This window comes from Nocardia lijiangensis NBRC 108240 (assembly GCF_001613045.1).
GTDB lineage: Bacteria > Actinomycetota > Actinomycetes > Mycobacteriales > Mycobacteriaceae > Nocardia > Nocardia lijiangensis.
In genome coordinates, this window is record NZ_BDBP01000024.1 from 1 (window position 1) to 109,816 (window position 109,816).

General features: G+C 68.8%; 110 protein-coding genes and 1 pseudogene. 54 read left to right on the forward strand and 57 right to left on the reverse strand.

Annotation, left to right across the window (positions count from 1 at the left end; translation table 11 throughout):
* The 8 genes from NL1_RS09500 to NL1_RS09535 all read right to left on the reverse strand — a co-directional run.
* On the reverse strand, positions 1–1,535 hold a 1,535-nt coding region (locus NL1_RS09500), incomplete at its 3' end, for an NADH-quinone oxidoreductase subunit G (protein WP_156094763.1).
* Positions 1,532–2,857: an NADH-quinone oxidoreductase subunit NuoF gene (gene nuoF, locus NL1_RS09505; RefSeq protein WP_067836637.1), complete on the reverse strand. Its 1,326-nt coding sequence runs from the start codon at positions 2,855–2,857 to the stop codon at positions 1,532–1,534. The genes NL1_RS09500 and nuoF, both read right to left, overlap by 4 nt.
* Positions 2,854–3,564: an NADH-quinone oxidoreductase subunit NuoE gene (nuoE, locus tag NL1_RS09510; RefSeq protein ID WP_067836639.1), complete on the reverse strand. Its 711-nt coding sequence runs from the start codon at positions 3,562–3,564 to the stop codon at positions 2,854–2,856. Before nuoE ends, nuoF begins: the two co-directional genes overlap by 4 nt.
* Complete coding sequence (locus NL1_RS09515) at positions 3,561–4,859, reverse strand: NADH-quinone oxidoreductase subunit D (protein WP_067836856.1); 1,299 nt, start codon at positions 4,857–4,859, stop codon at positions 3,561–3,563. The genes nuoE and NL1_RS09515 overlap by 4 nt, the downstream gene beginning before the upstream one ends.
* Positions 4,860–4,939: 80 nt before the next feature.
* Positions 4,940–5,713, reverse strand: a complete 774-nt coding sequence (locus NL1_RS09520) for an NADH-quinone oxidoreductase subunit C (protein ID WP_169813580.1) — start codon at positions 5,711–5,713, stop codon at positions 4,940–4,942.
* On the reverse strand, positions 5,710–6,264 hold the full coding sequence (locus NL1_RS09525; RefSeq protein WP_067836641.1) for a NuoB/complex I 20 kDa subunit family protein: 555 nt from the start codon (positions 6,262–6,264) through the stop codon (positions 5,710–5,712). The genes NL1_RS09520 and NL1_RS09525 overlap by 4 nt, the downstream gene beginning before the upstream one ends.
* Before the next feature lie 48 nt (positions 6,265–6,312).
* The gene (locus NL1_RS09530) at positions 6,313–6,687 is read right to left on the reverse strand and encodes an NADH-quinone oxidoreductase subunit A (RefSeq protein WP_373862541.1); all 375 of its coding nucleotides are present in this window, start codon (positions 6,685–6,687) and stop codon (positions 6,313–6,315) included.
* 528 nt (positions 6,688–7,215) lie between these two features.
* A complete protein-coding gene (locus tag NL1_RS09535) occupies positions 7,216–7,626 on the reverse strand; it encodes an Rv3143 family two-component system response regulator (protein WP_156094764.1) in 411 nt (136 codons plus the stop codon).
* Between the two features lie 136 nt (positions 7,627–7,762).
* Here NL1_RS09535 and NL1_RS09540 point away from each other — a divergent pair, with 136 nt between their 5' ends.
* Genes NL1_RS09540 through NL1_RS09550 form a run of 3 tightly spaced genes read left to right on the forward strand, consistent with a single transcriptional unit; the run spans position 7,763 to position 11,136 of the window.
* A complete protein-coding gene (locus NL1_RS09540) occupies positions 7,763–9,304 on the forward strand; it encodes a hypothetical protein (RefSeq protein ID WP_067836647.1) in 1,542 nt (513 codons plus the stop codon).
* 3 nt (positions 9,305–9,307) lie between these two features.
* The gene (locus NL1_RS09545) at positions 9,308–9,751 is read left to right on the forward strand and encodes a hypothetical protein (RefSeq protein ID WP_067836650.1); all 444 of its coding nucleotides are present in this window, start codon (positions 9,308–9,310) and stop codon (positions 9,749–9,751) included.
* Positions 9,752–9,804: 53 nt separating this feature from the next.
* The gene (locus tag NL1_RS09550) at positions 9,805–11,136 is read left to right on the forward strand and encodes an FHA domain-containing protein (protein WP_067836863.1); all 1,332 of its coding nucleotides are present in this window, start codon (positions 9,805–9,807) and stop codon (positions 11,134–11,136) included.
* Between the two features lie 148 nt (positions 11,137–11,284).
* Here the strand turns inward: NL1_RS09550 and NL1_RS38125 are convergent, their stop codons facing one another.
* Positions 11,285–11,572, reverse strand: a complete 288-nt coding sequence (locus NL1_RS38125; protein ID WP_162272700.1) for a hypothetical protein — start codon at positions 11,570–11,572, stop codon at positions 11,285–11,287.
* 70 nt (positions 11,573–11,642) lie between these two features.
* On the opposite strand from NL1_RS38125, the gene NL1_RS38130 reads away from it, so the two are divergent.
* Positions 11,643–12,098, forward strand: a complete 456-nt coding sequence (locus tag NL1_RS38130; protein ID WP_067836655.1) for a MarR family winged helix-turn-helix transcriptional regulator — start codon at positions 11,643–11,645, stop codon at positions 12,096–12,098.
* Positions 12,099–12,161: 63 nt separating this feature from the next.
* Here NL1_RS38130 and NL1_RS09565 read toward each other — a convergent pair whose 3' ends face one another.
* Positions 12,162–13,037 (reverse strand): LysR family transcriptional regulator, encoded by an 876-nt coding sequence (locus tag NL1_RS09565; RefSeq protein ID WP_245673164.1) that lies wholly within the window; start codon positions 13,035–13,037, stop codon positions 12,162–12,164.
* 119 nt (positions 13,038–13,156) lie between these two features.
* Here NL1_RS09565 and NL1_RS09570 point away from each other — a divergent pair, with 119 nt between their 5' ends.
* The 5 genes from NL1_RS09570 to NL1_RS09590 are packed head-to-tail and all read left to right on the forward strand — an operon-like array spanning position 13,157 to position 18,111.
* Positions 13,157–14,599, forward strand: coding sequence for a form I ribulose bisphosphate carboxylase large subunit (locus NL1_RS09570; RefSeq protein WP_067836658.1), 1,443 nt, complete (start codon positions 13,157–13,159; stop codon positions 14,597–14,599).
* An 11-nt stretch (positions 14,600–14,610) separates the two neighbouring features.
* Positions 14,611–15,033 carry a ribulose bisphosphate carboxylase small subunit gene (locus NL1_RS09575; RefSeq protein ID WP_067836660.1) on the forward strand — a complete coding sequence of 141 codons (423 nt, stop codon included), beginning with the start codon at positions 14,611–14,613 and terminating at the stop codon, positions 15,031–15,033.
* Complete coding sequence (locus tag NL1_RS09580; RefSeq protein ID WP_084510431.1) at positions 15,023–16,084, forward strand: AAA family ATPase; 1,062 nt, start codon at positions 15,023–15,025, stop codon at positions 16,082–16,084. The genes NL1_RS09575 and NL1_RS09580 overlap by 11 nt, the downstream gene beginning before the upstream one ends.
* A gap of 14 nt (positions 16,085–16,098) precedes the next feature.
* Positions 16,099–17,190: a class 1 fructose-bisphosphatase gene (locus NL1_RS09585; RefSeq protein WP_067836663.1), complete on the forward strand. Its 1,092-nt coding sequence runs from the start codon at positions 16,099–16,101 to the stop codon at positions 17,188–17,190.
* 42 nt (positions 17,191–17,232) lie between these two features.
* Positions 17,233–18,111, forward strand: coding sequence for a phosphoribulokinase (locus NL1_RS09590; protein ID WP_067836666.1), 879 nt, complete (start codon positions 17,233–17,235; stop codon positions 18,109–18,111).
* 1 nt (position 18,112) lies between these two features.
* Here NL1_RS09590 and dinB read toward each other — a convergent pair whose 3' ends face one another.
* From dinB to NL1_RS39335, 3 genes and pseudogenes are all read right to left on the reverse strand, one after another.
* Entirely contained in the window at positions 18,113–19,375 is a 1,263-nt protein-coding gene (gene dinB / locus NL1_RS09595) for a DNA polymerase IV (protein ID WP_084510432.1), read from the reverse strand.
* Positions 19,376–19,455: 80 nt separating this feature from the next.
* On the reverse strand, positions 19,456–19,935 hold the full coding sequence (locus NL1_RS38970) for an SRPBCC family protein (protein WP_245673168.1): 480 nt from the start codon (positions 19,933–19,935) through the stop codon (positions 19,456–19,458).
* 3 nt (positions 19,936–19,938) lie between these two features.
* A pseudogene (locus NL1_RS39335) lies at positions 19,939–20,466 on the reverse strand (YbhB/YbcL family Raf kinase inhibitor-like protein); the annotation flags it as partial.
* 116 nt (positions 20,467–20,582) lie between these two features.
* On the opposite strand from NL1_RS39335, the gene NL1_RS09605 reads away from it, so the two are divergent.
* The 5 genes from NL1_RS09605 (at position 20,583) to NL1_RS09625 (ending at position 25,269) form a co-directional block, all read left to right on the forward strand.
* Positions 20,583–21,284 carry a GntR family transcriptional regulator gene (locus NL1_RS09605; protein ID WP_067836670.1) on the forward strand — a complete coding sequence of 234 codons (702 nt, stop codon included), beginning with the start codon at positions 20,583–20,585 and terminating at the stop codon, positions 21,282–21,284.
* A 105-nt stretch (positions 21,285–21,389) separates the two neighbouring features.
* The gene (locus tag NL1_RS09610) at positions 21,390–21,770 is read left to right on the forward strand and encodes a BlaI/MecI/CopY family transcriptional regulator (RefSeq protein ID WP_084510433.1); all 381 of its coding nucleotides are present in this window, start codon (positions 21,390–21,392) and stop codon (positions 21,768–21,770) included.
* Positions 21,767–22,717, forward strand: a complete 951-nt coding sequence (locus NL1_RS09615) for a M56 family metallopeptidase (protein WP_067836673.1) — start codon at positions 21,767–21,769, stop codon at positions 22,715–22,717. Before NL1_RS09610 ends, NL1_RS09615 begins: the two co-directional genes overlap by 4 nt.
* 70 nt (positions 22,718–22,787) lie before the next feature.
* Positions 22,788–23,894, forward strand: coding sequence for a winged helix DNA-binding domain-containing protein (locus NL1_RS09620; RefSeq protein ID WP_067836880.1), 1,107 nt, complete (start codon positions 22,788–22,790; stop codon positions 23,892–23,894).
* A gap of 355 nt (positions 23,895–24,249) precedes the next feature.
* Positions 24,250–25,269: a hypothetical protein gene (locus tag NL1_RS09625; RefSeq protein ID WP_156094766.1), complete on the forward strand. Its 1,020-nt coding sequence runs from the start codon at positions 24,250–24,252 to the stop codon at positions 25,267–25,269.
* Positions 25,270–25,375: 106 nt separating this feature from the next.
* Here the strand turns inward: NL1_RS09625 and NL1_RS09630 are convergent, their stop codons facing one another.
* Entirely contained in the window at positions 25,376–26,119 is a 744-nt protein-coding gene (locus tag NL1_RS09630; protein WP_067836678.1) for a TetR/AcrR family transcriptional regulator, read from the reverse strand.
* A gap of 92 nt (positions 26,120–26,211) precedes the next feature.
* Here NL1_RS09630 and NL1_RS09635 point away from each other — a divergent pair, with 92 nt between their 5' ends.
* Both NL1_RS09635 and NL1_RS09640 read left to right on the forward strand, forming a co-directional pair.
* Entirely contained in the window at positions 26,212–27,171 is a 960-nt protein-coding gene (locus tag NL1_RS09635) for an ATP-binding cassette domain-containing protein (RefSeq protein WP_067836681.1), read from the forward strand.
* Positions 27,171–27,989: an ABC transporter permease gene (locus NL1_RS09640; protein ID WP_067836684.1), complete on the forward strand. Its 819-nt coding sequence runs from the start codon at positions 27,171–27,173 to the stop codon at positions 27,987–27,989. The genes NL1_RS09635 and NL1_RS09640 overlap by 1 nt, the downstream gene beginning before the upstream one ends.
* Before the next feature lie 50 nt (positions 27,990–28,039).
* Here NL1_RS09640 and NL1_RS09645 read toward each other — a convergent pair whose 3' ends face one another.
* A complete protein-coding gene (locus NL1_RS09645; protein ID WP_245673165.1) occupies positions 28,040–29,458 on the reverse strand; it encodes an MFS transporter in 1,419 nt (472 codons plus the stop codon).
* A 31-nt stretch (positions 29,459–29,489) separates the two neighbouring features.
* Positions 29,490–30,296 (reverse strand): acyl-CoA thioesterase, encoded by an 807-nt coding sequence (locus NL1_RS09650; protein ID WP_067836883.1) that lies wholly within the window; start codon positions 30,294–30,296, stop codon positions 29,490–29,492.
* 54 nt (positions 30,297–30,350) lie between these two features.
* Between NL1_RS09650 and NL1_RS09655 the strand changes: the two genes are divergently transcribed.
* From NL1_RS09655 to NL1_RS09685, 7 genes are all read left to right on the forward strand, one after another.
* A complete protein-coding gene (locus NL1_RS09655) occupies positions 30,351–30,860 on the forward strand; it encodes a winged helix-turn-helix transcriptional regulator (RefSeq protein WP_067836691.1) in 510 nt (169 codons plus the stop codon).
* Positions 30,861–30,869: 9 nt separating this feature from the next.
* Positions 30,870–31,286 (forward strand): NUDIX hydrolase, encoded by a 417-nt coding sequence (locus tag NL1_RS09660; RefSeq protein WP_084510435.1) that lies wholly within the window; start codon positions 30,870–30,872, stop codon positions 31,284–31,286.
* Between the two features lie 112 nt (positions 31,287–31,398).
* The gene (locus NL1_RS09665) at positions 31,399–31,923 is read left to right on the forward strand and encodes a hypothetical protein (protein WP_218024381.1); all 525 of its coding nucleotides are present in this window, start codon (positions 31,399–31,401) and stop codon (positions 31,921–31,923) included.
* A 94-nt stretch (positions 31,924–32,017) separates the two neighbouring features.
* Positions 32,018–32,515 (forward strand): hypothetical protein, encoded by a 498-nt coding sequence (locus NL1_RS09670; protein ID WP_067836892.1) that lies wholly within the window; start codon positions 32,018–32,020, stop codon positions 32,513–32,515.
* 282 nt (positions 32,516–32,797) lie between these two features.
* Positions 32,798–34,831: a PEP/pyruvate-binding domain-containing protein gene (locus NL1_RS09675; protein ID WP_156094768.1), complete on the forward strand. Its 2,034-nt coding sequence runs from the start codon at positions 32,798–32,800 to the stop codon at positions 34,829–34,831.
* Positions 34,828–35,346: a hypothetical protein gene (locus NL1_RS09680; RefSeq protein WP_067836697.1), complete on the forward strand. Its 519-nt coding sequence runs from the start codon at positions 34,828–34,830 to the stop codon at positions 35,344–35,346. Before NL1_RS09675 ends, NL1_RS09680 begins: the two co-directional genes overlap by 4 nt.
* Before the next feature lie 4 nt (positions 35,347–35,350).
* Positions 35,351–35,713: a hypothetical protein gene (locus tag NL1_RS09685; protein ID WP_067836700.1), complete on the forward strand. Its 363-nt coding sequence runs from the start codon at positions 35,351–35,353 to the stop codon at positions 35,711–35,713.
* Positions 35,714–35,723: 10 nt separating this feature from the next.
* Here the strand turns inward: NL1_RS09685 and NL1_RS09690 are convergent, their stop codons facing one another.
* From NL1_RS09690 to NL1_RS09715, 6 genes are all read right to left on the reverse strand, one after another.
* Positions 35,724–36,338, reverse strand: coding sequence for a GTP-binding protein (locus tag NL1_RS09690; RefSeq protein WP_067836702.1), 615 nt, complete (start codon positions 36,336–36,338; stop codon positions 35,724–35,726).
* On the reverse strand, positions 36,319–36,693 hold the full coding sequence (locus NL1_RS09695) for a DUF742 domain-containing protein (protein WP_067836705.1): 375 nt from the start codon (positions 36,691–36,693) through the stop codon (positions 36,319–36,321). The genes NL1_RS09690 and NL1_RS09695 overlap by 20 nt, the downstream gene beginning before the upstream one ends.
* On the reverse strand, positions 36,690–37,085 hold the full coding sequence (locus NL1_RS09700; protein ID WP_067836708.1) for a roadblock/LC7 domain-containing protein: 396 nt from the start codon (positions 37,083–37,085) through the stop codon (positions 36,690–36,692). Before NL1_RS09700 ends, NL1_RS09695 begins: the two co-directional genes overlap by 4 nt.
* Entirely contained in the window at positions 37,082–39,436 is a 2,355-nt protein-coding gene (locus NL1_RS09705) for a sensor histidine kinase (RefSeq protein ID WP_067836710.1), read from the reverse strand. The genes NL1_RS09700 and NL1_RS09705 overlap by 4 nt, the downstream gene beginning before the upstream one ends.
* Positions 39,437–39,617: 181 nt before the next feature.
* Complete coding sequence (locus NL1_RS09710; protein ID WP_067836713.1) at positions 39,618–40,253, reverse strand: DUF3159 domain-containing protein; 636 nt, start codon at positions 40,251–40,253, stop codon at positions 39,618–39,620.
* A 5-nt stretch (positions 40,254–40,258) separates the two neighbouring features.
* Positions 40,259–41,212, reverse strand: a complete 954-nt coding sequence (locus tag NL1_RS09715; RefSeq protein WP_067836716.1) for a TauD/TfdA dioxygenase family protein — start codon at positions 41,210–41,212, stop codon at positions 40,259–40,261.
* A gap of 72 nt (positions 41,213–41,284) precedes the next feature.
* Between NL1_RS09715 and NL1_RS09720 the strand changes: the two genes are divergently transcribed.
* Together NL1_RS09720 and NL1_RS09725 are read left to right on the forward strand one after the other, a co-directional pair.
* A complete protein-coding gene (locus NL1_RS09720; RefSeq protein ID WP_156094769.1) occupies positions 41,285–41,884 on the forward strand; it encodes a TetR/AcrR family transcriptional regulator in 600 nt (199 codons plus the stop codon).
* A gap of 94 nt (positions 41,885–41,978) precedes the next feature.
* Positions 41,979–43,529 (forward strand): succinic semialdehyde dehydrogenase, encoded by a 1,551-nt coding sequence (locus NL1_RS09725; RefSeq protein ID WP_067836718.1) that lies wholly within the window; start codon positions 41,979–41,981, stop codon positions 43,527–43,529.
* Positions 43,530–43,600: 71 nt separating this feature from the next.
* On the opposite strand, the gene NL1_RS09730 is transcribed toward NL1_RS09725, so the two are convergent.
* The 3 genes from NL1_RS09730 to NL1_RS09740 all read right to left on the reverse strand — a co-directional run bounded on the left by NL1_RS09730 (position 43,601) and on the right by NL1_RS09740 (position 46,853).
* On the reverse strand, positions 43,601–44,005 hold the full coding sequence (locus NL1_RS09730; protein ID WP_067836897.1) for a DUF779 domain-containing protein: 405 nt from the start codon (positions 44,003–44,005) through the stop codon (positions 43,601–43,603).
* Positions 44,006–44,025: 20 nt separating this feature from the next.
* Complete coding sequence (gene exaC / locus NL1_RS09735; protein ID WP_067836721.1) at positions 44,026–45,543, reverse strand: acetaldehyde dehydrogenase ExaC; 1,518 nt, start codon at positions 45,541–45,543, stop codon at positions 44,026–44,028.
* Positions 45,544–45,632: 89 nt separating this feature from the next.
* Positions 45,633–46,853 (reverse strand): sigma-54-dependent transcriptional regulator family protein, encoded by a 1,221-nt coding sequence (locus tag NL1_RS09740; protein ID WP_067836724.1) that lies wholly within the window; start codon positions 46,851–46,853, stop codon positions 45,633–45,635.
* A gap of 671 nt (positions 46,854–47,524) precedes the next feature.
* Here NL1_RS09740 and NL1_RS09745 point away from each other — a divergent pair.
* Positions 47,525–51,064: a hypothetical protein gene (locus NL1_RS09745; protein WP_067836727.1), complete on the forward strand. Its 3,540-nt coding sequence runs from the start codon at positions 47,525–47,527 to the stop codon at positions 51,062–51,064.
* Positions 51,065–51,088: 24 nt separating this feature from the next.
* Here NL1_RS09745 and NL1_RS09750 read toward each other — a convergent pair whose 3' ends face one another.
* From NL1_RS09750 to NL1_RS09765, 4 genes are all read right to left on the reverse strand, one after another.
* Positions 51,089–51,403 (reverse strand): hypothetical protein, encoded by a 315-nt coding sequence (locus NL1_RS09750; RefSeq protein ID WP_067836730.1) that lies wholly within the window; start codon positions 51,401–51,403, stop codon positions 51,089–51,091.
* A gap of 101 nt (positions 51,404–51,504) precedes the next feature.
* The gene (locus NL1_RS09755) at positions 51,505–52,647 is read right to left on the reverse strand and encodes an alkaline phosphatase family protein (RefSeq protein WP_067836732.1); all 1,143 of its coding nucleotides are present in this window, start codon (positions 52,645–52,647) and stop codon (positions 51,505–51,507) included.
* Between the two features lie 40 nt (positions 52,648–52,687).
* Complete coding sequence (locus tag NL1_RS09760) at positions 52,688–53,005, reverse strand: nuclear transport factor 2 family protein (RefSeq protein ID WP_067836735.1); 318 nt, start codon at positions 53,003–53,005, stop codon at positions 52,688–52,690.
* Between the two features lie 96 nt (positions 53,006–53,101).
* Positions 53,102–53,722, reverse strand: a complete 621-nt coding sequence (locus tag NL1_RS09765; protein ID WP_067836738.1) for a TetR/AcrR family transcriptional regulator — start codon at positions 53,720–53,722, stop codon at positions 53,102–53,104.
* Between the two features lie 108 nt (positions 53,723–53,830).
* Between NL1_RS09765 and NL1_RS09770 the strand changes: the two genes are divergently transcribed.
* The 3 genes from NL1_RS09770 to NL1_RS09780 are packed head-to-tail and all read left to right on the forward strand — an operon-like array spanning position 53,831 to position 56,077.
* Positions 53,831–54,913, forward strand: a complete 1,083-nt coding sequence (locus NL1_RS09770) for an SDR family oxidoreductase (protein ID WP_067836741.1) — start codon at positions 53,831–53,833, stop codon at positions 54,911–54,913.
* A 10-nt stretch (positions 54,914–54,923) separates the two neighbouring features.
* A complete protein-coding gene (locus tag NL1_RS09775) occupies positions 54,924–55,160 on the forward strand; it encodes a hypothetical protein (protein WP_067836744.1) in 237 nt (78 codons plus the stop codon).
* Between the two features lie 32 nt (positions 55,161–55,192).
* On the forward strand, positions 55,193–56,077 hold the full coding sequence (locus NL1_RS09780) for an LLM class F420-dependent oxidoreductase (protein WP_067836747.1): 885 nt from the start codon (positions 55,193–55,195) through the stop codon (positions 56,075–56,077).
* Positions 56,078–56,093: 16 nt separating this feature from the next.
* Here NL1_RS09780 and NL1_RS09785 read toward each other — a convergent pair whose 3' ends face one another.
* Complete coding sequence (locus NL1_RS09785; RefSeq protein WP_067836751.1) at positions 56,094–56,672, reverse strand: class I SAM-dependent methyltransferase; 579 nt, start codon at positions 56,670–56,672, stop codon at positions 56,094–56,096.
* Positions 56,673–56,785: 113 nt separating this feature from the next.
* On the opposite strand from NL1_RS09785, the gene NL1_RS09790 reads away from it, so the two are divergent.
* Together NL1_RS09790 and NL1_RS09795 are read left to right on the forward strand one after the other, a co-directional pair.
* Positions 56,786–59,068 (forward strand): ATP-binding cassette domain-containing protein, encoded by a 2,283-nt coding sequence (locus NL1_RS09790; RefSeq protein WP_067836754.1) that lies wholly within the window; start codon positions 56,786–56,788, stop codon positions 59,066–59,068.
* A gap of 178 nt (positions 59,069–59,246) precedes the next feature.
* Positions 59,247–59,660 (forward strand): hypothetical protein, encoded by a 414-nt coding sequence (locus tag NL1_RS09795; RefSeq protein ID WP_156094770.1) that lies wholly within the window; start codon positions 59,247–59,249, stop codon positions 59,658–59,660.
* Between the two features lie 15 nt (positions 59,661–59,675).
* On the opposite strand, the gene NL1_RS09800 is transcribed toward NL1_RS09795, so the two are convergent.
* From NL1_RS09800 to NL1_RS09820, 5 genes are all read right to left on the reverse strand, one after another.
* Positions 59,676–60,284, reverse strand: coding sequence for an HAD family hydrolase (locus tag NL1_RS09800; protein WP_084510436.1), 609 nt, complete (start codon positions 60,282–60,284; stop codon positions 59,676–59,678).
* 115 nt (positions 60,285–60,399) lie between these two features.
* The gene (locus NL1_RS09805) at positions 60,400–60,774 is read right to left on the reverse strand and encodes a hypothetical protein (RefSeq protein WP_245673166.1); all 375 of its coding nucleotides are present in this window, start codon (positions 60,772–60,774) and stop codon (positions 60,400–60,402) included.
* A complete protein-coding gene (locus tag NL1_RS09810; protein ID WP_067836762.1) occupies positions 60,771–61,943 on the reverse strand; it encodes an aminotransferase-like domain-containing protein in 1,173 nt (390 codons plus the stop codon). The genes NL1_RS09805 and NL1_RS09810 overlap by 4 nt, the downstream gene beginning before the upstream one ends.
* Complete coding sequence (locus NL1_RS09815) at positions 61,940–62,386, reverse strand: cupin domain-containing protein (protein ID WP_162272701.1); 447 nt, start codon at positions 62,384–62,386, stop codon at positions 61,940–61,942. Before NL1_RS09815 ends, NL1_RS09810 begins: the two co-directional genes overlap by 4 nt.
* 273 nt (positions 62,387–62,659) lie before the next feature.
* Complete coding sequence (locus tag NL1_RS09820; protein ID WP_245673169.1) at positions 62,660–64,207, reverse strand: alpha/beta hydrolase; 1,548 nt, start codon at positions 64,205–64,207, stop codon at positions 62,660–62,662.
* 223 nt (positions 64,208–64,430) lie between these two features.
* Here NL1_RS09820 and NL1_RS09825 point away from each other — a divergent pair, with 223 nt between their 5' ends.
* Positions 64,431–65,822 carry a phenylacetate--CoA ligase family protein gene (locus NL1_RS09825; protein ID WP_084510439.1) on the forward strand — a complete coding sequence of 464 codons (1,392 nt, stop codon included), beginning with the start codon at positions 64,431–64,433 and terminating at the stop codon, positions 65,820–65,822.
* Here NL1_RS09825 and NL1_RS09830 read toward each other — a convergent pair.
* Positions 65,810–66,616, reverse strand: a complete 807-nt coding sequence (locus tag NL1_RS09830) for an SGNH/GDSL hydrolase family protein (RefSeq protein ID WP_067836768.1) — start codon at positions 66,614–66,616, stop codon at positions 65,810–65,812. The genes NL1_RS09825 and NL1_RS09830 overlap by 13 nt on opposite strands.
* 394 nt (positions 66,617–67,010) lie before the next feature.
* Here NL1_RS09830 and NL1_RS09835 point away from each other — a divergent pair, with 394 nt between their 5' ends.
* Positions 67,011–67,916 carry a phosphatidylinositol mannoside acyltransferase gene (locus NL1_RS09835; protein ID WP_067836770.1) on the forward strand — a complete coding sequence of 302 codons (906 nt, stop codon included), beginning with the start codon at positions 67,011–67,013 and terminating at the stop codon, positions 67,914–67,916.
* Between the two features lie 85 nt (positions 67,917–68,001).
* Here the strand turns inward: NL1_RS09835 and NL1_RS09840 are convergent, their stop codons facing one another.
* Genes NL1_RS09840 through NL1_RS09850 form a run of 3 tightly spaced genes read right to left on the reverse strand, consistent with a single transcriptional unit; the run spans position 68,002 to position 71,054 of the window.
* A complete protein-coding gene (locus NL1_RS09840) occupies positions 68,002–69,138 on the reverse strand; it encodes an FAD-binding oxidoreductase (RefSeq protein ID WP_084510440.1) in 1,137 nt (378 codons plus the stop codon).
* 15 nt (positions 69,139–69,153) lie between these two features.
* Positions 69,154–70,641: a phytoene desaturase family protein gene (locus tag NL1_RS09845; protein ID WP_067836775.1), complete on the reverse strand. Its 1,488-nt coding sequence runs from the start codon at positions 70,639–70,641 to the stop codon at positions 69,154–69,156.
* Positions 70,638–71,054, reverse strand: a complete 417-nt coding sequence (locus tag NL1_RS09850; RefSeq protein ID WP_067836777.1) for a nuclear transport factor 2 family protein — start codon at positions 71,052–71,054, stop codon at positions 70,638–70,640. Before NL1_RS09850 ends, NL1_RS09845 begins: the two co-directional genes overlap by 4 nt.
* A gap of 122 nt (positions 71,055–71,176) precedes the next feature.
* Here NL1_RS09850 and NL1_RS09855 point away from each other — a divergent pair, with 122 nt between their 5' ends.
* Positions 71,177–71,740 (forward strand): PadR family transcriptional regulator, encoded by a 564-nt coding sequence (locus NL1_RS09855; RefSeq protein WP_067836779.1) that lies wholly within the window; start codon positions 71,177–71,179, stop codon positions 71,738–71,740.
* A 158-nt stretch (positions 71,741–71,898) separates the two neighbouring features.
* On the opposite strand, the gene NL1_RS09860 is transcribed toward NL1_RS09855, so the two are convergent.
* Complete coding sequence (locus NL1_RS09860; RefSeq protein WP_067836782.1) at positions 71,899–73,335, reverse strand: CYTH and CHAD domain-containing protein; 1,437 nt, start codon at positions 73,333–73,335, stop codon at positions 71,899–71,901.
* 429 nt (positions 73,336–73,764) lie between these two features.
* Between NL1_RS09860 and NL1_RS09865 the strand changes: the two genes are divergently transcribed.
* Complete coding sequence (locus NL1_RS09865) at positions 73,765–74,166, forward strand: hypothetical protein (RefSeq protein ID WP_067836908.1); 402 nt, start codon at positions 73,765–73,767, stop codon at positions 74,164–74,166.
* Here the strand turns inward: NL1_RS09865 and NL1_RS09870 are convergent.
* Both NL1_RS09870 and NL1_RS09875 read right to left on the reverse strand, forming a co-directional pair.
* Complete coding sequence (locus NL1_RS09870) at positions 74,163–75,584, reverse strand: amino acid permease (protein ID WP_067836911.1); 1,422 nt, start codon at positions 75,582–75,584, stop codon at positions 74,163–74,165. The two genes, NL1_RS09865 and NL1_RS09870, sit on opposite strands and share 4 nt — an antisense overlap.
* A 175-nt stretch (positions 75,585–75,759) precedes the next feature.
* Positions 75,760–76,905, reverse strand: a complete 1,146-nt coding sequence (locus tag NL1_RS09875; protein ID WP_067836785.1) for an LLM class flavin-dependent oxidoreductase — start codon at positions 76,903–76,905, stop codon at positions 75,760–75,762.
* A 218-nt stretch (positions 76,906–77,123) separates the two neighbouring features.
* Here NL1_RS09875 and NL1_RS09880 point away from each other — a divergent pair, with 218 nt between their 5' ends.
* Positions 77,124–78,623 (forward strand): flavin-containing monooxygenase, encoded by a 1,500-nt coding sequence (locus NL1_RS09880; RefSeq protein WP_067836787.1) that lies wholly within the window; start codon positions 77,124–77,126, stop codon positions 78,621–78,623.
* A 54-nt stretch (positions 78,624–78,677) separates the two neighbouring features.
* Here NL1_RS09880 and NL1_RS09885 read toward each other — a convergent pair whose 3' ends face one another.
* A complete protein-coding gene (locus NL1_RS09885; RefSeq protein WP_162272702.1) occupies positions 78,678–79,301 on the reverse strand; it encodes a TetR/AcrR family transcriptional regulator in 624 nt (207 codons plus the stop codon).
* 29 nt (positions 79,302–79,330) lie between these two features.
* Between NL1_RS09885 and NL1_RS09890 the strand changes: the two genes are divergently transcribed.
* On the forward strand, positions 79,331–82,549 hold the full coding sequence (locus tag NL1_RS09890) for an acetyl-CoA carboxylase family protein (protein ID WP_067836789.1): 3,219 nt from the start codon (positions 79,331–79,333) through the stop codon (positions 82,547–82,549).
* A gap of 12 nt (positions 82,550–82,561) precedes the next feature.
* Here the strand turns inward: NL1_RS09890 and NL1_RS09895 are convergent, their stop codons facing one another.
* Both NL1_RS09895 and NL1_RS09900 read right to left on the reverse strand, forming a co-directional pair.
* The gene (locus NL1_RS09895) at positions 82,562–83,413 is read right to left on the reverse strand and encodes a CPBP family intramembrane glutamic endopeptidase (RefSeq protein WP_084510442.1); all 852 of its coding nucleotides are present in this window, start codon (positions 83,411–83,413) and stop codon (positions 82,562–82,564) included.
* 419 nt (positions 83,414–83,832) lie between these two features.
* Positions 83,833–84,291 carry a MarR family winged helix-turn-helix transcriptional regulator gene (locus NL1_RS09900; protein ID WP_067836790.1) on the reverse strand — a complete coding sequence of 153 codons (459 nt, stop codon included), beginning with the start codon at positions 84,289–84,291 and terminating at the stop codon, positions 83,833–83,835.
* Between the two features lie 63 nt (positions 84,292–84,354).
* On the opposite strand from NL1_RS09900, the gene NL1_RS09905 reads away from it, so the two are divergent.
* The 5 genes from NL1_RS09905 to NL1_RS37440 all read left to right on the forward strand — a co-directional run bounded on the left by NL1_RS09905 (position 84,355) and on the right by NL1_RS37440 (position 86,548).
* The gene (locus tag NL1_RS09905; RefSeq protein ID WP_067836792.1) at positions 84,355–84,723 is read left to right on the forward strand and encodes a VOC family protein; all 369 of its coding nucleotides are present in this window, start codon (positions 84,355–84,357) and stop codon (positions 84,721–84,723) included.
* Positions 84,724–85,098: 375 nt separating this feature from the next.
* The gene (locus tag NL1_RS09915) at positions 85,099–85,623 is read left to right on the forward strand and encodes a hypothetical protein (RefSeq protein WP_156094771.1); all 525 of its coding nucleotides are present in this window, start codon (positions 85,099–85,101) and stop codon (positions 85,621–85,623) included.
* 219 nt (positions 85,624–85,842) lie between these two features.
* Positions 85,843–85,986, forward strand: coding sequence for a hypothetical protein (locus tag NL1_RS37435; protein WP_156094772.1), 144 nt, complete (start codon positions 85,843–85,845; stop codon positions 85,984–85,986).
* Between the two features lie 139 nt (positions 85,987–86,125).
* On the forward strand, positions 86,126–86,185 hold the full coding sequence (locus tag NL1_RS40485; protein WP_507763274.1) for a hypothetical protein: 60 nt from the start codon (positions 86,126–86,128) through the stop codon (positions 86,183–86,185).
* Between the two features lie 108 nt (positions 86,186–86,293).
* Positions 86,294–86,548 carry a hypothetical protein gene (locus tag NL1_RS37440; RefSeq protein WP_156094773.1) on the forward strand — a complete coding sequence of 85 codons (255 nt, stop codon included), beginning with the start codon at positions 86,294–86,296 and terminating at the stop codon, positions 86,546–86,548.
* 92 nt (positions 86,549–86,640) lie between these two features.
* Here NL1_RS37440 and NL1_RS09920 read toward each other — a convergent pair whose 3' ends face one another.
* Positions 86,641–87,207: a hypothetical protein gene (locus NL1_RS09920; protein ID WP_067836800.1), complete on the reverse strand. Its 567-nt coding sequence runs from the start codon at positions 87,205–87,207 to the stop codon at positions 86,641–86,643.
* A gap of 397 nt (positions 87,208–87,604) precedes the next feature.
* On the opposite strand from NL1_RS09920, the gene NL1_RS09925 reads away from it, so the two are divergent.
* The 3 genes from NL1_RS09925 (at position 87,605) to NL1_RS09935 (ending at position 89,276) form a co-directional block, all read left to right on the forward strand.
* Positions 87,605–88,255, forward strand: a complete 651-nt coding sequence (locus tag NL1_RS09925; RefSeq protein ID WP_067836802.1) for a pentapeptide repeat-containing protein — start codon at positions 87,605–87,607, stop codon at positions 88,253–88,255.
* 4 nt (positions 88,256–88,259) lie between these two features.
* Positions 88,260–88,742, forward strand: coding sequence for an NUDIX hydrolase (locus NL1_RS09930; protein WP_067836805.1), 483 nt, complete (start codon positions 88,260–88,262; stop codon positions 88,740–88,742).
* Between the two features lie 114 nt (positions 88,743–88,856).
* Complete coding sequence (locus tag NL1_RS09935; protein WP_156094774.1) at positions 88,857–89,276, forward strand: hypothetical protein; 420 nt, start codon at positions 88,857–88,859, stop codon at positions 89,274–89,276.
* A gap of 454 nt (positions 89,277–89,730) precedes the next feature.
* Here NL1_RS09935 and NL1_RS09940 read toward each other — a convergent pair whose 3' ends face one another.
* Positions 89,731–90,027, reverse strand: coding sequence for a hypothetical protein (locus NL1_RS09940; RefSeq protein ID WP_156094775.1), 297 nt, complete (start codon positions 90,025–90,027; stop codon positions 89,731–89,733).
* 32 nt (positions 90,028–90,059) lie between these two features.
* Entirely contained in the window at positions 90,060–90,755 is a 696-nt protein-coding gene (locus tag NL1_RS09945) for a TioE family transcriptional regulator (RefSeq protein ID WP_067836919.1), read from the reverse strand.
* 112 nt (positions 90,756–90,867) lie between these two features.
* Between NL1_RS09945 and NL1_RS09950 the strand changes: the two genes are divergently transcribed.
* A complete protein-coding gene (locus NL1_RS09950) occupies positions 90,868–92,085 on the forward strand; it encodes an erythromycin esterase family protein (RefSeq protein WP_067836814.1) in 1,218 nt (405 codons plus the stop codon).
* Between the two features lie 39 nt (positions 92,086–92,124).
* Here NL1_RS09950 and NL1_RS09955 read toward each other — a convergent pair whose 3' ends face one another.
* Entirely contained in the window at positions 92,125–92,901 is a 777-nt protein-coding gene (locus tag NL1_RS09955) for a hypothetical protein (protein ID WP_156094776.1), read from the reverse strand.
* A 660-nt stretch (positions 92,902–93,561) separates the two neighbouring features.
* On the opposite strand from NL1_RS09955, the gene NL1_RS09960 reads away from it, so the two are divergent.
* Positions 93,562–93,981 (forward strand): DUF6463 family protein, encoded by a 420-nt coding sequence (locus tag NL1_RS09960; RefSeq protein WP_067836819.1) that lies wholly within the window; start codon positions 93,562–93,564, stop codon positions 93,979–93,981.
* A 62-nt stretch (positions 93,982–94,043) separates the two neighbouring features.
* Here the strand turns inward: NL1_RS09960 and NL1_RS09965 are convergent, their stop codons facing one another.
* The 8 genes from NL1_RS09965 to NL1_RS10000 are packed head-to-tail and all read right to left on the reverse strand — an operon-like array spanning position 94,044 to position 102,057.
* Positions 94,044–95,084 carry an MlaD family protein gene (locus tag NL1_RS09965; protein WP_084510443.1) on the reverse strand — a complete coding sequence of 347 codons (1,041 nt, stop codon included), beginning with the start codon at positions 95,082–95,084 and terminating at the stop codon, positions 94,044–94,046.
* Positions 95,081–96,142, reverse strand: coding sequence for an MlaD family protein (locus tag NL1_RS09970; RefSeq protein WP_067836822.1), 1,062 nt, complete (start codon positions 96,140–96,142; stop codon positions 95,081–95,083). The genes NL1_RS09965 and NL1_RS09970 overlap by 4 nt, the downstream gene beginning before the upstream one ends.
* Positions 96,139–97,236, reverse strand: a complete 1,098-nt coding sequence (locus NL1_RS09975; protein WP_067836824.1) for an MlaD family protein — start codon at positions 97,234–97,236, stop codon at positions 96,139–96,141. The genes NL1_RS09970 and NL1_RS09975 overlap by 4 nt, the downstream gene beginning before the upstream one ends.
* Positions 97,237–97,239: 3 nt before the next feature.
* Positions 97,240–98,274 (reverse strand): MlaD family protein, encoded by a 1,035-nt coding sequence (locus NL1_RS09980; RefSeq protein WP_067836826.1) that lies wholly within the window; start codon positions 98,272–98,274, stop codon positions 97,240–97,242.
* Positions 98,262–99,284 (reverse strand): MCE family protein, encoded by a 1,023-nt coding sequence (locus tag NL1_RS09985; RefSeq protein ID WP_156094777.1) that lies wholly within the window; start codon positions 99,282–99,284, stop codon positions 98,262–98,264. The genes NL1_RS09980 and NL1_RS09985 overlap by 13 nt, the downstream gene beginning before the upstream one ends.
* A complete protein-coding gene (locus NL1_RS09990) occupies positions 99,281–100,339 on the reverse strand; it encodes an MlaD family protein (protein ID WP_084510444.1) in 1,059 nt (352 codons plus the stop codon). Before NL1_RS09990 ends, NL1_RS09985 begins: the two co-directional genes overlap by 4 nt.
* Before the next feature lie 4 nt (positions 100,340–100,343).
* Positions 100,344–101,210, reverse strand: a complete 867-nt coding sequence (locus tag NL1_RS09995) for an ABC transporter permease (RefSeq protein ID WP_067836829.1) — start codon at positions 101,208–101,210, stop codon at positions 100,344–100,346.
* Position 101,211: 1 nt separating this feature from the next.
* Positions 101,212–102,057, reverse strand: a complete 846-nt coding sequence (locus NL1_RS10000; protein WP_084510445.1) for an MlaE family ABC transporter permease — start codon at positions 102,055–102,057, stop codon at positions 101,212–101,214.
* A 357-nt stretch (positions 102,058–102,414) separates the two neighbouring features.
* Here NL1_RS10000 and NL1_RS10005 point away from each other — a divergent pair, with 357 nt between their 5' ends.
* The 7 genes from NL1_RS10005 to NL1_RS10035 all read left to right on the forward strand — a co-directional run.
* Positions 102,415–103,026 (forward strand): TetR/AcrR family transcriptional regulator, encoded by a 612-nt coding sequence (locus NL1_RS10005; RefSeq protein WP_162272703.1) that lies wholly within the window; start codon positions 102,415–102,417, stop codon positions 103,024–103,026.
* The gene (locus tag NL1_RS10010) at positions 103,010–103,654 is read left to right on the forward strand and encodes a TetR/AcrR family transcriptional regulator (protein WP_067836840.1); all 645 of its coding nucleotides are present in this window, start codon (positions 103,010–103,012) and stop codon (positions 103,652–103,654) included. The genes NL1_RS10005 and NL1_RS10010 overlap by 17 nt, the downstream gene beginning before the upstream one ends.
* Before the next feature lie 128 nt (positions 103,655–103,782).
* Entirely contained in the window at positions 103,783–104,643 is an 861-nt protein-coding gene (locus NL1_RS10015) for an SDR family oxidoreductase (protein WP_067836843.1), read from the forward strand.
* A 29-nt stretch (positions 104,644–104,672) separates the two neighbouring features.
* Positions 104,673–106,568 carry a CocE/NonD family hydrolase gene (locus NL1_RS10020; RefSeq protein ID WP_156094778.1) on the forward strand — a complete coding sequence of 632 codons (1,896 nt, stop codon included), beginning with the start codon at positions 104,673–104,675 and terminating at the stop codon, positions 106,566–106,568.
* Between the two features lie 170 nt (positions 106,569–106,738).
* Positions 106,739–107,965, forward strand: a complete 1,227-nt coding sequence (locus NL1_RS10025) for a GlnX family signal transduction membrane protein (protein WP_067836848.1) — start codon at positions 106,739–106,741, stop codon at positions 107,963–107,965.
* Positions 107,962–108,933 (forward strand): glutamate ABC transporter substrate-binding protein, encoded by a 972-nt coding sequence (locus NL1_RS10030; protein ID WP_084510446.1) that lies wholly within the window; start codon positions 107,962–107,964, stop codon positions 108,931–108,933. Before NL1_RS10025 ends, NL1_RS10030 begins: the two co-directional genes overlap by 4 nt.
* The coding region (locus tag NL1_RS10035) for a hypothetical protein (RefSeq protein ID WP_067836854.1) at positions 108,930–109,816 on the forward strand (887 nt) is incomplete at its 3' end. The genes NL1_RS10030 and NL1_RS10035, both read left to right, overlap by 4 nt.

Consider the following 109,816-nt stretch of genomic DNA (forward strand, 5'->3'; position numbering starts at 1 on the left):
GCCAGCGCGGCCCCGGTCTCGTCGGCCAGCCGGATGGCGGCCGACAGCGCGCCGGGCACGCCCGCCATGCGCTCGCCGACCATGATCACCGCGCCGGGTGTGCGCAACAGGCGCGCCGTCGCGCTCACGGTCTCGGATTCCGCGCCGTGGAACGGAATCTCACCCGTGCGCAGTGCGTCCATGAGGTGCGGCTCGGCTCCCGGCATGGCCGGGATCAGGGTGCCCGACATGCGTTCCAGTCCACGCGAGGCGTAGGGCGCCAGCGAGTGGACGGGCAGGCCGCGCTTGCGGGCGGCCTTGCGCAGCCGCAGGTAGACGATCGGGGACTCTTCTTCCGGCTCGAAGCCGACGAGCAACACGATCGACGCCCGCTCCAGGCTGTCGTAGTCGACGGTGACGCCCTGGCCCGCCACTCTGGCCGCGAGGAAATTGGCCTCCTCCGCCGAGTGCGCCCGGATACGGAAATCGATGTCGTTGGTGCCCAAGGCGATTCGCGCGAACTTCGAATAGGCGTAGGCGTCTTCCTCGGTCACCCGTCCGCCGACCAGCACACCGGCGCTGCCGTGCGCGGCGGCCAGTCCCTCGGCCGCGGCGGCGAGCGCTTCGGACCAGGACGCCGGATGCAGGGTGCCGTCCCAGCCGCGCACCAGCGGCGTGGTGAGGCGGTCGCGCTCGGTGGCGTAGGCGAAGGCCCAGCGGCCCTTGTCGCAGTTCCATTCCTCGTTGACCTGCGGGTCGTCGCCCGCGAGCCTGCGCAACACCTTGCCGCGGCGATGGTCGGTGCGCTGCGCGCAGCCCGAGGCGCAGTGCTCGCACACGCTGGGGCTGGAGACCAGGTCGAAGGGGCGGGCACGGAAGCGGTAGCTGGTGCCGGTGAGCGCGCCGACCGGGCAGATCTGCACCGTGTTGCCGGAGAAGTAGGAGTCGAACGGTTCGGCCTGGGCGGTGCCGACCTGTTCGAGCGCGCCGCGGTCCATCAGCTCGATGAACGGGTCGCCCGCGACCTGCTGGGAGAACCGGGTGCAGCGGGCGCACAGCACGCAGCGTTCCCGGTCGAGCAGGACGGCCGAGGACAGCGGAATCGGTTTGGGGTACGTACGTTTCACGCCGTCGAAGCGGGTCTCCGGTCGGCCGGAGGACATGGCCTGGTTCTGCAGCGGGCACTCACCACCCTTGTCGCAGACCGGGCAGTCCAGGGGATGGTTGATCAGCAGCAGTTCCATCACCCCCTCCTGCGCGCGCTCGGCGGCGGGCGAGGTGAGCTGGGTGCGCACGATCATGCCGTCGGTCACGGTCTGGGTGCAGGACGCGACCGGCTTGCGCTGGCCTTCCACCTCGACCAGGCATTGGCGGCAGGCGCCGACCGGGTCCAGCAGTGGATGGTCGCAGAAGCGCGGAATCTGGATGCCGATCAATTCCGCGGCGCGGATCACCAGGGTCCCCGCGGGCACGCTGACGGGCGTGCCGTCGATGACGACGGTGACGAGATCGGCGGGTGCCAGCCCACTCGTATTGCTGCTCACTGTCGCCGTCATCGAACCTCTTCTCCTGCCTCGGCCCAGGCCGTCGAGCGCGCGGGATCGAACGGGCAGCCGCCCGAGCGCAGATGATCGATGTACTCCTCGCGGAAGTACTTCAGCGAGGACAGAATCGGGCTGGCCGCACCGTCGCCGAGCGCGCAGAACGATTTGCCGTTGATGCTGTCGCTGATGTCGAGCAACTTGTCCAGATCCGATTCGGTGCCGCGGCCCGTCTCCACCCGCTTCAGCAGCTGGACCAGCCAGTAGGTGCCCTCCCGGCACGGGGTGCATTTGCCGCAGGATTCGTGGGCATAGAACTCGGTCCAGCGCAGCACCGCGCGCACCACGCAGGTGGTGTCGTCGAAGATCTGTAAAGCCTTGGTGCCCAACATGGATCCGGCGCCCATGACGCCCTCGTAGTCGAGCGGAACGTCCAGATGCTCCTCGGTGAACAGCGGGGTGGACGAACCGCCCGGCGTCCAGAACTTCACCCGGTGGCCCGCGCGCACACCGCCCGCGTAGTCGAGCAGCTCGCGCAGCGTGATGCCCAGCGGCGCCTCGTACTGGCCGGGCCGTGCCACGTGGCCGGACAGCGAGTAGAGGGTGAAGCCGGGCGATTTCTCGCTGCCCATGGAGCGGAACCAGCCGGTGCCGTTGAGGATGATGGGCGGCACGCTGGCGATGGACTCCACGTTGTTGACCACCGTCGGGCAGGCGTAGAGGCCCGCGACGGCAGGGAACGGCGGGCGCAGCCTCGGCTGGCCGCGGCGACCCTCCAGGGAGTCCAGCAGCGCGGTCTCCTCGCCGCAGATGTAGGCGCCCGCGCCCGCGTGCACGACCAGGTCCAGGTCGTAGCCGGAGCCGAGGATGTCGCGGCCCAGGTAGCCCGCTGCGTACGCCTGCTCGACCGCGGCCTGCAGCCTGCGCAGCACCGGCACCACTTCGCCGCGCACATAGATGAACGCGGTCGCCGCGCGGATGGCGTAGGAGGCGATGACGACGCCCTCGATCAGCGCGTGCGGCGATGCCAGCATGAGCGGAATGTCTTTGCAGGTACCGGGTTCCGACTCGTCGGCGTTGACCACCAGGTAGTGCGGTTTCATCGTGCCGTCGGGGCCGGGACCCTGCGGGATGAAGCTCCACTTCATGCCGGTCGGGAAGCCTGCGCCGCCGCGGCCGCGCAGTCCGGCATCCTTGACCGCCTGGATGACCTGGTCCGGTTCCATGCGTAGCGCGTTGCGCAGCGCCTGGTAACCGTCGTGCCGTCGATAGGTGTCGATGGTCCAGGACTGCGGGTCGTCCCAGTACCTGGTGAGCACCGGTGTCAAGGTGGTCATCGGAGGCCCTCCCCGTTCGGCCGCGGCGCCTGCATGTCGAGGTGCTTGGCCACCCGCAGACCGGCGACGGTCGGCTCGCCCGCCGCGCCGTCGAGCACGCCGGGACGGTCGTCGGGGAAGCCGGCCAGGATCCGCGCGGTCTCCCGGAACGTGCACAGCGGCGCGCCGCGGGTCGGGGTCACCTGCTGCCCGGCACGCAACGCGTCGACCAGGGCCCGCGCCGATTCCGGCGTCTGGTTGTCGAAGAATTCCCAGTTCACCATCACGACCGGCGCGAAATCGCAGGCGGCGTTGCATTCGATGTGTTCGAGGGTGATCGACCCGTCGGCGGTGGTCTCGCCGTGGCGCAGGCCGAGGTGGGTCTCCAGTGCGGCCAGGATCGCGTCGCCGCCCATGACCGCGCACAGCGTGTTGGTGCACACGCCGACGTGGTAGTCGCCGGTGGGCGTGCGCCGGAACATGGAGTAGAAGGTGGCCACCGCGGTGACCTCGGCGCCGGTGAGGCCCAGCTGGTCGGCGCAGAACTCGATGCCGGTGCCCGACACGTGCCCCTCTTCGGCCTGCACCAGGTGCAGCAGCGGCAGCAGCGCTGAGCGCGGATGCGGGTAGCGGGCGATGATCGCCGCCGCGTCGACCTCCAGCCGCTCCCGCACGTAGGGCGGGAACGGCTCGGGCCGCGTGGAGAGCTTCAGCAGGATCTCGGTCATCGGTCGACACCACCCATCACCGGGTCGATGCTCGCGACGGAGGCGATGACATCGGCGACCATGCCGCCCTCGCACATCGCCGCCACCGCTTGCAGATTCGTGAACGAGGGATCGCGATAGTGCACGCGGTAGGGCCGGGTGCCGCCGTCGCTGACCATGTGCACGCCGAGCTCGCCGCGCGGCGATTCGACTGCGATATACACCTGCCCGGCGGGGACCCGGATGCCCTCGGTGACGAGCTTGAAGTGGTGGATGAGGCCCTCCATCGACGTGCCCATGATGCGGCCGATGTGCTTGGGGGAGTTGCCGAGTCCGTCGGGGCCGAGCTGCAGATCGGCGGGCCAGGCCAGCTTCTTGTCCTCGATCATCACCGGTCCGGGCCGCAGCCGGTCCAGGCACTGTTCGACGATCTTGAGCGATTCCTTCATCTCCTCCACCCGGATCAGGTAGCGGCCGTAACAGTCGCAGCCGGTGGTGGTGGGAACGTCGAATTCGTAGTTCTCGTAACCGCAATAGGGCTGCGCCTTGCGCAGGTCGAGCGGCAGGCCGGTGGCGCGCAGCACCGGGCCGGTGATGCCGAGGGCCATGCATCCGGTCAGGTCGAGGTAGCCGATGTCCTGGGTGCGGGCCTTCCAGATGGGGTTCTGGGTGAGCAGATGCTCCATCTCGCGCAATCGTTTCGGCAGCAGGGCCAGCAGCTCGCGGACCTTGGTGACGCCGTCCTCGGGCAGGTCCTGGGCCAGTCCGCCGGGGCGCACGTAGGCGTGGTTCATCCGCAGACCGGTGATGGTCTCGAACACGTCCAGGATGAGTTCGCGCTCGCGGAACCCGAACAGCATCGGGGTGAGTGCGCCCAGTTCCATGCCGCCGGTGGCCAGCGCGACCAGGTGCGAGGAGATGCGGTTGAGCTCCATCAGCATGACCCGGAGGACGGTGGCGCGCTCGGGAATCTGCTCGGTGACGTCGAGCAGCTTCTCCACGCCGAGGCAGTACGCCGTCTCGTTGAAGAACGGCGACAGGTAGTCCATCCGGGTCACGAAGGTGACGCCCTGCATCCAGTTGCGGAACTCGAGGTTCTTCTCGATGCCGGTGTGCAGGTAGCCGATGCCGCAGCGGGCCTCGGTGACGGTCTCGCCCTCGATCTCCAGGATGATGCGCAGCACGCCGTGCGTGGACGGGTGCTGGGGACCCATGTTCACGACGATGCGCTCTTCGCCTGCGCCATCGAGGGTTTCGGTGACGGTGTCCCAGTCCTGACCGGCGACGGTGACGATGGTCGGCTCCGAGGGATTCATGGCGTGCTCCCGCGTTTGGTCCGCAGCGGGTTCGCGCCCGGAGTCGGTGTCGACGCCGGGCTGGGTATCGATGTCGTTCACTAGCTGTACGCCCTCCGCTCGTCGGGCGGCGGGATGCGCGCGCCCTTGTATTCGACCGGGATCCCGCCGAGCGGGTAGTCCTTGCGCTGGGGGTGGCCACGCCAGTCGTCGGGCATGGCGATGCGGGTCAGCGACGGGTGACCGTCGAAGACGATGCCGAAGAAGTCGTAGGTCTCCCGCTCGTGCCAGTCGGTGGTCGGGTACACCGAGTACAGCGAGGGAATGTGCGGATCGGCGTCGGGCGCCGACGCTTCGACGCGCAGCCTGCGGCTGTGGGTGACCGACATCAGGTGGTACACAGCGTGCAGTTCGCGGCCGGTGTCGTGCGGGTAGTGCACGCCGTTGACGCCGAGGCACAGCTCGAAACGCAGTGCGGCGTCGTCACGCAACACCTGCGCGACGCGCGGCAGATGCTCCCTGTGCACGTGCAGGGTGAGTTCGCCGCGGAAGACGACGACCTTCTCGATGGCGTCCTCGAAGGACGTGGGCGCCAGCGCGGTCCGCAGCGCGTCGACGACCTCGTCGAAGTAGCCGCCGTAGGGCGCGGGTGTGCTGCCCGGCAGGGTGACGGGGCGGACCAGGCGGCCGTAGCCGGAGGTGTCGCCGGTGCCGGAGATCCCGAACATGCCGCGCCGCACGCCGATGACCTCTTCGCCCGCGAGTTCGGGTTCGGCCTGCGACGGGAGCGTGCCCTCGGGTCCCGCGGTCGCCGCGGCGTCGATTTCCGACTGGGGCGTAGTGGTGTCGGTGTTCTCGGGGGAGTCGAAGGTCATCGCAGCAGACCCTCCATCCGAATGGTCGGGGTCGCCGCGAGCGCCGCCTGCTCGGCGGCGCGGACCGCCTCCTCGCGGTTGACGCCGAGCGGCATCTCCTGAATCTTGGCGTGCAGCGCCAGAATCGCGTTGAGCAGCATTTCCGGGCGCGGCGGGCAGCCGGGCAGGTAGATGTCGACCGGCACCACGTGGTCGACGCCCTGCACGATGGCGTAGTTGTTGAACATGCCGCCGGAGGAGGCGCAGACGCCCATGGCGAGCACCCATTTCGGCTCGGTCATCTGGTCGTAGACCTGCCGCAGCACCGGCGCCATCTTCTGGCTGACCCGGCCCGCGACGATCATCAGGTCGGCCTGCCGTGGCGAGGCGCGGAAGGCCTCCATGCCGAAGCGGGCGAGATCGAATCGTCCTGCACCGGTGGCCATCATCTCGATGGCGCAGCAGGCCAGACCGAAGGTGGCGGGCCACAGCGACCCCTTGCGCAGATATCCGGCGAAATCCTCCACCGTGCTCAGCAGAAAGCCGCTGGGCAGTTTTTCCTCGAGACCCATTTCCGACTAACTCTCACTTCCACTGTGCGGGTGAATCCTTGGTGGCGATCAGTCCCAACTGAGTCCGCCGCGGCGCCACTCGTAGGCGTAGGCGACCGAGACGTTGAAGATGAACAGCGCCATCGCGGCGAGACCGAAGAGACCGAGCGCATCGAAGTGGACGGCCCACGGGTAGAGGAACACGATCTCGATGTCGAAGATGATGAACAGCATGGCGGTGAGGTAGTACTTCACCGGAAAGCGTTGTCCGGTAACGCTTCCCGGCCCGCCTGCGACGGCGTGCGGAGTGGGCTCGATGCCGCACTCGTAGGCCTCCAGTTTGGCCCGGTTGTAGCGCTTCGGCCCGATGAGGGCCGCCAAGATGATGGAAAAGACCGCGAAGGCCGCGGCGACCGCGCCGAGCACCAGGGTCGGCAACTCCATGTTCACGACTGCACTTCCCCTCCTGCGAGCCCGGGGCTCCCTCGATGGCGGCTGGCGGCAGCTTCCGAGGCGGGCTGACGTCGTTGTCCGCTCGGCCAGACTCGCCCCATGGCCTCGCTCGGCGGGGCGTGCGCCAGGGAGATCAGACACAGCGGGTCTCATGCCCGTGCTCGCGCCCATGTGAGCTACGGCACAGCCTACAACCGATAGGACTGGGTGCGACCCCTTTGCTCCCGGATCTTTGATCGAATTCGGAACTGCGATTCATGACTGATGTGGGGTAATCGCCCTCGTCGTCACGTGACGAACTGGGTTGTCGTTCCAGCGGCGATTAGGTGACGAAGCTACCGACGGGTATCGGTAGCACCCGATGAGTTGTCCGCGATGGGGGCGGCGTCGCACGCGTCGAACTTGCACCCGCGATGATTGCCGGACGCTATTGGTGACGATTGCTAATCGGTCGCTGGGGCGCGTGCACTGCTCTGCCCCTCGCGCGAGAGTGATTCAATGATGACGTTTCGCTATGAATCAGGCGGCGGTGCGTTTGCGCAGCAGCGTGACCACGGCCTCGGTGAGACGGATCGGATCGATCGGATGCGCGACCGCGGCTTCGGCACGCGACCAGGTCGCCAGCCAGGCGTCGTCCGGACGGCCGGTGAGCACGAGCACCGGCGGGCACTCCGCGATCTCGTCCTTGAGCTGTTTGGCGATGCCGAGCCCGCCCGCCGGCGACGATTCGCCGTCGAGGATGGCCAGGTCGATGCCGCCCTCGTCCATCCGCTCGATGACGACCGGGGCGGTGGCCACCTCGAGGTAATCCAGGTCGGGTAGCTCGGGGTGCGGGTGTCTGCCCAGCGCCAGTATCACCTGGCGCCGGGTATCGGCATCGTTGCTGTAGACCAGCACCCGCAGCGGGGTGGAACGAGTCGAGTCGGCCACGCTGGGATGGTACGTCCGCTGCGGTCCGCGCCGTGGCAGGTTCGCGCAGATCGATGTGCGCGTCGTCGCGAACGGATGCCTCGAAGGCACGGTGATCGCAAGCGCCCCATAGGAATTTGGCGGTACCATCCGGCGAATGCGGGGAGATCTCACCCCGGTCCTCGTCGACACCGACATCTGGACCGACGACATGGTTGGCCACGCCGGGATCCCGGTCATCGATGTACCTTTCGTGACGATCGGCAGCGGAATCGGGTCGTTCGCCGCCTTCGACACCCTCCGGATCTACGGCGTGCCCGCGCGTTCGATCGCGGTGCTCGGTCCGCAGGACGTGCCGTGGTCCGGATACGAATACCTGACCCGGGTGTCGCAGATTCCGCGCGGCGAGCGACTGCGCAGCGATTCCGGCAGCACCCCCGAGAACATTTGGGGCTTTCCGTCGTACGCGGTGCGCGAGGCGATTGCTGAAAAGTCGCTGACTCCGCTGTGGAACGTGCTCACCGAGCCGATCCTCACCAACTACTACACACCACGCGCCGGACAGGCGTTCACCGCGATGGAGCGCGAGTACCACCGCGTCGACTACGCGCGCTCGTTGTACAAGGGGCAGGTCCGGATGGTGCGCAGGCGCCACGGCGGCGGCTACTTCACGATTCTTACGCCGCCCGACGGTGCGACGCCAACCAAGCGGGTGGCCTTCCGCAGCACGTATGTGCATGTGGCCGTCGGCTATCCGGGACTGCGGTTGCTGCCCGATCTGCAGGCCTACCGCGAGCGCTTCCGCGACCCGACCCGGGTGGTGAACGCGTACGAACCGCACGAGCACATCTATCAGGCGCTCCAGCGAAGACCGGGGACGGTCATGATCCGCGGCGCGGGAATCGTGGCCAGCCGTGTGCTGCAGCGATTGATCGACGATCGGGACAACTATCGGCTCAACACCCAGATTCTGCATCTATTCCGCACCTACGTCGCCGGTCCGCACGGGCCGAGCGTGTTCATGCGCCGCAAGGGCGCCGACGGCTGGGCCTACCAAGGGTTCAACTGGCCGAAGGGCGCGTGGGGCGGGCAGTTGAAAGCGAAGCTGCGGCGGCTGGAGGGGGAGGAGCGCGCCGCGCTGTACAAGATGCTCGGCGGCACCAACACTCCGGTGCGCAAGAGCTGGCAGGAGCAGCTGAAGCGCGGCCGCGCGCAGGGCTGGTACCAGGTGATGGCGGGCAGCGCCCGCGATCTGCGTCCGGCCGAGGGCAAGCCCGGCGTGGTGACCACCATCGATCCGGATGCGCAGGCGCTGTTGCCTTTTCCGCCGCCGACGCAACCGTTCGACACCCACGCCGACTACATCATCGACTGCACCGGCCTGGAGGCCGACATCCGCGAACACCGGCTACTCGCCGACTTGCTCGACCACACCGGCGCCGGGCGCAACCCGGTCGGCCGACTGGACGTGGACCGGACGTTCGAGCTGATCGGCACCCGTAGCGGTACGGGGCGCATGTACGCCGCGGGCAGCGCGACACTCGGCGGCTACTACGCGGGCGTCGACTCGTTCCTCGGCCTGCAGTACGCCGCACTGGAAATGGCGGACGACCTCGCCGCGCGCGGCTTCTGCCGCCGCCTCGGCCCGCTGCGCTCGGCGCAGCAGTGGTGGCTGTGGGTCAACGACAAGAAGATCTGAGCGATGACTCCCACTCTGAACGGGCGAATCCAGACCCGTGTGTTCGTGCTCGGTGCGATCGGTCTGCTGGTGGCACTCGTCATCACGCCGCTGCTGCCGACGGGATCGCTCTCGCTCGGCCAGTCCTATCGGGTGACGCTGTCGGTGCTGCTCGCGGTGATCCTGGTCGGCGTGCTCTGGGAGCTGCTGTACCACTTCCTCCAGCAATTTCGATGGGAGAAGGACTGGCCGACGTTGTTCGGGCTGCTGACGATCGTGAACGAGGGGCTGCTGGTGTGGCTGCTCCTGCGCACCACCACGATCGTGCTGCCCGAGCACCTGCGGCCTTCGGCGGCGGCGTTCCTGATCCACTTCGTGGTCACCTGGATCGTGTTCTGGCTCTTCGTGAACGGGCCGATCCGGCTGTTCTTCCACCGCTGGCGGTACAACGGAGGCAGGTTCCTGTGAGCGGGGCGGTGCGCCGCCCCGGTTGGGGCGGGGCGCCGCGAAGGAGGGTGGCGGTGACGGATCCGCAGGCCGAGGTGTTGCCCGGCACGCATCTGGTGGCGTGCCGCGCCGGGGTGGTCATCGTGGTGGCGAACCGGGACGATGTGACGGCGACCGAGGACACGGCAGCGGGCGCCGCCCTGACCGCGCTGTGCGGACTGGTCGACGAGGCGGCGGCCAAGGAGAACAATCGCACCGGGCGCATGTTCGCACGCCTTGCCACCACCTGGCTGATGGGTCTCGACGACGAGGACGCCGTCGAGTTCGGCGTGCTCACCCCTGCTGCGACGGGCCTCGCGGTGTTCCTGCACGGCGGGGTGAGCGCGGTGTTGGCGGGTGCGGACCGCTCGGAGGTGCTGCGCGGCAGCGACGCCGGTTTCACCGTCGATCGGGTGGTGATCCCGGCGCCCGTGATCGGCGCGGGGCTGTTCGTGGACGAGGTGGAGCAGGAGAGCGAGCTACCGGGGATTCGCGGATTGTGCACGTTGGCGGACGGTGCCGTTCCGGGGTCGGGTGCGGTGCTCTGGTACGGGCAGCCGGTGCCGAAAGCGGCGATGGCGAAACGGGATAGGTCCTCGGGAGTCGGTCCTGGCCGGCGGTCGATCGGCGAGCGCTCGACGCCGGACAACGATGCCGCGCCGCCGACCGCGGAGATCGATCTCGAGGAGACGATGGCGCCGAGCGCGCCGGTCGACGACGAGCGCGCGGCAGTCGTGGAACCTCTGCGCGGTTCCGAACCGGTCGACGCGGCACGCGGCCGAGCGGCCGTCTCGGAACGAGGGGGCGCCTCCGAACCGGTCGACGGTGGGCGCAGGCGAGCCGCCACCGAGCCTCGCCGCGAAAACGTGCCGACTCCGGCTCCGGGCCCGGGGCGGGTGATCGTCAAGGGCTACAAGTGCGCTCGCCAACACCACAACGATCCGCGGGTGTCGTTCTGCGCGGTCTGCGGCATCCGCATGGATCAGCTCACCTGCGTCCTCACCGACGGCGAGCGCCCGACACTCGGCCTGCTGCTGCTCGACGACGGCACGTCCTACGTCCTCGACTCCGACTGCGTGCTGGGACGCGAACCCGACAACTCCGAGGCGGCGCGCCGCGGGTCCCGCCCGATCCGCGTGGACGACGCCTCCGGCGGCATGTCCCGCACCCATGCCGAGATCCGTTTGAAGGACTGGGATGTCACCGTCGTCGACAGCGGCTCGGCCAACGGCACCCACATCCGTCAACCGGGCCACCAGGACTGGACCCGCGCCCTCCCGGGCCACCCGGTGATCCTCCAGCCCGGCGCGCAGATCCTCCTCGGCGGCCGCACCGCCACTTTCGACTCCCAGCACGGGCAGGTGTGAGGGGCGAGGTGCGGCGACGACCCGGGGTCCCGGTGCAGCGCTGGATGCCTCGTATTCCTATCTGCGGCAGTTCACTCCGGCCGCGTTGTCGTCGGTTTCTGATCCATGGTTCGCTCTGGGAGCAGCGACCGAGGGGCGCGGAGTGGGATCAGCGCATGCTCACTGCGACCTCACCGCTGTAGGTCTCGCGTGTGTTGACGATCGGCGGCGGCAGCTGCCCAAGCGCTTCCCGTATGCCGCTCATTCCGTCGACGAACGCCTGCTGCGAGGTCCACAGCTGGGTTACGACGACCGTTTCCCGGTCCGGCGTCATCACGTCGAACGCGATGAAGCCGCTGCGTTCGCGCAGCGCTGATCCGGTGGTCTCCCCGCGCTGCACCTCCAGCGCCACGTTGGCCGGGTCCAGCTTGAAGATCGCCACTACCTGGTACGCCATTCGAATATTCCCTTCGTACAACCGATATGTTCGGTATACCGAACTATACGGTGATACTACAATCTTGTCCATGACCGAGATCCGCCTGCTGCCCGGCCTGCCGCTGACCCATACGCCAGCCGATCCAGCCGAGGAGGCTTGGCTGCTGATCGCCGAGGTGTCGGCGCTACGCACCGGCCGCTGGATGACGGAAGCGGCACAGGTGGGCTTGACCGCGGTTCAGGCCCGAGCGCTGGTCGCGCTGGATCCACAAGCCCCAGCCAAGATGGGCGTCCTCGGATCCGCGCTCTGCATCGACCGGGCATCGCTGACCGAGCTCGTGGATCAGCTCGAGGGCCGTGGCTATGTGGAGCGGAAGGCCTCGCCGCAGGACCGGCGAGTGAAGGTCCTCGCCGTCACACCGGCGGGCGTAAACGCCCGGGAACGCTTGATCAAAGCCCTCATCACGCCGGATTCCGCGCTCGACCGCTTGTCCGGCGAGCAACTCGGTGCCATAGTCACGGCACTTCGCCAGGTGCTGGCCTGACACCCACGATTCGAGGTAAACCTGAATCATCTCCGCACGCGGGAGGGCATCTGATCGATGCGGTCAGCCGGGGTGGAAGGCGTCCTCGCCGACCTCGGCGCGGTCCATGATGTGTGCGAGGAACAGGCGCGTGGTGGGGGTGGGGGTTCGGGTGGTGATGGCGTGCCAGGCGCGGTCGAGGGGTGTGCCGTCTACCTGCAGGACGCGCAGCGCCCCGGATTCGACGTAGTGTTCGACCGCGTCGTTGTGGATGAGGGTGACGCCCAATCCTTCTCGGGCCGCGGCGAGGACCGCGCCGTGCGAGCCGAGGGTGAGGGTGGGCGGGGTGATCTGGAGTTGGTCGAGCAGGGCGAGAGTGGCGTCGCGGGTGCCGGAGCCGCGGCCGCGCAGCAGCCAGGTGGAGCGCAGCGGGTCGCGGCAGCGGTCCGGCGCGCCGACGACGACGAGCTGGCTGGCGCGGCGGGCTCGGGTGACCAGGCCCGCGTCGCGCGGCGGACGGCCCGCGATGACGAGATCCGTTTCGTGGTGCTGCAATTCGACGAAGAGCACGTCGCGCGGATGGATGGACAGGCTCAGCTCGATGTCCGGATAGCGGTTGCGGAACTTGGCCAGCGGGCGCAGCAGCACCGATTCGCCCGCGGTCGCCACCACGCCGATGCGTAGGCGTCCGATCTCGGCCTGCCGCACGGCGGCATGGGCCTCTTTCATGAGTCCGAGGATGCTGCGGCAGTATTCGGCGTAGACGCGCCCCGCCTCGGTGAGCGCGATGCCGCGGCCCGCCTTCCTGACGAGCTTGGCGCCGAGCTGTTTCTCGATGTGGGCGACCGCGGCCGAGACCGCCGCCTCGGTGACGTGCAGCTGGGTCGCCGCGCGCCGGATGCTGCCCTGGCGGGCGACGACCAGGAATGTTTCCATCCGCGCCGCGCTCACCATACCCATCCACCGACGGTAGCAAACCCAATGAAAACGTTGAGTATTACCAGAAACATTCAAATTGTTTGTGGTCCGTGGCTCCGTCATCCTGAATTCTCAACGCGCACAACGCTCCAGGAGGAACGATGGCCGAAGAGATCGAACGGGATCGGTGGGATCCGGGCGTTCAGTCGTATGCGTCGATGGGATATTACGCACCGGACTACCAGCCGTCGGACACCGACGTGCTCGCCGTATTCCGGGTGACCCCGCAGCGCGGCGTGGATCCGATCGAGGCGGCGGCCGCGGTGGCGGGCGAATCCTCCACGGCCACTTGGACGGTGGTGTGGACCGACCGGCTCACGGCGCACTCGAAATATCAGGCCAAGTGCTACCGGATCGACGAGGTGCCGGGCAGGCCGGGCGAGTACTTCGCCTACATCGCGTACGACATCGATTTGTTCGAGGAGGGATCGATCACGAATCTGACCTCCTCGGTGATCGGCAATGTGTTCGGTTTCAAACCGCTGCTCGCGCTGCGCCTGGAGGACATGCGCATTCCGGTCGCGTACGTCAAGACCTTCCAGGGCCCGCCGCACGGCACGGTGATGGAGCGCGAATATCTCAACAAATACGGCAGGCCGCTGCTCGGCGCGACGGTGAAGCCGAAATTGGGACTCTCCGCGCGCAATTACGGCCGGGTGGTGTACGAGGCGTGCAAGGGCGGCCTGGATTTCACCAAGGACGACGAGAACATCAACTCCCAGCCGTTCATGCGCTGGCGCGACCGGTACCTGTTCGCCATGGAGGGCGTGAACCGCGCCGTGTGCGAGACCGGCGAGATCAAGGGCCACTACCTCAACGTCACCGCGGCCACCATGGAGCAGATGTACGAGCGCGCGGAGTTCGCCAAGGAACTCGGCAGTGTGGTCATCATGATGGACCTGACCGTCGGCTACACCGCCATGCAGTCCATGTCGCACTGGGCGCGGCGCAACGGTGTGCTACTGCACCTGCACCGCGCGGGCCACGCCACCTTCACCCGCCAGAAGACGCACGGCGTGAGCTTCCGCGTTCTGGCCAAGTGGTGCAGGCTGATCGGCGTCGATCATCTGCACGCCGGCACCGTGGTCGGGAAGCTGGAGGGTGATCCGGCGACCACCAAGGGGTTCTACGACACGTTGCGGGAGAACCACATTCGCACCGAGCCGCGCAACGGCATCTTCTTCGATCAGGAGTGGGCGAGCCTCCCCGGGGTGATGCCGGTGGCCTCCGGCGGCATTCACGCGGGCCAGATGCACCAGCTGCTCGACCTGTTCGGCGACGACGTGATCTTGCAGTTCGGCGGCGGCACCATAGGCCATCCGCTGGGCATCGCAGCGGGCGCCGAGGCCAACCGGGTGGCGCTGGAAGCGGTGGTGAAGGCGCGCAACGAGGGCCGCGATCTGCTGAAGGAAGGGCCGGACGTGCTGCGCAAGGCGGCCGAGATCTGCCGCCCGCTCGATGTCGCGCTGGCGACCTGGGGCGACGTCACGTTCGACTACACCTCCACCGACGCACCCGACGCGGTGCCGACGGCCAGCCACTGAAAGGCGTTCGCATGTATCTGCGTCACGGAACCTTCTCGTACCTGCCGGATTTCACCGACGCCGAGATCGCCGCGCAAGTGCGCTACGCCCTGCTCAACGGGTGGCCGGTGTCGATCGAGTACACCGACGACCCGCACCCGCGCAACGCGTACTGGGAGATGTGGGGTCTGCCGCTGTTCGATCTTGACGAGCCCGACGGTGTGCTGGCCGAGATCAACGCGTGCCGGGCCACTTTCCCACGGCACTACATTCGGGTGCTGGCCTATGACGCCCGCTACACCAGGCAGACCACGGCGCTGAGCTTCCTGGTGCAGCGTCCGCCGGACGAGCCGGGCTTCACCCTGACCCGCACCGAGGGCCCGGACCGCGTACAGACCTACGGCCTGCACGCCTACGCCACCGATCACCGCCGGGGACAGCGGTATGGCGGCTGATCGGAACGGCTCCGGTTTCCGCCTGCACCGGCCGGGTGTCGACGACCCCCGGCCGGTGCGTGCCGCGTCGGAGGCCGAATCCGAGGCGCCCGTTCTCGGCCCGGACGCGACGCTGGATCTGTCGACCGATATCGCGGGCAACGACGTCGAGGACACGCTGAGCAGGCTGGACGCCGAACTGGTCGGCCTGGCGAATGTGAAGCTGCGGGTGCGTGAGATCGCCGCGCTGCTGCTGATCGACCGGGCGCGGCAGCGGTTCGGTCTCAACGCCTCGCGGCCCACCATGCACATGAGCTTCACCGGCGGTCCAGGCACCGGGAAGACGACGGTGGCGCTGCGCATGGCGGAGATGCTGCACGCGCTCGGCTACATCCGAAAGCCCAAGGTGCACACCGTGACCCGCGACGATCTGGTGGGTCAGTTCATCGGGCACACCGCGCCCAAGACCAAAGAGGCGCTGGCCAAGGCCGCAGGCGGGGTGCTGTTCATCGACGAGGCCTACTACCTGTTCCGTCCGGAGAACGAGCGCGATTACGGGCAGGAGGTCATCGAGATCCTGCTGCAGGAGATGGAGAGCGAACGCGGCAGCCTGGTGGTGATCTTCGCGGGCTATCCGGATCGGATGGAGCGGTTCTTCTCCGCCAATCCCGGCCTCTCGTCCCGCGTGGCGCATCACCTCGAGTTCGTCGACTACACCCACGCCGAGCTCATGGCCATCGCCGAGCTGATGGTCGCACGAGAGAACTTCCGTTTCGATCCGGCTGCGGCCGCGGCGTTTTCGGAGTATCTGGAGCTGCGGATGACCCGTCCGCGCTTCTCCAACGCCCGCAGCGTCCGCAACGCGCTGGATCGGTGCAGGCTGCGCCAGGCCAAGCGCCTCGTGGAGTTGCGGCGGCCGCTGACGAGGACCGATCTGATCACGCTGACCGACCGAGACGTGTACGGCAGCAGCGTGTTCACCGACAGCGGTGTGCGCGACGGGGCAGCGGAGCGCCGCTCGTCGAACACCACCGAGCAGCCGGACGGGCCGACCGCGAGGGCCCCCGCATGACCGGATGAGATGCTATGCCAGAAGGACTGAAGACCCTCACCCGCTACACGATCGAAGAGGAACACCGGCATCCCGGCTCGTCCGGTGAGTTCTCCGCCCTGGTGAACGTCGTCGCGACCGCGACGAAGATCATCGCCAATCAGGTCACCCGTGGCGCGATCGTCGGTTCGCTCGGCGCCTCCGAACCGGACAACCTCCCGCCGACCGTGCACCGCAAGCTGGACGCCATCACCAACGACATCATGGTGGCGGAAACCCAATGGACGGGCCATCTCTCGGCGCTGCTGTCCGAGCAGATGCCGGAGATCCATCCCGTGCCCGACACACACCGGCGCGGGAAGTACCTGCTGGCGTTCGACCCGCTGGACGGTTCCAGCAATATCGACGTGAACCTGCCCGTCGGCACGATTTTCAGCGTGCTGCGGGCGCCGGAGCGGGTGTGGGGGCGGCCCGGCCGCGAGCCGACGGCGGCGGACTTCCTCCGGGCGGGCGCCGAGCAGGTGTGCGCGGGCTTCACGCTCTACGGTCCGGCCACCATGCTGGTGCTGACCACTGGCCGCGGGGTGGACGGGTTCACGCTGGACCGCGAGATCGGCGCGTTCGTGCTGACCCACCCGCGCATGCGGATTCCCGAGGACACTTCGGGTTTCGCCATCAACGCCGCGAACGAGCGGTTCTGGGAACGACCGGTGCGCCGGTACGTGCACGAGTGCCTGGACGGCGTGGACGGCCCGCGCGGGCGGGATTTCAACATGCGCTGGGTGGCCTCGCTGGTGGCCGACACGTTCCACATCCTCACCCGCGGCGGGGTGTACCTGTACCCGCACGACACCCGTCCGCCCGCGCGGCCGGGGCGGGTGGCGCTGCTGTACGGAGCCAGTCCGATCGCGTTCATCGTCGAGCAGGCAGGCGGTGCGGCGACCACCGGGAACGAACGGGTGCTTCAGGTGGCGCCCCACGACGTGCACCAGCGGGTGCCGTTGATCTTCGGCTCCCGCAACGAGGTCGAGCGCATCGAGCGCTATCACCGGGAGCCCGACGAAGGACCCAGCTTCGACAGCTCCCTGTTCGGCAACCGGTCGCTGTTCCGTCCGGCCGGTCGCTGATCGGCGGGCCGAAACCCGTTGTCCGGCAAATCAGGAGGTGCCATGTCGGTCAAACATCCCGTGGTCGCGATCACCGGTTCGTCCGGTGCGGGCACGACCAGCGTCACCCGAACCTTTCAGGAGATCTTCCGCCGCGAGGGGATCAATGCGGCGATCGTGGAGGGCGATTCCTTCCATCGCTTCGACCGCAACGAGATGAAGCTCGCCATGGCCGAGGCCGAACAGAACCAGAACGTGCAGTTCTCGCATTTCGGCGAGGAAGCGAATCTGCTGAAGGAACTCGAGACGCTGTTCCGCGACTACGGCGAGACCGGCGTCGGCACGGTACGCCGCTACCTGCACGACGAGGCCGAGGCCAAGCCGTACGGGCAGCCGCCTGGCACTTTCACACCGTGGGAGGAGCTCACGCCCGGCAGCGATCTGCTGTTCTACGAGGGCCTGCACGGTGCGGCCGTCACCTCGACGGTGGATGTCGCGCAGTACACCGACCTGCTCGTCGGGGTGGTGCCGATCATCAATCTCGAGTGGATCCAGAAGGTCATCCGCGACAAGACGCATCGCGGATACTCCAGCGAGGCCGTGATCGACACCATTCTGCGCCGCATGCCGGACTACGTGACCTACATCTGCCCGCAGTTCTCCCGCACCTACGTCAACTTCCAACGCGTGCCCACCGTGGACACCTCGAATCCGTTCACCGCCCGTACGATTCCGACCGCCGACGAGAGCTTCGTGGTGATCCGTTTCGCGGATCCGAAGGTCATCGACTTCCCCTACCTGCTGTCGATGCTGCACGACTCTTTCATGTCGCGGCCGAACTGCATCGTGGTGCCCGGCGGGAAGATGGAATTGGCGATGCAGCTCATCTTCACGCCGCTGATCCTGCGGCTGATGGACAAGCGGCCCAAGCGAAGCCGGTGAGTCAGTCGGGCAGCAGCGGAACCGACAGGCCCTCGCCGCGATTGATCAGCGCCGCGCGGGTGACGGCCGCCGAGCCGAAGCGGCGGCGCAGGTCGTCGAGGGTGGCGTCGAGGGTGTTGGTGGCGCGGGGTTCCAGCGGAAGGGTGAGCTGGACCGCGTCCGCGTCGTCGAGGTTGGTGAGGGCCAGGCCGATGAGGGTGAGGCCGCGCTGCTGGATCATGGGCATGGCGTCGGCGAGCAGCAGGCGCGCGGCGCGCAGCAGGGTGTCGGTGTGGTCGGTGGCCTCGGCCAGCGTGCGGGACCGGGTGGCGCGGGTGAAGTCGTCGAAACGCATGCGCAGCACCACCGTTCGGCAGACCCGGTCGGCGGCGCGCAGCCTGCGGCCGAGGCGGTCGGTGAGGCCGTGCAGATAGGCCTCGATCTCGTCGGCGGGGCGGGCACGGCGGCCGAGGGCGCGCTGCGCGCCGATGGAGCGACGGCGGCGGCCGGTCTCGACGCGACGCGGGTCCCTGGCGATCGAGAGCGCGAACAGGTGCCGGGCGGCGGCCGGGCCGAGGAATCCGCGCAGCGCGCCCTCGCCGAGGTCGGCCAGCTGGCCGATCCGGGTGATGCCGTGCTCGTGCAGCGTGCGGGCGGTGACATCGCCTACGCCCCAGAGTCTTTCGACCGGAAGCGGATGCAGGAAGTCGAGTTCGGCCTCGGGCGGCACCAGGCGCAGGCCGTCGGGCTTGGCCACCGCGCTGGCGACCTTGGCGAGGAACTTGGTCCGCGCGATCCCGACCGAAATGGGCAGGCCCACCTCGTCGCGCACCCGCGCGCGCAGCCGCTGGGCGATGTCCAGCGGCTGGCCCGCGATGCGCCGCAACCCGCCGACGTCGAGGAACGCCTCGTCGATCGAGATGCCTTCGACCACGGGCGTGGTGTCGCGGAAGACCTCGAACACCGCCTTGCTCGCCTCGGAATAGGCGCTCATGCGCGGCGGCACCACGATCGCGTGCGGGCACAGCCGCCGCGCCTGCGCGCCGTTCATCGGTGTGCGCACCCCGAACGCCTTGGCTTCGTAGGACGCCGCGAGGACGACCCCGCCGCCCACGATCACCGGCTTGCCGCGCAGCCGGGGATCATCGCGCTGTTCGACGGAGGCGTAGAAGGAATCCAGGTCCGCGTGCAGGATCGATGCCTCGGCCCGCGCCTCGATCCGCGGCCGTCCGCGGCCGCGAGACGGCGCGGCATCGGGGGAGACGCGGAGACCGGACACGAACATATGTTCGCATACTGGCCGTCCAGTGCATCAGACCTTCCGGCAGGGTTGCCCGGTTGCAGCTAGGTCTTGGCAGCGCATGGTCAGGCGGCTCTCCGGCGGACGGTGCGCTCGAGGATCCCGAGCGTGGCCTTGAGGGCGGACTCGGGGACCACCGGGAAGGTGAAGCGCCCCTTCCATTCTTCGTCGACCTCCGACCAGTCGTAATACGACGTGACGAGGGTGCCGCCCTCGGTCCGCGCCAGCCGGTAGCCGTAGACATGGCGGACGTGAGGGCGGATTCGGGCTTCGATGGTCCAGGCGATCTCCTCGTCCGGGGTGAACTCGGTGATGACGACCTCGACGTCGTACTTGCCGAGGGGGACGTCCCCGAGGGCTTCCCGGTCCATGTGAACCAGGAACCGGTCGCCGCGCTGCCTGACCCGTTCCCCTTCGGCGTCGATGAGCATTCCCGACGCGTCGATGTCCACGTGGCCCTTCGGGTCGGTCAGGACAGCGAAGATGGCTTCGGCGGGGGCGGGGATGAGCCGGGAAACCTCGATCCGTTCGGTGGCTTCACGCACGGGCGGCGTTGCCGCCGTGGCGGTCAGGACCGCGCGACCGAGGATGTGTGAAGCCATAGTGAAGCCGAGAACGGCCGGGGTGGCGTCGGCCGGGACGCCGAGGGACGTGACGTCGAGGGCGTGCACCACGACGAAGTAGCGGTGCGGTCCGTGCCCGGCGGGAGGGGCGGCGCCGAGGAACCGGGCCACGCGGGCGTCGTTGGGCAGCTGGAAGGCGCCCTCGGGCAGGCCCGAGCCGGTGTCGTCCCCGGCGCCCTCGGCCAGCTCGGTGACGGTGGCGGGAATGTCGGCGACCGCCCAGTGCCAGAACCCGGACCCGGTGGGGGCATCGGGGTCGTAGACGGTGACGGCGTAGCTCTTGGTGCCTTCCGGGGCCCCACTCCAGGACAGCTGCGGGGAAATGTCCTTCCCGCCGGGGATTTCGGAGGAGAACTGCTCCGGCGACCAGGCGGCGCCGTCGGTGACGGTAGCGCTGGTGACGGTGAAGGAGGCCGCCTCGGGGAGGCGAGCGAAGGGGTTGTTGGCGCTCATCGCGTCGTTCCTTTCGGGCCGTGCTGTGGGTGGCGGTGATTCGGCCGACGCCGGCACCGCAAGATCGACCATAGCAAAGATAATCGATTATCTGCCGAATCGTCTATGCTGGCTGCATGACCCGGACGGCCCAGACCTCGACCTCGGGGAAACAGATGCTCACCGAGCAGATCTATGCCCACCTGCGGGACGCGATCATGCGCGGGGACTACGCCCCCGGTGACGCCCTCAAACCGCAGGACCTCGCCAAGGATCAGGGAGTGAGCCTGGCCGTCGTGCGCGAAGCCCTCGTGCGGGTGGTCGGCGAGGGCCTCGCCGACCGGTTGCCCAACCGTGGCTTCGCCGTCCCGGCGTTCTCCGACCGCCGCTGGCAGGAGGTCGCAGAGGCCCGCCGGACCATCGAACCGATCCTGCTGCGCATGTCGATCGAGCGCGGCGACGTCGAATGGGAGGCCCGGGTACGGGCCGCCCACCACCGCTTGGCCCGCACTCCGGCGTTCGTGCCGGAGGAGGGCGAGTACTACAGCGACGCATGGTCGGAAGCCCACCGGGTCTTCCACCGCACCCTGCTGGAGGGCTGCGGCAATCCCGTCCTGCTGGAGACCTTCGACCGGATGTGGACCGCGAGCGAGCTGGCTCGCCGATGGTCGACACACCGCAACCCCGACCGAGATGGCACCGAGGAACACCGCAGGCTGGAGGAAGCGGCGCTGGCCCGCGACGCCGACGCCGCGGCCGAGGCGCTGACGCGGCACCTCACTCTGACCGCCGCCGCCCTGATCGGCGATACCCACCCCGATCCCGCGAAGGAATCGTGATCCTCGCCAACCTGGCAGAGATCTACGGTTCGCCTACGTAGTCAGGGCCGATGCTCGGTACCCTGAGCCGACAGTAGATCGGACGACGATGAGGGAGTCGGTACGGTGCGCGGATTCGGAGACCTGGAGGCGGTGATCATGGACCGCATCTGGGACAGAGACGCGGAATCCACGACGGTACGGGAGATTTTCGAGGAACTCTCCGCCGAGCGTGGCATCGCGTACACCACGGTGATGTCCACCATGGACAACTTGCACCGCAAAGGGTGGCTGGCGCGGGAACGGGCGGGCAAGGCCTACCGGTACTGGCCGACGCTCACCCGCGAGGAGCACAGCGCCCGGCTGATGCTGGAGGCCCTCGGCTCCGGAGGGCGCTCGGATCTGGTGCTCAGTCACTTCGTGGATCGGATCAGCGCCGAGGAATCCGCTGGGCTGCGAGCAGCGTTGCGCAGGCTGACCACGCGACGAACGCCCGAGGCCCCGTGAACGTCGCGCTGTGCCTGATGGCCTACGGCAGCACCGTCGCGGTCTTCGGACCGCCGGTGCTGCACCGGCTCACCCGCCGCGGCGTCGCGCCGCGGCTGGGGGTGCTGGCCTGGCTGGTCGCCATCGCCGGGGCGCTGGGCGCCTGGGTGCTCGCGGCGGGCCTGTTGGTCGTCGAGTTCGCCACCTATTGGCGGCACCCGAGCGAGGCACTGCGCGCGTGCTATTCGGTGCTGTCCTTCCCCGTGCACATCCACGGGGGCTGGGGGGCTCAGCTCGTCACCTATTCGCTGGCGGCGCTGCTCGCCTCCGGCGTCGCGGCGATGTCGCTGCAGGCCGCGCGGGTCGCACTGCGTCTGCGCAGGCGCACCATGGCGCACGGGCGAGCCGTGCGGATGGTCGGGCGGGAGCTGCCCGACGTCGGCGCGGTGGTGCTGGATTCACCGGAGCCGCAAGCCTATTGCGTCGCGGGGCGGCCCGACACCATCGTCGTCACCAGCGCCGCGCTGGACGCGCTGACCCGCGAACAGCTGGCCGCCGTCCTCGCGCACGAACACGCTCATCTGCGCGGCAGGCACGCCGCGCTCACCGCCGTCTTGCGCGCGGTGGCGACCACGCTGCCCGGTCTGCGGCTGCTCACCGCGGGCAGCGTGGAGATCGGCAGGCTGCTGGAGATGTGCGCCGACGACCGCGCGGCCCGGGTCCACGGCCGCGAACCACTGCTCGGCGGGCTGCTCGCCCTCGTCGGCGCGGGCGCCCGGGTGCCCGTCGGCGCGCTCGGCGCGGCGGGCACCGCGGTTCTGGCCCGCGCCGAACGGCTGGTCGACCCGGTGACGGGAATGCACCGCGCCACCAACCGGACCGCGTTGCTCGGCGTGATCGCGGCCACCGTGATCGGCCTGTTCGAGATCGCCGTCGGCATTCTGTTCTGCAGCACCATGATCAACTGACCCGCCCCGGTTGTCGGACCGCCCGGGTAGCGTGCCGGAGCACGATCATCGGCTGACACAGGAGGATTCGGTGCGCGTCACCTGGGATCAGGTCTTCGCCTGGCGGCTCGCCCGCCAATTCGTCACGCGACCCGCCGCGTCGAGCGTGCCGGAGCTCGTCGGCCGCCTCTGCGGTGTGCAAGCCCAGGTCACCTCCGCGGCGGAAACCGCGGTCGCGCTGCGCAGTACCGCGCCCGAGGACGGGGCGGTCGTGCGCGAACTCTCGAACGGCACATTGATCAAGACCTGGGCCATGCGCGGCACCCTGCACGCCATGACCCCCGCGGGCGCCGCCGCCGTGCTCCCGCTCATCGCTTCCGCCCGAACCTGGGAAAAGCCTTCGTGGCAGCGCACTTTCGGCGCCACACCCGCGGAGGTCGCCGCACTCACCCAGGCGGTGGGCGGAATCCTCGCCGCCGCCGAACTCACCCGCGAGGAATTGGTGGAGGCGCTGCTCTCCGACAAGGCATTCCACAAACTGGGCGAGGAACTGCGCTCGGGCTGGGGCGCGCTGCTCAAGCCGCTCGCCTGGCAGGGCGCCATCTGCCACGGACCGGCGCGCGGCAACAAGGTGACCTTCACCAGCCCGGCGCGACTGATCCCGGACTGGCGGGCGCTACCCGAACCCGATGCCGCCGCGCCCGCCGCCATCACCGCCTACCTCGGTGCGTACGGTCCCGCGACACCGGAAACCTTCGACGCTTGGCTCAGCCGAAACAGCCTGCGCAAGAACACCGTACGCGGCTGGTTCGCGGAGCTGGGCGACGCGCTCACGCCGGTCGAGGTCGAGGGCCGCACCGGTTACGTGCTCACCGAACACGCCGACGAACTCGCCGCCACCGAGCCGACCGCCTCGGTACACCTGCTCGGCCCGTTCGACCAGTACGTGCTCGGACCGGGCACCGGCGACACCGAACTGCTGCCGAAAGTGCACCGCGCGTCGGTCAGCCGAACCGCAGGCTGGATCGCCCCGATCGTCGTGGTGGACGGGCGGATCGCGGGTACCTGGGAACTCGAGGGCGCCGAAGTAGTCGTGAGCATGTTCGACGGCGCCGCGCTCCCGAAGAAACTCGACGCCGCCGCGGCCCGCGTCGCCCGCGCCGCCGGACTGGATTCGGTGAGCGTCCGCACGGCCTAGAGACCGGCCATTTTCGCGCAGGAGCGCTCCCTCAGGAATGTGTCTCCACCCCCAACGAAATCGCCCCGCGCCTCCTCGGGCCGGTCTGACCAATCGTCGGCGTCGGCGAATGAAAGTTCGGTGATCGATATTCAGGGTGTCCGGCGGGGACGCTTCTGGGTATGCATCCAGACCACGCATCGCAACCGAGTGGTCCACTACTCATGACAGTGCCGCCCAGGTAGCCCACTCTGAAACCGAGGCCGATGACCTTCCCCGACCCCACGGCCATCGTGTTTCACACGGTCGCGATCGGCTGCCGAAGCGCACTGCCGTCGGTGAGGGCCGTGGATGCTTGCGCCAGGAGGACAGGCACATGTCGAAGTCCGCCCACAATGCCGAGAACGCCAGCAAGCGGCGTTCGGTCCTCGATGGGAAGAAGGGCTCGGTTCGGGTCACCGCGATAGTGGCGGCTCTGTCTGGAGTAGTGGCGCTGGTCGGCGGAGCGCTTGGCCTTTGGGACGATATTGCCGACCGTATGCGTGCGGACCGGCCGCAGATCACCGCCACTCCGAATCCCCTGCGCGCCTGGCACGAGGATTTCGCGACATGCCCCGAGCCCTCTACATCGGTGTGGTTCGACGAGCCTTTGGTCCTGCGCGACTATTCGCGCCCCATTGTCTCCGCACTTGGCGCTGAGCTCCGGGGTGAAGTCGCTCGCGCAGGTGACAAGGGAGGGCCTCGCAAAGATGGACGCACTTTCTCCGAAATCAGTTGGACAACATTCAGGGTCCACGAAGGCGTTTACGACGTCCCCGAGTCCGACTTCGACCTAAAGACGTTCGAGGACGCGGGCGCGATCCAGGTTGGACCTCGCTATATCGACCTCGACTTCTTCAACCCGACGGATGATGTTTTGAGGATCGTCGACGTTGGCCTCGAGGTCGAGCGGCTGCCGGTCCCGACCGGAACCCTCTACGTGCCGGCACCGTACGGAGGAGGCGACAGGGTTCGCGTGATGACGTTCGACCTGCGTGACGAAAACCCGCAAGCGCTGGCCTTTGCCGAAGGGTGCACACGCAAGCCGTTCTTCGCCACCTATTCCCTCGAGGTCGAGCCAGGGAAGGGGATGATCCTTGGGCTCCGAGTCGAGCCTGCCGACTGCTTGTGCCGGTTCCGCTTCCGGATCGACTACGTCGATGACCGAGGCAGGAGAAGCGCGATCACCGTGCCGGATCGGAACCAGCCACCGCTTCTCGCCGTCGGCATCACGAAGCGTGAGCGGTTCGGCATGTACTACCAGTCCAATACCGAGCCGGGCGGTCCTGGATACACCAAGTACGACTGTCGACAGGATCCTGAAAGTTGTACGCGCCCTATGGGTTACGGCCGCTGATTGCTGAGAACTGCGACGCGGAGGCAGTGCGGATTCCGCAGGTTTCGACCACGCTCCCCGGCGGTGTTGCGAGTTTTCGACAGTCGGCGTCGAGGTCCGGCGTCGACTACCCGAGCTTCGCGACGAAGACCTCCAGCCCGTCCAGAATTCGTTGCAGTCCGAAGTCGAAGTGGTCGAAGGATGGGTCGAAAGCCGCTTCGGAGAGTGACGCCATGATCGGGTAGCGGCCGGTGGACAGGGCCTTCCCGAGTACCGGTGACTGGACTTCCCAGAACTCGGCATCGGTCATGCCTGTGGTGCGTTCGGCTTCCTGCTCGGACAGTTGGGTGCGGGCGACGCCGGAGACGTAGCCGGAGATCATGACGAGAACCGAGATCATCTCGGGATCCGCGAGGCCCATCGGCTTGATCCCTGTGAGTAGATGTTCCATGCCCGCCAGCGCGCCCGGGCCCAGGACGGGTCGAGTCTGGTTGACCTGGAGCAGCCAGGGATGGCGCCGATACATCTCGAGCGATTCGTACGCGAACTCGCGCAGCGTCGCGCGCCAGCCTTCGGACGGGGGCTCGCCCTCGGGGGGTTGCTGCACGCGATCGAGCATGAGGTCGAGCAGTTCGGCCTTGCCGGGCAGGTACCGGTACAGCGACATCGTGCCGGTGCCCAATTCGGTCGCGACCCGCCGCATGGTGACGGCCGCCAAGCCTTCGGCGTCGGCCACTCGCACCGCGGCTTCGACGATCCGGTCCAGTGTCAGCGTGGGTTTGGGCCCGCGGCTGGGGCGGTGACCGGTGTCCCAGAGCAGATCGAGTGTGCGCGCGAGGTCGCCGCTGCCGCTGGTCTCCGTCGTCGTCATGGATTCAGATTAATAGCTTGGCGGAAAACTGGGTACGTTGTACTCTAAATCGGGTACAACGTACCCAGTTAGGGTCCGACAGGGAGGATGCAGTGAACGACTACGCGGTGCGGGCCGAGGGCTTGCGCAAGAGATACGGGGACAAGAACGCGCTCGACGGCTTCGACCTCACCGTGCGACGCGGCACGGTGCACGGGCTGCTCGGCCCGAACGGGGCGGGCAAGACGACGGCCGTGCGCATCCTGTCGACTCTCATCCGGCTCGACAGCGGGCACGCGACGGTGGCCGGACTCGACGTGGCGCGGCAGGCCAGGGAGGTCAGGGCGCGCATCGGGCTGACGGGCCAGTATGCGGCCGTCGACGAGGTGCTCACCGGGCGGCAGAACCTCGAAATGTTCGGCAGGCTGTTCCATTTGGGCGGACGCCGGGCCAAGCAGCGGGCGAACGAGCTGCTGGAACGCTTCGATCTGGTCGAGGCCGCCGACCGCGGCGTCGGAAAGTACAGCGGCGGCATGCGGCGGCGCCTGGATCTGGCCGCCTCGATGATCCTCGCCCCGGACGTGCTGTTCCTGGACGAGCCGACCACGGGACTGGATCCGCGCAGCCGCGGCGAGGTGTGGGAATCGGTGCGCGCGTTGGTCGCCGACGGCACCACCGTGCTGCTCACCACGCAGTACCTCGAGGAGGCGGATCGGCTCGCCGCCCGCATCACCGTCATCGATCAGGGGCGTGCGATCGCCGACGACACCCCGGACGGCCTGAAGAACACGGTGGGCGGCGACCTGATCGAGGTGGTCGCCGCGGAGACGGCCGATCTGCCGCTGGTGGCCAAGGTGGTCGCCCGGGTCTGCACGGGCGAGCCGGACTCCGACGACGCCGAGCGGCGCGTGTACGGGCCGGTGACCGACCGCGTCGCCGCGCTCACCGAGGTGGCCCGCACCCTCCAGGACGAGGGCATCGCGGTGGAGGACATCGGGTTGCGCCGCCCGAGCCTCGACGACGTGTTCCTGCAGCTGACCGGACACCGGACGATCGCCGAGGAGGCCGCCTGATGAGTAACACCGATCTCGTGCAGACCCGGTCCCGGGCGTACTGGGCGGTCGCCGACTGCTGGAATGTGGTGCGGCGCGGGCTGACTCACTACCAGCGGCAGCCGGTGAACATCGCATGGCAGCTCGGCTTCCCGATCCTGTCGGTGCTGCTGTACGGCTACGTGTTCGGCAGCGCCATGACGGTGCCCGGTGGTGGCGACTACCGGGACTTCCTGATGCCGGGCATGTTCGCGATGACAATGGCGTTCGGCTTCGTCAACACCGCGACGCTCGTCGTCTACGACGCCACCAAGGGCGTCATCGACCGATTCCGTTCCATGCCGATGGCGCCCTCGGCGGTGGTGTCCGGGCGCGGCGTGACCGATCTGATCGTGGCGTGCGCCGAGCTGACCATCCTGATGATCACCGCGTATGCGATCGGCTGGCGGCCGGACGGCGGGATCCTCGGCGCGGCAGCATCTTTCGTGCTGCTGCTGTGGTTGCGGTTCGCGCTGATCTGGGTCGGTGTCTGGCTGGGGCTGCTGGTGCCGAACCCGGAGGCGGCGGGCGGGCTGTTCGCCGTCGCGTTCCCGCTGACGATGATCTCCAGCATCTTCGTCGCCCCGCAGCTCATGCCGAACTGGTTGGGGCATATCGCGGCGTGGAACCCCATTTCCTCGACCGTGGCCGCCACCCGTGAGCTGTTCGGAACTCCGGTGGGCAGCGGGGACTCGTGGATCGAGCAGCACGCCGTGTTGATGGCGGTGGTGTGGCCGCTGGTGCTGACAGCGATCTTCCTGCCCCTCGCGGTGCATCGTTTCCAGCGGTTGAGCCGCTGAAAACCGGTCGCTGCCCGGCATTGTCGAGCGATGCCGGGCAGCGACCGTCGCTACGTTCGTGCCGGTGACGGCTCGGACGTTTCCGGCGTGGCCTGCGCGGCGGGGCGCGGCATCCGCGCGCCGAGCCCGACGATGCCCGCGGCGAGCGCGACGATCGCAACGACATACCACCCGCTACGGAAGGCGTCCAAGGTGGCGAGCGGATCGGAGGGGGAGCCGAGCACCACGACCAGCACCGCGACGCCGACGGCCAAACCGATCTGCCGCGCCATGCTCAGCACCGCCGACCCCGTGGCGAATCGTTGGGGCGGTATACCGCTGGTGCCCGCGGCGAACGCGGTCGGCAGCGTCAGGCCGACGCCCAAGCCGCTGGCGACCATGCCGGGAAGCAGACCCGCGGGGTAGTCCGGCGTGAGTTCGATAGCCCGCGCCCACCACACCATGCCCGCGGCGAACGCGACTCCGCCCGCGGCGATCACGGGTCCCGGGCCGACGCGCCCGATCAGCTTGCCCGCCAAGACGGCCACGATCGGCACGACCAGCGGTCCCGGCGCGATGGCGAGCCCGGTACGCAGGGCCGACCACTCCCAGACGGTCTGCGCCCACAGCACCACCGAGAGCAGCATGCCCGCGAAGGCCACCTGGAAAAGCACCGAATTCGCCGCCATCAGAGCGAAATTCGGGGCACGCAGCAAGCCGGGGTCGATGACCGGACTGTGGTGGCGCGCCGAGGAGATCGCGAACGCGATGCCGAAGACCACCGCGGCCCCGAAAGCGCCGAGTGTCGCCGGCGCCGACCATCCCCAGTCCTCGCCCTTCACCAGGCCGAGAACGAGCGAGGCGATCGCACCGACCAGCGCAACCGCGCCGAACAGATCCGGCAGCGCCCCGCCGTCGCCGCGCGGGTCGGGCAGCCTGCGCAGACCGATGACGAGGGCGGCCAGGCCGATCGGCACGTTCACGAGAAATACCCAGCGCCAATCGATCTCGACGAGCAGACCGCCGAGGACCGGACCGAGTGCAGCGCCGAGACCGCCGAATGCCACCCACAGCCGCACCGCCGTGGCCCGCCGTTCGGGCGGCGTCGCGGCCAGGACGAGGCCGAGCGAGGACGGTGTGAGCATGGCCCCGCCGACCGCCTGAAGCACCCGGAACGCCACCAGCGCGGCCACATTCCACGCCGCCGCGCACAGTGCCGAGCCGAGCACGAACACCGCAAGCCCGAGCAGGAAGGTGGTCCGATTGCTTCCGCGGTCGCCGAGGCGGCCCGCGGGCACCAAGAGTGCCGCGAACACGATGGCGTAGGCGTTCAGTACCCAGGAAAGGCCCGCGAGATCGGCATTGCCGAAATCCCGTGCCATGTCCGGCAGCGCCACGTTGACGATGAACAGGTCCAGGCTGGACAGCAAGACGCCGACCGACACGATCGCGAGCACGAGCCGCGAATCCGCCGCGGGCCGATCCGTCACGGGGGCAACAGTATTCACCAGTGTCTCCCGTTCAGCCGAGCACTCGGCGGGTCTGGCGGGCCGAGACGAGCAGCCGCCCCGGCTCGTCCCAGATATCGATGTCGTCCACCGACCATCCGCCGCCGGTGCCGGTGTTGGCGGCCCGCACCAGTACCGGTTGCGAAGCGGGTGCGGTGAAGTCGGTGTGCACGTGCATCGAGAACGCGACGGTCGGGACGGCGATCGGAGCGGAGAGGGTGGGAAAGATGCCGGGCGGCAGCGCGTCGGCCAGGATCGCGAGCGCGGCCGCGTCGGTGGCCATCGGCGGGTCGAGTGCGATCCACGCGCACATCCACGCTTCGGCGGCCGCGGTCAACGGCAACGGACCCGCGGCCGGGCGAATATCGAAATGTGCTCCGACGGGGACGATTTCGGGCGGCAGGCGGAATGCGGCACAGGAATCGGCCGCGGCCACCTCAGGGGCGGGACGATCGGTGCGGTCCGGCACCGAGCTCGGTGCGGTCCGGCCGAGCGTGATCGACGCGGCCGCGACCGGGCCCGATTCCTGTCGCGCGACCACGTCGACGACCGCGGTGCTGCGCCCGATCGGCTGCGGTGTGGCCGAGAAGGTGAACGCGCCATCGACGGGACGGCCGAGGAAGCGCATATCCACGGCGCGCACCGGCAGTTCGTCGCCTGTCGCGCGCCGTGCCACCTCGACGAGCAGCGCGGCGAGTGCGCCGCCGTGCGGACCGGTCCAGCCGCGCCACGTTCGGTCCACCCGAGCCTGCCAGGTGTCGGGGCCGGTTGCGTCGAGCGCGAACTCGTCGGCCACCGACCGGTTAGTGAGTTGCTTCATGAAACGCACCATAGGGCAGTGAGTTCTTTCAAGCAACCGACTAGGCTGACATGCATGCGCAGGACGAGCTTCGAGGACATGAACTGCTCGCTGGCCCAATGCCTGGAGGTGGTCGGGGAGTGGTGGACGCTGCTGATCGTGCGCGACGCACTGTTCGGCGTGACCCGCTTCGACGACTTTCGCGCCCGGCTCGGCATCGCCCGCAATGTGCTGACCCAGCGCTTGGAGCATCTGGTGGCCAACGGCATCCTGGAAAAGGTTCCGTACCAGGAGAATCCGCCGCGACACGACTATCGGCTCACGACGAAGGGGCGATCGCTGTGGTTGGTCGTCACCGCGATGCGGCAGTGGGGCGACGAGTGGGCCGCCCCGGACGGCCCGCCGCTGGAATCGGTGCACACCACCTGCGGCCACCGGACGACGATCGAACCGGTGTGCTCGGAGTGTGGCGAGCACGTCCAGGGGCGTGAACTACGACCGGTGTACGGCCCCGGCGCCCGCGACAAGACGCTGATCCCGGCCGCGCTGGCGGCGGACGCGGCCCGCAGCGTGCCGAAGCGATAGGCTGCGCGCGTGACGGACGCGCAGGTGGAGACGGTCATCGATACGGTCGCGTGGGTGCGCATCGAGGATGGTCGCATCCTGTGTGCGCGCCCCTGCGGCAAGGACATCTTCTACATCCCCGGCGGCAAAAGGGAAGGCGCGGAGACGGATCTGCAAACGCTGCTGCGCGAGATCGAGGAAGAGCTCACCGTCGAGCTGGTGCCTGAGACCGTCCGCCATGTCGGCACCTACGAGGCCGCGGTGCACGGACCGGTCAGCGACGTGACGGTGCGCATGAGCTGCTATACCGCCGACTATCGCGGCACGCTCACCATCAGTAGCGAGATCGAGGAAATGGCCTGGTTCGGCTACGCCGACCGGCCGCTGGTGCCGCCGGTCGACCAGTTGCTCTTCGATGATCTCGCCGCGGCGGGACTGCTGCGCTGACGCGTGCCCTCTCTCACATTCCCGCTATCTATACGCCGCCGTATATCAGGTCTAACCTGCTCGTATACGGCACCGTATAGTGCGGGCCGATGGGAGTGGAGGAGGCCGCACAGTGCAGGAACTATCGCGGGCCGACCAGGTCGTCCATCATGAGTCGACCGCGGCCGACGCCGAGCAGGTCTACCAGCAGCACGAGATTCCCGACGCGATCCGCGCGCTCAGCACCCTCGCCGACCCCGATTACATCGATGTCTTCACGCTCGTCGCGAGTGACGCCGCGAACTGGACGCCGGAGCAGTGGGCGCGCGCGGCGTTCGAAGACGTCGCTGGTCGGCAGGGGCAGTTCATCTGGCGGGTACTGCTCGGACTGCGGCTGGACTCGCGGCGGTCGCCCGAGCGCGTGGCCGGTTGGCGGATCGCGGACCGAGGAGACAACTGGATCACGCTGGCCGCACCCTCCTGGATGCTCACCGGCAATCTGGTGATCCACATCGACGGCGAGCGCCTGTCGCTGGCCACCATCATCGACTACGACCGGCGGATTGCCGAGCGCATCTGGACTCGGCTGTCGGCCGTGCATCGGAGCCTGGCGCCCGGCCTGCTCCGCGACGCGCACGAAGCCGTGCGCCGGCGCTGACGATCCGCGGCCCAGTGCGCCGCGAGTGGCACTGGCCCGCAACCGAGCCGACGTCGGTCGCGCGGTGGCATGCGCCCCGCGATACGGTCCCAGTATGAAGTCGGTTTGCCCACTCGCCCGCTGGGCCGGCTACGCGCTGGCCGCGCTACCGCTGGCCGCCGCGCCGGTGGCCGCACGAATGCGTGTGCCGCGCAGGCGGCTGCGTGAACCGATCAGCCGGCGCGGGATCACGCCCGTTCGGGTCGTGGCCCATTCGGTCCTGAGTGCGTGCGTCGGCCTGCTGGCCTGGTTTCTGGTCTTCCTCGCGGTTCTCGGCTTCGTCCGCGGCGTCGCATATCCGCTGGTCGCGGCGAACGACTACGAGAACTCCTGGGGTGGGCCGACATTGGCGGGCGCGTGGGCGGTGCACGCCGCACTCGGCGTGGGGATGCTTCCGGTCTGGCTGGTGGTGCTCGCCGGGCTCGGCGCAGTGCAGCTGCGGCTGATTCGCAAGCTGTTCGAACGCAGCGGGCCGGTGTGGCCGGTCCCGGCGGCGCTCGTCCTCGCCATCGCCGGGGTGTTTCTTTTCTTGTCGTGGCTCAGTCAGCTCTGAGCGACTCGGTCGGCGGATAGACCCGACCTGGCGGGGCGCTCGTTCCAGGGTGGCCGCGACCGCGTTTCCGGTGAATAACGTTGCGGGCGCACGGCACTCGATGCGGGCGACGGATCGTACCGTGAACAGTAGGGGACCGCCAGGCCACCAGGCAGTGAACTGTGCGACTCGCAAGACGAACGTCCATTCCTTGACAGGCGCGGGACTCCGGGGAAACACTGGATTACACCTAAGCGGAGAAGATATCTCCTCTTAGCGTTGTTCTTCGTCGAAGGCGGTTCGATGACCATCACGACAACCTCCACGAACCGGCCGGGCATCGTCGCCCTGCGCGATCCGCGAGCGCGCGATGCGGAGCTGACCGGCGCCAAGGCCGCGGCCCTCGCCAGGGCCGCCGCCCACGGCTTGCCCGTGCTCGAGGGCTTCGTTCTCACCACCGCGTGGTCGCACCGCGGTGACCCACCCGAGGCCGAATGGCGCGGACTGTCCGGCGCCGGCGCGAAAGCCCTTGTGGTGCGGTCCTCCTCGGTCGCCGAGGACGGCGCGCAGCAGTCGATGGCAGGCCTGTTCACCTCTGTGCTGGATGTCCGCGATTGGCAGGGTTTCCGCGACGCCGTGGACGAGGTGCTCGCCTCGGGGCCGCCCGCCGAACTCGGCGAGGCTGGCGAGGCCGCGATGGCGGTGCTCGTCCAGCCCTTCCTGGCGGCGGGCTGGGGCGGCGTCGTCTTCACCGCCGACCCGGTCACCGGGCGGACCGACCGGATGATGATCACGGCGTCGCGCGGCGGGCCGAGCGCGGTCGTCGGCGGGGCGGAGGCCGGGTGGACCGCGACCCTGACCCGGCGTGGGCGCGTGGCCTCGATCGCGACGCCCGACGCCGATCCGCTGCCGACCGGCCTGCGGCGCAAGGTCGTTCGGCTGGCGCTGCGCACGGAGCGGGTGTTCGGCGGCGCGCTGGACATCGAATGGGCCATCGATGCGCGCGGCCGGGTGATTCTGCTGCAGACCCGCCCGGTCACCGCCCTGCACGGACCGGCGCGGGGCCCGGTCCTCGGCCCGGGGCCGCTGGCCGAGACCTTCCCCGACCCGCTGCGTCCGCTCGAACAGGATCTGTGGCTCTCGCCCTTGGCCGACGGGCTCCGTGTCGCGATCGAACTGACCGGTGCCGCGCCGCCGCGCGCGCTGCACGAGTCACCGGTCGCCACCGCGGTGCGCGGGATCGCGGTGGCCGATCTCGAACTGCTCGGCGTGGTGCGGCCGCGACGCACCCTTCTGCGGCTGCTCGATCCACGCCCGGGCGCGCGGCGGCTCGGCGCGGCCCTGCGGGTGGGCAGGCTCGCCGCGGCGTTGCCCGAACTGGCGCAGCAGATCTGCGAGCGCGTCGACACCGATCTGGCCGAGGTGCCGCCGCTCGGCGAGCTCACCGACCCCGCCTTGCTCGCGGTGCTGGACAACGCACGCACGGCACTGACCGCCGTCCACGGCTACGAGGCGTTGGCCGGAATGCTCGGCGGGAAGGGCGAATCCGCGCCCACCGCGGCCGCGATGGCGCTGTCGGCGCTGGCCACCGCGCGCGCCACCGGTCTGCCCGACGATCGGGTGATCGAGGAATTGCCCGTGGTGCTCGCGCTGATCCCGCCCCGGGTCGGTCCGGCGCCGCGCGTGCCGGCGATCGAGGGTGACCAGACGCCCGTCGGCGACGGCGCGGGCGAGCTGGCGCTGGCCAGGGAAGCCTTGCGGCTGCGCGCCCGCTGGGTGCAGGAGCTCGGCGCCAGGGCGGCATGGGAACTCGGCGGCAGGCTCACGGCGGCCCGATTACTGGACGCCCCCGACACTCTCACGCTGCTGACGCTCGACGAACTGCGCACCGCCGTGCGTTACCGGCGGCTGCCCGACGATCTGCCGGGCCGCACGCCGCCGGCGGAGATATCGCTGCCCACCGAATTCCGGCTCGCCACCGACGGTTTCCCGATCGCGGTATCGCGCGGGCGTGGCCGTGCCGATCGCGGTGTCGGTGCGGGCGGGGGCGTCGGCGTCGGCATGGTCCACATCGGTGACAACCCGCCCGCCGGATCGGTCCTGGTCGTGCGGCATCTCGACCCTCGGCTGGCCGTGGTGGTGCCGAGGCTGTCCGGCCTGATCGCCGAAACCGGGAGCCCGCTCAGTCATCTGGCGATCCTGGCCCGTGAGCACGGCGTCCCGGTGGTGGTCGGCTATCCCGACGCCACCCGGCGGCTGCCGGACGGCGCGGTGGTCCACGTGGACGGGCGCAGCGGTGAAGTGCGGCAATCGACCGAAACGGAGGGACACCGATGACCCAGGATCGCGGCGTGCGCGGAGTCGGCGTGCTGCTGGCCGTCGGCACGCTGATCGCCACGGGCGCTTACGTCTTCGTCTACCTGTACCGGTGGGAGTGGAACCGCGCCATCCTGACCGCGGCGCTGTTCATCGCGGCCGAGATCGCGCTGGTCGCCATGCTGCTGACCAGACGCCTGCGGGATGTGCAGCGCGAACTCGGCGCCGCGGGGGAGCGGGCGCGCACGGCACGGATCGTGCACGCGGCCACGCCCGCGCCGCGGGTCACCTTCGCGTGGCTCGGCAGACCCGACCGGCTCGGCGTGTTCGTTCCCGTGCTGCTGGCGGGCGGCGTGCTGCTCACCGGGGTGGCCTGGCTGGTGGAGCGGCTGGCCAAGCTCACCGCGGGCCCGGCCACCGAACGCCACATCGTGAACCGGCTGGATCGACTCGCTCTGCCGCCCAACGGCTTCCTCACCCCGCGCGCGGACCGCCTGCACCTGCTGCACGGCCCGCTGGTCCGGCCGCGGCGGTGATCCGATGCGCCGGATCCTGGTGCTCGGCGCGGGCGCGGCCTGCGTCGTGACGGTGGTGCTCGCCATGGCGGACAGCATGAAGTTCGAAACCGATCGGGGCGCGGTGGCGAGCACCCAGGTGCTGCGCTTCGACGCGCGGGCCAAGGACACCGTAGCGTCCGAGCCCGCACTTCGGTTGTGGGACAAGTGCGCGAGCCACGTCAACCACGTGCGCATCGTCGCGGGTCCGGTGGCCGACGGTGATGCGTGGGCGGTGACGGTGGCCCCGGCGCTCGGCGAGCACACCGAACGCCGCCTGGTCGGCTGCCTCGAAGATCTGACCGTCGACGGCGTGCTCGGCCACTACCTCGGCTCGCGGTCGGGGTAGCCCGCTCGGCTCAGGTGGTGACGTGCTCGCGTCCTGCTAGCTCGATGAGATGCTGTACCAGCGTCAGCAGCACATTCTTGGCCGATTCGCGGTTGCGGGCGTCGCACAGCATGACCGGGGTTTCCTGGTCCAGATCCAAAGCGTCGCGCACCTCGTCGATGGTGTACCGCGGCGCTCCGTCGAAGCAGTTCACCCCGACCATGAACGGTAGCCCGCGGCGCTCGAAGAAGTCCACGGCGGCAAAGGAATTGCCGAGGCGGCGAGTATCGGCCAGCACGACCGCGCCTAGCGCGCCACGGGACAGCTCGTCCCACAGGAACCAGAACCGATCCTGGCCGGGCGTGCCGAACAGGTACAGCACCAGATCACGATCGATGGTGATGCGCCCGAAATCCAGCGCCACCGTGGTGGTCTGTTTGGACTCCACCCCGGACAGATCGTCGACGCCGGTGCTGACTTCGGTGATGAGTTCCTCGGTGCGTAGCGGCGCGATCTCGCTGATCGACGACACCATCGTGGTCTTGCCGACGCCGAAGCCGCCCGCGATGAGGATCTTGACCGACGCGGCCAAGTGCTGTGGCCCGTCGGGATCGAGCCGGGCGGGGTCAAAGTTTTCTGATGCCATCCAGTACCGCTCGCAATATGTTGAGATCGCCGGGGCCAGCCTCCGTTTGCACCGGAGCCCGGAAGATCAAATGTCCCTCGCCGATCAGGTCGCCGACGAGAATCTTGGTCACCGCAAGGGGAAGTTTCAAGTTCGCGGCGACCTCGGCCACCGATTGCGGATCACGGCACAGGCGTACGATTTCCGCGTATTCGGGCTCCGGCCTGCGCAAAGTGGGTGCGGGCGAGGCAGTGACCACCACCGTGACGATGTCCAAATCGTGACCTGCGCCCATGGTTCGCCCACGGGTCAGCGCGTACGGCCGGATCAGCGGTCCGGCCGCGTCGTCGAACCACGGCTCGCCCCGGCGCGTCATGGCAATCGCGCGGGTGTGGAGAGATAGGTGCCGACGCGCTGGACCGTGACGTTCATTTCGTAGGCCACCATGCCGAGATTCGCGGACTCGGAGGCCTGGAGCGCAAGGCAGGCGTTGTCTCCTGCGGAGGTCACGAACAGCACGGCTCGGTCGAGTTCGATGACCGCCTGGCGCACGCCGCCGCCGTCGAATCGGCTGCCCGCGCTGCGCGCCAGTCCGTACAGGGTGGAGGACATGGCGGCGAAATGTTCGGCGTCGTCGCGGCTCATGGCGGTGGAGCGGCCGAGCAGCAGTCCGTCGGTGGACAGCACCACCGCGTGCCGCACACCGGCCAGCCGATCCACCAGATCGTCCAGCAGCCAGTTGAGATCACCGGGTTTGGGAGCGGTCACTGCACGCCTTCCTGTTCGTCGGTGGGCTGCGCTCGGCGCCCCTGCCGGGTTCCATTCTCGATGGCGGACATCAGATCCCGGGCCTGTTCGGCGGAACGCTCGCGTTCGGTGCCGGGTTCGGTGGTCGATGGCTGCGCCAGTTGGGGTGCGAGATTGGCCTGTCGGTTGCGCTTGGGCAGCACAGGCCTGCCGTCGGCGGTGGTCGCGGGTGCGGCGGGCGAACTCGGCGCTGTCTGTTCGGGTTTCGGCGTGGGCGCGGGCGGGTCCATGGTGAGTACCGCGGCCCCCGACTCGGCCGTGCCGCCGGGCGTTTCGGTGCCGGGCGCGTCGATGAACGGCACCGGATGGCGCGGGCGTCGGCTCTGCTCCTGCGCCGGGGCTTCCGGTGCGGTCGGCGCGCTCTCGGTGACCAGCAGTGCGGTCGGGATGAGCACGATGGCACGAATGCCGCCGTAATCGGATTCCGCGAGCCGCACCGTGACGCCGTGCCGGACACCCAGCTGCGCCACCACGAACAGCCCGAGACGGGAATCCGCCGAAAGCGTGGCGACGCCGAAGTCCGGTGGATTGCGCAGCATCTCGTTCATCCGATGCAATTCCGCCTCCGGCATGCCCATGCCCTGGTCGCTGACCTCGACGACCACGCCGCGGCCGACCACGTTGCCGGACAGCTCCACCCGCGACTGCGGCGGAGAGAACGCGGTCGCGTTGTCCACCAGCTCGGCGACCAAGTGCACGAGGTCGGCGACCACGGAACCGTTGACGCGCGCGTCGGGCAGCTTGGACACCCGCACGCGCGCATAGTCGAGCGTCTCGCCGACCGCCGAGCGCACCAGGTCCAGCAGCGGAATCGGATAGCGCCACTGCCTGCCCGGCTGACCGCCACCGAGGATGATGAGGTTCTCCGCGTTGCGGCGTTCGCGAGTCGCCAGGTGGTCGAGCTTGAAGAGGGTCTCCAGCAGCGCCGGATCCTCCTGGCGCGCCTCGGCCTCGTCCAGGATCTCCAGCTGCCGGTGCACCACGATCTGGCTGCGGTGGGCGATATTGAGGAAGACCGCCTTCACGCCTTCGCGGGTGCGGGCCTCGTCCACGGCGGCGGTCACCGCGGCCGCGTGCGCGTGCTCGAAAGCCTGTGCCACTTCGCCGATCTCGTCGCGGCCGTAGTCCAGGCGCGGTGTCTCCGCGGCGGGATCGACTTCTTCCCCCGCGCGCAGCCTGCGCATCATGTCGGGCAGCCGGTCGTCGGCCAGCGCGAGGGTCTCCCCGCGCAACCGCTTGAGCCGCCGGATGATCCGGTTGGCCATGAACACCGCGATCACGATGGCCGCGCCGCTCACCAGCAGCACGCCACCACCGCCGAACAGCGAGGTGAGCGCGGAGTCGGCCGACTTCTCCTCGGCGAGACGCTGAGTGTGCTTGTTCTGGGTGATCCAGAGATCGAGCAGACCGCGGTTCACCTCGGTGGCGGCGTTGTGCCATTCCTGCGGCGCGAGCGGCAGCGGCACGGGCTCGGAGCCGGTGCCGCCGTTGGCGCTGCCGGTCGAGGAACTGTCTTCCTGCGCGGGCGCGAGGAAGCGGCGCGCGACCGCGTTCTCCATCGCGGTCAGCTGCTGCCAGGCGGGGGAGCCGGTGAGCGCGGCGCCCGCCGTGCGCTGCTCGGTGTCGATCTCGCTGGCGAGCAGGGCGATTTCGGTGTGGTAGAAGCCGATTTGGCGCAGGTACTCCTCCACCGGCATCACCACGGCTCCGTCGGCGGTGACCATGGCGACGGCCAGCGCGTGACTGCGCGACATGGCCTCCGCGGCGTACAGCACACGCATGCCCTCGGTGATCTCGACACCGATCTCGGCGTCCGGTGCGGACTGCTGGGCCACCTGCGAGCCGACCGCGACGACGTCGAGCAGCCGGTTGTAGAAGGCGTACGCCTCGGCGGCGGGCAGCTGGCGCGAATCCGTCTGGGCGCGAACGCCCGCCAGATGCTGGCCGAGGGTGTTGAAACCGGCCAGATCGTCACCGATCTTGGAGTCGTCGACCTCTCGGATTCCCGCGGAGGCCTCCAGCAGCTTGCGCAGCGCGCCGTCCAGTCGCACCCGCGCCGCGGTGAGGGCCGGACCGTTCGAGTCGTCGCCCGCCAGGTGGGCCAGGGTGAGGTGGCGTTCTTGCTGCGTCGCCTCCATCAATTCCCTGGTCGACGGGATCGCGGCTTGCATCTGTGCCGCCCAGTCTTTCGCGGTGTTGCCCTGGTCGACCAGATATCCCGCCGCACCCACGCCGATCACGAGCAGACTCAGGCTCGGCAGGAGCGCGATCGCCAGTATCCGGGTCCGGACACCGAGCCTCGCTCTGAACATCGGGACAACGTAATTCAGCGGACTACACGGCTGTCATTCGGGTCCCGCTCAGCGGGACTGGATTTGACAATTGGCCGCACAGATGATCCATACATGGTTCGGTGCGTCCGTGTTCGGGCGAATCATCAGGGGTGGCAAGCGATTCGGCCGGAACGGCGAGGTCGGCGCGGTGACGCGTCGGTTATCCCTTGCGGACCCACACCCAAGAGGCGGCAACGGCGATGAGTACCGAGGGCTTGCCGAGCAGCGTGGTCGCCACCGCCAGAGCCGCGATCTGATCGGCGGCGTACAGCGGCAGGAGTATCAGCACATGGAGCGCCCACATCACGGCCCAAGCCGCGGTCAGGCGCCTGTGCTTCCGGATCCGGGACCGATCGGCATCGGCGGGTTCGATCCGGAGGCGTTGGCACACCAGCAGACTCAATGGACGGCCACGAAGCAGAGTGGCGCCGAAGGCGACGGTCAAGACCGCGCAGCCGAGGATCTCGGGAAGGAAGAAAGCGCGGCCCTCACCGGTGAACAGCACCAGCGCCGAATAGGCGGTGACGGCAACCAGAGCGGCCGTAACCACCTTCGGTGAATCACCGCGCCGCAGCCGCCATCCGGCGAGCAGGGCCGCCGCGGTCACCGTGGCCGCGACCGCCGGACCGGTCCCGAACAGTTGATATCCGATCAGGAATACCGCGACCGGCGTGGCGGCGTCGACGAGGTGCCGAACGCCGCCACGCGCGATGACAGCCTGCCCGAGCACCCTGGCGGATGATCGCACTTGCGCGGAGTCGTGCGGGGTCCCGGACCGGCTGTCCTCGAATGTCATATCGGTCAACGGGCGGGACGGGGGCCGACGATGGAGGCGCGTTCCATGATGCGCACGTGGGGCCAGTAGTCGCTGGCGGCGTAGTGCTGGACGGCGCGGTTGTCCCAAAATGCGACGGTGTCGGGCGCCCACCGCAGGCGAACCTGATGCTCGGGGGCGTCGGCCGTCCGGCACAACCAGTCGATCAGTGCACGGCCTTCCTCGAGGTCCACGCCGTGGACGTGGTCGGCGAAGACCCGGTTGACGTAGAGGTGCTTGCGGCCGGTGACGGCGTGCGTGCACACCAGCGGGTGGGCCACCGCCGGATGCTCGGCGCGCATTTTCTCCCGCTGCTCATCGTTGAGCATGTGCCCGAACGCGCGAGTGAAATCGTGGACGGCGTCGAGGTTTTCGATTCGCGCCTTGGTGTCCTCGTCGAGTGCGTCGTAGGCGGCGTACATGTCGGCGAACAGCGTGTCCCCGCCGATCGGGGGCACCGCAATCGCGTGCAGGACCGCGCCCATCGATGGCTGCTCGCGCCAGGTGACGTCGTGGTGCCAGGCGTTCTCGAAACCGCCGACCTCGGCGCTCTTTTCGAATCGCACGAGTTCCGGCTGGGCGGTGTTGGAGGGGATGAACGGGTGGACCTCGAGCGTGCCGAACCGTCGCGCGAAGGCCACGTGCCGTTCCGGGGCGAGCGGCTGGTCGCGGAAGAACAGCACCTTGTACTCGTGCAGCGCCTGCCGCAGTTCGGCGATCGCCGCGTTCGGCAACTCGGTGGTCAGGTCCACCCCGGAGATCTCCGCACCGAGGGTCGCGCCGACCTGGCGGGCGTCGAAATGCTGCCAGCTCAGCTGAGCGAGCCGGTCACGCTCGGCGGCGATATGGGTGAAAGGGCCGGACCGGACCGGGTATCCGGGGAGCTGAACGGTGCGGGGCGTGAAGCCGGCGGCCGGGTCCTTGTCGGCGATCACGGACATGGCGACCTTCTTTCTCGAAGGAATCGGGACTGTAGTCAATCGACTACAGGTGATGTGAGCTACTGTAGTCACATGACTACAGAGGGCGCAAGGACGTCTTCCGACGACCGCAACCCGCTCGGTCGCGACGCCGTCGTGTCCGCGGTGCTCACCCACGCGGCGGATCTGTTCGCCGAACGCGGCCCGGCCGCGACGTCGATCCGGGACATCGCCGAGCGAGCGGGGGTGAACCACGGACTGGTATTCCGGCACCTCGGCGCCAAGGACAAGCTCGTGAAGGCTGTACTCGATCACCTCTCCGCCGAGACTGCCGAGTTCGCCGATACCGGCACGTTGACGCCGGACGACCCCCGGCTGCGCAGGCACTGGACAGTGCTGGCGCGCTGCATTCTCGACGGCTACCCGGTCGGGCAGATGCAGACCCGATTTCCTGTCATCAGTGCCCTGATCGACCAGGCCCGCTCACATCGAGCCGACGACCGCGAAGCCGGCCTCTCCGTCGCCAACGCTGCGGCGTTCGTACTCGGCTGGCAACTGTTCGAGCCCTTCCTGCGCAACGCCGCCGGGCTCGACGACATCCCGAATGCTGAACTGCGGCAGGCCATCAGCGGCGAAGCCATCCGGATCCTGTGCGGCGACACGCAACCATCTCCCGCCGATCGAAACCGATAGTCCGGAGGTCGAGGTCGGCGGAGTGGGTGTGCCGGAGGGGGCCGACGGCGTAGATTGTGTGTATCCCGAAGTTACTCACAAGTAGGAGGCAAGGATGCCTGCGCCGGAAGCCGGAGTCTTCGACCGTCTGAGCGCGCTCGCCGCGATCGACGACGAGACTCGCTCGCGAAAGACGATCGCCGAGACGTTCACCGGCAAGCCGCTCGGCTCGGTGCCGGTGGGCACCGCCGAGGACGTGGTATCGGCATTCGCGAAGGCCAGGTCCGCGCAAGCGCTCTGGGCCGCCCGCCCCGCCGCGGAGCGCTCCGCGGTGTTCGAGCGCTTCCGCGCACTGCTCGTCGAGGACCGCGAATCCCTGATGGACGTCATCCAGGCCGAGACCGGCAAGGCGCGCTGGGCGGCCCAGGAAGAGATCATGGGCATGATGTTCGCGGCCCGCTATTTCGCCAGGGTCGCGCCCGGGCTGCTGCGACCGCGCAAGGTGCCCGGCGCCTTCCCGGTGCTGAACCGGGCCGCGGTGCACACCCACCCGAAGGGCGTCGTCGGCGTGATCGCGCCGTGGAACTACCCGATGGTGCTGTCCATCGGCGACTCGATACCCGCCCTGCTCGCGGGCAACGCGGTGGTGGTCAAGCCCGACAGCCAAACTCCGTATTCCGCGCTGGCCGCCGCCGAGCTCCTCTACCGCGCGGGACTGCCGCGCGATCTGCTCGCCGTGGTCCCCGGCCCCGGCTCCGTGGTCGGCACCGCCATCGTGGACAACTGCGACTACCTGATGTTCACCGGCTCCTCGGCCACCGGCCGGACGCTGGCCGAGCAGTGCGGGCGCAGGCTCATCGGCTTCTCCGCCGAACTGGGCGGCAAGAACCCGATGATCGTCACCCGCGGCGCGAACCTGGACAAGGCCGCCAAGGCCGCGGTGCGCGCGTGCTTCTCCAACGCGGGCCAGCTGTGTATCTCGATCGAGCGCCTCTATGTCGAGAAGGCGGTCGCGGAGCAGTTCACCGCGAAGTTCGTCGCCGCGGTGCAGGCCGCGAAACTGGGCGCGGCCTACGACAATTCGGCCGACATCGGCAGCCTCATCTCGGAGGCGCAGCTCGAGACCGTCTCCAAGCATGTCGCCGACGCCACCTCGAAGGGTGCCAAGGTGCTCGCGGGCGGCAAGGCGCGCCCCGATCTCGGCCCGCTGTTCTTCGAGCCGACGGTGCTCGCCGACGTCACCGACGAGATGGAGTGCGGCCGCAACGAGACCTTCGGCCCGCTGGTGTCGATCTACCCGGTCGACTCGGTGGAGGACGCCGTCCGGCTGGCCAACGACACCGAGTACGGCCTCAACGCCAGCGTGTGGGCGGAGAGCAAGTCGGCGGGCGAGAAGATCGCGCAGCGACTGCACGCGGGCACGGTGTGCGTCGACGAGGGCTACGCCCCGGCGTGGGGCACCACCGCGGCCCCGATGGGCGGCATGGGCATCTCCGGCGTCGGGCGCAGGCACGGCGCGGACGGTCTGCTGAAGTTCACCGAACCGCAGACGGTCGTGGTCACCCGGTTCATGAATCTGGATCCGCCGCCGCTGGTTTCGCACGACAGGTGGCAGCGCTTCCTGATGCTCGTGGCGCGCAGCCTCCGGCTCCTCCCCGGCCGCTAGCGGCCCCGCATTCCCGGGGCCTGGCCGGCTCGGTCTGCGGGCGAGCCGGCCAGGCGCCCCGTCGCCGGGTCTCAGGTGAGCCGTTCGGCTCCGGTGCGCGGCGGTGGGCCCGCCGCCAATGCCGCCGCTTCCTCGTCGGTGAGCAGGCGGGACCGGACGAGGAAGCGCACGCCGAGTGGCGCCTCCAGCGAGAATCCGCTGCCGCGACCCGTCACCACGTCCACGGTGAGGTGCGTGTGCTTCCACAGCTGGAACTGATCGGCGCTCATCCAGAATTCGGTGTGCCACGGTAGCTGTCCGAGCAGCACGTCGGCGGCCCCGACCCGGAACTCGCGGGCCGGAAAGCACATGGGTGAGCTGCCGTCGCAGCATCCGCCGGACTGGTGGAACAGTACCGGCCCGTGGTGTTCGATCAACCGGCGCAACACCACTCGCGCCGCGTCGGTCATGCCGACGCGATGTACCCGGTTTTGCATGAGCGTGATTCGATTCTGCATCAGAAGAATCCGAGCTTGGTGGGGGAGTAGCTCACCAGCAGGTTCTTGGTCTGCTGGTAGTGGTCGAGCATCATCTTGTGGTTCTCCCTGCCGATCCCGGACTTCTTGTATCCGCCGAAGGCGGCGTGCGCGGGATAGGCGTGGTAGCAGTTGGTCCACACCCGGCCCGCCTCGAGCGCCCGGCCCATCCGGTAGGCGGTGGCGCCATCTCTGGTCCACACGCCCGCGCCGAGGCCGTAGAGGGTGTCGTTGGCGATCCGGACCGCTTCGTCGACGGTGTCGAAACGAGTCACCGCGACCACGGGCCCGAAGATCTCCTCCTGGAAGACGCGCATGGTGTTGTCGCCCTCGAGGACAGTGGGCTGGATGTAGTACCCGCCGGGCAGTCCGTCCACCTTGCGGGCTTCCCCTCCGGCGAGGACGCGGGCGCCTTCCTGCCTGCCGATGTCGATGTAGGACAGGATCTTTTCGTACTGGTCGTTACTGGCTTGGGCTCCGATCATGGTGCTGTCGTCGAGCGGGTTCCCGCCCTTGATGGCCGCCGTCCGCTCCAGGCAGCGGGCCAGGAACTCGTCGTAGATGGACGAATGGATCAGCGCGCGCGACGGACAGGTGCACACCTCGCCCTGGTTGAGCGCGAACATCACGAAACCTTCGACGGCCTTGTCCAGGAATTCGTCGTCGTCGGCCATGACATCGGGCAGGAAGATGTTGGGGCTCTTGCCGCCGAGCTCGAGGCTGACCGGGATGATGTTCTCGCTCGCGTACTGCATGATGAGCCGCCCCGTGGTGGTCTCGCCGGTGAACGCGATCTTGGCGATCCGCGGGCTGGAGGCCAGCGGCTTACCCGCCTCCACGCCGAAACCGTTGACCACGTTGAGGACTCCGGGCGGTAGCAGATCGGCGATCAACTCCACCACGAGCAGGATCGAGGCGGGCGTCTGCTCGGCGGGCTTGAGCACCACACAGTTCCCCGCGGCCAGAGCGGGGGCCAGCTTCCACGCCGCCATCAGGATCGGGAAGTTCCACGGAATGATCTGACCGACCACGCCCAGCGGCTCGGGAAAGTGGTAGGCGACGGTGTCGACGTCGATCTGGGCGATGCTGCCCTCCTGAGCGCGGATGGCGCCGGCGAAGTAGCGGAAATGGTCCACCGCCAAAGGCAGGTCGGCGGCCAGGGTTTCGCGGACCGGTTTGCCGTTGTCCCAGGTCTCGGCGACCGCGAGCGGTTCGAGGCTGTTCTCCAGGCGCTCGGCGATCTTGACGAGAATGTTCGCGCGCTCGGTCGGCGAGGTCGCGGCCCATGCGGCGGACGCGTGGTGCGCGGCCTCCAGCGCCATATCGATATCGGCGGCGGTGGAACGGGCGACCGAGCAGAAGGTTTCGCCGTCGACGGGGGAGGGATTGTCGAAGTAGCGGCCCTCGATCGGGGCGGCCCAGTCGCCTCCGATGAAGTTGTCGTAGCGGGTGGCGTAGCCGACTATGGCGGCGTCGGAACCCGGTTTGGCGTAGATCATCGCAATCACTCCTCGCGCGAAATCCATCGACGCACGTCACTATGGACCGCGAAGGTTGGCGGGAGGTTGGTGGCCGCGGGTGGGACGGGTCAACCGTGGATGGCGTTGTGCAGCCGGGCGGCGACGACCGCGCGGCGCACGTCGCCGGCGGGCAGCAGGCGCAGCGCGTGCTCGTGCACGGCGATGTCGCCTCCCGCGCGTTCGCCGAAGGCGATGGCGTGCTCGAGGCGGTCGCTGGCCAGCACCGCGGTGCGGATGCCGACGTCGAGGTAGTCGCGCCATTCGACGACGCCGGGGGTGTCGGAGCCGGGGAGCAGCGGGCCGCGGTAGTGCCACACCGCGCCCGAGGTATCGCCCGAGGTGATGGCGGCGAGCAGGTCGACGGCGTCGCAGGACAGCGGTCCGGTCAGCGTGTAGCGGCGATTGGCGATCTCGCCCCCGGTGGCCCGGCGCAGATGCGAGACATCGGCTTTCAGCGTGCTCGTCGAGACCGGACGGTCGCCGTACACCGCGGCGTGCAGCTGATCCGGGGTGTAGCCGTTCGGTTCCAGCGCGAGCAGGGCGAGGATCTCCAGCTGTCGCGGCGGCAGCGGCACCGGCCTGCCGTCGCGCAACAGCCGTGCGGTGCCGAGACATTCGAGCCGCACCCCCGCGGCGGGCGGCGGCGCGCTCGTGCGCAGCACTGTCTCCACCGCCGTGACCAGGGATCGCACCGAGGCCATCGCCATCGGATGCGAGCGGCTCCAGGCGCTGGAGAGGTCGAGCACGCCGAGCAGCCTGCCGTCCGGTGCGTGGATCGGCGCGGAATAGCAGACCCAGCCGTGCAGCGCGGCGACCAGGTGTTCGGCGGAGAACACGGTGACCGGGTGATTGTCGTGCAGCGCGAGGGACAGTCCGTTCGTGCCCATATGGCTTTCGTCCCAGCAGCCGCCCGGTGCGAGGTTCACGTCTTCGGCTCGGCGGCGCAGCCTCCGGTCACCGCCGGACCACAGAATCGTGCCCGCCGCATCGCTGACCACCGCCAGATACTTCGCGTCTTCGGCGATGCTGCGCATCTGGCCCGCGAGTTCGGTGACGGGGCCCCGCAGCGGGGACTCCGCCCACCGGTCGTCGACACGGTCGAGTCCGGGCGCGACGGTGCAGCCGGGATCGACGGTGTGCAGCGAGCGCTGCCAGGACCGCGCCACGTCGTCGCGCAGCACGCTGGACTCGGGACGGATTCGCGTGCGGGTCCCGGCGGTCGCTGTCCACCGGGTCCATTCCTTTTCCAGTTCTGCCCGCTGCTGGGTGAGGGTGCGCGAGAGTGCCACCTCGGAAAACCCTTATCGTCGAGTGAACTCGCCTCTTCGTGGACTCATCATGGCGGACGCATCGCCGCGACGCGCCGGTTTCGCGGCCTCTGGCTCTCCCGGGCCTCCCGCAACCCCGCCGCAGAGTGGCTCGCCGCCCATCCGCGCGCGCCGCGCCGGTGAGTGCGGCGCGGGTTCGGTGTCTTGCGAGCGCATTTCGGATCGGCGCTGCATATTCCCCCGAGCAATGCCGAAATTTCCCGGCGCAGTGGGGGAGTCAGGGGTCACAATGGTGTCGGTGTTGTTGAGATTCTGATCTGGCCGGGGCGGTTCGGGTCTCGGTCGTCCGAGCGTTTGAACGCACAGAGGGGCAGGGATCATGGCGATCGAGGACACACACATCGACGGGCGAATGCATCGGCCGGAGCGGGTAGGCGTGACGCTGCCCGAGGCCACGCATCGATGACCTTGTAGCACGGTCGTCGTCATGCGCGATCGTCCCCGGCTACGCGGGGCCGATCGATCGATCACCTGGGAACCGAGCGGAAAAGCCGTGTCCGGCCGCATAGCTCGCGGTCCGGACGCCGAATTCGCGTAGTCCGGCACGCGGCCACAGGCTTCCAGGGCGGATACGTTCTGCACGAAATCAGCGGCACATTCCGGTGCGCCCTCGACCTCGTTGTGGAGACACCATGTCCGACTTGATAATCCTGCGGCTCTACCCGGCCAAGCCGATGGCTCCCTCCGACTTCACCACTGTGCTGAGCGGCTTGAAGGTCACGGCCTACGATCTGACCTTCGCCGACAGCGTCGGCGGAGTGGAGCTCGGCTTCGCCTCCACCCTCGCCGATCCGCACCTGGGCAGCACCACGAACAACCACGTCGACATCACAAGCACCCAGCTGCTCCAGCACTACATCGATGTCACCGATCCGCTCGGCGTCACGACCCGCGAGCTGGAATCGGTGGCCACCGCGGTGATCGTGGTCGAGACGCCCGCGGGGCACACCGAGTACCCGACACCCACCTCGTTCGATCTGCGGCTCGAACTCACCAAGGGCGGGTTCGACATCGCCCATCGCCGACTGCATTACAACGCCGACGTCACTACCCTGCCGAGTCTGTCGACCAACCAGAAGGTGTACTTCGGCAGGACGACGAGCGCCTATGTCACCCTGCCCGGCACCGCCGGACTCGACCCGAACCTCGCAATCGTCGACCTGCCCGCCGACGGACAGCCGCCCGCGTTCGCCCAAATGGTCCGCGCCATCGACACCGTGCTCGCCGACGACCCCGGTGGCGCGAACGCCACCCTGGTCGGCCGGTCGCCGCTCACCCTCGCCGAGAGCCGCCGGATCGCCGCCGAGATCGTCTGGAATCGCACGGCCTATCCGCCGCCGGAGCCGGACCCGCGGCTCGGGCTCGATCCGTTCGGCGCGCTCTACACCGACCCGCCCGCCGAGGACACACTGAACGCCGGCGACATCGAAAAGGCCCGCGCCCGTTTCGAGGCCGAATTGAACGGCTACTACGGCACGCACGACGCCGAGGCGCTGCGGTTGGCGGGGTTCGTGTACTCCGCGTCGGCCGCGGTCGCCCAGGAAGTACTGAGCATCAGGGCGACGCGGGCTCGCTTCGACTTCCCCTTGATCACCGACGCCGCGCCGCCGACCACCACACAGACCGCCGGGGTCGCGCTCGTCGAAAACGATGGCCTCACACCGGCCTTCGTGGTGCCAGCGGCCTATTTCTACGCGCTCGGCGCGCAGATGCCCGGGCAGGTCGGTCCGCAGCAGCGTTTCGACATGGCCCGCTTCGCACTCGAACCGCAGGTGCTGTCCGCCTTCGAGACGGCGGCCGACGGCGGCGTGATCACCGTGCCCGCCGTGCCGACGACGGTGAGCGTTCCCGCGGTCGCGGCCACCCAGGCGGCGCGGCGGCTGCGCGCGCTGGGTGCTGCCGAGAACACGCTCACCGAGGTACCGCTGGTCGCGCCGGTGGAAGGCCTCGTGACCAGGTGGCTGGCTCACACCGGGCCGAGTGCCACCCTCACCACCGATTTCTGGGTGCCCGAGGTGACCGCCCAGCCGGGGCCGTACCTGGAACTGCTGCTGCAAGGCGTCACCGCGAATTCGGCGGCGCTGATCGCCGCGATAGAACAGCCGCCGCTGAACGTGACGACCGTGGCGGGGCTGGTCGCGATGACCGAGCCGCGGTGGCGAGGCTTCTTCGCGGCGAATCCCGCACTGCTGCCGGACTTCACCGCGCCCGGTACACCGGCGGAACGCACCGAGGCGTTCATCCGGCACCTGCGTACCTTCCTCGACGTCAAGGCCGATCCCGGCGGCGGCGCGCCGCCCGTCGTCGGTCCGCCGCCGGAGCTGCCCCGATCGAACGGTGATGTGTTCGAGGACTTCATGTCCGCCTACCCGGTGTACTCCGGTGGCGTCGAGTTCAGCTTCGCGACCGCCTCCGATCCGGGCGCCGTCGTCGCGGCCGTCCTCGAGGTGCTGCCGGACGACCCGGCCGCCCAGCGGTGGCTGTTGTTCGCGCTGAACGCCATCCGCGAGCTCTGGGTGGTGACCGACATCGACGCGGGCGAGTTGCGGTTCTCGCTGATCGAGGCGCTCTACGCCCGCGGCTTCACCGCGGCCGCGCGGATCGCCGCGCTCTCGCGGGCGGGCTTCCGCTACGCGCTGTCGGGGACGGTCGCCTACGGGTACGCGATCGATATCTACGAGAAGGCCACCTCCGAACAACCCGAGCAACCGTGGCCGCCGGGACCGTTCGATCCCGTGAACCCGAACGGTTCGCTGGTCGACTGCCGTCCGCCCGAACACCTTTCGCCGCTCGGGCCGATCGCGTACCTGAACGTGCCGCGCGTCTCCGGCACCTCCACGTGGGCGGACCCCGAACCCCCGGTGATCCAGGTGCTGGTGCCGGGGCCGGCCCCGGAGGGCATGGAGTTACTCGGCACACCGCAGGCCGATGCCCAGCCGTCGTGGCTCGCACCGCTGCGCCTCGTCCGCAACGCCGACGATGACGACGGCGAGCCCGGCAATGGCAACGGAGACGAGGGCGGCAACGGCGACGTCCCCGTGGAGGTGCGCTCGGTGGCCGCCGAGGAGTTGGCGCCCGCCGACCGCGACCGCCTGCCGCGGTGGATCCAAACGGCCGCTCGCCTCGGCAACCGCTTCGTCCGGGTCGCCGCCGCGGGCACGCCGCCTGCCGCTGCCGGGTTCACGCCGTGCGATGACTCGGATGCCTGCTGCGGTTGCGGCGGCGACCACGAACCGCAGGTGGATGAGTACTACTTCTGGCTCGAGCGCGGCCTCGTCTACGAGCCGGATGCACAGTCCGCCGACACGGGGCGCGGCGACGAGATCCACGACCGGCATCGCCCGGACGAGCTGCCCGGGCTGCGGCGCTGGCCCGCCGTGCCGGTGGTGCACCTGTGCTGGTCGCGGAAGCGGGGCGGTCGATTCGAACCCCAGCGCTGGTCGGGCCGGCCGGTCCGGGTGCAGTCGGCGGCGCGGGCACGACTCGAATTCACCGGCCGCACAATGGATTCGCTGCGCTTCAGAATCGTCGGCGGCCTGCGTCCCACCGGCTACGACGCCGACCGGACGCCGCCCGGCTTCCGGTACGACTTGGCCGCCGATACGGCCACCACCGTGCCGCTGATCGCGCCGAAGCTCTCTGTCGGCGGGCTGGCTGCCTACCCCTTCTTCGCCTACGTCTGTCCCGGTGCGCCGCCGGAACCGCTGTCGCTGTTCTCGGTCGCGCTGACCGTCGGTGCGGCACTGCGCAGCCATTTCCGGTACGAGCCCATGGTGAAGTGGTACGAGCCGGGGCAGCGTCACGGCGTCACGGACAACACGTGGACCACGTGCCGTCGTATCTCGCCGCCGACCGACGGTGATGGTGGCAAGCCGGACGACGATGACAGCGATGGCGTCGTGACCGGCACGGTCGGCACCGAAGGGACGGTCGCCGTCGGCCGCTCGTACGCCGACGTGGCGTGCTGTTCCACCGTCGTCGACGACCGGCGCGCGCGTGAACGTGTGCTGCTGCGCTACTTGGAGACGATGCACGAATGGGCCGACGCTCTCCTGCGTCGGAGCACGCCGGAGTCGATGCGGCGGGCCGACGTGGTGCTGGCCGAGATCGATCGGATCCTGGGCGGGCGTCCGCAGACGGTGCCGGGCCGACCACGAGCGACGTCGTGGTGACTACCGCACTACCACCCGTGCGACCTACTTGTTGAGGAAGATGCCCGCCACATCGGCGTTCTTGATGGGCGTCTGCGCGTTGCGCTGGGTGGCGCAGAGCAGGTCGACGGAGAGGATGGTGGCGTCGACGACGGTGCCCGCGGGTTCGCGTTCGTCACCGGTCTGCTGTTTGACGAACTTGGTGATCGTCGTGCGCTTGGTGTCCGGGTCCTGGGTGACGTACTCGTTGCACGGTGTGTCGCCGCCCTTGTTGAGCGCTCGCTCGATGTCGGTGCATCCCGCAAGCAGCAGTGCGGCGGCCGCTATGCCGAGGCCGGTCCGTGTCACGGTGGCGTTCATCTGCTTCTCCTGGTCGCCTGGTCGAGCGGATGGGCCGCCGCGATCGGTATCGAGGGTAAGGGTGCCGGGGTGGGGCGAGGCGAGGCGGCCCGGCGTGTCGATCAGGCGAGGCAGGTGCGCAGCGGCACGTTCAGCTCGGCCGAGGTGAGCGAGCCGTGGTGGCCGACCATGGCCGATTGGAGCGGTTCGGCGCCGGTCCGGATGACGCCGCGCGGTCCGAGCGCGGCGACGACGAGATCGCCGATTCGCTCGGCCACCACGGGGCCGACCGTTGGCCCGAACCAGCCGCGCTCGATCACCTCGGCGCGTGGTAGCACCGCGAAGTCCGGGCCGAGCGTCTCCCGCCACGCGGCCGCGACGTCGTCCGCGGCGCCCTCGACGGTGTAGACGTGCCTGGCCCGCGGTTCGCCGCCGAGCCGGTCGACGCCCGCGCGCAGTGCGTCGACGGCGTCGAAGTCGACGGTGCCGGTCAGTTCCACCATGCCGTGATCGGCGGTCACCAGCAGCGCCGCGTCGGGCGGCAGGTGCTCGGCGAGGGTGGCGGCCAGGCGGTCCACGTGCGCGAGCTCCAGCCGCCACGCGTCCGAGGACGGACCGCGCACATGGCCGGTGGTGTCCAGATCGCCGTGGTAGGCGTAGACGAGCGAGCGGTCGCCCATGCGCAATGCGTCGGCGACGCCGTCGACCAGGTCGCCGAACGACAGGCTCGGGCGGAATGCGCAGCCGCGCAGCACCGCCCTGGTCAGCCCGGAGCCCGCCTGGTACATCGGGGCGACCTGCGAGACGCTGATCCCGGCGCGGGCGGCACGCTCGAATACCGTTGCGGTGGGCTGGAACTGCTCGGGCACCAGCTCACGCAGCAGGTCCACCTTCGGGCCCTCGCCGTGCAGCCGCCAGCGCAGTGCGTTCACCAGCCGGTCGTAGCCGGGCACGTTCATCAGATAGCCGACGATGCCGTGCTCGCCCGGCGGCACCCCGACGCCCAGCGAGCTCAGGCTGGTCGCGGTCGTACTCGGGAACCCGGCCGCCAGCTCGGCCGACGCGAGGCTCGACAGAAACGGCGCCTCCGCCGCATGGGCGGCGAGCGCTTCCGCGCCGAGCCCGTCCACCAGCAGCACACAGATCCGGCGCGCGGACAAGCCGAGGCCGAGCCGATCGTCTTCGCCGGGGACACCCAGGCAGGCCAGGACGGAGGGGAACAGGTCGGCCAGGGAAGCCGAGCCGTAGCGTGGCGCGTCGAACACGAGGTCAGAATGTCAAGATCGACCCGGCCACGGCAAGGGGTCAGGCCTGTCCGGTCTCGAATCGGCTGATCCTGCCATCGCGCACGGTGAACCGCCACGCGGTGCGCATCGATCCCCAGCGCGAGTTCGTGTAGTCGGCGAGCAGTTCGATGCCGCCGTCGGTCACCGCTTCGACCTGCATCCGGCCGTTGCTTGCGAAGATCTCCGAATCGGTCCACTGGTCGACATTGCGCTCCACGCCGTCGTCGGACATGGTCGCGTCCTCGGTGAGCACCGAGTGGAAGCGGTCGCGGTCGTTGGCGTTGAGCGCGTCGACGAACTCCTGAACGATGGGGTCGAGCTGCTGCTGTGCGGGCATCCGGTCATCCCTCTCGAATCACGGTATTCGGATTGAGCAGTGATGGAACAGCAAACACCTGGCGCCCACTCTAGGGCAGAAATGCGGCGCGCCGCGTCAAGACCCGGGTGCAAGCAGCGTGGACACCGTGCGCATCACGTCCTCGACCAGTTCGGGCGCGGTGGTGCCGAATTGGACCGCCCGTTTGTCCAGCTGACCGTCCAGCCACAGCGAGGCGAGTCCGTGGCCGATGCCCCACCAGGTGATCCCGAGGACATCGGCTTTGTCGGCGGGCAGCAGACCTGCCGCAACACACTCGCCGATGACGTCGGCCAGGATCCCGAAGGCGGCGTCGCCCGCGGCGCTGGCGTCGGGATGCTTCTCCGGCTGGGAGAGCTCCGGTCGGAACATCAGCCGGAAGTAGCCGGGGTGCTCCCGCGAGAAACGGACGTAGGCGCCTGCCAGCGCACCCAGGGTGTCCAGCGGTGAGCCGGTCGCGGCCGCCCGCGCGGCGGTGAGTTCGGCGGCGAGCGTCTCGAATCCCTTGGTGGACAACGTCGCGAGCAGTGCGGCCCGATCCGCGAAATGATGGTACGGCGCGCCGGTGCTGACGCCCGCCTCTCTGGCAACCCGGCGCAGGCTCACCGCCGCGATGCCCTCGGTTTCGATCAGGCGCAGGCAGGCGGCGATCAGCTCATCACGCAATGCGCCGTGGTGGTAACTGGTCCGCTTCACCATCCGAGCGTATGCGACGAAGGCTGGACAACCTATCTATGCGGTGCTTAGATTATCTGAGCGGCGCTTAGATTCCGGCCGCGCACCTCTTTCCTCGGACAGGTGGGACACATGAGCAAACAGGTACTCGTCACCGGCGCAACGGGATTCATCGCCGGCCACGTCATCGCGGAACTTCTCGAACACGGCTACCGGGTGCGCGCCACCGTGCGCGACCTCGCTAACACCGGCAAGCGGGCGCACCTCACGGAACTCGCGGACCGCCTCGGCGCGGATCTCGAGTTCGTCGCCGCCGATCTGGACCGCGATGCCGGCTGGGCCGAGGCCGTCGCGGGCTGCACGTACGTGCTGCACGTGGCCTCGCCGTTCCCGTCGTACATCCCCGACGACGAGAACGAACTCGTCGGACCGGCCGTCCAGGGCACGCTGCGGGTGTTGCGCGCGGCCGCCGCCGAGCCGGGGGTGCGGCGGGTGGTGACCACCTCCTCGGTCGCCGCGATCGCCTACGGCCACGAGACCGACAACGTGCGCACAGAGGCGGATTGGTCGGTGGTGGGACGGATTCCGCCGTACCAGAAGAGCAAGACGCTGGCCGAGCGAGCGGCGTGGGAGTTCGTCGGCGACCTGCCCGCCGAGCGCGGGCTCGAGCTGGCCGCGGTGAACCCGGGCATGGTGCTCGGCCCGCTGCAGAGCCCAGTCACCAGCACCTCCCACGAACCGATTCGGCGGCTGCTGGCGCGGGATGTGCCCGGCTCGATTCGGACCGGCTGGACCCCGGTCGACGTGCGCGACCTCGCGGTGGCACACCGGCTGGCGATGGAACTGCCGCAGGCGGCGGGTAATCGGTACATCTGCGCGGCCGATCCGTTGTGGATGGCCGAGCTGGCCCAGATCCTGGCCGACGAATACAACCCACGCGGCCTGCGGGTGCCCACCCGTGTGCTGCCCGACTGGCTGATCCGGTTCATCGCGCGCTTCGACAAGGGCGTCCGGCTGGCTATTCAGGTCCTCGGCCGCACGGAAATGGTCACCGCGAACAAGGCGCGCACGGAACTCGGCTGGACCATGCGCCCTGTCCGGGAGACCGTGCTGGACACCGCCGAGAGTCTGCTCGCCTTCGGCGTCGTGAACGCGCCGAACGTCCGGCCGAGGGCGGCCGCGCCGCGTCCGGCCGCGAACGCGCTCGGCGCCTAGGGGTTCGGACATGGTGACCGCCACTCTGATCCTCGCGGCCCTCGGGCTCGTCCGTCGCTTGTTCCGCAGGGATCGCGATGCCGCGACCGCCGAGGGACAAGAGCGCCGTCCCGTCCGGCTCGACATCGCGGCGGTGCGCCGATACCTCCGCGACGCGGTACGGCGCCCGGTGCCCGCGCTGAGCGCGGCGGTGGCGCTGCTCGGCGTTGGCGTCGCCGTCACGGCGGGTGCGCTCGCGGAGTGCTGAGCGCACCCCGTGCCGGGTGGTAGACAGGACGGGTGACTGCGCAGCGTCCCTTCCGTTTCGGTGTGAACATGGTGGTACCCGAGTCCAGGTCCCGGTGGATCGAAAAGTGCCGCAGGGCCGAAGAACTCGGCTTCGACGTGGTCGGCGTCGCCGATCATCTCGGCCTGCCCGCGCCGTTCCCCGCGATGATCGTGGCGGCCGAGGCCACCGAGCGCGTGCGGCTCAACACCTTCGTGCTCAACACCGCGTTCTACAACCCGGTGCTGCTGGCCCGCGACGCGGCGGGCGCGGACCAGCTGACCGACGGGCGCGTGGAACTCGGGCTCGGCGCGGGCTACGTGCGGGCCGAATTCGACGCCGCTGGAATCCCTTTCCAGAGCGGCGGCAAGCGGGTGCGGCACCTCGAGCACACCGTCGCGACGCTGCGCAGGCTGTTCGCCGACCCGGACTACCAGCCGCGCCCGGCACAGCCGTCCGGCCCGCCGCTGCTGCTGGCCGGGTGGGGCGACCGGCTGCTGAAGCTCGCCGCCGAACAGGCCGACATCATCGCCTTCGCGGGCGGGGGAGCGGTCACGCCCGGCGGCCCGGTGCAGCTCGGCGACGAGGACACCACCGCCGAGCGAGTGGCCTACGTCGACGGACTGCTCGGCGACCGCGCGGGCGAGGTGGAACTCAATCTGCTCCTGCAACGGGTGGTCTCGCGGACGGAATGGACGGCGCTGGCCGATGCGTACGCACCGGCGCTGCCGCCCACGGCCGCCGACTACCCCGAGCGGATCCCCACCCTGCTGATCGGCTCACCGGACGAGGGCGCCGACCGCATCCGGGAACTGCGCGAGCGTTTCGGATTCAGCTACTTCACCGTGCTGGAGGGCAGCATGGAGCAGTTCGGCTCGATCATGGAGCGTCTGCGCTGACCAGCGGCCCGCGTGGCTACGCGGGCCGCCGCCACAACAACGTGTAGCGCCACATCAGGCGACGCCGAATCCTGGCCCCGGGCAGGATCGTCGCGGCGCATGCGCGGATATCGTCGAGTGTGTCCACGGGGTCCCGCATCGGCACGTCCGGTTCGCTCTGGCGGGGCGGGTACTGATCGATGGCCCAGATCAGCGGCAGCAGCGGGAGATAGGCCGCATCGCGGCGTGCCGACATCTTCCACAGCCCGACCACGGCCAAGGTGCCGCCGGGGGCGACGAGGCGGCGCAGGGCCGTCAGGCCTTCCTCGAGTGGCACGTGGTGCAACGTCGCGACGGCTGTCACGTAGTCGAAAGTGCCGGGGAAATCGCGGAAGTCGGCGTGTTCGAAGCGCACGCCGTCTGCTCCCGAGGCCTGTGCCAGCGCTGCGGCGTCCGCGTCGATACCGACGACCTCGCGGCAGTGCGCCGCCAGCTTCCCGGCCAAGAGTCCATCGCCGCAGCCGACGTCGAGCGCGGTCCGCGCGGACGACGGCGCTGTGGCGAGCAGCCAGGGGTGGTAGTGCGTGTTGTGATTCCAGTACGGGTCGCGACTCACTTCACGACTCTACGGACACACTGCCGTGAGACAGTGATACGCAGACGCGCGCAATGTGATCTACATCACTCGGCACTGGGCATTTTGTCGGACCTAGATGGCATGGTGTTCGGATGCCATCTACCGAATCGGCCGCTACCGTCGATGTCATCCGGGTACTCGGAGCCAGCGAGCACAACCTGCGCAACGTTTCGCTGGAGATCCCGAAGAACAAGATCACCGTCTTCACCGGCGTGTCCGGATCGGGCAAGTCCTCCATCGTGTTCGACACCATCGCCGTGGAATCCCAGCGCCAGCTCTACGCCACCTTCCCGGCGTTCATCCTGAACTTCCTGCCGCGGTACGAACGCCCGCACGCCGAGGCGATCGAGAACCTGACCGCGCCGGTCATCATCGACCAGCAACCGGTCGGCGGCGGTCCGCGCTCCACGGTCGGCACCATGACGGACATCTACTCGATGGTGCGCGCCATGTTCGCCCGATTCGGTTCGCCCTCGGCCGGATTCGTCTACAACTATTCGTTCAACGTCCCGCAGGGCATGTGCCCGGACTGCGACGGACTCGGCATGACCGTGCGCGCCGATCCGGACCGCCTGGTCGACCGCACCAAATCGCTCAACGAGGGGGCCATCCTGCTCCCCGGTTACGGTGTGGGCAGCGGTGATTGGCAGCTCTACGGCAATTCCGGCCGCTTCGATCCGGACAAGAAGCTGGCCGACTACTCCGAGGCCGAGTACCAGGACTTCCTGTACGGCAGCGGCGGCAAGGTGGAGCTGACCTTCGCGAAGGGCACCTGGAAAGCCAACTACGAAGGGCTCGCCGCGAAGTTCACCCGCACTCGCTTGCAGCGCGACACCTCGACACTGAGCGAGAAGACCCGCGAGCAGATGCAGAAGTTCCTCACCGAGGGCGTCTGCCCGACCTGTCAGGGTGCGCGGCTCAATGCCGCCGCGCTGGCCACCGAGATCGGCGAGCGAAACATCGCCGACTGGTCGAGGATGCAGATCACCGATCTGATGGCGGTACTCGACGAGATCACCGACCCCGCGGCGCTCGGCCTGGCCGACGCCATCCGGACGGCGCTCCGGCGGGTGGCCGACATCGGGCTCGGATACCTGAGCCTGGACCGGCCCACCTCGACCCTCTCCGGCGGCGAGGGCCAGCGGCTCAAGATGATCAAGCATCTGTCCAGCACGCTGATTGGGATGACCTACATCTTCGACGAACCCAGCGTCGGACTGCATCCGCGCGATGTCGGCAGGCTCAACGATCTCCTGAAAGCGCTGCGAGACAAGGGCAATACCGTGCTGGTGGTCGAGCACGACCCGGACGTCATCCAGATCGCCGATCATGTCGTGGACGTCGGTCCGCGCGCCGGTGTGCACGGCGGGCAGGTGGTGTTCCAAGGCAGCTTCGCCGAGCTGCGCGCCGCCGACACACCCACCGGCGCCGGTCTGCGCAGGCCTTTCACCGTCAAGGACACCTTCCGTGTCGCCACCGGCGAACTGCTCATCGAGCACGCCGCCGTGCACAACCTGCGCGACGTCACCGTCGGCATCCCCACCGGGATACTGACCTCCATCACCGGCGTGGCAGGCTCGGGCAAGAGCAGTCTCATCCGGGACGTGTTCGTGCGCGAGCACCCCGAGGCGCTGTTCGTCGACCAGTCGCCCATCGGCGCGTCCTCCCGGTCCACTCCGGCAACCTATCTGGGACTGATGGATCCGATCCGCAAGCTGTTCGCCAAGGCGACGGGGGAGTCGCCGAGCCTGTTCAGCTTCAACTCCGACGGTGCATGCAAGCAGTGCGAGGGCCGCGGTGTGATCATCACCGAGGTCGCCTACATGGACCCGGTCACCACGCACTGCGACGCCTGCGACGGCCGCCGCTTCTCCGAGGACGTGCTGGGGCACACGCTGCGCGGCAAATCCATCGCGGACGTGCTGGAGATGTCGGCGGAGGAGGCGCTCGGCTTCTTCACGGAGAAAGCGCTGAATACCAAGTTGCGCACCATGAACGAGGTCGGCTTGGAGTACCTGAGCCTGGGGCAGGCGATGAGCACCCTGTCCGGTGGTGAACGCCAGCGCATCAAGCTGGCCACCCAGTTGCAGAACACCGGGTCGGTCTACGTACTGGACGAGCCGACCACCGGTCTGCACATGTCCGATGTCGACACCCTGCTCGCGCTCATGGACGGGCTCGTCGAACGCGGCAACACCGTCGTCGTCATCGAACACAATCTCGACGTCGTCGCCCACTCCGACTGGGTGATCGACCTCGGACCCGACGGCGGTAAAGACGGCGGCCAGGTCGTTTTCACCGGCACCCCCGCCGACCTCCTGAATCACCCGACTTCCCTGACCGGCGAGTACCTGCGTAAGTACAAGGCGGCCTGACCCGGTCCGAAGCCCGCGGCCGCACCGGCGAGAATCGGTGCGGCGGCGGGCTTTTACCTTCTCGCTGCGCAGTCGAGCACGACCGGCGCTGGCGGGTCCCTGGGTGAGGCACCGTTAGGATTCGCGCATGCATGTGCGGAAGGGGGCCTCTCGGCGGCCGGACACGGTGTTCCGATCGATGCGGACGACGCTGGGAGTGGCGGCCGCCTGCCTGGGGCTCGCCGCGATCTGCGTGCTCGCGATCGTGACCGGCACGGCGGTGATCGCGGGCAAGATCGGTGCGCTGGTGTTCCTCGCGATCGGCGCCGAGATGGCGTGGTCCGGGATGCGGCGCAGGCCGGACCTGGTGATCACCGACGAAGGCGTGGAGCACCAGGAGTTCGGGCGCATCGCGTGGTCGACCGTGGATCACGTCCGGGTGCGCCGCTGCCCGAGCGGCGACGCCATCGATCTGGTCCTGATCCATCCGGATCAGGAGTACGCGGTCGCCACCGCGCCGTCCATTCCGATGACCTCGCTGTCGGTCCCGCTGCTGCACGTCACCGAGGCGATGCGCAGACACCGGCCGCAACTCGAGGTCACGGCCGACTGAAGCGGCGACAAGCGCTCAGGCGGCCGCGTATTCGATGAGCCAGGACGGGAATTCGGTGAGGTCGTTCAGGACGACATCGGCTCCCGCCGCGCGCAGCTCGACGGCGTCACACGGCCCGGTGACGACGCCCACCGCCAGCGCGTCGGCGGCCTTGGCGCCGCGCATGTCGCCCGCGTGATCGCCGACGTAGACCGCCGCACCCTGCGCGCGCAATGCCTCGGCCTTGCCTGTCGACCACAGCCCACCCGCGAGGTGGTCGATCCGCCAGCCCAGCTCGTCGAGATGGAGCTGCGCGTGCGGCTGGTATTTGCCGGTCACCACCATCAGCCGTCCGCTGCGCGCGGTCACCGCGTCGAGGGCCGCGCCCGCGCCCGGCATGGCGGGGATGCGCGGCACCACGTCGGGATACAGCTCGCGGTAGCGGGCGATCAACGCGGGAATGAGCTCGTCGGGCGCGCCCGCCTCGGCGAGCAGCAGACCGAGCGGCGGGCCGAGCCGCTCCACGAAGTCGGCGCCGCGCAGCGGCAGCTGGAATTCCGCGGCGACGGTGTCGATGGCGAACGAGACTCCCGGTCGCGAGTCGATCAGTGTCATGTCGAGGTCGAAGCCGACGGTCCAGGTCACCCATCGACTCTAGAGGGGCACGGCCGGATGGCTGCGCTCGACCGCTGGGTTCCCGCTGACGGAAGTCCGAGGTCGCGGTGCCGCGGGCGGCCTGGTCGCGCGGTGGAGGTCGCGTTCAGCGCGCGAAAGGGTCGAATCGGCGTCCGGTGAGCCGGGCAGGGAGGGGGCCGACGGTGTCGATGTCGTCGAGGTCCTGGAAGGTGGCGCTCGCGGTGCCGGTGAACTCCGTGTCGCGAATGGTCAGCTCGAATCGCACGACACCCTTGCGTATGCGGCTCGGATCGTCGCGGTCGACCGTGAATTCCAGGAACGCGCCGGTGACTCGTGCTCCGTCGGCTTCCCAGACGCCCATGCCGTTGCTGTCGCTGGTGGCTCGGTTGCCGTGGTCCGGGTTCGACTGGAGCATGGTGCCGTCCGCGTGGAAGGTCATGACGTGGTGGGAGAACGGCGCGCCGTCGGCGATCACCTCCCACACGCCGATCACACTCATCGGGCCCCGCACACGCCGGCCAGCAGGGCGATGCCGCGGTCGATCTCGGCGTGCGGCACGCCCGCGAAGCTGAGTCGCATCGCGTTGCGGGGCGCGTCGTCCCCGGCGAAGAACATGGCCCCGGGGATGAAAGCCACCCCGGCCTCCAGCGCGGGCATCGCCAGCGCAACGGCGTCGAAATCGGCAGGGCCCTCGACCCAGACGAACATGCCGCCGTCCGGGTCGGTCCAGGAGAATTCGTCGGGGAAGTGCCGTTCCAGCGCGGTCGTGACCGCGTCCAGTTTGGCGGCGTACGCGGCGACGATGTGGTCCAGATGCGCGGATGCCGCTGCGCTGTCGAGGAATTCGGCGGCGATCGCCTGGTTGAGCACCGAGGTCTGCATGTCGATGCCCTGTTTCAGGGCAAGCACGGGTTCGACGAGCCGATCGGGCAGCACGGTGATGCCGATGCGCAACGCGGGGGCAAGGGTTTTCGACAGTGACGTGATGTAGACGGTGTTGTCCGGGGCGTAGGACCAGAACGCGGGCAGCCGCGCGCCGCGGTAGCGCAGATCGGTGTAGACGTCGTCCTCCACCACCAGCGCGCCGCGCCGCACGATCACTTCCGCGAGCTGCCGTCGCCGGGCCGCGGACATGGTGCGGCCGGTCGGGTTGTGGAAGGTCGGGAGCAGATAGACGAACGCGGTGTCGTGCAGTGCCAGCGCAGCGTCCAGCGCGTCGGGAAGCATGCCGAATTCGTCCGACCCGATACCGACGGTCCGCGTGCCGTGGCTGCGGAACACCTTCAGCGCCGGGCCGTAGGTCGGCGTCTCCACCAACACGACCGCACCCGGATCGAGCACGGCCATGCAGACATTGTGCAACGCGCCCGATCCGCCGGTGGCGATGTGCAGCCGGTGTGCCTGGCACCCGATTCCACGGCCGGACAACAGTTTCCGCACCTGCTCCAGCAGTGGCGGGAAACCCTGTGTCAGACCGTACTGCACGGCCGCGTTCCCGTACTTGGCGATGGCGTCCGCGGCCGCCGCCGCGATCAGCGCACCGGGCAGCAGCGCGGGGTCCGGTGCGCCGACGGCGAACGAGATCACCGCGGGGTGGCGCGCCAGCGCGGCGAAGGCGTCGTCGATCTGTCCGCTCCGGGCGGCCCCGCGTCCGACCGTGACGCTCACGCGTGTGCCACGGCGAGTTCCCGCCGCAACCGCACAGCGATGTCCGCTGCCTCGGCATCGTATTCCGGCGCCAGCACCAGATCGTCGGTGAAGAGCGGATCGGTGCGGATGTCGACGGCCGTCAATTCCTCGGTGTCGCTGAGGTTCACCGCCACGGGCACGATGCTCTTGGGGATGTAGAGGAACTCGCCGGGTCCGTGCAGCAGCGGCGTCAGTTCCGGGCCGACCAGCGTCGCCGCCCGCCCTTGCAGGCACAGCACGATGGTCTCGCTGTGCGCGTGGTAGTGCGCCGCGGCTACCTTGCCCGGCGCCATGGTGATCATGGCCGCCGAAATTCCCTCGGCGCCACAGGTTTCCGTCGTCACGCACGGGATCAGGTGCTGGCCGTGGCTGCCCACCGTCATGGCGTGGTCGGCCGCGGCGATCACACGCGCTGTCTTCACGACATCTTTCATCGAGCATCCCAACATCGAGGCCGGTCGGTATGTGCCCGAACGTAAGTCACGCCGGGGTAGGGGAGAAGGCTCCCGATCCCGATTTCATCCGGTCTTCGGCGGGACTTCCCTCGGCGCCGACGGAAGTTCATCTCGGGAGTGACCAAGATCAAATTCTCGGCCCCGCAGAACATCAGCGGCGCCAACGGAATGCGGCGACTCGACCGGAACGCGGTCACGGCAATGCCGTGGCATACCCGAATTGCCAGGCCCGCGGGCCGGTCAGTCCGTGCAGCGGGTCCCGTCCGCGGGCAGCACGCCGTCGTAGAGGTAGGCGACTACGGCGGCGTCCACGCAGGCGGAACCGTTGTCGAAGGCGATGTGACCGTCGTGTTCGCTGATCACGAGCACGGCGTCGGCCAGGGTGGCGGCGACGTTCTCGGCGTCCTCGACCGGCGTGGCCAGGTCGCCGCTGTTGTTGAGCAGCAGGATGGGCGGCGCGCCCGCCGCGTCCACGCCCTCCGACTCCTGGGTCGGCCGCACCGGCCAGAACAGGCACAGCGGGGTGCTGAACACCCGGTTCGCGCCGAACAGCGGTGAGCGTGCGGCCGCCCATTCGGCCTCACGCGCCAGTTCCCCGAGAATCACGTCCTCGGGCTTCGACTGCCACCCGCTCGGGTCGTCGTTCAGGCATTCGACCGACCAGAACGCCGGATCGGACGAGCTGTAGCGGCCCCGTTCGCGGCCGACATACCGATCGGCCAGCTCGGCCAGTCCGGTGCCGTCGCCGCGCAGAGCGTCGGCGAACGCGCTCTCGAACCGCGGCCAGTAGCGCTCGTCGTAGGTCGCCTGGAAGATGCCGAGCAGTGCCAGATTGGAGCCGACCCGGCGGCCGTCGGAGGCCGGGATGGGCGCGGCGTCCACCCGAGCGATGAGATCTCGCAGCCGCTGCATGGCGGCTTCTGCGTCGTTGCCGACGGGACAGTCCGTGCGCTGCGCACACGCGTCGAGCATGGTGCGCACCAAGCGATCCCGCGGCGCGAGCTCACCGGGCGGTGGCGGTCCGTCGGGTGTGTCCGGCGAGTCCCACCGGTCGGTCGTCAGGCTCGGGTCGTCGATGGAATCCAGCACCATTCGCCCGACTCGATCCGGGAACTGCTCGGCATACAGCTGTCCGATCCGGGTGCCGTAGGAGAAGCCGAAGAAGTTCAGCTTCGCCTCGCCGAGCGCCGAGCGCATGATGTCCATGTCGCGCACCACGGACTCGGTGCCGACGAACCCGAGCAAGTTTCCAGTGTTGCGCAGGCACGCGGTGGCGTAGCGGCGGTGCGCGTCGGCGACGAGGCGACGGCCCGCCTCGTCGACCGGGGTGAAATCGGTGGCCAGGTAGTCGTCCATCGCGCGGTCGCTCAGGCACCGCACCGGTGCGGTGCGGCCGACGCCCCGGGGGTCGAAACCGACCAGGTCGTAGCGGATGCGGAACTTGCGCAACCCGGTGTCCTCCGGGGCGAGCGCGGAAAGCACGTGCTCGTAACCGGATTCGCCGGGGCCACCCGGGTTGACGGTGAGCACGCCGATGCGCTGGCCGGGATTGGTGGCGCGCAGGCGCACCAGCGGCATGGTGATGGCGGCGGCTTCCGGGTGGGCGTAATCGACCGGCACGCGGATCTCGCCGCAGTCGGCGTCCCTCGGCCAGCCGCAGGGCGCCCAGTCGACCCGCTGGGCCTCGTACTCGCGCAGCGTGGGCAGCGGACCGGGCGAGGGCTCCGCGCGACCGTCCACTCTCGACCCGATCGAGCAGCCCGAGATCAGCAATCCCACCACTGCCATCACGGTCACCAGTCCGCACCGACTCGCCCGCACTGCCGTCCCCCTAACCTTCGCGATGTCCTCCGGCGGACGTATCGCGCCGCGCCCGCGGAAAGTTCGCCGCGGGCCCACTTCGAAGATAGCGAGAAAGCGGCGATCCGCGCGGATCTTCGCGCGCCGCAGTGCCCCGGCGGTACGTTGGACCCCGACGCAGGTTTCACCTCGCGGAAGGGCCACCTCGGAGATGGATTCGGATCGGCAACAACGGCTCGTGGCGTTGTTCCAGCGGACGGCGGCGACCGTGCCCGCCTATCGCGACTTCCTCGACAGCCGCGGCGTCGATCCGGCCGCGGTCGTCGATGCCGCGGGATTCGCGCGAGTCCCGTTGATCACCAAGGAGAACTACCACCACCGCTATCCACTGCCGCAGCGCTGCCGCGACGGCGATCTCGGCGCCTGCGATCTGATCGCGGTGTCGTCCGGCTCGACGGGTACGCCCACCTTCTGGCCCCGTTCCGCCGCCGACGAAGCCGCCGCGACCCGACGCTTCGAACAGGTTCTCGTCCATGGCTTCGACGCGACCCACCGGCGCACCCTCGCCGTCGTGTGCTTCCCGCTCGGTACCTGGGTCGGCGGCCTGTACACGGTGTCCTGCCTGCGCGGGCTTGCCGCCGAACTGGCCATGACGATCGTGGCGCCCGGCAACAACAAGGCCGAGATCCTGCGCGTGGTACCGGAACTCGGTCCGCACTTCGATCAGGTCGCCCTGTTCGGGTATCCGCCCTTCCTCAAGGACGTCATCGACGCCGGCCTGCGCGAAGGCGTCGACTGGTCGCGCTTCGCGCTGAAACTGGTGTGCGCGGGCGAGGTGTTCAGCGAGCAGTGGCGCGATCTGATGGGCAAGCGCGCGGGCCTGGATCCGGTCCGCGATGTCGCCGCGATGTACGGCACCGCCGACGGCGGGGTGCTCGGCAACGAGACCCCGCTCAGCGTGCGCATCCGGCGGTTCCTCGCCGAGCATCCCGTGGCGGCGCGAGAACTGTTCGGCGGTCAGCGGCTGCCGACCCTGCTGCAGTACAACCCGGCGGACCGCTTCTTCGAAACCGTCGACGGCACACTGGTGTTCACCGCCGATTCCGGTGTGCCGCTGATCCGCTATCACATCGCCGACGACGGCGGCGTCATCCCGCACGAGCGCCTGGTGGAGTTCTGCAAGGCGCACGGCTTCGAACCGGAGGAGGAGACCGGCCCGGATCTGCCGTTCGTCTTCGTCTTCGGCCGCTCCCTGCACGCGGTCTCGGTCTTCGGCGCCAACGTCTTTCCTGAGACGGTGTCGCTCGGGCTGGAGCGCGCCGACATCAGCGACTGGGTCACCGGGAAGTTCGTGCTGGAAGCCTGGGAGGACGCCGACCGCAACCGGCTGCTGCGCATCACGGTCGAACTCGGGCCCGACGAGCCGAGCACCGTCGAACGTACCCGCCTCGTCGCCGCCGCCATCCGCGACGAATTGCTCACGCACAACAGCGAATACGCGAACTACGTGCCCGCAGAGCGCCACCTGCCGCACGTCGAGCTGCGCCCGTCCGGCGACCCGGACTACTTCCCGGTGGGAGTCAAGCACCGCTACACGCGGTGAGAGGACTCCGGCGTCTCCGTGCGGTCGCGAACCGGGAGCAGGTCGGGGCGTTTGGCGGTGCGGCCGTCACCGGACGACCGGCCGGTCAGCCGTCGACCCAGCCAGGGGCCGAGAAAGGTTGCCGCCCAGCGTAGTTCGTTCACCGTGGTGGACAGCGCGCCGCGGGCGGGCAGTGGCGGTTGCAGGGGTTCGGTCCAGCGGTCGTCGGCGCCGGGCAGCCGCAGGGCGTAGGCGAGGGCGTCGGCGATGCGCTGATGCCCGAGCGGGCCAGCGTGCAGCCGATCCGCGCTCCACAGGCGGGGATCGGTGACGACGGCGTAGGGGGTCGTGTCGGCGACGATGACGCCGTGCCGTTCGGCGGAGGCGCGGATGCGTTGGTTGAGCGCGGCGACCCTGCCGCTGACCGGACGCGCCAGCGGGGTGATGCGCGCGGCGTCGGGGAAGGTCAGCGTGGCCACGACCGCGCCGTTGGCGGTGAGCGCAGCGAACATGGCGTCCAGCTGTCCCGCGACCTCGTCGGCGTCGAATCCGGGGCGCAGCAGGTCGTTGAACCCGGCGACCACGGTGGCCAGGTCCGGCCGCAGCGCCAGCGCGGCGTCGAGCTGTTCGGCGTGCACCTGTCGAGCCAGTTTGCCGCGCACGGCGAGGTTGGCGTAGCGCAGGTCCGGTTCGATCGCGGCGAGCCGTTCGGCGAGGCGGTCGGCCAGACCGCGCACGCCGATCCGGTCGTCACCGTCGCCAACGCCTTCGGTCTGGCTGTCGCCGAGCGCGACATATCGCGTGTAGGCGGTCATGCGGCGCGCACCGTCGGGTGCGGGAGAGTGGCAAGCATCCATATAAAATATGAACCTACTCAATTATTTGTCTATACATGTGGTAGTCGTCACGGCGGCGGGACACCCCCCGCGTTGGCCGTCGGCAGGCAGAGTCGACAGCCCCACCCATCGGCGGCGGCTCGCTCAGAAGGCGGCTTGACTCGTTTCTGCTGTTCACGTCCGTACAGGGGAGGACACTTTCAGGGATGAGTCGCAGATATCGGCCGCCGCCGAGCCTGTTCAGCCACTTCGAGGAACCGGGTGTCGCTTCGGTATCAGCCGACAAGGTGGTGACTTCGTACCGTCCGGTGTTCAGCAGCGCTGCATCGCGGGCGGCGGCGGCTGAGGCTGGTGGAACGGCCGGCGGTGAGCGGTGAACCCGAAGGCCCGCGCCTGGGATCTCGGGTACGCGGCCGGTTGGCGACTGGTGGGCGCCCTGCCGCAGCGTTGGGCGCTCGGCCTGTTCGGCACTGCGGCCGATCACGCGGCCCGGGACGGTGGACCGGTCCAGCTGCGGCACAACCTGGCGCGGGTGCTGTCCGTCACACCGGCGCAGGTACCCGACGAGCTGATGCGCGCGAGCCTGCGCTCCTACGCTCGGTACTGGTGCGAAGCGTTCCGGCTGCCGTCGATGGACCCCGTCCGGCTGGCCGAGAGCGTCGAATCCGCCGCCACAGGGCTCGAGCACATCCACGAGGCGGTCGAGCGCGGACGCGGAGCGGTGCTGGCGTTGCCGCACAGCGGCAATTGGGATGTGGCGGGGGTCTGGCTGGTGCGGCGGGTGGGCTCACCGACCGTCGTGGCCGAGCGGCTGAAACCGGAATCGCTGTTTCGGCGCTTCGTCCGGTTCCGTGAACACCTGGGTTTCGAAATCGTCCCACTCACCGGTGGTGCGAGTCCACCGTTCGAGCAGCTGGTCGCGCGGCTTCGGCAGGGACGGATAGTCGGGCTGCTCGGTGAACGCGACCTGACGGGAGCGGGCGTGCCGGTCACTTTCTTCGGGGAACCGGCCCGCATGCCTGCTGGTCCGGCCAGGCTGGCGATCGATACCGGTGCGCCGCTGCTGCCGGTGCACTGCTGGTTCACCCCCGGCGGCTGGGGATTTCACGTCGGCGAGCCGATCGACACCGCTCGCGGAGTGCAGCACACGACTCAGGCGCTGGCCGACCGGTTCGCCGCCGGTATCGCCGCGCACCCGGCCGACTGGCACATGCTGCAACCGGTGTGGACCGCCGACCGGCTCGCCCTCGGGCACGCTCGCAGCAACCCGTCACGCTGACCCGGCGGCCGAACCCCGCTCGCTGTCGCGCCTGGCGCGGGCCGCATGACCTCCCACCGCTACCGCTGAAAAGGGTTGCTCGCGGTCACAGATCGAGCTCCACATCGCTGATCGGATAGGCGACACAGGAGTGCGTGTAGTCGAACTGCGAATCGGAGAGGCGGAGTTTGGCTTCCTCCGCGGTGTGCACCCGACCCTTGACGACGCGCACCCGGCACAGGCTGCATTCACCGGAGCGGCACGCTGCCTCGGGACGAAGGTTGTTGTCCTCCAAGGCGTCCAGCAGCGGTCGGTTGCGTGGCGTACGGAAGGAGACGTTGCCGACGGTGACGGTGACCTCGCCTGCCGGGTCCACCTCGGTGGGCCAATGCGGTTGGGCGGTGGGGTCGTTCGGTGCGCCGTTGGCCTCGAAGCGGATTCGCTTGCGCGGCTGGCCGAGCGTGGTCAACTGGGCGAGGGCGTAGGGGTAGAGGGCCTGCGGACCGCAGACGTAGACCATCCGGTTGTCGAGGGCGCCCGCGAGGAAGTGAATCGTCTCCGCGGTGAGAAAGCCGGTCGCGCCGGTCCAGTCGGCGTCCGGCTCCGCGACGACGTGGTCGACGTCGATGCCGGGATGCGCGGCGGCGAGGGCGTCGAGCTCAGCATGAAAGATGACGTCGCCGGCGTCGCGGGAACCGTAGATCAAGTGGAAGGTGCGGTCCAGGCCCGCCTCGGCGATCTCGCGGATCATGCTCATGGCGGGCGCGACACCGGAACCGCCCGCAAGGAAGACCACATCGTTGCCGTGGAAGAGCGGATTGTAGTGAAAGGTGCCCATCGGTCCGGTGGTGGTGAGCAGCTGGCCGACCTGGACGGTGTCGATGAGCAGGTTACTGATGCGACCGCCCGGCACCCGGCGCACGGTGAGGTCGTAGCGATCCAGCTGGGTGGGGCTCGACGAGATGGCGTACGGGCGGCTGGTGCCGTCGACGAAGAGGTTGACGTACTGACCTGCCAGAAACGGTGGCAGCGCGGCCTGGTCGGAGGCCTGCAACCGGAACGTCTTGGTGCTGGCGGTCTCGTCGATGATCTCGGTGACGACCAGGTGCAGCCGCTTGGGGTGGTACGCGTCGACAGTGGCCCGAGTTTCGGCGAGGTGGTCGCGAGTGTCGGGGATGCGGGAGTCGATCTCGGCGAGGATCTCGGCCGCGCCGTCGAATCGTTCTGCGAGAGGGTGGGTCATCGGAATCCTCAGGGGTCAGGCGGCTTTGGTGCGCAGGAGACGGCGGGCGACGCGAGCGCCCGCTTCGAGAGTGGGTTGGAAGCCGCCGATTCCGGCCCAGGATCCGGCCAGGTGCAGTCCGGGAACATGGGTTCGGCGTTCGCTGTTGCGGAACAGCCAGCCTTCGGTGGAGTCCTGGTCGTAGCCGTAGATGGCGCCGCCCGGGTGGCCGAGGTAGCGCGTCATCGTCAGCGGTGTCGCGACGTCGACCTCTTCGATCGCGTCCCGGATGCCGGGGGTGATGTTCTCGCACAGGTCGAGCAGGGTTTCGGCGTAGGCGAATTTGGTGCGCGCGTACTCCGACGGTGCGACGTTCTTCCAGATGTCCGCGTATTGCAGTGTCATCAGGCTGATGTGGGTGGCACCGGAAGGCGCGAAGCCGATCGGCGCGACATCGTAGGAGCTGACGCAGATTCCGCGCGCGGGCTCGAACGAGCGCCACGCGTTGTAGGTGTGGTCGTCGTCGGTGTCCATGTTGACGAAGGTGGTGCTCGTGGTGAACCCGAGTTCGGCGGGGGAGGCGTCCAGGCCCATGTGCAGCACGAAGCCGGACACGCCGATTCGCCTGGTGGCCAAATCATCTCGCACAGCGGCCGGCACGTCGATGCCCTCGAGCATGCCGTAGGTGGTGGGTAGCGAGGCATTGGAGACCACATCGGTCGCGGTGACCTCGGTGCCGTCGTCCAGTCGCACGCCGAATGCCCGCCCGCCCGCGGTGAGGACGGCTTCGACGCCGGTGTTGAATCGCACTTCGCCGCCTGCGGCGAGGAAGGCGTCCAGGATGGCGGTGGACATGGCCTGCGAGCCGCCGCGCACATGCCACGGCTTGAACTCGAAGTAGGCGAACAACGTCAGCGCCAGATCCTGGAACCGCAGTTTCGACGGCGGCTGCCCGAGGTAGGTCCAGTACATGCCGAGCGCGGCCTTGATGCGGTCGTCGTCGAAGTACTCGTCGAGCACATCCTTCAGCGGCCGCAGACCGTACTTGAACAGCATCGGGTCGATCTGCTCGACCGGCATGCCGCGCATGGCGGCGATCTGCCAGAAGGACACCTGCTTGAGCAGTTCGAAGAACTTCGCCGCCCGATCGCGGTTGCCGGGGAACTCGGCCTCGATGGCGTCGATGGCGGCATCCCAATCGGCGGGCAGGGTCAGATCCAGCTGCCCGGGAATCACCGCGCGGTAGAGGTCGTGCTCCTGCACGAACTCCAGCTTGTCGGCGATGCCCAGCTGCTGGAACAAGCCCTCGCGCAACGAGATCGGCTGTCCGTCCACGCCGACGCCGGACAGCTGGTGCAGCGCCACCTCGAACTCGAACCGGCCGCGGCGGAACGACGTGCCGCAGCCGCCGGGAACGTTGTGACGTTCCAGCAGCAGGGTGCGCGCACCGGCGCGCTGCAGCGTCGCCGCGGCGGTCAGGCCCGCATTGCCCGCGCCGATGACGATGGCGTCGTAGTCGCTCATGCGCCGGTCGCCTCTCGCTCGAGCTGCGCGGTGGCTTCGGCCTTGATGCGCTCGAACTGCTCACCCATCCGCGCGGCCAGGGCCTGCGCGGCGGAGAGCGGGCGCACCATGACCATGAACTCGTCGATCTTGCCGTTCTCGTCGAAGTGCAGGAAATCGCAGCCGGTCAGCTGCTTGCCGTCGACGGTGGCCTCGAACACGAGCGCGTGGTCTCGGCCGTTCGCGTCGGCGATCTCGCGCACGTAGTGGAAGTCCTCGAAAACGCGGATCACCGCGCGCAGGATGGCCGCGGTGATCGCCTTGCCCGGATACGGCTTGAACGCCACCGGACTGGTGAACACCACATTGTCTGCCAGCAGTGCCTCGATGGCGGCCTCGTCGTGAGCCTCCACGGCTGCTCGGAAGGGATGCATGTTCCACCTCTCATGGTCAATTAATTGACTATACGACTTGAACCGTATCCGGCTCGCTTGGGCATGTCCAGGTGGAAACGGACAATTATTTGAATAATCTCGATGACTGGTAGTCTGAGTCGATGGCGCTACGAAACGCGGTGTTGGCCGCCCTGCTGGAGGGTGAGTCGTCCGGTTACGACCTTGCCAAGGGTTTCGATGCCTCGGTGGCCAACTTCTGGATGGCCACACCCCAGCAGCTCTACAAGGAACTCGAACGCATGGCGGCCGACGGCCTCATCGAGACCCGGGTCGTGCAGCAGGAGCGTCGCCCCAACAAGCGGCTGCACGCCATCACCCCGGCCGGGCGGGCCGCGCTGCGCGAGTTCGTCGCCGAGCCCGCCAAGCCCACCGCCATCCGCGACGAGATGATGGTGAAGGTGCAAGGCATGGACGTCGAGGACGCCCCGGCCGTGCGCGCCACGGTGGCCGACAAGCTGGCCTGGTCGCAGGCGAAACTGGAACGATACGAGCGGCTCCGCGCTCGACTGCTGGACGAACGCAGCGAACAGGCGTACCTCGCCGAGGCCGAACGCGTCGGCCCCTACCTCACGCTGCTGCGAGGAATCGCCTTCGAACAGGAGAACATTCGCTGGGCGGAGTTCGTGCTGTCGGTGATCGATCGGCGGATCGCCGCGCACGTGTAGCGCTCTTCCCGCAGCATCATCGGCAGCGTCGACCTGTCGTCGGAATCAGCCGCCGGCCGGTCGGCCAGCGCGGCAGGTCCACCGTGGCGGGGTCGAACACGGACGCGCTCAGCCCGATTCGGGCGCAGCCTCGGCGACCGCCCACCGCGTGACGGCTCCTATCCGGCTGCGGCAATCGCGGCGACACGCTCCAGGGCCCGGTCGGCCGCATGCATCTCGTTCGCGTACAGCAAGCCGTAGGTGAAGCCGTTCTCGCCGGGCTCCGTACCCGCGGATACCGCAGTGCGCCACAGGAACTCGGACGACACTCGGCCGTCGTTGTAGTCGCCGAGCACGCGCTGCAACGTCTTGTAGTACGCGATCTTCGACTTCGCGCGTCCGGACTTGCGCACCGGTTTGTGTAGTTCGGCGGCGTAGCGGGCGCGTTTGGCGGCCTTGCGGGCGCGGTGGAATGACTCGGCTCGCTGGTTCTGCAGTGCGGTCGTGAGCCTTCGATCGGCTTTGAGCGCGGCTTTGTGTGCCCGTGTCACGAGGTCGCGACGGCGGATCCGTCCGCCGAACGGCGGCGCCGATCGCCATGCCTGCAGGGTCGCGAGCAGTTGCAGATAGCGGGGCGTATTCATGGCCTCGGCGAGTGCGTCGCGGCTCGGAAGTTGCCGCTCCAGCAGCGTCGTTTCGATTCGCGCCGCGACCGGGCCCAGAACGAGCTGGGGCGGTAGTTCCTTGATCCGGTCGGCTAGGCGGCGACGCTGGACGTCGCAATCGCGCACTTCGCCGAGCAGCCCGGCAAACCATTTCAGCTCGTTCTCGACGTCACCGACGGCGGGGCGGTCTAGCAACTTGCCGAATACGCGGAGTGTGCTGCGCAGTCGCCGCGCCGCGACACGGGTGTCGTGGATCGGATCCCGGCCTCGCCGTAGCTCCACGTCACCGGTGAAGATGAGATCGATCTGTGTGGTCATGTAATCGCGTATCGCGCGTTGTGCCGCGCGGTCGCTGCCGGCGGGTCCGGACCATTCGGGCAATGCACGAGACAGTTTGGAGGGATATTCCGCCGTCCGTGCGCCCGCCTCGGTGAGGCTGTCCACCAGCGCCGCCGGGACTTCGTCGGTCTGCGGGCCGAGCTCGATCTCGACCTCGCGCCACGCGAGGATATCCGCGGATTCGTCCGCCGGTGTCGCTCGAACGGTGTCGTCATCGATCTCGACGATCAGTTCATCGCCGGGGCCGAGAATGCGATGGCGGTTGCGCAGTGTGTGAATCTCCGTCACCGCGTGCAGTTGCTTTCCCAGGGAGACGCCGGTGACGACCGCGATGAGTTCGTCCGGCAAATTCTCCGACAGCGGGGCGAGCAATTCGAGGCGACCGCGCGCGTGCGGGACCTTCAGCTGCCAGCCGGATTCGTCCTCACCCTCACGGCGGCGCAATGTGACATTGTGCGCGAGCAGGTCGCGCTCGGCGGTATCGAAATAAGTGCTGGTCAGCTCGACCGAGGTTTCCTCGACCCGGCTGTCGGGCATGAAGTCGCCGAGCGCGGGAAGGGTGAAGACCTGGTCGACCTCCCATTTGCTTTCACGTTCCAGTTGGTCCTTCACCCGTACAGCGTTCCCGGCCCACGGCAGGCGAAACGCGCAGCCGTTGGACGTGGTTACCAGGTAGCTGATAGCGGTGATTCACGGCCGAATACGAAGTGGTGCGGGCGGCGTTCGCGGCGAACTTTCGCCGAGCAGGGCGATGTCGGCGCGGCGGTGTGCGTGTACCGGGACGGGCGGCCGGTCGTTGATCCGTGGAGCGGGCTCGCTGATCCGGAGACCGATCGGACCTGGGAGCGGGACACGATCCTCCGGTGGCTCGTATCCGAATTCGATTGGAAATCGGTGTGATTCACGTGGAACTCTGGTTGCACTCGATGCCGGGACGGGGAAAGCCGTCGCGCGACAGCGGATCTGCGTGGAGTGCAGAACGGCACCGCGTGTGCTTCGGCCCCGCTGCGCGCACAGAAGATCACTGGCACTGTGGATGCCATGACCCTCGGTTCCGACACCAAGATCCTGTCCATCGGCCTGCATCCGAGCCACATCGACTACAGCAAGCACGCAGGCTTGGACGAGGCCGAGCTCACCGCGCGCGTCGAGGCGGGGACGGCGATGCTGCGTGATTCGGGCTTCGACGTCGTGTCGTGCTCGCTTCCCGCCGATCCCGACGCGGCCGAAGAACTCCTCGAGGGCAGGCTGGCGGAGGCGACCTACGGGCTGGCGGTGATCGGCGGCGGCGTCCGGATGCTGCCGGAGCAGACCTTGCTTTTCGAGCGCGTCGTGAACGTGCTGACCGCGGCGGCACCCGGCATCAGGCTCTGCTTCAACACGTCCCCGGAAACGACGGTCGACGCATTGCTGCGCTGGGTGCAGCCAGCGGGGCGCGGCTAGCCTCCCGGGGTTACGGGAACGCGGGCCGCAGGCGCGGCGAATGTCGAATGCCTGCGTCCGTAGCCGAGGTACACCGCAACGCCGACCGCGACCCAGACCGCGAACCGCACCCAGGTCAGCTCGTCGAGGGTGAACGCCATCAGCGCGCACCCGAGCAGCGCGAGGATCGGCACCAGCGGCACGAGCGGGGTCCGGAACGGGCGCTCACGGTTCGGCTCGAGCTTGCGCAGCACCAGCACCCCGACGCACACCACCGCGAACGCCGAGAGCGCGCCGATGTTCACCAGCTCGACCACGATGTCGATGGGCAGCAGTCCGGCGATGGCGGCGCAGCCCACCCCGAGCACCAGCGTCAGCCGCACCGGCGTCGAGCGCTTGCCGGTGGCCGCCAGCCGGCGGGGGAGCAGACCGTCGCGGCACATCGCGAAGCTCAGCCGCACCTGGGCGTAGACGATGAGCAGCAGGCCCTTGGTGAGCGCGATGACGGAGGCGACGATGATGACGGTGCCGATCCAGCCGATGTTCAGCGCGCCGAACGCGGTGGCAATCGGGGCGCCGTTGTTCAGGGTCGGGAACGGGACGACGCCGGTGAGCACGGCGCTGACGAGCGCGTAGAGCACGGTCGCGACGAGCACGGTGCCGATGATGGCGAAGGGCACGTCGCGCCGGGGGTTGCGTGCCTCCTCCGCGGAGGCGGCGACCACATCGAAGCCGAGGAAGGCGAAGAACGCGATCGCCGCGCCGCCGAGGATGCCGCCCCAGCCGAACGGGGCGAACGGGACCCAGTTGCCCGGGTCGATGTGCGGTGCGCCGACGGCGATCACCAGCACCAGCACGCCGATGGTCACCGCGACGAGCGCCTTGGTGATGCGCGCGGTCAGCGTCACCTCGCCGACCAGCACGGCGACGATCGCGGCGATGATCAGCACCGCGGGCAGGTTCACCACACCCCCCTCGCCCGGGCCCGCGGTGATGGCGTGCGGGAGCGTGATGCCGAACATCGAGTCCAGTGCCGACACCGTGGTGCCGGACCAGCCGATCGCCACGGCCGCGCCCGCGATGACGAATTCCAGCAGCAGATTCCATCCGACCAGGAACGCGGGTCCTTCGCCGAGGGTGGCGTAGGTGTAGGTGTACGCGCTGCCCGAGACCGGGACCATCGCGGCGAGTTCGCTGTAGCACAGCGCGACGAGCACGCAGACCAGTCCGGCCAGTACGAAGGACAGCACGATGGACGGGCCCGCCTTCTCCGCGGCCGCCACGCCGGTGATCACGAAGATGCCCGCTCCGACGATGGTGCCCACGCCCATGGCGGTCAGGTCGATCCGCCCGAGGCTGCGTTTGAGCGAGGTGTCCGCGCCGGACAGGCTCGCATCGGGCGTACGGCGGCGCCACCGTTGTTCAGCTGCGCTGGTCATCGACTTCCTCTCGGGGCCGCGGTTCACCCGCCCCAGAAAACGAGATATGGATCCTCGGCTCCGCCTTCGTGGGCCCGAGCCGAGGATCCATTCTCGTGGGTGCCGCGGCGCTGTCGATAACCGGGGGTTTGCAGTCGCTGCTTTCCCGCAGCGAGCGCACCCGGGCCGCGGGTGCTCAGCTGGACGACGAGGCCGCGAACGGAGTGCCGACGCGGACCGGCGCGTTGCGGTCCGGATGCCGCCACAGACCCTTGCGCTCCAGGATCGGCAGCACCCCCTCACCGAACCAGTACGCCTCCTCCAGGTGCGGGTAGCCGGAGAGGATGAAGTGGGTGATGCCGAGGCGCGAGTATTCGATCAACCGCTCGGCGACCTCCTCGTGCGAGCCGACGAGCGCAGTGCCCGCACCGCCGCGCACCAGTCCGACACCCGCCCACAGGTTCGGCGCGATCTCCAGCCGCTCGGTGCTGCCGCCGTGCAGCTCGAGCATCCGGCGCTGCCCCTCGGACTCGCTGCGGGCGAGGTTCGCTTGCACCCGTTCGATATCGGCGGGATCGATGCCCTGCAGCAGCCGCTCGGCCTCGGCCCATGCCTGTTCTGAGGTGTCGCGGCTGATGACGTGGACGCGCAGGCCGTAGTCGAGGACGCGGCCGTGGTCGACGGCGAGGCGGCGGATCCACTCCAGCTTCCTGCTCACCGCGAGCAGCGGCTCGCCCCAGGTGAGGTAGGTGTCGGCGTAGCGGGCGGCCACCGGCCCGGCGGCTTCCGACGAGCCGCCGAAGAACACCGGGGGAATCGGGTCGGGCCGGTTGCTCAGCAGCGCCTCGCGGACCCGGATGTGCTCGCCCTCGAAGGTGACCGGCTCGGCCGAACGCCACAGCTCGCGCACGACGTGCAGGAATTCGCCGGTGCGGGCATAGCGCTGCTCCTTGTCCAGGAAATCGCCGTAGGCGTGCTGCTCGTGCGGTTCGCCTCCGGTCACCACGTTGAGCAGCAGCCGGCCGCGCGAGTGGCGCTGGAAGGTGCCCGCCATCTGCGCGGCGAGGGTCGGGCTGACCAGGCCGGGCCGGAAGGCGACCAGGAACTTCAGCGTCTCGGTGGTCTCCACCAGCATCGCGGTGGTGAGCCAGGCGTCCTCGCACCAGGCGCCGGTCGGGGTCAGCACCGCCTCGAAGCCGTTGTCCTCGGCCGCGGCGCCGATCTGATTCAGGTAGCGCAGCGAGGCCGGGCGGTCGCCGGACATGAAGGTGCCGTGGCCGCCCGCGATCAGACCGCGCGAATCACCGTAGGTGGGCAGGAACCAGTGGAACGACAAACTCATGCTTGCGTCACTTCCTTCGGAGCGGGGGAGTCGTGGGCATGCCGCAGTGGTTCATCCTCCCGACGGCGCGTCCGAGGGTCACGGTTTGCGACCATCGTGGTTTTTATCGCCGATCGGCCGATTCGCGTTATAGACGTTACTTTGAATAACATGTACTATCGAACACCACGCCCGGACGACGCGGCCCGGGCGCGCGACCAGACGAAACGAGTACCTCAATGACGCGGCATGTCGACGTACTGATCATCGGCGCTGGCCTGTCCGGAATCGGCATGGCCTGCCACCTCACCCGCGAGCAGACCGGACGCAGCTACGCGATCCTGGAGCGACGCAGCGCCATCGGCGGGACCTGGGATCTGTTCAAGTACCCGGGCATTCGCTCCGATTCGGACATGTACACCTTCGGCTATGGCTTCCGCCCGTGGCACGGCACGAAGGTGCTCGCCGACGGACCGCACATCCGCCAGTACATCGAGGAGACGGCCGCCGAGTACGGCGTCACCGAGCACATCCGGTTCGGCCGCAAGGTGACCGTCGCGCGCTGGTCCAGCGAGACCGAACTGTGGACCGTGACCGCGATCGACGAGCAGACCGGCGCCACCGAGGAGTGGACGAGCAACTTCCTGGTCGGCTGCACCGGCTACTACGACTACGACAACGGCTTCCGCCCCGAGTTCCCCGGCGAGGAGAACTTCCGCGGGCAGATCGTGCACCCGCAGCACTGGCCCGAGGACCTGGACTACCGCGGCAAGCGCGTGGTCGTCATCGGCAGCGGCGCCACCGCGATCACGCTCATCCCCGCCATGAGCGAGGACGCCGCGCACGTGACCATGCTGCAGCGCTCGCCCACCTACATCACCGCGCTGCCCGCGAACGACCCGGTCGCGGTCGGCATGAAATCGGCCAAGGTGCCCGCCAAGCTGGCCTACCGGATCGGCCGCGCGCGCAATATCGCCTTGCAGCGCGCCAGTTTCCAGCTTTCCCGCACCAACCCGGCGGCGGCCAAGAAGCTGCTGCTCGCCGCGGTCCGGCTGCAGGTCGGCTCGGATCTGGACATGCGCCATTTCACGCCGAGCTACAACCCGTGGGACCAGCGCCTGTGCGTGGTGCCCAACGGCGACCTGTTCAAGGTGCTGCGCAGCGGCAAGGCCTCGATCGCCACCGATCGCATCGAGACCTTCACCGAGACCGGCATCCGGCTGGCCTCCGGCGAGGAGCTCGAGGCCGACATCGTCATCAGCGCGACCGGCCTGTCCGTGCAGATGCTCGGCGGCGCGTCGCTCGAGATCGACGGCGAGCCGGTGGTGACCCGCGACCGCGTGGTCTACAAGGGCGCCCTGCTCGACGGCGTGCCCAACGCCATGATGGTGCTCGGCTACACCAATGCCTCGTGGACGCTGAAGGCCGATCTGGCCGCCGAGTACTTCTGCCGCCTGCTCAACCACCTGAAGTCCAAGGGCCTCAGCAAGTTCGTCGCGGTGGCCGAGGAGGGCGACCGCGGGGCCGACTCGGTGATGGGCGGCGCGCTGACCTCGGGCTACATCAAGCGCGGCGACGCGGTGATGCCGCGCCAGGGCACCAACGGCCCGTGGCAGGTGATCAACAACTACTTCCGGGACCGCGCTCTGCTGCGCAAGGCGCCGCTCGAGGATGGTGTGCTGCACTTCAGCGGAGCCGCCGACCGGCCCACCGCAGTGCTCGAGAGCCGCAGCGCCTGATCCACCGCGACAGCGATCTTCAGCCCGCCGGCAATTCGGCGGGCTGAAGTCGTTTCACGGGCGAACTCCCGTCATGCCGAGCAAGGTCTCGGCGATGGTGTAGACGCCGCGCAGATAGCCGTCCCACGCCGTCGCGTCCGCATCGCGACGTTCCAGTGCGCCGCGGGCCAGCGCATAGCCGATCGTCTCGGCGACGACGCGCGGCTCGGCGACCGGTGAGATCGCCGCGGCCTGCCGTTGACGCTCGATCCACCGGGCGAAACGGCGGATCGGGCGTTCGGCGATCTCGGTCGCGAGCCCGGCGAGGGCCGGATCGATGACGCCGCGCTCATCGATCATCCACAGCAGCGGACCGGCGTCGCGGGCCGCGACCGCGAAGGCGTCGATGGTGGCGCGCAACGTCTTTCGTGGATCGTCGCCGATCAGACCTGGCTCCTGCGCGGCGAGGAAGCCGTCGCGCACCCGGACGGCCAGCGCGTGGAAGATCTCCTCTTTCGAGGCGAAGTACACGTACAGCGTGGCGCGGGCGACGCCCGCCTCCGCGGTGATGGCCGCGACGGTGGTCTCGGCGTAGCCGCGCGCGGTGAAGACCCGGGCGGCGGCGTCGAGCAGGTCACGGTGGCGGTCGGTGTGCGAGCGTTCGCGCGCCGCGCGGACCGACCAGGCGGAGGAGGTCACGAGACCCATGGTCATTGACGTTGACGTCAATGTCAACGACACTGGGCGGCATGCACGTCGTCGTGGCGAATAGAGGAGAAATCGCGGTTCGCGTCCTGCGGACAGCGCGCGAACGGGGATACCGGACGCTCGCGGTGTACACCGCGGACGAACGCGAGGCCATGCACGTCCGCCTCGCCGACGACGCCGTGGAGCTGTCGGGACACGGCGCCGCCGCCTACCTCGACGTGCCGGGCATCATCGCCGCGGCGCGGAAGGCGGAGGACGGCGCGCTGGTCCATCCCGGATACGGATTCCTCAGCGAGAGCGCGGATTTGGCGGCCGCGTGCGGCGCGGCGGAACTCGTGTTCGTCGGTCCGGCGCCGGAGGTGTTGCGGACCTTCGGCGACAAGACCGCCGCGCGCGCCGCGGCCGAACGCGCCGGCGTGCGCGTACTGCCTGCCACGCCCGCGGGGTCCGGCGTGGACGAGATCGCCGAGTTGCTGGCCCGCTATCCGGAGGGCGTCATGGTCAAGGCCGCGGCCGGTGGCGGGGGGCGCGGCATGCGCGTAGTGCGCGACCCCGGCGAGCTGGCCGCCGCCTACGAGTACTGCAGGGCCGAGGCGCGCGCGGGGTTCGGCGACGACGCCGTCTACGCCGAAGCGCTCGTGCCCGCGGCCAGGCACATCGAGGTGCAGGTCGTCGCGGACGGCGCCGCCGCGGTGGCGCTCGGCGATCGCGATTGCAGCGTGCAGCGCCGCCACCAGAAGCTGATCGAGATCGCGCCCGCGCCCGGACTCGACGCCGCCGTGCGCGAACAACTGCACGCCGACGCCGTCGCACTCGCCGAATCGGTGCGCTGTCGCGGCGTGATCACCGTCGAATTCCTCGTCAGCGGCACGCACTACTGGTTCCTCGAGGTGAATCCGCGACTCCAGGTGGAGCACACCGTGACCGAGGAGGTCATAGGAGCCGACCTCGTCGCGGTTCAGTTCGACCTGGCGTGCGGCGCCTCGCTCGCCGAGCTCGACCTACCCGATCCCGCGCCGCGCGGCTGCGCGATCCAGGCTCGGGTGAACGCCGAAATCGTCACGGCCGGTGGCGAAGTGCTGCCTTCCTCCGGTACCGTCACGCGGTTCGCCGCACCGACCGGCGTCGGTGTGCGGGTCGATACCGCCCTGTACGCGGGAATGCGGCACGGCGTGCACTTCGATTCGCTGCTGGCGAAGGTGGTCGCGCGGGCCGGGTCCTATCCGGCCGCGCTGCGGCGGTGCGCGGACGCGCTGGCCGAGACCGTTGTCGCCGGCGTGGACACCAACACGACCGTGCTGCGCGCGGTGCTCGACGAGCTCGCCGACGGCCGCACGGTGACCACCTCGTGGTTCGAGCAGCACGCCGCCGAGTTCGCCTCGCGCGCAGCGGATCTCGCCACCGCAATCCCGGCGGTCGAAACCGTGCCCGAGCAGCAGGCCGCGCGAGTGCCCGACCCGCTGCTCGACGGCGAGACCGCGCTGTCGGCGCCGATGGGCGGCACGGTCGTGAGCCTGGTCGAAGCGGGCGCGGTGGTTCCCGCGGGCGGCGAGGTGGCCGTACTGGAAGCCATGAAGATGCAGCACGTGTTGCGCGCGGAACAACCGCTGCGGGTGCTGCGGCACATCGTCGCACCCGGCGACACGGTCGACCCGCACGCCGCGCTGCTGATCTGGGCCGCGAGCGAGCACGACGGTGAAACCGCCGACGTCGCCGCCGTCGATCTCGAGGCGATCCGCGCCGACCTCGCCGAGGTCCACCAGCGGCACCGCGTCGGCCTGGACGCCGCCCGGCCCGAGGCCGTCGCCAAACGGCACCGGCTCGGCAGGCGCACCGCCCGCGAGAACCTCGCCGACCTGGTCGACGCGGACAGCTTCCTCGAATACGGAGCGCTCGCGGTCGCCGCCCAGCGGCTGCGCCGCAGCCCCGAGGACCTCATCGCCAACACCCCGGCGGACGGCCTGATCACCGGCGTGGCGACGGTCAACGCCGACCGCTTCGGCGCGGACGCGGCCCGCGCGGTCGTCCTCTCCTACGACTACACGGTGCTGGCGGGCACTCAGGGCATGCGCAACCACGCCAAGACCGACCGCATGCTGGAACTGGCTCGCGAACAACGACTTCCGGTGCTGTTCTTCACCGAAGGCGGCGGCGGGCGCCCCGGCGACACCGACTACCCGGGCATCTCGGGTCTGGACGTCACCACCTTCCGCGCCATGGGCGCGTTGTCCGGCCGGGTGCCGCTGATCGGCATCGTTTCCGGCCGCTGCTTCGCGGGCAACGCCGCCCTGCTCGGCATGTGCGATGTCGTGATCGCCACGCCCGACGCCAACATCGGTATGGGCGGGCCCGCCATGATCGAAGGCGGCGGGCTCGGCGTCTACGCGCCGGAGGACATCGGGCCGATCGAGGTCCAGCGCCGCAATGGCGTGGTGCATCTGGTCGCGGCCGACGAAGCGGAAGCCGTTGCCCTGGCGCGCCGCTACCTGAGCTACTTCCAAGGCGACGAAACCGGCTGGACGGCACCCGATCCCCGGCTGGCGCGCCACGTGGTGCCCGAGAACCGCTTGCGCGCCTTCGACATTCGCGCCGCGATCGCCGCGATCGCCGACGTCGATTCGGTGCTGGAGCTGCGCAGAGACTGGGGCGTCGGCATCGTCACCGCCCTGGTGCGCGTCGAGGGACGCCCCTTCGGCCTGATCGCCAACGACTGTCACCACCTCGGCGGCGCCATCGACGCGCCCGCCGCGGACAAGCTGGCCATGTTCCTCCGGCTCTGCGACGCGCACGAGCTGCCGATCGTGTCGCTCTGCGACACACCCGGTTTCATGGTCGGACCGGAGGCCGAGACACATGCGACGGTCACCAAGTTCAGTCGCCTGTTCATCGACGCCGCCGCGCTGTCGGTGCCGTGGGGCACGGTGATCCTGCGCAAGGGGTACGGCCTCGGGGCGCAGGCGATGGCCGCGGGCTCGTTCCGCGCGCCGCGCTTCGTGGTCGCCTGGCCGACCGGCGAGATCGGCGGCATGGGCCTGGAAGGCGCGGTGCGGCTCGGCTTCGCCAAGGAACTGGCCGCTATCGAGGACCCGGGCGAGCGGCAGACGGCTTTCGACAACCTCGTGCAACTCGCCTACGCCAACGGCAAGGCGCTCACCGCCGCAACCGTGCTGGAGCTCGACGACGTCATCGATCCCGTCGACACGCGCCGCTGGCTGAGCACGCTGCGCACCATCGACTGAACTAACTGCTGATCAACGGGCGGCCCGACGCAGCAGGACGGCGGTGGGCACCAGGCAGACCAGCAGCGCGAACAGGCTGGCCTCCGGCCCGAATGCGCCGCCGGTCAGCAGGGAGGACCCGGACAGTGTGGTGTGCAGCAGGCCGTGGGACGCGGTGCCCGAGCCGGACACCGTGACACCGAAGACACCGGCCTGGATGAAGTTCCAGCCGAAGTGCAGGCCGATCGGCAGCCACAGTGAGCGGGTCGCGACGTAGGCGGCGGCGGTCAGGGTTCCGCCGGTCACGGCGATCGAGAGCGTGCCAAGTAGCGTGGCGTCGACATTGACCAGGTGTGCCGCGCCGAACAGCAGCGCGGACACGACCAGCGCCACCACGGTGCCGGTACGTTCCTCCAAGATGCGGAACACGATCCCGCGGAACAGGGTCTCCTCGGCGACCGCAACGGCAGCCATCGCGCCAGCGGTCGCGAGGAACCCGCCGACCGAGCCCCAGGACAGGCCCTGCCAGCCACCGAACGCCGCGATGAGCAGCATCACCGCGGTGAACAGGCCGGACCCCAGCAACATCCCACGCCACAACCAGGACCACGTGCCCGCGGTCGCGAGTTCGGGGACGCTCGGGCGCGACTCGACGGTTCGCGACAGCCAGCGGTAGCCGACCACCCCGGCGCCGGCCAGACCGATCCCCACCGGCAGCGCGAGCGCCGGGACGGGCGCGACGAGCCGGTCGATCCCGGCGAACGCCGCGATCACGCCGAGCAACACCAGCACCAGGACGGGGAACCGGAACCTGCGCAACCGGCGCCGGCCGGTGGACAGTTCAGCGTGTGAGAGCGCGCTGCCCGCACGATCTATGGGTCTCATGATTCCGATCCCTGTCTGCTGGAGGTTTTTGCAATGGCCACGAACGGCGCAGCCGACAGTAGGCAGCCGGAGCCCACCGTGACATCACGCTGGAGGGGGCGATAGCGGTAGCTCTGGCGGGGGACGACGACGGTGCCGGATAGCTTCAGAGGTGCACAGGGTGTCATCGAGTCACTCGGACCAGAACCGCTCGCTGTCTTCGAACCGCCGATGTCAGTCGTCCTCGTCGGGGTGTCCGGGTCGCTGTCGGCAAATCACGCAAATCGACAGCCACGCCAACACAACTCCATCACCCTGCCCCGCAGAACTGCTCAGCGCCGGATTCCGTTCAGCTGGACCCCAACCCCCAAGACGAACTCGCCCAGATCGATTCCACTCTCCAACGCACCACGGCAGCAACGGGACTCGGAATGCCCATGCTATGCACCGTCGTTGCCATCGCGCAGGGAATGGATCATGCTCCGCAGGATCCGGAACGCGTTCGACTGCTCGGTCTCGGTCAGGTCGGCCAGCATTCTGACCTCGACGGACCGGACCGCTACGGTCGCCTTCTCGAGGCTCCGTCGGCCGCGAGGCGTCAGCCGCGTGGGAAGAACCTTCCCGACGGGTGCCTCCGCGGGCCTGGTCACGTAGCCGTCTCGTTCCAGGGCCTGGAGCAGCACGTTCATCGTCTGCCGGGTCACGAACGCGCCCCGCGCGAGCTCGGAGTTCGACAAGCCCGGTCGTTGAGCCAGCAGCTCGAGGCAGGAGTAGTGCGTCACGCTCATCCCGAGCGGCCGCAGCACCTCCTCCATGGCTACGCGCAGGGCGCTCGACGCCTCTTTCAGCAGGTAGCCCAGTGACGTCTCCAGGTCGACGCCGACACCGTCTTGACTCATGTCAGTATTCTGACATAAATTGGCCCGTGTCAGAAAGCTGACACGACGAAAAGGAGCATCATCATGCCCGCCACCGGCCCCGACTTCATCTCGCTCCAAGCGCGCGACCTCGCCGCTTCGCAGGCGTTCTACGAGCAGTACCTCGGCCTCGTCCGCTCGCAGACCGGACCTGCGCACGCCGTCGTCTTCGAGACGAAGCCGATCGCGTTCGCACTCCGCGACGTCGTTCCTGGCACCGATCTCGCATCCGCTGCTCAGCCCGGCATCGGTGCTGCGATCTGGCTCCACGCCACAGACGTCCAGGCCATTCACGATGCTCTCGTCGCCGACGGTCACACCATCGTCACCGCACCGATCGACGGTCCCTTCGGTCGGACATTCACCTTCGCCGACCCCGACGGCTACCAGATCACTCTCCACGACCGCGCCTGACAGGCCGAACACCACCCGACGATCACCGGCCCCGCAGACCGCGGCTACGCCCGAGACTCGAGAATCCGGGCGACGTTTGTTTACCCCCCGGGGGTGATACCTATACCGACCAGCGGCGGCCACCTCGCCCGTAACGAGTGCGTACTCCAGTGCGCCGCTGGCGGTATCCCGACCGACGTGGCTCCGACGGCGGCCTCGATCCCGAGGTTCACCATGCCGAAGTCATCTCCCTCGAGGGCGACAGCTACCGGCTCGAGGACCGCGACCTCGGCGAGTCCCTGCAGCCAAAACCAACGACTGAACAGGCCGCGCGGTCTCGGGGCATGACCAGCGCTGCGTGTGGCTGTGTCGGGGAACCCAGCTAGGTTCCCGGGCATGACATCTGTGTTCTCCTGGGTCGCGGTGCGCGGTCGGTCACCGCAGGCCGTTCTCGGCGACTTGGGATTGATCGACACCGGCGTTGCGCATTCAGCGGGCAGTTCCCGCTTGGCCGGCGAGGCACTGCCGGACGGCTGGTATGTCGTAGTGGATTACGACGTCGACCCGGAGGGATACATCAGCGACACCCAGACGCTGGGACAGCTTTCGCAGCAGGCTGATGTCGTGGCCTGCTACCAGTCGTCATACGGGCCCGACAGCGCCGCGTCGCAATGGATGAACGGCCGTCAGGTATGGATCGTGACTCATTCCTGCGACAGCGGCGCGATACGCGACCACCTTGCATACGAAGGCAACCTCCCCGAGGTCTTCACCGAGATCCTCGACGACGCCCGAGCCGACTACACAGCATCCGACGCAGAACAGTGCCTCTATCAGGTCCCGGTGGGCCTCGCAGCCGAGATCACCGGTTTCCGCGAGGACGACATCTTGGACCTCACCGAACTCGTCTGGGCCGACTGAGAATCCGCGCCACGAGGCAAACAAGGCACCCGGCACGACGGAGCGGTTGCGGCGCGACTGTGGGGTCAGTTTCCGAGCGGAAGCAAAGGGTCAAGACTCGGGATCAGGCACAATTTTCGTGATACTGGCGGTCGGGTTTGCTCAGTTGCTCAACAGGATTCGCTTCCGGAGTACCGGTTTTGCTCGGCCGAATATCTGGCGTTTGATCATCTTGATCCGTTGACGTGTCCCTCGACCGGTCCGCTGCTCGAGGGGCAGCGTCAAACCCGCAGTGACAGCGTCGAAGTCGCGGCCCAGGCCGCGGCCATCAGCCGCTACCGAGACCAACTCCTGCCCACCTCCCGCGCACCCGACGTCGTCTGAGTCCGCGAATCCCTCCGTGCTCGCTTGCGCGCCGCCGTCCTCAAATCTCGAGACCCGGCCATCCTCGGCTGGTGGATAGCCTCCGTAGACGGCCGCGACGTGGGCGGCCTATCTTGCTTCGCTGGAACGAGATTCGTCGCTGTACGCACAGGTGCGAGCCCAACTCGCCGTACTGGACCGGGATCTGACCGGTCGATGAGGAAGGGGCCGCGGTCGATGATCGTCGAGTCGCCCCTGGAATCGGCGGGTGTTGCCATGCTGCGGGCGCTGATAGAAAGGTGTGAGATCCCGCAACGGAAGGAACCCAATGGGGCGAACAATTCCCGCGACTGCCGCGCCGGTGCGCCGCACCCTGGTTGTAGCGCTGATTGCCGCGGCGATCGGGGCGCCGAGCGCGGTGACGGCGACTGCCGAGGCGCCGCCGACTCGGGATGACGGCTTTTGCATCGATGAGAAGACGCGCGTGCGCAACGGGTTGCGCGTCAGTGACCCCAGTTGCATTCATGACCACGGCCGCTTCCACAATCACGAGCGCTTCCATATTCCGCCGACTCATTCTTGAACCCGGCTACCTCCCGAAGGTTGGGGCTTCATGACCACAGACGCGCACGCGGTGCTAGGTCAGGTGCCCGTGCGTCGCGGCCACCTCGGCAGTCACTTCGAAGCCGAGCCGCCGGTAGAACCGTAGGTTGCGCTCATCCGAGGTTTCCAGAAACGCAGGGACATCGGCCTGCTCGGTGGCTTGGGTGGCGGGGCCGGGATGTGCGCAAGGGCGCGGAAGGGCTGCAGGTAGTTGCGCACCATCTTCTCGCTGCCCCTATAGCCGTGTGCCCTGATCTCCTCGAATTGCTGAGTTGTGTTGGTGCAGCCCTCGTTCCGCCGTCGATGCAGGTCGGGTTTGTATGCCTCGAGCGGGCTGATGCGGTATCCGGTGCGGTTGTGGACCAGCAGCTCATCGGCCGATTCAGCGCGGGCGAAGCGGCGCGCGGTGCCGCGAGCCAGCCCGAGCTCGCGGCTGATCGCGCGGATCGTCGTGCCCTCAGCCAGCAGTGCGTGGACCTGGGCCCACCGCTGTCGAGTGCGCACCGCCGTGCGATCCTGCCGTTGGTCGGGCGCGACAGGCCCGCAATGTATTTCGGCGGCGATCTCGGTGATGTCGGGCCGGTTCTGTGGCTCGGGATCGGCGGTCGCGGCGGCCAGGTCGGCGCGGTGACGTGCCACGGTGCGCTCGACCGCTTCGCCGAGGTTGTGCCAGATATGCCATCGTCGGCTTCGGGTACGCCTCAGCCCGGTAACGCTGCCGCCAGCTCGGCACAGAGCGCATCGAGTCCGGATGCAGGGATTCGAGGCGCGTCCGGACAATCGGCGTTGTGCCACGGTACATCTCGTGCGGTGTCGGACGGTCGGGTGAAGACGTGCTGGTGGGCACCGGCCGCGCTCAGGCCCGCCACTCTGACGCTCGGCAAGGCCTTCGCCGTCGCGGCACCGAGCAGACATGGTCACTCTGTCACACAGCAGACGGCGAGTGCGCTTGCATAGTGCAGAGAAGCTGACGCCGGTTGTCGGTGGGCGCTGATAGACAAGACCGGCCGTTGTCGATCAGAGAGGGAGGTGGGGCGTGGGACGTGAGCTGGCGGATCTGCCGTTCGCGCGGTACCTGACGCCGATCGAGGAGGAGCCTGCGCGCGAGGGCGATTACGACTGCGTCCACGTCGACGATCGACAGCTCGACCACGTGGCGGCCGAGCACGTGCGCTTCGCCGAGTCCGCGTTGAGCTCGCTCACGGTCACCCGTGGCAGCTTTCGATACGGGCGGTTCACCGACGTCTGGTTGCGCGCTGTTGCCTGGATCGGCACGGACCTCTCCGACACCAGCTGGCAAGACACCGAATTCGTCGAAGGCGCGCTCTCCGGCGTGGATGCGGGCGGCGCCGTGCTGCGTCGCGTCAGGTTCGAGGGCTGCAAATTCGACTCGGTCAATTTCCGCCGCGCGAAGCTGCGCGAGGTCACCTTCGCCGACTGCGTGCTGCGGCACACCGATTTCAGCGACGCGGATCTCACCACGGTGAGCTTTCCCGGATCGACACTGACGGACCTCTCGCTCAACAAGACCAGAATGCGCAAGGTCGACCTGCGCGGCGCCACACGAATCGGCGTCGCCGACGGACTCGACGGCCTACGCGGCGCAATCATCACACCACTGCAATTGATGGACCTGGCCCCGAGTTTCGCCAGCGCTCTCGGCATCGCGGTCGCCGACGACCGGTAGGCTCGTGGGCGAATTGGTGGAGCGCGTCGACGAGCACGATCGTGTTCTCGATATTGTCGACCGAGACAAGGCCATTCGGGCCCGATGGTTGCATCGAGTGGCGACGGTTGTGTGCCGTGATGACGCAGGGCGGATCTTCGTGCATCGGCGACCGGAGGACAGTACGCGGTTCCCCGGCTACTACAACTGGCTGATCGGCGGCGCGGTGGCTGTCGGCGAGTCCTATGAGGACGCAGCCCGTCGCGAACTGACCGAAGAGCTTCGAGCCAGTGGCCGGATACGGTTTGTCCTGAAGTTCCTCTGCCAAGGGGCGATCGCCCCGTATTGGCTGGGTCTTCACGAGGCCGTCATCGACCGGGCCGTTGCTCCTGACCCATCGGAGATCGGCTGGTATGACTGGCTGCCGGAGACCGATCTACGGAAAGCTCTGCGGCAGTGGGCCTTTGTGCCCGACAGCATCGAAGCCTTCGCGAAGTACCACGGGTAGTCGGTGAGCTCGCCGATGTGATGCCGGCCTGCGGCAATGGCGAGGTAGGCTGTGGCGGCCATGAAGAGTCGCGATGAGGTCGAGTACCGAATCGATCAGGTGTTCGCGGGCTCGATGCCGCTCACCGAGGACGAACTTGCACCGCCGAGCATCGATGCGCCGTACGTCATCGCGCATTTTCACGGCCGCTCGCGGGCGGATATCGATCGCTCGAGCTTTCTGCCCAGTCTGCACATGGAAGACTTCACGTACATGACCGCGCAGGCCGTCGAGTACTACCTCCCGGCGGTGCTGAAGCTTATGTTGATCCAGCCGTACGACTTCGAGCTCTGGATCTTTCTCAGCAGCTTTCTCCGCAGTGCGCGACGCGACGACGAGACGACCCTGCGCGGCCTCCGCCCCGCACACCACGCGGCGATCGCGGACTGGCTCGAGTTCCTGTCCCGCGAGATCGACGAGATGATCGGATTCGATCGCAAGGACGCCGCGAAACTGGCGCGGCTCTATCGGCAGCTCGCGAACGCCGCGACGTAGTCAGATACTCGCGCGCCGTGTTCGGCGGATGGTCGTTTCCGAAGCTTGTCGACTCGCCTGCTCGCAAACCATGTGGACGCTCGGATTGCAGCCGATCGCCTTCACGCTGATAGCGTTCCTGACGCAACCTTTGAGCCGAGTCGATTGTGGGGGCAACACTTCTCGGGTTGTCAGCCAACCCCGGCAGTGGTTGGGGTGTTCTCTGCGAGAGGAGTTTCATGCTGAAGAGGATCGTCGGTGGCCTGTTGATCGCAGGGCCGATGCTGTTGTGCGGTACGGCCGTTGCCCAGGCTGAGGACCTCGAGCCTGCGCCCGACTGCGTCGAGTACAGCTCGAATCAGGGGACTATTTCGGCTGTCACCCATTGCGTCGGGGGCCTCTACCTCGAGTCGGACATCGACCAGTGCAAGTACCTGGGTAGGAGCCAAACTTGGGCGACGATCGACGGTAGACTTTACCTCTGCTCACCGACCGAACCCAGCACAACGCCGTCAACAGGGTCGATATGATCGGCTCCGGCATATCCCGTGGTGCGGGCCACGTCGTGGAACTGCGGATCCTTCGAAACCGCTTGTAACAGCAGGGTATTGATGTGCACCAAAGCTGATTGCAGCAGCAACGCCGCCTCGGGCTCCTCCTGCTCACCGGTGTTCACGATCGCCCGGATTCCCATGTTCGTCCGAGCGCGAACAGATCCAGCAGCAGCCGTTTGCGCAAGGGTGTCGCGGTCGATGACCTCCCGCGACGCCACCGAGGTGAAGTCGGTGAGGGAAGCTGTCCCCGCTACGACCGATCGAGCAGGGTGAGGTAGGCGTCGAGTTGGGCCGCGCCTGCGAGAAGATTGCGGCTGCGCGTGGTCAGCCGGTTCTGCCAGGAAGCGAGGAAGGTGCTCAATGCGTCCGCCCCGCCCGCTTCGCGCAGCGAATCGATGAACTGCGCGACCTGGTGCAGCAGGTAGCCACCCCGGCGTAGCTGTCGTGCGATCTCGGCGTCGCGCACGCAGTCCGGTCCGTATAGGCGGTAGCCCGTTGCCCGGTCGCGTTCGGGGCGCAGGATGCCTTCGGCTTCCCAGGTGCGCAGCGTCGCCGGGTGCACGCCGAGCCGACGCGCGAGTTCGCCCACGGTCAGCGGTCGGCCACGGACAGGGGTCGGTGTCGTGGTGGACAGACTGCCAAGGGCCGTAGCGACTTCGGTGCGGGTGTTGCGTTCGGCGAGCAGCGCGACGTGTGCGGCGTCGATGAGCCGGTAGGCGGACTCGGTGTCGCCGTGGTTGGTCGCGCGCATGATTTCCATTGCCTGCTGGTGCCCGTGCCCACCGCGCATCGTGAGGAAGGCGCGTAGAGCCTGTGCGTGCAGGGGCGTGTAGCGCCGGTAGCCGGTCTCGCTGCGCTCGGTCGGCGGGAGGATGCCCGCGTCCTCGTAATTGCGGATCGCCTGCGCGGACAAGCCATGTTCCCGGGCGAGGTCGATGGGTCGCAACTTCACCTCCGATTGAGACTTCACGCTATCAATCAAAGGTAGATATCGCAGAAGTCTCACGCGATTCTTCAACGATACCGTCGAGAGTAGTTCAATTCTGGAAGGGGTATTCATGTCTACTGCCGCATCACTGCGTGAGATCGGCCGCCAACTCGACGACCCGGCAAGCCTGGGCCGTGCCCTCGACGAACTGCTCGCCGCGCGGACCGAGCCGCCGACCCTGCTCGCCCTCGGCGAGCCGACCCATGGGATCGAGGCATTCCCGTTGCTGCGCAACGAATTTCTCGGTCACCTCGTCGAACGGGGGTACCGATCGATCGTGCTGGAGACCGATGTCTTTGCCGCGTCCGTTGTCGACGACTACGTGGCCGGGGGAACGGCGGAGATCGACGAGGTGCTCGCGACCGGGTTCAGCCACGGGTTCGGCGCCGTGCCGGGCAACCGTGAACTCGTCGAATGGCTCCGCGCGCACAATGCAGGCTGCGCGTCGCGGGATCGGGTTCGCTTCTACGGCTTCGACGCGCCGGTGGAGTACTCCGGTGCACCGAGCCCGCGACGCGCACTGTCCTCGGCCAACGACTATCTGCCCGCGGCCCTGCGGCCCGAATCGATCGGGGACCTCGACGCGCTGCTCGGCGAGGATGCGGACTGGACGAACCAGCAGGCCATGTTCGACCCGGCAGCGTCCATCGGCGACTCCGATCGCGCTCGCGCCCTGCGCATCATCGCCGACGACCTCGCCAGCGCGCTGCGCCGCGCGGCACCCGGCCTGCGCCCTGCCGACCCGACCGGGTACGCCCACGCCCTCGCGCACGCGCGCACCGCCCAGGGCCTGCTGCGCTATCACGCCGCCATGGCCAGCCCCGCACCCGATCGCATCGCGACCCTGCTCAGCTTGCGCGCCGAGATGATGGCCGAGAACCTGCTCGCGATCGTCGCGCAAGAGCAGCGACGCGGTCCCAGCCTGGTATTCGCGCACAACGCACTCCTCCAGCGCACGCAGTCCCCCCTGGATCTCGGTGAGGACGACAAGAACTGGGGGACCGCAGGCGCGCTCGTCGGGCTCACCCTCGGTGAGCGCTATGCGTTCCTGGCAACCGACGCCAACCCGCACAGCGACCCGAGCACATTCCAAGGCGTGTTGGCCGAGGCGACCACCCGACGCGCCCTGTTCCCAGCACCGGCCCTGCGCGCCGCGCTACCCCCGTCGATCTGCACTGGCGAACCGATTCTGCCCGGCCACATTCCGTTCAACCCGGCAGACTTGGACGGCGCCGACGCGGTCATCTTCATCGCCGACACCGACGGAAAACAGCATCAGTACTGGTAGCAACACATTCTGGCCACCAGGCATTATCGATCACGATCTTCAGCCGAGTTGGTAAGGCGTTCCCGCGAAGCCCAACTCGAGCATCGCCTCGGGCTTGCGTAGATACCGGTTCTTGTCCGGATTCAGGCCCGCCAGAAACTCCGCCATCAGCTTCGTCCTCTGCTGAGGCTCGAAATCGAAGTCCGGATTCAGCAATTGGGGAGGGACGGCGATACCGCGATGTGGCGCAACGAACTGGTTGTACGCCTCGTCGCTGTCGAAGGTCTCGTACTCGCGATACTCGTCAGCCGGCTTGGGAAAGTGCAGCTTGATTCGTTCAGCGGCTCGGTCGAGCCATCGGTCGAATCCAGGCTGATCCTGCGGCTCGAGGATGTGGTGAACAATGTTCGCGGAGTGGAACGTCTCGAAGACCGGTTGGAAGAAACTGTCCCAAAAATGATCGCGATCGAGCGCTGAGCGCATGAACCTGTTCAGTTGCATCATCGCCGACTGCTCCGGCGGCTGATGTGGTGCCCGGCCCTTCGGCCCGGCGTCCACGTCGACATAGCGCCAATCCACGCAGTAGGCGAATGCCGCCTCGGCGAGCTCGAGGTTGTGCTCCACCTGGGTCAGGCCGCGCAGGCGCCAAGTTCCCCACAACAGCACTCCCGCACACAGCGCGATTTGCGCGCAGGTCGTCGTCCCGGACAGCCGATCGACCAATGGAGTGACGGTCTCAGTCGGCCCGATATGGTCCGATGCTCCCTCCCAAACGCACTCCATCGGCGCACCAGGCCCGCTGACCCGGACGAAGGTCGGCTTCTCTTCGGTGAACATACCTACAAGCTCCTCTTGTGAATCGCACTCTGGCGCTTCAGGCTGTCTTTCGTTGCACAGGAGAATCTACATACGACGACGCTTCCGCGACCGGCCCGAACGGGGGCGGACCAGTGGTGGCCCGGCTCGACCTAATCTCGGTGCCCCGCAGTGACATTCAGCGCCTGTTCGTCATGCCGTCGTCCGGCCGATCCTGAACGTGACCCACCGACTCCACTGGTCCAACTGGCGACGCCGCCACCAGGCCCGAGCGCAGGCCAGCCACTACCGGCGAACAACACTGACAGGGGCCGTTATTCGGGTAGGCGGTATTCGAGCTGAGGAATCCGGCGGTCTCAGCAGTCGTGGTCGCCCTGCGCGTAGCGGTTCCAGGTGCCGCCGGCGGCTACGCGGCACACTGCCCTGGCAGTCATACCGCGAAGTGCTGCGCGACGGCGGGCGTGGCGTGGAGTGCGGGCCGCGTCCACGGTGTGACTGCTCTCATGATTTCCCATCTATACGGCACCGTATATCAGGGCTAGCCTCAGTGTTATACGCCACCGTATATAAGAACCGAGGAGTGGCGGTCGGCGCGGCGAGGTGAACGTGTGTCGCGAGGCCGCGGTCGCGGAGAAGACCTGATGGAGCCACACGGCTCCGTGCACGGAAAGGGGAGTTCACATGATCAAGTGGGCTGGCTGGCTCATTGTGTTGTTTCCAGGAGTCGGGCACACGCTGGGCGCTTTCGTGGAAACGGCGCCGGATTACGCCGATGACTGGTTCAGCGGAGAGGGGTGGAAGGCCGATGCCACCGCGATGAACTACGCCGAGGCCACGTTGTGGTACACCGTGTTCAGCTTCGGCATACCGTTCCTCCTGATCGGCCTGATGGTGCTGTGGCTGGACCGCCGCGGTATCACACCACCGGCGTTCCTCGCATGGATGGTGGCCGGTTGGACTTTGGTCACCGTCGCGGTCGGCGGCCCCTCGCCCCTGCTGGCCCTCCTGATCGCCGCCGGCCTGCTACTGGCCGGCTCCCGACGCGCCGCCCGTCGCGACAACCCTGAAACCGCTGCAGGAACATCCATCCGGACGAGTTGAACCCGCGGGTCGTTCCCGCCCCTGATGAGTACCGGCCTGCCGTCCCGCCCGGAGGGCGCTACCTACCGGACGGTGATCTGTAGTTGTAGCGCGCCGTCCGGGGTGGTGGCGTGAAGCGCTTGGGAGATGAGACTGCCGAGGTCGATCTTGCCGATGACTCCCGTTGTCAGCGCCAGCAGCGGTTGGACCACCGGAAACAGTTCGCGCAGTTCGGGTCCGAGCTGATCCAGCTGGGTGGTGAGCGCCGCGAGGAAGGGAAGCAGCCCGACGACGTCCTCGGTGTCGGTGAGATAGTCGGCCGGGGTGTCGCCGATCCGCACGACGCGCGCGATCGCCGCCGCCACCTCGCCGACCCGGGGCCCGAAGTCGGCCCACGGTGTGGACGCGGCGGTCAATTCGCCTCCGGCCCAGGTCATGTCGGTGGCCTGGGTCTGAAGGTCGGCCAGCAGCTTGCGGATCAGGTCGGTGCGGCTGAGCAATGTGGCCGCCAGCAGATCGCCTGCCCTGGACAGTTGCGGGATCACCGACTCGGTGCCCGCGAGGCCGATGCTGAAGTTGTCGATGATGGCGGCCACCGTCGCCGGGTCCACCTGCTCCAGCAGCTGGGTCGCGGTGCGGGCGACCTCGGGGATCGACACCGGCCGCTGGACGGAGGCGGCCGCGAGCCGGTCGCCATCGCGCAGGTACGGCCCGTCCGCGGCCGTCGGCCGGAACTCGAGATACGGTTCGCCGAGCGCCGACAACGTCTCGATGCGGACCGAACTGTTCGTGGGCACAAGGTATTCGGCGTCGTAGCGGAAGGACACATCGATGCCCTCCCTGGTGTGGGCCACGGCGGTGATCTGCCCGATCTCGATGCCGGAGAGCAGCACCTTGGATCGCGGCAGCAGACCACCGGAATCCGGGATGGTCATCGTGGCCTCGGTGTGCTCGGTGAACCAGCCGACCCGCACCACACCGAAGCTCAGGTATCCGACGCCGATCAACAGGATCGCCGCGATCGCCCCCAGGGAAGCGAGCGGACCGAGCCGCCGCAGCATCTCGTCGCTGGCGGGCGTGCGCGGGACGTAGCCGGGATAGGAGGGTTCAGTGGCGGCGCTCATCGCACGACTCCGATCATCCTGAGGGTTTCGATGATCCGATCCACCTGCTCGTCGGTGGCGACCGGCGTCGCCGACCCCTCGACGAAGACCGTGCCGACGTTCAGCTTCGGCCCGCGCTCGACGAAGGGAATGATCTTGTCGCGGATCAGTGACACCACACGATTCAGATTCGACGGTGCGCTCAGATCCAGCGGCCGGTCCGCGAACAGCAACGGCACCAAGGCTTTCGCCGCCGCGTCGCTCGCCTCGAGCAGTGGCCCGAGCCAGGCGATGGCGTGCCCGACGATGCCGAGCCCGCCCACCACCCCGAGCGTGAGTACCAGCGATGTCGCGTCGGCGGGGATCTCCACCGCACCGCGCTCGCTGAGCAGCGCGTCCAGTTCGCGCGGATTGCGCAGCGCCGCATCGAGATCGCGCTGGATGGCGTCGAGGAACCGGTCCACCACCGCCATGTCCGCGGCCACGTCGGACACGTCGCGCCCGACGACCTCGAAGATCCGCGCCGTCTCGGCGGGCTGCTCGGGCAGGGTCGCGTTGACACGGTTGATGATGGACTGCATCTGCTGCATCGCCCCGCCGCCGACGAAGGTGGACATGCCCGCGAGCAGGTCCTCGACCTGCAGCGCGGGGCGGGTGCGTGCGAGCGGGATGGTGCCGCCCGGCGGGATGACGCGGTCGAAATCACCGGTGGGCGTGGAGAGTCCGATGTAGATGTCGCCGAGGATGGTGTTCTGGCGCAGCTGGACGGTGGTGCTGACCGGCAACCGCACCCCTGCGGCGATCTCGACGACGGCCTCCACCCGGCCGGGTTGCTCGGGCGTCGGATCCACCACGCTCACCTGGCGCAGACTGCCGATCTGCGCGCCGTTGGCCACTACCTTGGCCCGCGCGGGCAGGTTCAGCGCGTTGGCCAGCTCGATGCGCACCTGGTACGTCGGCCCGGACACCGTCGCGCCGGGCACCGGTATCTGGGCGGGATCGAATCCGCATCCGGACAGCAGCAGTGCGGCCGCCGACACGGTGACGAGCGCGGCGCGCCGGACAGATCGCGGGGTCATCGGGCACCTACCGTTCCGAGCACCAGGGACACCAGATTCACATCGGCCAAACCGTTTTCGGCGCTGTCGCAGTGGCCGGGCCGCACCGCGTTCAGCACGGCGCAGATCTGATCGGCCTGCTCGCGGGGCAGTCCGACCTTCGGCGCGGCATAGGTCAGCTGCGGCCTTCCGGTGGCCGGGTCGATCACCTGCTCGAAGAACTGCACGATCGGCGGGATCATCGCCACCAGCTCCTGGAGTGTCGCGACGTTCGCCGAGAGCAGTCGCAGGCCGGGCAGCGCACCGTCCAGTGCGCCGAGGATCGGCCTGCCGTACTCGCGGGCGATGCTGTTGAGCCACGGCAGGATGACGAGCAGCGAGTCGATCAACTGCACCACGCGGTCCCAGAGCTCGTTGATGAAGGCGATGCCCTCGCTCGCCTGCACCAGCACGATCTTGATGTCGTCCCAGTTCATCGCGATGCTCGACATCAAGGAACCGTAGGAATCCAGCAGCCCGCCGATGCGCCCGATGGCCGCGTCCGGCGCGCGCAGGGCATCGCCGAGATCGGTGATCAGTTTGTTCAGCGCCGGTCCGGTGCCCGAGGTGGCGGCTTCGAAAGCGACGACGCTGTCGCGGATCCTGGTCTGCTCGCCCGGATTTCCGCCGCCGGTGAGCTGACCCGCGAGCTGGGAGAAGCCCTGCAGCGTCTGGCTGATGCTCTTGGGTGTGAAGGTGTTCGTGATGCACATCGACCGGTCACGCGGCGCCGCGCCGGGCTCGCCGAGGACCGCGAGGTTGCGGTCGGCGACCAGGGTGTCCGAGACCGTGGTCGCGGTCACCTCCCCGCGCAGCACGCGCTCCGCATCCACCTCGAAGTCCACCCGCACGGCCGTGCCGTCGGGCCGCACCGCATTCACCCTGCCGATCGGAATGCCGAGCGACGTCACGTGATTGCCCGGATACAGCCCGACGGCATCGGGCATGATGGCGCAGTAGGCGAGCGTCTTCTTCGCGGGATCGAACACCACCAGATAGCCGATCGCGGCGAGCACCGCCAGCACCAGCGCGCCGAGGACGGTCACGAAACCCTGGGACCGCAGAATGCGTTTCATCGCTCAGCACTCCCATCCCGGCAGCGGAATACACACCGTCGCGGTCAGTGCCGACTGATCGATGACCACACCGTCCCCGGATGCGGTCATGGCCACGAGTTGCTCGCGCAGCTGCCGCCATTGCGGGATGGCCACATCCAGTTGCGCGGCAAGCTGTTCCAGCTGCGGCAACAGCTCGCGCAGCTTCCCGGCCAGCGGCGCGAGCACCTCCCGCCAGGACGGTTCCACCGCCGCGATCCGCGACAGCAGCGAGGCGGCCACGGTCAGCGCCGATTCGATCTCGGCGCGCTTGCCGAGACCGACGGTCAGCAGGGTGCCGACTTCGCGCACGAACGTGCCGATCAGCGCCTTGTTCGTGTCGATGGTGCGCAGGTACTCGTCCATGACGGTGAGCGCACGCGAGACCTCGAGGTTCTGCCTGCGCAGGATGTCCACGAAGGACTGCATCGCGGCGCCCATTTCGCGCAACGCGTCGGGGCTGGTGTCCAGGGAGTGCTGGAGCGCGGACAGATTCTGGCGCAGCGTTTCGCCGTCGACCTGGGAGACCGGGGCCGCGGCGTCCTGCAGGATGCGCACCAGGCTGTAGGGCAGCCGCACCCGGTCGGGCGGGATCGGTCGTGCACCGAGGGCGCGCTCACCCGCGGGGAACACCGCGACGTAGTGACCGCCGACCGCGGTCAGCATGCGGATCTCCAGGCTGGTCGCGTCACCGAGGAACACGTCGCGATCGACGGTGAAGGTCATCCGAACCTTCGTCTCGCCCAGCTCGAGCGCGGTCACCGAGCCGACGGTGATGCCCGCGAGGCGCACCTGGTCGCCCACTTTCACCGAGTTCGCCTCCACCAGGTCGGCGGTGTAGTTTGCCTTGCCGAGCGGGACCAGGTAGATCACCGCGGTGGCCAGCAGGAGCGCCGCGACGAACAGCGCACCGAGGATGCCGAGGCGGAATTCCCTGGCGTTCTTCGCCGCCTCGTGCCGGTCGTGCGAGAAGCCGTGCGACGCAATCCTGTTCAGCACTCGTTGGGTCATCCGTTGCATATCGCGATCCTCTGCCCGGCGACCAGCACCGAAAGCGCCTGGGGGAGTGCGACCGAACCCTTGGAACAGCTCATCGGCACCGGCCCCGCGGCGCTCGGCGCGGGCGGCAACACGGCGCTGAGCGCCTGGAGCAGACCCGGCAGCCTGCCGAGCGCGTCCAGCGCCGCCTGCGGGTCGGGGAACAGTAGCCGCAGGTCGGTCAGCAGGTCGGGATTGCTGTGTTCGGTGAACCCGAGCGTATCCATCAGACTGTTCAGCGGTCCCATCGCCGACGGGGCCACGGCGGCGAAATCGAGCAACCCGTCGAGCTTCACCCGGAACGCGCTGAACACCTCGGCGAGCCCCTCCATGAGAGTGACCAGATGCGGTGAGCGCCCGCCGATCTGCGTGGAGATGGCATGCAGATTGGCCACGATCGTCGCGATCACCGCTTGGCGATCGGAGGTGTAGCGGCTGAGCTTCTCGATGGCGTCCAGCGCGGGGCCGATGCCCGACCCGTTCCCCTCGATCACCGCAAGCACGCTTTCGGTGAACTGGTTGAGCGCGCCGGGGGAGAACTCGGCGATCACCGGTTGCAACCCGTTGAACAGCTGGGTGATGTCGAAAGAGGGCACCGTACTGGCCACGCCGAACCCCGCACCGGGCGGCCGCAGCGTGCCCGGCCGATCCGGTTGCCGCACATCGACATAACGCTGCCCGGTCAGGGACTGGTAGCGGATGGCGATGACGCTGGCGTCGTAGACGGGACGATCGCGCCGGACGGTGAAGGTCACGCGGGCGTTGTTGCCCGCACGCTCGATCTCGGCGACCTTGCCGACCGACACGCCGAACATGCGGACGTCGTCACCGGTCTTCAGTCCGCTCACGTCGGTGAATTCGGCCGTGTAAGAGCCGGTCTCGCCGTTCACCGGGCGCGTGATGGCCTGCACGATGACGACGAGCAGCACGACCATCGCGACGGCGAACAGGCCGAGTCGCCACACCACGGCGCGGATCGGCAGTGCCGTCATCGCGCACCTCCCGCGTTCAGCGCCGCGAATCCGGAAGGCCCGAGCAGCGGCACCGCAAGCCCCGGCATCCCGCGCAGGGTCACGGCCACATTCAGCGCGGGCCCGTCGGGCGTATCGGAGAACAGGCGATCGAGCCGATCGATCAATTCGGTGACCTCGGCGCGGGAGCGTCCCGGGGCGGGCACCGTGGCGGCGAGCGCGCCGACGAGCGGCGTCAGTTCCGCTGTGTAGCCGGACAATTGACGGTTCGCGGAGTCACCGAGCGCGCCGATCAAGGGCAGCGCACCGTCCACGACCATGGTGATGGTGGCGTCGTAGCGCGGCCGGTCGTTGCGGAAGATCTCGATGTCCATCACCGCGGCGAGGAGCCGGAAGGTCGCGGAGGTGAAATCGCCTATGCCGCCGAAGAAGGCCGCGTACTGGTCGATCAGGTACGGCGCGGGGTAGCGCTGGGTGTCGGCCACGGCGCGGCCGAGCGCGATGATCGCCTCCCAGAGCGGGGCGAACGAGCTCATCTCGCTGTTGACCGTGGCGAGCAGCTCCGACAGCTGCGGGGTGAGTACCTCGGTGGAGGTCGCGGTGAGCGCGCGCAGCAGGCTGCCCATGGTCACGTCGGTGACCTTGTCCGCGTGCGCTCCGGCGAGATCGATCAGCCCGCCTTCCGCGAGCGGGGCGCCACCGTCCGCGGCCCGCAGCGTCAGGGCGCTGATACCGAACAGGTTCTCCGGCGCGTAGTCGACGGTGAGCGCGTCGGTCAGGCCCGCGGTTTGCATCTTGTCGAGGTCCAGCGTGATCAGCTGGCGTCCCTCGCCGACGCCGGCGATCTCGCTGATCTCGCCGACGGTCACGCCGTCGTAGCGCACCCGCGTACCTTCGACGACGCCTTCGCCGATCTGCTCCGTACGCAGCTGGACCTGGAGGCGGTCCGGCGGCCGTTCGTCGTGGGTGGCGCGCCAGGTGAGTCCCGCGACGACCGTCAGCGCCAGCGCGGCGGCGCCGAGCGCACGGGAACCGCGCCTGCTCATCGGCACACCGGGTAGTCCGTAGTTCGGCATGCGCTCACCCCGGGAATTCGATGGCGGAGTCGATGCCCCAGAGCATGATGGTGAGCACCATGTCGAGAGCGATGATGGCGACGAAGCTGGCCCGCACCGCGCGACCGGACGCGATGCCGACGCCCTCGGGCCCGCCGGAGGCGAAAAAGCCGTAGTAGCAATGGATCAGGATGACGGTGACGCCGAACACCAGGATCTTGATCACCGCGGCGAACACGTCGTAGCCGCTGGTGAACTGGAAGAAGTAGTGGTTGTAGACACCGCCCGCCTGACCGTGCAGCAGCACGATCACCGCGGAACAGGCCAGGTAGCTCAGGATCAGTGCGATGAGGAAGGTCGGCACGATCGCGACGGCGCCCGCGATGACCCGCGTGGTGACGACGAACGGCACCGAGCGCAAGCCGAGGGATTCGATGGCGTCGATCTCCTCGGAGATGCGCATCGAGCCGATCTCCGCGGTCATCCGGCAGCCCGCCTGTGCCGCGAAGCCGACCGCCGCGGCGATGGGTGCGAGTTCCCTGGTGTTGGCGAAGGCCGACACCACGCCGGTGACGGGACCGAGGCCGATCAGGTCCAGCGCGGCGAAGGACTGGATGCCGACGCCCGCGCCCATCGCGACACCCAGCACGACCAGCATCGGCACGGTGCCGCCACCGACGATGACCGACCCGCGCCCCCAGGTCATGTCGGTGATGGTGCGCATCGTCTGGGCGCGGTAGCGGCGCAGCGTCAGCGGTATCGCCCACAGCGCCTGGAAGACGAAACCGAGCAGGAAGCCGGTGTTCTCGACCGGGGCGAGGACCCGGCCGCGGTTGCGGACGGCGCGATACACCCAGCCGAGGCCTTTGGGTGCGTAGGGTGTCGCGGTCATCTCAGGCCACCCGCAGCGGCAGGAACATCGTGACGATCTGGGTGATCACCAGGTTGACCACGATGATCGACGCCACCGAGATCACCACGGCCGCATTCACGCCGTCGGCGACCCCGCGCGGTCCGCCCTTGGCCTCCAGCCCGCGCTGGCAGGCGATGATCACCACGAGGAAGCCGAACAGCATGGCCTTGGCCAGCGAGATCCACACGTCGGCGACGACCGCGAAGGAGCCGAACGTCGCCCAGTAGCTGCCGGGTGTGACGTTCTGCGCGCTGATCGCCACCGCGTATCCGGAGACCACGCCGACGAAGATGATGAGCACGTTCAGCAGGGGCGCGACGAGCAGCATCGCCGCCACCCGGGGGATGACCAGCCGGTGCACGGGACTGATTCCCATGGTGCGCAACGCGTCTATCTCCTCGCGCACGGTCCGCGCGCCGAGGTCGGCGGCGATGGCCGAGGCGCCCGCCCCGCCGAGGAGCAAGCCGGTCGCGATCGGCGCGCCCTGCTGGATCACGCCGAGCCCGCCCGCGGCGCCGATCATCGAGTCGGCGCCGAGTTGATGGATCAGATTGCCCACCTGCACCGAGACCACCACGCCGAACGGCACCGCCATCAGCACCGCGGGCAGTGCCGTCACGGTCACCAGATACCACGCCTGGCGCAGCATCTCCTGCCATTGGAACCGCAGGCCGATCAGGTCGGTGACCGCACCGCGCAGCGACTCGATGCCGAGATCGACCGCGCGGCCGAAGGTGCGCACGCTGGAAACCGCAGTGCCGGTGACATTTTCGCGCACGATCCGGATCGCGCCCGGGTCCGCGACGTCCGGTGCTGCCTCCTTCATCGTTCCTCCCTGCATCCCCCGTGTGCGCATGCGCCGATCCGCCTCGGCGCCGGCCGCCCGGCGCCCGGAACTCTCGGTTACCCGGCATCACTGTTGCCTGTGACAGCCAGCACCTTTACCGATCGGAAGTAGTCTGCGTCACAATCAAATACAACGACGTCAATTTACCCCGAGGCGCCCGCTCCACCGGAGGAATCGACGAATCCGATTGCCTCCGTTGACAAGACGATCGGCGGCGGCATCGGGTTCGAGCGCGATGCGCCACAACGGACGCGCGGCTGCGTACACTATTTCAATCGAGTGACCAGTTCGCTGGGGGAGTGCTGACGCTCACGACCGACGACGATGGAGGCGAAGGTGTCAGCGCGACGCGACCAGATCCTCGACGCGGCGCGCGATCTCATCCTCCGCGAGGGCTACGCCCAGGCGAGCATGCACGCCGTCGCCCGAACCGCCGGGATGACCAGGCCCGCGCTCTATACCGAATTCGGCGACCGCGACAGGCTTTTCACCGCCCTGCTGGACCGGGAGGAAGAGCGCGCATTGACGATGGCGTCCGCGGCTTTTCCCGAAATCCGGCCGGGGGCCGATCCCGCCGGGGTTGCGGCCGAAGCCTGCGACGTGTTCCTGGACGTGGTGCTCGCCGCACCCGAAACGTGGCGTTTCGTGTTGCTGCGGGACCAAGCGCTGCCGCCCTCGGCGCACGAACGGGTGGCGCGCGGCCGGGCGGCGTTGCGCGAGCGGTCCGAAGCGATGATCCGCGTCATCGCGGCCATGGGCGAGCGTGAACTGGACGCCGAATTCGTGAGCTACACCGCCATCAGCACGAGCGAGACCGCCGCGCGTCTGTTGCTCGCCGAAGGGGGCGCGCAGCGCCGCGACGCGATCGCCGCGACGTTGCGCTGGATGGCGCGCCGGGCCGTGGCCACCGCGGGCATCGGGGAGGTGGCCGGTGGCGCGGGCCGGTAGCGATGCCGCACGGCCGCGCCGCAGGTACGCCAAACGCTTGCAGCCCGCCGATCGGCGAGAACAGTTGCTCGACACGGCGTTACGCATTCTCGCCGAGTCCGGTTTCTCGGACGTCACGATCGCGGCGGTGGCCGAGCGTGGCGGGGTGACCCGTCCGGTGGTGTACGACCTGTACGCCAATCGCGACGACCTGCTCCGCGACCTCGTCGCGCGGGAGACCGCCCGCATGGTCGCCGCCACCTCGCATGTGGCCGAGAGCGGCGCCGCGCCCGGCGATCCCAAGGCCGCGCTGCTCGCGGGGCTGGCCCGCTTCCTTGGCGATCTGCGCTCCGTACCCGACAGCTGGCGGCTGGTCTATTACCCGATCGACGGCGTGCCCGCCGCATTGCGCGAACCCATCGAGCGGGCGCGCGACGAGCTGCGCGCGCCGCTGCGCATGCTGCTCGGCGACTGGCTGGTGAGCCGACCGGCCGAGGAGCGCACCGACCAGGTGGACCTCGACGTCTTCGTCGAAATCGTGCAGGGCGCCGTACAGACCGTGGCGCGCCAGATGCTGGCCGATCCCTGCCGTTTCGACGTCGACCGGATCCTGCGTGTCGTCGATCTGCTGCTCTACGAAAACCCCTGAGCCGAAGGCGCTTCCACACCGTGACGGCGGCTGCGTTCCGGCGCGCGGGCCCGAACCGAACGCTTCCGTCTGGGACGCATCGCACCCGATTCATAGACAAGGGTGTTCGCCATCACTATGGTCTAGCCATGACGAAGTTCGGCGGCAAGAGCTGCCTGATCACCGGGGCGGCCAGCGGCCTTGGCCGCGGCACCGCTCACGCGGTCGCGGCCAAGGGCGCGTCACTGATTCTCACCGACATCGACGACGCGGGCCTGCAGCGGGTCGCCGGGGAACTGCGCGACACGGGCGCGACCGTGCATCTGGCGGAGGCGCTGGACGTCAGCGACCACGCCGCCGTCGCCGCACTGGCCGCGAAGACGCACGACGAGATCGGCAGCGTCGACATCGTGATGAACGTGGCGGGCATCGCCACCTGGGGGACCGTCGACCGGCTCACCCACGATCAGTGGCGGCGCACCATCGATATCGACCTGATGGGACCGATCCACGTCATCGAGGAGTTCCTGCCGCCGATGATCGAGGCGGGGCGCGGCGGGCACCTGGTCAACGTGTCCTCGGCCGCTGGCCTGTTCGGTCTGCCGTGGCATGCGCCCTACAGCGCAAGCAAATTCGGCCTGCGCGGCGTCTCGGAGGTGTTGCGCTTCGACCTGCGCAGGCACGGGATCGGCGTCAGCCTGGTGTGCCCCGGCGCGATGTCGACGCCGATGGTGAACCGGGTGGACATCGCGGGCGTCGACCGCGAGGCCGAGGCGGTGCAACGCGGGCTGAAGCTGTTCCTGCGGCACGCCGTCACCCCCGAGGCCGCCGCGAAATCCATTGTGCGCGGCGTGGAGCGGAACAGGTATCTGATCTACACCTCGCAGGACATCCGGATCGGGCACTGGGCCCAGCGCTACTTCCCGCCCTCCTACAACCTGGCCATGCGCGGCCTGAACTGGGCGATGCAACGGTACGTCGACAAGCCGGGCGTGCTGCGCGCACGGTGATCGGGACACCGACCTCCGAGAGGGGATCCATGGTCGAGCCGCTGACCAGCGCCGCGGGCGCACCGCCGGACGCACGCTTCGACATCGGGCCTGCACGCTATCCGAAACTGCATGCGGCCTCGACGATTCCGATCCCGATGTCGGACGGCGCGGTCCTCAGCGCCGACGTCCTGCGTCCCGGCGACCGATCCGGGCCGACCGCCGAACCGCTCCCGGCGCTGATCAACTTCACCGCCTACAACAAGATGTTCAACCGGCACGGCATGCGCACGAATCGGGCGCTGCGCGCGCTGGCGCGACGCATCACACCATCGGACCGCAGCAGGATGACCGCACGGGACGTGCTGCGCACCCCCGCGGGCGGCGTCCTGGAACCGTTCGCGATCAACCGCACTGCCGTCTCGCGCGGCTACGTGGGACTGATGGTGGACGTGCGCGGCACCGGAAGTTCCACCGGCACCTGGGATTTCTTCGGCGCTCGCGAACAGCGCGACTACCTCGAGGTGCTCGAGTGGGTACGCGAACAGCCCTGGTGCGACGGGCGCGTCGCGGTGACGGGGCTGTCCTACGGCGCGATCGCGGCGCTCATCACGGCGGGCCTGCGCCCGGAGGGACTCGCCGCGGTGTTCGCCATCGAGGCGGGGGAGAACCCCGTGCGCGAACTCGGCCTCACCGGCGGGGTGCCCACGGCAGGCATGCTGGCGTGGATGCTGTTCGTGCACGGAGCCGGGGCTGTTCCGGCGCTGCCCGGTCTGGTGCGCCACGGGCTGCTGTGCCACTACCTGCGCGATCGCCTCACCGCGCAATCGGATTGGGTGCGCCGGGCGGTGAAGATCGCGCTCGACCGCGACCACCCCGACGGCTATCTCAATCCGGGGTGGGCGGCCCGGCTGGCTCACTTCGAGGAGATCGACGTGCCCACCTGGATCCACGGCGGCTGGCACGACGTCTACAACCGCTCGAACTTCCGTATCTACGAGCGCATTCCGGCCGCGCCGGGGGCCAAGCAGGTCCTGGTGGACGATTCCTATCACCTCACGCCAGGCTCCGGCTTCGGCGATCCGGGCAACCCGCAGGCGCTCGACGAACTCCAGTGCGCCTTCTTCGACCGCTGGGTCAAGGGCATCGACAACGGCATCGACGGGTACGGACCGGTCACGGTGCGCAGGCAGGGCGACGGGCGGTGGGTCCAGCGCGCCGAGTTCCCCGACCCCGCGACGCGAGTACGCAGGCTCTACCTCACCGACGTCCCGAGCGGCACCGCGGAGCATGCCGCAGTCGACGGCGGATTGTCCGCCGCGCCAACGGATACCGAGCTGCGGCTGCCGGTGCCGACGGGCCGGGGCAGCGCGGCCTCGAACAACACCGCGGTGCTGACGATGGGTGTCGCGCTGCTGCTGGGTGATCGTTTCGGCAACGACGACCGGCGCAGCGAGGCGAACGCTCTCACCTTCACCAGCGCGCCGTTCACCACCGACACCGTGCTCTCCGGTCCGATGAATCTGCACCTGCTCGCCGCGGCCGACGGCACCGACGCCTTCTGGTCGGTCACCGTGTGCGACGTGCGGCCCGACGGCGCGTCGGCGCCGCTCACCCGCGGCGCACTGCTGTCCACGCTGCGCGCGGTCGATTCCGCCGACAGCTACTACGCCGAGGGCGAACTGCTGTTCGCGATGCACCCCATGACCGCCGATTCCGCGCTGCCGGTGCAGCCGGGCAGGCCCTTCGAGATCGATATCGAGATCAATCCCACCGAGGCCCTGGTCCGCGCAGGGCACCGGCTGCGAATCTCGGTCAGCCGCACCAGTTCCCCCCGCCATCTGATTCCGCCGTGGAAGCAGCGGCAGATCGCAGGCCAGCGCATCCTGTTGCACCCGGGCAGCCCGAGCTACCTGAGCTTCCGCGCGCTCGACGGCGACGACTGACGCGGCAGAGCGGCGAGCGTTGCTGTGCGGTCGCGAGACCGGGATGGCAAGGGGGAGCGCATCGCAGCGGCCTACCGTACTATCGCGTGCGGAGACACCGGCCGGGTAGATGAAGGGGGGACGGTGTGGGACCTCGCATTCCGGCGACTGCGCGCGACGGAGCGGCATGGGTGCGCCGTTTCGCGCGCACGACACCGGGTGTGATCGGCGTACTCGCGCTGGTGACTGTGGCGCTGTGCTTGCTCGCAGGCTTCACCGGCGCGAACCAGTTGAGCGGGAAGATCGATCGGCGCGACGCCGCTCTCGCGGGCAGCGAGCCGCTGGCCTACGCGGCGCAGAACCTGTACGTCTCGCTCTCGGCGGCCGACGCGGCCGCGGCGGAGGCCTTCCTGACCGGCGGCATCGAGACACCACAGGTACGCGCCCGCTACCAGCAGGCCCTCGCCGACGCGGCCGATGCGCTGGCTCAGGCCACCGCGGGCGCGTCCGACGAGCGGACCCGCCGCATCGTGGCGGCCATCAGCGCCGAATTGCCCGCGTACACCGGGCTGGTCGAGACCGCGCGGGCGAACAACCGGCAGGGCTTCCCGGTCGGCTCGGCCTATCTGCGCGAGGCGTCCGACGTCATGCAGAACTCGTTGCTGAAGAACGCCGAGGAGCTCAGCGCTCTGCGTTTCGCGGCGGTGCACGAAGACCAGCGGGCGATCGGCGCGCTGCCGTTCACCACGATCATGGCACTGATGCTGGTGCTGATCGCCTGCGGCGCAGGTTCTTTCGTCTTGCTGCGCCGCACCAACCGGCGGGTCAATCCCGGGCTCGTCGCGGCGGCGGCCGCGACCGGTGTCGCGCTGCTGTGGACCGTGCTGGCGACCTCGGTGGCCGCCGCGGCATTGGAGACCGGCGCGGACGGTGCGGCCACGCGCTTCCAAACCCTCGCCGAGGCAAGGATTCTGGCGCAGCAGGCGCGCACGGCGGAGACCTTGCAGCTGATCACCCGCGGCGACATCGCGGCGGGGGAGGAGACGTTCACCCGCCACACCGCGGCGCTGCGCGACCGCCTCTTGGACGTCACCGGCGCGGATTCGCCCGCCGCCCTGCGCTTCGAGGGCTGGACCTCGGGCCACCGCCGTCAGCTCGCGGCGTACCAGGCGGCCGACTATCGGGCGGCGGTCGACCAAGCCATCGGCACCGGGCCGGAGACCTCGGCGACCCGCTTCGCCCAGCTCGACGAAACCCTGCGCGCGGACGTGCAGCAGGTGCGCAGCGACCTGCGCGGCGGCGTGGACGCGGCGGGTGACGCACTGACCTGGAGTCCCTCGGTAGTGCTGCTGCTGATGCTGTTCGCGGCGGGCGCGGCGGTCGTCGGGCTGTGGCCGCGGCTGAAGGAGTTCCTGTGAGAAGACGGCTGCTCGCGCTCGTCGTCGCCGTGATCGCGGTCGGTCCGCTGCTCGCGGCGTGCAGCACCGACACCTCCGTGCCCGCGCTGCCGCCCGCGCCCGCGGTGAATCCGGCGCCGCCCGAGTTCGCCGAGATCACCACGCCGGGGCAGGCCGAGGACGAATGCGACGCCGAGGCCAGCCTGCGTCCGGGGCCGCTGCCGCCGCCGGGCGCGATGCCCGCGGGATCACCGATGGCCGCGATCGTGGCCAACGGCCGGATCCGGGTCGGCGTTGACCAGAACACCTACCTGTTCGGCTTCCGCAACCCCACCACCAACGAGCTCGAGGGCTTCGACATCGACATCGCCAGGGAGATCGCGCGGGCGCTGTTCGGCGACCCGAACCGGATCGAACTGCGCTCGGTGACCGCCGAGGAGCGCATCTCCGCACTGCGCGAGAACAAGGTCGACCTGATCGTGCGCACCTTCTCCGCGACCTGCGAGCGCCGCCGCGACGTCGACTTCTCGGCCGTCTACTACCGTGCGGCGCAGCGCATTCTGGTGCCAAAGAACTCCGGTATCCGGTCCAGCGCCGATCTCGGCGGCAAGCGGGTGTGCGTCACCAGGGGCACCACCTCGTCGGGGCCGCTGTTCGCGTTGCCCAAGCGGCTCACCGTGTTCGGCGTCGCCAACTGGACCGACTGCCTGGCCGCACTGCAACAGGGCCACGTCGACGCGATCAGCGCCGACGACCCGATTCTGTTCGGTCTGGTCGAGCAGGACCGGAATCTCGAAGTGGTCGGCGAACCCATCGGCACCGGCGCGTACGCGGTCGGAATGGCCAAGGACAAACCGGATCTGGTGCGTTTCGTCAACGCCGTGCTCGAACGCATGCGCGCGGACGGCACCTGGCAGCGCATCTACGCCGCCCGCCTCAGCGCGCTCGGTCCCTCGCCCGGCCCGCCGGAAACCCGGTACACCGCGTGAGCCGGGCGATCATGCAGCCACTCACCCTCGCCGAGATCGATCGCGAATTGGCCGCCCGCACCGACCAATTCGACGCGATCACCGCCACGCTGCTGGAATTGGACCGGCATCCGGGCCTGACCCTGCTGCGCCGTTTCCCGCCCACCGGTCTCACCGAGCGCCGGTGGACACCGATCCGCGCCGAGCTCGACCTGATGTGGCAGGACTTCGCCCGTCTGAAGGCCATCCTGGATTCGGCGCGCACCGTGCGCGGCACGAAGTCCCGGCTGGACGCCGACGCGCGCGCCCAGCTCACCCAGCTGCTGTACGGGCGGCCGCACGAGGCCTCGCGCACACCGATTCCGCTGGGGCAGCGCTCGCTCACCGGGCCGGGCGAACACGTGCTGTACGTCGGCCTGTCCGACACGGTGGACCGCATGCGCGCGACCTTTCCCCGGATCGCCGCCTTCCTCGACGAGGTCGGCGCGGTGAACGATCGGGTGATGTCCGGGCTCGCGCCGCTCCAGGGCCGGCTGGACCGCGCGGGCGTCGTCACCCCGGAACTGCGGGACATCGGCGAGGCGATCGCCGAGCTGTTGCGCCGATCGGCCACCGATCCGCTGGCGTTGACACGGCCCGAGATCGACGCCCGCCTCGCCGACATCGGCGCGCGCCTGGGCCGCGCGGCGGACCTGCTCGCCGAACTGACCTCGATCACCGCGCACTGGGATGCCGCGGTGGCGGCGACCCGCGATCGGCTGACCGTGCTCGCCGAGACGGAGATGCGGGCCGAACGCGCGCGGGCCGAAGCCGAGCGCAAGATTCGCACCGGCACGCTGCCCGTGCCCGGCGCGGCGCACAAGATGCTCGACGCCGAATTGGCCGCCCTCGCGGACACATCCGG

Bases quoted from the DNA above. Each gene is read 5' to 3' on its own strand.
- nuoF (WP_067836637.1), bottom strand. From the start codon at position 2,857: ATGACCACCTTGACACCGGTGCTCACCAGGTACTGGGACGACCCGCAG.
- nuoE (WP_067836639.1), bottom strand. From the start codon at position 3,564: ATGACCGAGATCCTGCTGAAGCTCTCCACGCGGCCCGAGCCGTTCCCG.
- NL1_RS09515 (WP_067836856.1), bottom strand. From the start codon at position 4,859: ATGAATCCCTCGGAGCCGACCATCGTCACCGTCGCCGGTCAGGACTGG.
- NL1_RS09520 (WP_169813580.1), bottom strand. From the start codon at position 5,713: ATGACCTTCGACTCCCCCGAGAACACCGACACCACTACGCCCCAGTCG.
- NL1_RS09525 (WP_067836641.1), bottom strand. From the start codon at position 6,264: ATGGGTCTCGAGGAAAAACTGCCCAGCGGCTTTCTGCTGAGCACGGTG.
- NL1_RS09530 (WP_373862541.1), bottom strand. From the start codon at position 6,687: ATGGAGTTGCCGACCCTGGTGCTCGGCGCGGTCGCCGCGGCCTTCGCG.
- NL1_RS09540 (WP_067836647.1), top strand. From the start codon at position 7,763: ATGCGGGGAGATCTCACCCCGGTCCTCGTCGACACCGACATCTGGACC.
- NL1_RS09545 (WP_067836650.1), top strand. From the start codon at position 9,308: ATGACTCCCACTCTGAACGGGCGAATCCAGACCCGTGTGTTCGTGCTC.
- NL1_RS38125 (WP_162272700.1), bottom strand. From the start codon at position 11,572: ATGGCGTACCAGGTAGTGGCGATCTTCAAGCTGGACCCGGCCAACGTG.
- NL1_RS38130 (WP_067836655.1), top strand. From the start codon at position 11,643: ATGACCGAGATCCGCCTGCTGCCCGGCCTGCCGCTGACCCATACGCCA.
- NL1_RS09565 (WP_245673164.1), bottom strand. From the start codon at position 13,037: ATGGGTATGGTGAGCGCGGCGCGGATGGAAACATTCCTGGTCGTCGCC.
- NL1_RS09570 (WP_067836658.1), top strand. From the start codon at position 13,157: ATGGCCGAAGAGATCGAACGGGATCGGTGGGATCCGGGCGTTCAGTCG.
- NL1_RS09575 (WP_067836660.1), top strand. From the start codon at position 14,611: ATGTATCTGCGTCACGGAACCTTCTCGTACCTGCCGGATTTCACCGAC.
- NL1_RS09580 (WP_084510431.1), top strand. From the start codon at position 15,023: ATGGCGGCTGATCGGAACGGCTCCGGTTTCCGCCTGCACCGGCCGGGT.
- NL1_RS09585 (WP_067836663.1), top strand. From the start codon at position 16,099: ATGCCAGAAGGACTGAAGACCCTCACCCGCTACACGATCGAAGAGGAA.
- NL1_RS09590 (WP_067836666.1), top strand. From the start codon at position 17,233: ATGTCGGTCAAACATCCCGTGGTCGCGATCACCGGTTCGTCCGGTGCG.
- dinB (WP_084510432.1), bottom strand. From the start codon at position 19,375: ATGTTCGTGTCCGGTCTCCGCGTCTCCCCCGATGCCGCGCCGTCTCGC.
- NL1_RS09605 (WP_067836670.1), top strand. From the start codon at position 20,583: ATGACCCGGACGGCCCAGACCTCGACCTCGGGGAAACAGATGCTCACC.
- NL1_RS09625 (WP_156094766.1), top strand. From the start codon at position 24,250: ATGTCGAAGTCCGCCCACAATGCCGAGAACGCCAGCAAGCGGCGTTCG.
- NL1_RS09630 (WP_067836678.1), bottom strand. From the start codon at position 26,119: ATGACGACGACGGAGACCAGCGGCAGCGGCGACCTCGCGCGCACACTC.
- NL1_RS09640 (WP_067836684.1), top strand. From the start codon at position 27,171: ATGAGTAACACCGATCTCGTGCAGACCCGGTCCCGGGCGTACTGGGCG.
- NL1_RS09650 (WP_067836883.1), bottom strand. From the start codon at position 30,296: ATGAAGCAACTCACTAACCGGTCGGTGGCCGACGAGTTCGCGCTCGAC.
- NL1_RS09655 (WP_067836691.1), top strand. From the start codon at position 30,351: ATGCGCAGGACGAGCTTCGAGGACATGAACTGCTCGCTGGCCCAATGC.
- NL1_RS09670 (WP_067836892.1), top strand. From the start codon at position 32,018: ATGAAGTCGGTTTGCCCACTCGCCCGCTGGGCCGGCTACGCGCTGGCC.
- NL1_RS09675 (WP_156094768.1), top strand. From the start codon at position 32,798: ATGACCATCACGACAACCTCCACGAACCGGCCGGGCATCGTCGCCCTG.
- NL1_RS09680 (WP_067836697.1), top strand. From the start codon at position 34,828: ATGACCCAGGATCGCGGCGTGCGCGGAGTCGGCGTGCTGCTGGCCGTC.
- NL1_RS09685 (WP_067836700.1), top strand. From the start codon at position 35,351: ATGCGCCGGATCCTGGTGCTCGGCGCGGGCGCGGCCTGCGTCGTGACG.
- NL1_RS09690 (WP_067836702.1), bottom strand. From the start codon at position 36,338: ATGGCATCAGAAAACTTTGACCCCGCCCGGCTCGATCCCGACGGGCCA.
- NL1_RS09695 (WP_067836705.1), bottom strand. From the start codon at position 36,693: ATGACGCGCCGGGGCGAGCCGTGGTTCGACGACGCGGCCGGACCGCTG.
- NL1_RS09705 (WP_067836710.1), bottom strand. From the start codon at position 39,436: ATGTTCAGAGCGAGGCTCGGTGTCCGGACCCGGATACTGGCGATCGCG.
- NL1_RS09710 (WP_067836713.1), bottom strand. From the start codon at position 40,253: ATGACATTCGAGGACAGCCGGTCCGGGACCCCGCACGACTCCGCGCAA.
- NL1_RS09715 (WP_067836716.1), bottom strand. From the start codon at position 41,212: ATGTCCGTGATCGCCGACAAGGACCCGGCCGCCGGCTTCACGCCCCGC.
- NL1_RS09720 (WP_156094769.1), top strand. From the start codon at position 41,285: ATGACTACAGAGGGCGCAAGGACGTCTTCCGACGACCGCAACCCGCTC.
- NL1_RS09725 (WP_067836718.1), top strand. From the start codon at position 41,979: ATGCCTGCGCCGGAAGCCGGAGTCTTCGACCGTCTGAGCGCGCTCGCC.
- NL1_RS09730 (WP_067836897.1), bottom strand. From the start codon at position 44,005: ATGCAAAACCGGGTACATCGCGTCGGCATGACCGACGCGGCGCGAGTG.
- exaC (WP_067836721.1), bottom strand. From the start codon at position 45,543: ATGATCTACGCCAAACCGGGTTCCGACGCCGCCATAGTCGGCTACGCC.
- NL1_RS09745 (WP_067836727.1), top strand. From the start codon at position 47,525: ATGTCCGACTTGATAATCCTGCGGCTCTACCCGGCCAAGCCGATGGCT.
- NL1_RS09750 (WP_067836730.1), bottom strand. From the start codon at position 51,403: ATGAACGCCACCGTGACACGGACCGGCCTCGGCATAGCGGCCGCCGCA.
- NL1_RS09760 (WP_067836735.1), bottom strand. From the start codon at position 53,005: ATGCCCGCACAGCAGCAGCTCGACCCCATCGTTCAGGAGTTCGTCGAC.
- NL1_RS09765 (WP_067836738.1), bottom strand. From the start codon at position 53,722: ATGGTGAAGCGGACCAGTTACCACCACGGCGCATTGCGTGATGAGCTG.
- NL1_RS09770 (WP_067836741.1), top strand. From the start codon at position 53,831: ATGAGCAAACAGGTACTCGTCACCGGCGCAACGGGATTCATCGCCGGC.
- NL1_RS09775 (WP_067836744.1), top strand. From the start codon at position 54,924: ATGGTGACCGCCACTCTGATCCTCGCGGCCCTCGGGCTCGTCCGTCGC.
- NL1_RS09790 (WP_067836754.1), top strand. From the start codon at position 56,786: ATGCCATCTACCGAATCGGCCGCTACCGTCGATGTCATCCGGGTACTC.
- NL1_RS09795 (WP_156094770.1), top strand. From the start codon at position 59,247: ATGCGGACGACGCTGGGAGTGGCGGCCGCCTGCCTGGGGCTCGCCGCG.
- NL1_RS09805 (WP_245673166.1), bottom strand. From the start codon at position 60,774: ATGAGTGTGATCGGCGTGTGGGAGGTGATCGCCGACGGCGCGCCGTTC.
- NL1_RS09820 (WP_245673169.1), bottom strand. From the start codon at position 64,207: ATGGCAGTGGTGGGATTGCTGATCTCGGGCTGCTCGATCGGGTCGAGA.
- NL1_RS09825 (WP_084510439.1), top strand. From the start codon at position 64,431: ATGGATTCGGATCGGCAACAACGGCTCGTGGCGTTGTTCCAGCGGACG.
- NL1_RS09830 (WP_067836768.1), bottom strand. From the start codon at position 66,616: ATGACCGCCTACACGCGATATGTCGCGCTCGGCGACAGCCAGACCGAA.
- NL1_RS09840 (WP_084510440.1), bottom strand. From the start codon at position 69,138: ATGACCCACCCTCTCGCAGAACGATTCGACGGCGCGGCCGAGATCCTC.
- NL1_RS09845 (WP_067836775.1), bottom strand. From the start codon at position 70,641: ATGAGCGACTACGACGCCATCGTCATCGGCGCGGGCAATGCGGGCCTG.
- NL1_RS09850 (WP_067836777.1), bottom strand. From the start codon at position 71,054: ATGCATCCCTTCCGAGCAGCCGTGGAGGCTCACGACGAGGCCGCCATC.
- NL1_RS09855 (WP_067836779.1), top strand. From the start codon at position 71,177: ATGGCGCTACGAAACGCGGTGTTGGCCGCCCTGCTGGAGGGTGAGTCG.
- NL1_RS09865 (WP_067836908.1), top strand. From the start codon at position 73,765: ATGACCCTCGGTTCCGACACCAAGATCCTGTCCATCGGCCTGCATCCG.
- NL1_RS09870 (WP_067836911.1), bottom strand. From the start codon at position 75,584: ATGACCAGCGCAGCTGAACAACGGTGGCGCCGCCGTACGCCCGATGCG.
- NL1_RS09875 (WP_067836785.1), bottom strand. From the start codon at position 76,905: ATGAGTTTGTCGTTCCACTGGTTCCTGCCCACCTACGGTGATTCGCGC.
- NL1_RS09880 (WP_067836787.1), top strand. From the start codon at position 77,124: ATGACGCGGCATGTCGACGTACTGATCATCGGCGCTGGCCTGTCCGGA.
- NL1_RS09890 (WP_067836789.1), top strand. From the start codon at position 79,331: ATGTCAACGACACTGGGCGGCATGCACGTCGTCGTGGCGAATAGAGGA.
- NL1_RS09895 (WP_084510442.1), bottom strand. From the start codon at position 83,413: ATGAGACCCATAGATCGTGCGGGCAGCGCGCTCTCACACGCTGAACTG.
- NL1_RS09900 (WP_067836790.1), bottom strand. From the start codon at position 84,291: ATGAGTCAAGACGGTGTCGGCGTCGACCTGGAGACGTCACTGGGCTAC.
- NL1_RS09905 (WP_067836792.1), top strand. From the start codon at position 84,355: ATGCCCGCCACCGGCCCCGACTTCATCTCGCTCCAAGCGCGCGACCTC.
- NL1_RS09915 (WP_156094771.1), top strand. From the start codon at position 85,099: ATGACATCTGTGTTCTCCTGGGTCGCGGTGCGCGGTCGGTCACCGCAG.
- NL1_RS37440 (WP_156094773.1), top strand. From the start codon at position 86,294: ATGGGGCGAACAATTCCCGCGACTGCCGCGCCGGTGCGCCGCACCCTG.
- NL1_RS09935 (WP_156094774.1), top strand. From the start codon at position 88,857: ATGCCGCTCACCGAGGACGAACTTGCACCGCCGAGCATCGATGCGCCG.
- NL1_RS09950 (WP_067836814.1), top strand. From the start codon at position 90,868: ATGTCTACTGCCGCATCACTGCGTGAGATCGGCCGCCAACTCGACGAC.
- NL1_RS09955 (WP_156094776.1), bottom strand. From the start codon at position 92,901: ATGTTCACCGAAGAGAAGCCGACCTTCGTCCGGGTCAGCGGGCCTGGT.
- NL1_RS09960 (WP_067836819.1), top strand. From the start codon at position 93,562: ATGATCAAGTGGGCTGGCTGGCTCATTGTGTTGTTTCCAGGAGTCGGG.
- NL1_RS09965 (WP_084510443.1), bottom strand. From the start codon at position 95,084: ATGAGCGCCGCCACTGAACCCTCCTATCCCGGCTACGTCCCGCGCACG.
- NL1_RS09970 (WP_067836822.1), bottom strand. From the start codon at position 96,142: ATGACCCCGCGATCTGTCCGGCGCGCCGCGCTCGTCACCGTGTCGGCG.
- NL1_RS09975 (WP_067836824.1), bottom strand. From the start codon at position 97,236: ATGAAACGCATTCTGCGGTCCCAGGGTTTCGTGACCGTCCTCGGCGCG.
- NL1_RS09980 (WP_067836826.1), bottom strand. From the start codon at position 98,274: ATGCAACGGATGACCCAACGAGTGCTGAACAGGATTGCGTCGCACGGC.
- NL1_RS09985 (WP_156094777.1), bottom strand. From the start codon at position 99,284: ATGACGGCACTGCCGATCCGCGCCGTGGTGTGGCGACTCGGCCTGTTC.
- NL1_RS09990 (WP_084510444.1), bottom strand. From the start codon at position 100,339: ATGCCGAACTACGGACTACCCGGTGTGCCGATGAGCAGGCGCGGTTCC.
- NL1_RS09995 (WP_067836829.1), bottom strand. From the start codon at position 101,210: ATGACCGCGACACCCTACGCACCCAAAGGCCTCGGCTGGGTGTATCGC.
- NL1_RS10000 (WP_084510445.1), bottom strand. From the start codon at position 102,057: ATGAAGGAGGCAGCACCGGACGTCGCGGACCCGGGCGCGATCCGGATC.
- NL1_RS10015 (WP_067836843.1), top strand. From the start codon at position 103,783: ATGACGAAGTTCGGCGGCAAGAGCTGCCTGATCACCGGGGCGGCCAGC.
- NL1_RS10020 (WP_156094778.1), top strand. From the start codon at position 104,673: ATGGTCGAGCCGCTGACCAGCGCCGCGGGCGCACCGCCGGACGCACGC.